Below are 115,343 nucleotides of genomic sequence, written 5' to 3'. Positions count from 1 at the left end.
TCGCGGAGTTTCCCGTCGAACTCGACAATGTATGAATCTGAATTATCCGGTATGTTTATTCGGTCTTTCCCGATTTTAATCGTCTCTGTAAGCAGGTAAACTCCAAGGTAGTCGCCATTAAGGTACAATTCGACAAATTCGCACCTGGGGGAATAATAGGCCCCGAGTCTTGCAGACAAACTGTACGTCAGGTAGTTCTTCATTAATGTCTTATCTGCATAGTTTGATATAAGCGCCCAGTCGCGATTGGCGGGCATCCCTAATAATGATTGCTTTTGCGAAAACTCTATCTTGTAGCTTTTTTTGGGGGCGTTCCATGAACTGTTGCCCCGTCCGCGGATGGTCAAGTCTACAATGCTACTTGCAGGACCGTTTTTTTCCCAAAGTTGGAATTTTGCTGGAATCTCTGTTTCGCGGTCAGTTATCTTTTGGGCGTTTTCTGTCTCGATGACGATTTTAGGAATGCCGGCATAGGGGAATTCTTGGTCGTATGAATCGACGTATCGTGTATTAACCTCGTTACCGCTGGCCGTATATTCTTCTACTAGACCTATGTATACAGATTCACTATTGCTGCACCCTAAGAGGTGCAGCGAAAATGCCAAAAATAATGCGCATAGAAATCTCGTCACTAACCCCGTAGTCGTGTTTTCAATGCGGTTCATAAATTTCCCTTGAAATTTGTTTCAATATATATCTTTATTAGCGAAAGTGTTATATAAAATGTCAAAAAACGTCATTTTTATAAAAAAAATGATAAAAAAGCCCAATAAAGATCTTTTTGCCTGCTGCAAGCTTGTTAGACCACGACCATAGGTCAATTTGCCCAAAACTGAAAAATGACAGATTTTCAACACTTTTCTGTACATACCCCTTGTAAGTTCTCCATATATATGTAAATTGTTGTATAATATTTACTTTGGATGACTATGCTGTTTAACTCGTTCATTATTTTTGGTGGTTGTGGCTTTATCGGAACCCACACGGCTAAATTACTGCGTGAAAAATACCCGAACGCAAAGATTTATATTGCGGACTTGCTTGCGGATGAACGTCTTTGTGAGAATCGTCGTGACGAGGCAACCGTTTACCAACGGGTTGATGTTCGTAACCCCATCGAAATGCAGGGCTCTTTCGGCAAGAATACGTTGATTTTCAATTTTGCCGCGATTCATCGCACGCCGGGTCACCCGGATTATGCTTATTTCGAAACGAACATTCGTGGTGCCGAAAATGTTTGCGATTTTGCTCGCAAGCATGGAATCGAAAACATAGTATTTACCAGCAGTATTGCCCCCTATGGAGCAGCAGAAGAGCTCAAAACGGAAGAGACTCTCCCTACGCCCAACACCCCCTATGGAATTTCGAAGCTGGTTGCGGAGAAAATTCATCGTGAATGGGCCGCTGAAAATAAAGACCACAGACTATCTATTGTTCGTCCAGGAATTGTGTTTGGCACCGGTGAACATGGCAATATGACTCGTTTGTATAAAGGCCTAAAGTGTCACAAGTTTGCTTATGCTGGACGTAAAGATACTGTCAAAGCTTGTATCTACGTGAAGGACCTTGCTCGCGTGATGTTGGCGATGGCAGAAAATGAATCTGCGGACCGTATTCAATTGCATAATTGTTGCTATTATCCTTCGTTTACCATTGAGCAGATTGCGAATACCATGCTTAAGGCTACAGGCATGAAACGTTGGATTCCTTTTATTCCTCATAAACCGATGATGGTTGCTGCAACTATTTGTGGTGGTCTTGGTGGACTTGGGCTCGGTATTTGTCCAGCTCGTGTGAAGAAACTTATGGTTAGCACGAATATTGATGGCCAAAAACTAGCACAGAATTATCCGCTTTCTTATTCGCTAGAAGATGCGTTTAAGGATTGGTATAAGGATTGCAAAGAAAAGGAACTGGTGTAATGAACGTCAAAATAATTGTTGCTACGCATAAGGCCTATCAAATGCCGTCTGATTCAATGTATGTTCCCGTACAAGTTGGTGCAGAGGGTAAAGATTCTTTGGGGTATCTTCGCGATAATAATGGTGAAAATATTAGTTCAAAAAATAAGCATTATTGTGAATTGACTGGATTATTTTGGGCTTGGAAACACCTTGATGCCGATTATTTGGGCTTGGTTCATTATCGTCGTCATTTTGCTCTGAAAAAAAGTGCAGATAAGTGGATGTCAATTTTGACATCGGAACAGTTGTCTTCGTTGACTGAAAATTATGACGTGATTTTGCCCAAACCTCGAAATTATTTTATAGAAACAAATTATTCTCAGTATGCGCATGCGCATCATGCGATTGATTTGGATAAAACTCGTGAAATTATTGCAAATAGGTATCCTGAATATATTCCGGCCTATGATGCCTATATGAAGCGTACGATAGGCCATCGCTTTAATATGTTTATTATGACGCGAGAACTGTTTAGGGATTATTGCGAATGGATGTTTTCGATATTGTTCGAACTGGAATCACAACTCGATATATCAAACTACAACAATTACGATGCGCGTGTGTTTGGTTTCGTGAGTGAACGCTTGCTAGATGTGTGGATAGAAACGAAGAACGTGAAGTTCAAAGAATTGCCCTGTATATTTATGGAAAAACAGAATTGGATAGTGAAGGGCTTTAACTTTTTGAAGCGAAAAATCTGTAAGAAGGCTTCTTGAGTCCAATGAAAAAAATTGCTTTTGTGACAGATGTTCCCTTTTGGAAAAAATCTGCGGGAAATGAACAGAGAATTTCGCAGATTTTGGAAATGTTGCGCAATAATGCGGATGTTTCTTTATTTTATAATGGAAAAATTTCTCGAAAAAATCGGGAAAGATTAGAAGGCAAATTTTTTTCAAATATTTATAACATTCGTTGTTGGAAATTGGAAATAAAAAATAATATTAAAAGTATTGTTACGAAGTATGTTCCTTTTTTACGGCCTTATTTGAAGCGTCTTCGTAAATCAGGGTCGATTGAAACGAGAATGGATAAGAATTTAGAGAGTGTTATAAAGAAAAAGTGTTTTGAGGAACAATATGATGTGTTATGGGTGGAGTATGTATGGCTTACTTATTTGTTTGATGTTGTTCCTTCAAATGTATTGAAAGTTGTTGACACGCATGATGTCCAATATGATCGGTGCGAATCATTTGCAAAAATAGGCTTGAATTATGATTTTCAAATAACCAAAAAAGAAGAAATTAGGGCTTTAGAAAAAGCGGATTGTGTTTTGGCTATAAACGGTCGTGATTTTGATTTGTTTTCAAAAGATTTAAAAAATGTGATGGAATATCCGTATTTTCCTCTTTTAAAGCCAAAATCTGCTGATTTTTTAGATGGAGGAAACAATCGTGTCGCTTTTATTGGTTCTGCTATTGACTTTAATATAAAATCTGTAGATTGGTTTATTACGAAAGTTTGGCCTGTTGTTTTGATGAAAAATCCTACAGCAGAATTTCATGTTTATGGAAACGTTTCCAATTATGCAAAAAAAGAAAGAAATGTATTCACTCATGGTTTTGTTGAAAATAATGAAGTAATATATCGAGATAATCAAATTTTTGTCAATCCAATATTTATGGGTGGAGGTCTGAAAATAAAATGTGTCGAAGCTTTGATGTATGGCAAACCGCTTGTTACTACATCTGTTGGTGCGCAAGGATTGGAAAGTGGGAAAAATAGAGCGTTCTTTGTAACTGATGATTACGAAGACTTTGCTCTTGTAATAGACCGGTTGTTAAGATCAGAGTCGACTAGGGAAAGTTTGCGTATAAACGCTTTGTCCTTTGTTGCAGAGATGTATAAAAATGTTGTAAATGCGGAGAAAAAAATAAAGGGATTTCTTTTATAATGCTGCTTTGGATACTGTTTTTTCTTTTTTTGTCATTTGTTTTCTTTTTTTTCTATTTGACTGGGAAAAAGAGGTTTTATATTTTGGGATGCATAATACTTCTTGTTTTTTCCGCTATTCGTTTTGATGTTGGTTGGGATTATCCAATGTATTTTACATTGGCGGGAGGAAAAAATTATGAAGCTTATGCAATGCTTGATTTTCATTACGAAAGGATGGGCTTTGCGATAGAAAAATTACTGGATTTTTCAAATTATATGCATAATCCCTATGTGTTCTTCATAATAACGTCGTCTATAATTGTATTATGCTTAGCATATGCGTTTTTTAAAATTTCTCCTAGACCGGAATTATCTCTTCTTTGTTGTTTTGCGTATCCACATTTTTTTCTTGACTCGTATTCGACTATTCGGCAATGGTGTGCTATTGCAATATGTTTTGTGGCTCTGACTTTTTTATTTGATAAGAGAAAAGTATGGTATGTGGTATCTGTATTGACTGCTTCTTTATTTCATCCTTCAGCTTTTATTTTCTTTTTGATAAACCTAATTCCCCATAAATTGTTTAGTAGAAAGATGTATGTGGGAATAATTATTGCGGTAATGAGCTATAAATACATTTTGATTGATTATATGCTTGGCTTTGGGGGAAAATTTGCCTATTATATAAGTAATAAAGTTGGTGATGGTGGGGCGAAAATATCGCTGATGTTCTTATTCTTTTTCATCGCGTTGTTTATGATTAGAAAAAAAGTGAAATCAGAAAATTTTAGTTACTTTCTTAATATAATATTTGTGGGTGTTTTAATGTCGATTATTTTTAGTGGACTTGGACATATTGCTTTTCGATTGCCAATTTATATGATGATGTTTGTATGCTTTGCTGTTCCTCTTTTTTATTCTGTCGTGAAAAATAAGATTGGTTTTTATTGGATATTCTGTTTGTCTCATATTTTAATGTTGGTGATTAATCTCGTTGTTAATGATACTCCAATAAAAAATCCGTATGTCCCATATAAAACAGTTTTTGAGGCTTTCCAATAATGACGAAAAATGTTAGTTTATCTGATAAAATATACATTGCAGGTCACCAAGGACTTGTTGGTTCTGCAATTTGGAATAATCTTAAATCTCGTGGGTACAATAACCTCGTCGGACGTACTCATAAGGAACTTGACCTCACGGACCAGTATGCCGTCAAGAAGTTTTTTGACGAAGAACGCCCCGATGCTGTAGTCCTTGCGGCGGCTTTCGTCGGCGGCATTATGGCAAACTCGCTCTATCGTGCTGACTTCATGATGATGAACATGAAAATCCAGTGCAACGTGTTCAGTGAAGCCTACGCCCATAACGTGAAAAAGTTCCTGTTCCTTGGTTCGACCTGCATTTACCCGAAGAACGCTCCGCAGCCCATGAAGGAGGATGCCCTTCTCACGAGCGAACTTGAGTATACCAACGAGGAATACGCCATCGCAAAGATCGCGGGCCTCAAGATGTGCGAAAGCTACAACCTGCAGTATGGCACCAACTACATCGCTGTGATGCCCACGAACCTTTACGGTCCGAACGACAACTTCCACCTGGAAAACAGCCACGTGATGCCCGCCATGATGCGCAAGGTGTATCTGGCGAAGCTTATCCACGACAACGATTGGGACAGCATCAAGGTCGATATGGACAAGCGTCCGGTCGAAGGCATCAATGGCAACGCCTCGCAGGATGAGATTCTGAAGGTTCTCGCCAAGTATGGTATCGAGAACAACAAAGTGACTCTCTGGGGTACCGGCAAGCCGCTCCGCGAGTTCCTTTGGAGCGAAGACATGGCGGATGCCTCTGTGCATGTGCTCTTGAACGTGAACTTCAGCGACATTATCGGCATCGAGAAGTACTCCAGCGTACATTATGGTACAAGTGTCGATGGTGCAGTAGACCGCAATCATAGCGCTGGCCGTGGCGGAGCAATCCCGAAACTTGGCGAAATTCGTAACTGCCACATCAACGTGGGTACGGGCAAGGAACTCACTATCCGTGAACTCAGCGAACTCGTGGTGAAGGCTGTTGGCTTCGAAGGCGAAGTGTTCTTTGACGCAAGCAAGCCTGATGGCACACCGCGCAAACTCATCGACGTGAGCAAACTCCACAGTCTCGGCTGGACTCACAAGGTCGAAATTGACGAAGGCGTACAGAAACTTTTCAACTGGTATAAGGAATCACTAAAGGCATAAAAGGAACAATATGACAAAGCGTAACGTTGCTCTTATCACTGGCGTCACGGGCCAAGACGGCTCCTATCTCTCCGAATTCCTTCTTGCCAAAGGTTACGAGGTTCACGGCATTATCCGTCGTTCTTCGGTGGATTACCGCGAACGTATAGCCCATCTCGAGGGAACACCGAATTTCCACTTGCACTACGCCGATATGGGCGACTCCATGAGCCTCGTGAAGGTTGTTGGCAAGGTTCAGCCGACTGAAATTTACAACCTCGCCGCACAGAGCCATGTGCAGGTTTCCTTCGATTCTCCAGAATTTACCGCTGATGTTGATGCTACTGGTGTCCTTCGCGTGTTGGAAGCTGTTCGTACCAACCACCTCGAAAAGACTTGCCGCATTTACCAGGCGTCAACCAGTGAACTTTACGGTAAGGTTGAAGAAGTTCCGCAGAACGAGAAAACCCCGTTCCACCCGTATAGCCCGTATGCTGTGGCAAAGCTCTATGGCTTCTGGATTATTAAGGAATACCGCGAAGCGTACAACATGTTCTGCTGCTCCGGCATTCTTTTTAACCACGAATCCGAACGCCGTGGTGAGACTTTCGTGACCCGCAAGATTACGCTTGCTGCTGCACGTATCGCCCAGGGCAAGCAGGATTGCCTGTACCTCGGCAATCTGGACAGTCTTCGCGACTGGGGTTATGCCAAGGATTACGTGGAATGTATGTGGCTCATTCTGCAGCATGACAAGCCCGAAGACTTCGTAATCGCCACGGGCGTGCAGCACACCGTCCGGGAATTTGCGACACTCGCATTCCACCATGCTGGCATCGAACTCCGCTGGGAAGGCGAAGGCGTGAACGAGAAGGGTGTTGATATTGCAACAGGCAAGACCGTTGTTGCCGTCTCCGAAGATTTCTACCGTCCGACCGACGTGGTGAACCTCTGGGGAGATCCGACCAAGGCCAAAAAGGAACTTGGCTGGAACCCACAAACAACGACATTCGAACAGCTGGTGCAGATTATGGTTCACCACGATATGCAGAAGGTTGCCGCCGATCACGTTGCTAGCGTTACCCGCACTAACCTCGCCGAATACCTTGAAAAGGGGCTGGTGAAGTAAGGACCCCCCTTAATGCTGTTGACTGAAAAAATGCTGAATGATCTTTCTACGAAAGCAAAAGAATCGCCTCGTCTTCGTACAAACTTCAACTTGCACGAAGACTCAAACGATTCGGTTCAAAGATTATTTAATGCTATGGAACCAGGAACAAAAATTCCTGTTCATCGTCATCAGAACGCCGCTGAAACGATAATCGTTATAAAGGGAAAATTGTCCGTAAGTTATTTTGATTCAAATAAAAAAGAAATGGAATCTTTTTTACTTGAATCAGGTTCGGAAAACTTCGGCGTGCACATCCCCAAAGGAGTTTGGCATGGAGTCGAAGTTTTCGCTACTCAAACGGTCATTTTAGAAGTTAAGGAAGGTCCATACGCACCATTAACCGAAACGGATATATTAAGTTAGACAATATGCCTACCTACTCCCAGAACAACAAACGCATTGCTGTAAACACTTTGTTGATGTACATCCGCATGTTCATCACAATGGTTGTCGGGTTATACACGTCACGCGTTGTTCTCCAGACGCTTGGGGTCATCGATTACGGCTTGTATAATGTTGTCGGCGGAATCGTTACCATGTTCACCTTCATCAATGGCGCCATGATAAATGCGACAACAAGGTTTATTACGTTCTACCTCGGGAAAAAAGACGATGGCGTATTGAATACCGTATTCAATATGGCATCTGTTGTTCATTTGGTTTTGGGAATCGTCATTGTCTTTTTGGGTGAGACTGTCGGATTGTGGTTTTTGCACAGCAAAATGCAAATTCCGCCAGATAGGATGCAGGCATGCTTTTGGCTGCTCCAGTTCTCCATAGCGACAACTTTTTTCAATATTCTATACGTGCCCTACAACGCGTGCGTCATTGCGCATGAAAAAATGTCTGCCTTTGCCTATATCTCCATCATGGACGTGTTTCTAAAACTCGGCATAGTCCTGTCGCTGCAATGGGTTACGGCAGACCGCCTGATTGCTTATGGGGGCTTGCTTTCGCTTGTTGGGTTTCTTGACCTCTGTATTTACTTCGCCTATTGCAAAAAACGTTTTGCCGAAACAAAGCTTCGTCGCATTTGGAATAAGCCCTTGTTTAAGGAAATTCTTTCGTTTGCAGGATGGGGCATGTTTGGTAATTTTTCTTATGTTTTCTATTCACAGGGCGTAAACATTCTTTTAAATGTATTCTGTGGACCTGTTGTTAATGCAGCAAGAGGGGTCGCGGTCCAAGTAGAAGGGGTTGTGAAACAATTTGCAAACAATGTTCAAACTGCCATTAATCCGCAAATTATAAAATCTTATGCGTCAGGGGAAATTAATAGGACTTTTTCGTTAGTATTTGCTAGCTCACGTTATTGCTTTTATCTTCTCTTTCTGTTGTCGCTTCCTATTATGATTGAAGCTGAATTTATTTTGAATCTATGGTTAGGTGTCGGGTCAGTACCTGCACATACAGTTAATTTTATTCGATTTATATTGTGTACGTCGATATTGGATGCTTTTATAAATCCTATGTTCACTGCAAATTTGGCTTCAGGAAAGTTAAAATTATATCAAATTTATGTATGCGGCTTATCATACATATTTATGATTATAACCTATTTTGCAATAAAGTTGACAAACATTCCTGAATCAGTTTTTTTATGTATTTTTATTTTGACCTGCATTGGTGTTGGTGCAAGATTGTTTGTCCTTCATCGTCAGATTAATTTGCCTGTCGGTCTTTATATACAAAAGGTTTTGTTTAAAGTTTTTATAGTCGTAGTTGTGTCGATAGTTTTACCATTGGTGCTTCATCAAATGTTGGAAATAGGATGGTTGCGATTTATTGTGTGCTCATTAATTTCAGTGTTGTCTGTTGCTTTTGCTGTATATGCACTGGGATTAGATTCCAAAGAGCGTTCGCTTGTTGTTGCGAAAATTCGTGAACAAATTTGTGTGTAAGGATGAGCTTTATGAAAAATATATGCAGTGAAGATAAATGTACTGGATGCGGTTTGTGTGCTGCTAAATGCCCTAAATCAGCTATTAGTTTGGAACTTGTTGGACTGCATTATCGTCCTGTTATTGACCAAAAGAAATGTGTAGACTGCAATTTGTGCCAAAGAAGTTGTCCTGTTAATGCTCCGTTAGTACTAAATTCAAGTGAAGCGTGTTTTGCTGCATGGAGTAAGGATGATTATGATCATTTTGAAAGTGCTTCCGGGGGGATTGCAACAACTTTGGCGAAGACGTTTATTGCCCATGGTGGATATGTCGCAGGCTGTGCATGGGATAAAGATTTACGAGCCACAACGATCGTTACAAATGATGTTAATGAATTGGAAAAAATAAGAAAATCAAAGTATGTTCACAATTATTTTGCAAAAGATGCTTATAAAGCAATATTTGATTTACTGAAAAACGACAAGAAGGTTTTGTTTGTTGGCGTGCCTTGTCAATGCGCTGCTATAAAGAAATTTACGGAAAATTTTACAAACAACTTATTTATTTGTGATTTGTTGTGTCATGGAGCGGCATCTCCGAAGCTGCTCCAAGACCATATAGCTTCGTTTCAAAGAAAGGGCTTGGCTTTTAGCGATATCACTTTTCGTGGTGGTGATTACGATTGTAATTTCTGCTTATGGAATGATAATAAAGAGCTTGTTTACAAGTCGGGACAATATGTTGATCCATATTTTTTCAGCTTTATGAGACACACAATGTATCGAGCGTCTTGCCTTTCTTGTGCTTATGCGAAGTGTGAACGAATTGGAGATTTGACTCTGGCTGATTTTTGGGGGTTAGATAAACAGATTGTAGAACAGTATGATTTGCATAGGCAAGGTGTCAATTTGGTGCTACTTCATACAGAAAAAGGACAAGAGATGTTGTCCTTGATAAAAAATAAGATTGTGCTGCAAGAAAGATCCCTTGCAGAAGCGGTCGCAGGGAATGATACTTTAAAATTCCCGACTCCAAAGCCATTTCAATATGATTTTTTGAACATTCTTTTTCTTTTAGTAGGTTTAAAGAGAAGTGTCCAGTTGTTTGATTTAATTTATCTAAAAAATAAAATTCGTACAATTGTTCGTCGGATGGTTCCGAACTTTATTGTTAGACAATTAAAAAGGGTGAGAGCATGATTATAGGATACACTACTGGCGTGTTCGATATGTTCCATATCGGTCATCTTAACATATTGCAGAGAGCAAAGGAACATTGCGATTATCTTATTGTTGGCGTCTCGACTGATGAATGTGTAGAGTCCTACAAACACAAGATACCGATTATTCCATATGAACAGCGTGCTGCAATAGTTGAGGCAATAAAGTATGTTGATGAAGTTGTTCCGCAGACAACGATGGACAAACTGATTTTTTTGAAAAAACGCCATTTTGATGTGATGTTTCATGGTGATGAATGGAAGGGAACGGAACTATACAAAAAATACGAAGAAGAGTTTGCGAAGTATGGTGCTAAAATTGAGTATTTGTCCCATACGGAAGGCATTAGTTCTTCTATGTTGAGGGAAAAAATCCATGGATAATATTATTGTTATTACACAAAATGTTGTTTTAGAATCTCTATCTGCATTAAGGTCTCTTTTAGTTGGTAAAGAAACGCTAATCGTTTCTACGCAGTTCGTTTTTGAAAATGAAACTGAAATAATCGATAAAGCGCTTGGTATAAAGTGCAATTATATAAATTTTGCAAAACTTTTGTCGGATGCTGAACGCCAAAAATGTGATGAAGAGGCTTTTGTTCCTCCTCCTCATAATTTGGGTGCTTATTATGCGAAAATTAAGGAATTAAAGAATGAACGAATCATTAAAAACTTGTTGGCGCAATACCCTTGCTCCAATAGAATCCTTGTTTGTGATGATTTAGGAATAGAAGACTCTATTTGGTTGCAGAACGGTTTTGTTAAGTCGGAATGTCGTTATTACCATGTTGCGGACTGCTGTCCCTGCCCAAAATCAAGGCTGAACCGCGTATTTGGTATAATAAGAAGTCAATTGAATTTTGTTAAGGGAATATTTAAGTCTGATATTTGGAAATCAAAATCAAATGGTATAAAGTATCTTTTTTTTGGTAGCCTAAACAGAATCGGATATCGCATTGATTTGAGATGGATGAAAACGTCTAAATTAGAAAATTTGAAGTATGTCGCAGAATTCTATAGCATTAGGTTGTTTAACTTTATGCCCAAAAATAAAACGATTCGTATGACTTCGTTGCATGAGGATTCTCATTGGAATCTGCCTGACCATCCTAATTTTAATACGAAAAAAATTCAGGATGGGTATTTGCCGCCAAATTATCCTAGCAAGTATCTTTACTATTTTGGTCCGGGAACGGAATTCTATACGTGGGATGTGATGGGACAAAATACATTCAAGTACCATGAATTGAAAAGCTGTGTGATGCCTGTTCGAAAAAAATTATATTTGCCTGAAGCTAAATATCCGTCAAAAGTCAAAAAAGTTTTGTGCGTCGCAAGCGGTGCTGGGGATTGGACTGCAATAAAAAACCGAAGTGACGAGGATATGATGATGTGGCTTTTTGGAAAAGTCGCAGCGATGTTTCCCGATATTGAATTTGTCTATCGCTGTCATCCAGTATGGGTTCATCCTCAACATCAGGGGGTCAATTCCATAAATCGAGCTGCAACATATTTTGACTATTTAAATTTACCCAATCTAAAATTGTCTGGAAATATGCCCAATACAATGCAGAATGGACAATTTGTGCTCTCATACAAAAGAAGTTCTTTTGAGGATGACCTTAAAGATGTTGATGTTGTTTTTGGAGAACATTCTGTATCTATGATTGATGCCGGCTTCAAAGGTATTATTTTCTGTTCATGCAATGTGACCGGGCATCGAAATTATTTTGAAGATATGACAAAATTAGGATTCCCGCACTGCGAATCCATTGACGAAATAAGCAATCTGCTGAAATCAGTAAATACGCAGGCTTTTAAAGACAAATACGAACAGGCCATTAAAAATTACAATGAAATGACTGACAAAGAGGAATAATCCATGGCTACAGTATATGATGCTCAAATTTTGGGGCTTCCCAAAATTGAAGATCCGAGAGGCAATCTCTCTATTATTGAACAGAATAAGCAAATTCCTTTCGAAATAAAAAGGGCTTATTGGATTTATGATGTCCCTGGTGGTAAAGATCGTGGCGCGCACGCCTATAAAGAAAACGAGGAATTTATTGTCGCTCTTTCTGGATCCTTTGATGTGATTTTGGACGATGGCGTGAATAAGCGAACATTTCCGCTCAATCGTTCTTACTTTGGTCTTCATGTCCCCAAGGGGATGTGGCGCACTATGACGAATTTTTCTACAAATTCCCTAGCGTTGGTGTTATCTTCTACAGAATATGATGAAAATGATTACATCATGAATTATGAGGAATTCAAGCAATGGCGAAAAAATTCAAACAAGCAAACTTATTCTCCTGATTCAAAGACTTCTGTTCATGCCATTAAACCATTGAATCAACACATGCTTACAGAAGGCCACAGTGTTTTTGATTGTTCTCTTTGTGAATTGAATAAAATGCACGATCCTGAAGGAAACTTGACCTTTATGTATGAGAACGTGCATTTGCCATTTCCGATAAATCGCGTTTTTTATTCCTATGATATTCCCGGTGGCGAAGATCGTGGAGCTCATGCTCATAAGGAGTGTCACCAGTTCATCATCGCAGCATCCGGTGCGTTCGAAGTTGTCTTGGACGACGGCACAAATAAACGCACAGTCCAATTGAACAGACCATTCTGGGGCCTACACGTCCCTCCAGGAATTTGGGCTAGTGAACAAGGCTTTTCTTCGGGATCCATTTGTCTGGTACTTGCGTCTCATGGATATTCTGAAGACGATTATATTCGAAATTATGATGACTTTAAGAAATATGTCCGAACAAAATAAAGAAAGAATCCATTGGGTTGATATAATGAAGGGACTGCTAATATTGTTAGTAGTTTTTCATCATATCCCTCAAAACGCAATATCTCAAGGATTTAGCAATGATTTTTGGATTTCGTATGATGATTTGAAATGGTATTATTGCTGTTGGTTTATGGCTTCTTTTTTTATTGCAACGGGCTTATGCAGCAACTTTAATAAACCCTTCATTGTTTTTCTAAAAACATCCTTTAAAACTATTATTCTCCCTGCTATTGCAATACATAGTTTTTTAGATATAGTTTCACTAATACATGAAGGTTTTTCATTAAAGTTATTTTTTATTCCAATAAAAAGATTTCTGTTGTTAGGGAACGACTGGTTTCTTACCTCGCTTTTTTTATCTCGTTTAATATGTTGGACTGTGAATCGGTACTGCAAACCGACAAAACTTAAGTTAATTGCAGGGGGGGGGCTATGGTTATAGGCTTTCTTTTACATGATTTTAACATATACAATATATGGTGTCATCAACACGCATTAGCGATGTCTATTTTTTTGGTTGCAGGATTACTTGCAAAAGACAAAATTTTTTCAAAAGAAAAAAGATTAGGAAAATTACCTATATCCATTTTTGAGTGTTGTTCAATATTTTTGTTGATTTTGACATTCATTGTGTTCAATGTTTTCAATATAAGAATTCCTGTTCTAAATTATGGTTTTAAGGTTTCCTTTGCTGATATTCCACTGTATCTATATTTTTCATTTTTGGGAACTCTTGCTATCATTACGTTAAGCAAGCTAATCAAAATTAATAATGTTCTTGAATATATTGGGAAAAATTCAATTGTCGTTTACTTATTCCATATATTTATTTTACGCAATCTTTTAAGCGTATTCCGTATATATGACAATGATTGGATGTACTGTTTTGGAACTGCTATTGTAACATTTTTGTTAACTGTAATGAGCTGTCTTATATTGGCCTTTTTGATTAATACAAAACATCTCAAATTTATTATAGGACAGATTTAACGGGTAATTATTAAACTAATAAAGGACTAATTATATGGTAAAACTTCTTGATCTTCAAGCTGTCACGATGCAGCATGGTGACGAATACAAAGCTGCTGCAAATCGCGTCATTGATTCCGGCTGGTTTTTACAAGGCAAGGAAATCGCCCAATTCGAAGCTGATTACGCCAAGTATATAGGCTCAAGCCAATGCATTTCTGTTGCCAACGGTTTAGACGCGCTGTACCTCGTTATGCGGGCATACAAAGAAATGGGCGTCCTGCACGATGGAGACGAAATTATCGTCCCCGCAAACACATACATCGCCACCATTTTAGGCATCACGAGAAACAATCTTGTCCCGGTCTTGGTCGAACCCACTTGGGAAAAACTTGAAATTGACATCGACAAAATCGAAGATGCCATCACGCCCAAGACAAAGGGCATCATGATCGTCCACCTTTACGGGCGCGTCGCCTACAACGACAAACTTGGTGAAATCTGTCGCAAGCACAACTTGAAACTCATGGAAGATTGCGCCCAAAGCCATGGGTGCGAATGGAACGGTCAAAAGACAGGTTCGCTAGGAGATGCGGCTGCACATTCATTCTATCCGGGCAAAAACCTTGGTGCCTTCGGCGATGCCGGTGCCGTGACGACAAACGACGAGGAACTTGCCAAAGTCATCCGTGCCCTCGCTAACTACGGAAGCCAAAAGAAATACGTGTTCAAATATGTCGGCATGAACAGCCGTATGTCGGAACTTGATGCCGCCGTGCTCGATGTCAAGCTGAAATATCTCGACGAAGACAACGCCAAGCGTCAAAAGCTCGCACACTATTATTACGAAAATATCAAGAACCCGCTGATTACACTCCCCGAGCGCATCCCGGATAAAAATAATGTCTATCACCAGTTTCCCGTTTTTTGCAAACGTCGCGACGACCTGCAAAAGCACCTCACCGATTGCGGCATCGGCACGCTGATCCATTACCCGATTCCGCCACACAAGCAGGAATGTTACAGCTCAGAAGCTTGGAACACGCCTCAACTGACGCTCCCCATTACGGAACGAATCCATGAACAAGAACTTTCGATCCCGATGAACCAAGCCATAACGCAAGAGCAGGCTAAAAAAGTCGTCGAAGCCCTTAATTCGTTTGCATAAAGGAATTTGCTATGATAACACTCTGCACTCTATTCGACCATAATTATTTGGATAAGGGGCTTGCTATGTATGAGTCTCTCGAAAAAGTCTGTGATGAATTTGAACTTTATGTACTCGCAATGAGTGACAAGTGTTATGAAATTCTGACAGCTTTAAATTATCCTCATATGAAGCCGATAAAACTTGTTGATTTCGAAGATGAAGAATTGCTCCGCGTCAAGCCAACTCGAAAAGTTGGAGAATATTGCTGGACTTGTTCGTCATCATTGATTCGATATGTGCTAATGACCTATAAACCCGAATATTGTACATATATTGATGCTGACATGTATTTTTATTCTGACCCTCAAGTCCTTATAGATGAAATGAAAGCAAAAAATGCATCTGTTCTTGTTGTTGGTCATCGATTTTGCAAATCGGAAAGAAAATTACGTGAATGGATTTCTGGTAAATATTGTGTTGAATTTAATGCTTTTAAAAATGATAAAAACGGATTGAAACTTGTAGATATTTGGAGACAACAATGTTTAGAATGTTGTTCTGCTGCAGATGATGGTGTTCATTGGGGAGATCAAAAATATTTAGATAATTGGTGTGAAGATTATTCATATTGTATTGAAACGGAGCTTTTGGGGGCTGGTGTTGCTCCGTGGAATTTTTCGCAATATAAATACATCAAGAAACAACCTGATGATAAGATTGTTGTTGAATGTAGAAAAAAAAATTGGCCTTTAATTTTTTACCATTTTGAAAATGTTCAGTATATTGAAAAAAAAATTGTTAGAATCAACCTGTATCCAGACAACAGGCGTGTGGATGATAAATTAGTTGATGCTTTGTATCCTAGTTATCTGCGATTAGTTGATGAGAAGAAAAATATGCTTAAGAAACTATTTGGTCTTGACGTCCTTATTTTAAAACATCCGGGATTTGAAAAGAAGCAGAAGGGCTTGATAAAGAGGATTCCGAATCTTGTTAATCCGATGAAATTGCGTAGCTTTATAAGAACCAAAATTCGTGATATATTTTTTCAAAATTCAAAGGATATAGTTCATATATAATTGTTGAATAGTATGTTTGCATCTATATTAAGACGCAGACAAAAATGTAAAAAGGAATGTTTTGAATAAATAAGAGTTTTGTTAATGTATTTTTTGCGACATTAGAATATGAAGATTCTCATTTATGATAATAGAGCTATAGGTCATAATTTGGAATATCTGCATCATTGGAGCTCGTAAGCCTGTTCAAGTTTAATGGCGCTGGATTGGTTGTTGCCAAGAATATATCCGCCAATGAAATATGGGCTGGATATCCAGCAAAATTTAAAAAATAAACTAACGCTTTTCTGGAGGCTTGAATATGAATTCAGTTCAATGTAAAAGGTTTAAATTGGATAAAATATGTAATAGAAACAATAAGACAACTGTTGCTTATTTATGGTGCTATCGTACAAAATATTCATCGGGATTGTCTATTTTAAAAATCATAGCAAAAATAGCAATTTCTCTCATTTGGAAGGCTAGAGGTATCGGAATAGAAACTGGGGCCATTGGGGGGGGGGCTAGAATGCCTCATTTAAACGGAATTTTTATTCATGAAAATGCATCGTTGGGTGAATATTGCACTATATTTCAGCAGGTGACAATTGGTGCAAATGAGCATAAATGCAATCCTATGAATGCTCCTCAAATTGGTAATCATGTTTATATTGGTGCTGGTGCAAAAATATTGGGAGATATCGTAATTGGCGATAATGTGAGGATTGGCGCTAATAGCGTTGTTACCAAAAATGTTCCTGATAATATGACTGTTGTTGGCTTTAATAGGATTCTTAAAACAAGTTCATCTGAAGAGAAACTGTAATTTCAAGAGAAGTGTGTATGAAAATTCTTATTTATGACAATAAAGTTGTAGGTCATCATCTAGAATATCTGCATCATTGGTATTCTGAAGCTTGCTTGAATTCAAATGAATTTTTTTTCTTGGTGAATAAAGACTTTGATCAGGTGAAAGATAAGTTTCATTGGGAAAAAACAAATAATATCAAATTTGTTTTTTTAAATGATGAAGAACAGAAAATTTCCGAAGATCAAAAACTACTTAAAAGTGCTTGGAGAATGTCTTTTGTAATACGTAAATATGTTAAAGAGTTTCAGATTGATCGTGTATGGTTGGTTATGTTTATGGAGCTTATGCCCTTTTTACCATTTTTTTTGCCTAAAGGGGTTTTGGTAAGTGGTATTGTTTATAGTATCTATTTGTACAATAAGGTGAAATTTCGAGGTCTTCGCTTGGTTCTTGAAAATCTTAGATATGCAATTATTTCCAAGCATTTTAATGTTGAACGGATTTATATATTAAATGATTCAGAAATGACTTTATTACTGAACGAAAAATTTAAATCAAGAAAATTTAAATATTTACCTGACCCAGTTCCCGATATAGATAAAAGTAAATTGTCTTTGATTCGAAATGAATTTCCTATAAATAGTGATGATATTGTTTATTTGCATTTTGGGGCTATGGATTATAGAAAGGGTACGATAGAATTGTTGAAAGCGATTAATATGCTTCCTGAAAAAATTGCTCAGAATAAATTTTTCATTTTTGCGGGTAAAGTAAACTCAAAGATGCGCGAAGATTTTTACGAAGTATTGAAGAATAATAAAAATTATAGTCGAATTAAGGTTTTTGATGAATTTTGCTCTTATGAGTTTTTAAATAATTTGTGTCTTTCTTGTGATGCAATAATGATTCCTTATAAAAGTGCAGCACAAAGCAGTGGAGTCGTTGGATATGCGTCCTTTTTTAAGAAGCCTGTGATTGGCCCCGCATTTGCAATGATTGGGAAAATTATAAAAAAATATTCATTGGGAATTGTTCTTGATGAAATAACGCCAGAATCAATAAAAAAAACTTTATGTCTACAGTTGCCTTCGGTTTCAAACAATTATTACAAGGAACATAGTGTTGATTCTTTTAATAGAGTCATCTTTGAATCAATTGATTCTAATTAAACGAATTCTGAAAGGACTTAAAAATGAAACCTGTTCATTATGATTACCTCATTGTCGGCTCGGGCCTTTTTGGAGCCACATTTGCATATTGCGCTAATTGTGCTGGAAAAAAATGCTTGGTTATAGACAAACGCCCACAACTCGGTGGTAATGTATATTGCGAAAATGTAGAAGGCATTAACGTTCACAAGTATGGTGCACATATTTTCCATACCAATAATAAGCAAGTATGGGACTTCGTGAATTCCATTGTGGAATTCAACCGATATACTAATAGCCCTGTGGCAAATTATAAGGGAAAACTTTATAACCTGCCGTTTAATATGAATACGTTCTACCAGATGTGGGGGGTGACTACTCCGACAGAAGCCTTGGCAAAAATTGAAGAACAGAAGGCGGATGCGGTGGCTGCATTAAATGGATGTGAGCCAGCTAATCTTGAGGAACAGGCGTTGACGCTAGTCGGTAAGGATATCTTCGAGAGACTCATTAAGGAATACACAGAGAAACAATGGGGCCGAAACTGTAAGGACCTTCCAGCATTCATTATCAAGCGCCTCCCGGTGCGATTAGTCTTTGATAACAATTATTTCAATGATCGTTATCAGGGAATTCCTATTGGTGGATATAACAAGCTTATTAATGGTCTGCTAAATGGTGTTGAAACCCGTACGGGTGTGGATTTCTTCGCAGAATATAAGGACAATTGGCGTAATGTTGCGGATAAGCTTGTCTATACCGGTGCCATTGATGAATATTTTGACTTTAAGCTCGGAAAACTTGAATGGCGCACGGTGAGCTTTAAAACGCGCATCGAAAATACCCCGAATTACCAAGGAAACGCTGTTGTAAACTATACGTCGCATGACCAGCCTTATACTCGTGTTATTGAACATAAGCATTTTGAAATGTTTGGGCAGGCTGTTTATGATTGTCCCAAGACAGTAATTTCAGAAGAATATTCAACAGAATATAAAGATGGGTTGGAACCGTACTATCCTGTAAATGACGACCGCAATAATGCTTTGGCGGAGGAGTATCGTAAATTGGCTAATCAAGAAACAGATGTCATTTTTGGTGGACGTCTAGGTCTGTATAAGTATTTTGATATGGCTCCTGTGATTGAGCAAGTTCTACAAATGAACGTCTGCTTTTGAAGATTAAATTGTGTATATCAAAGTGTCCATCTCATTTATTCTTTCTTGAATAAATGATTTTAACATTTCAATTGCGTCCTCAAAATTTTTTTCTTCATCGCCTATTTTGTGAGCATTTATTTTTATTGGCCAAAGTTTTATATTTTGTTCATTTGATTCTCTAATATAGTTTGAGAGAGAATCTATATAAGAATTTATTGTGGAAAAAGATTCTCTATTGGTAATCCATCTTTGATAGAAAGCTCTTTTAAAGGAATATTTTCTTGAAAATTGTCTAAATAAGATTGTATTTCTGTTTGTTAAGCCAATTTTTTTAATATCAAAAGTATCGTAATCAAAATCCCATACGGGACCAGCTTGAAGTTTTCCGTTGCTTTCTTTATGCATATAGACACTTTTGGGATGCATGAGTTCATCGTTTGTAGATAAAGCGTATATTGTGAAATAATCAACGAATGATTCTTGGTTAATATAATCAAGATACGTTGTATCATCAGCACTTCGTTGTAAAACGTATTCGGCCGAATCGACAAATTGCTTTATATAATTAACTTGGTAGCTGTCGAGGTCTTTTGGATATTTGATATTCACAGGAAGATTATTGTATTCTGTTCGAAATTTAAATTCTTCGTCATAATACATATCAAATTCGAGTAGATATGAATTGTCTGTTAATTCTAACCGATTGTTTTTCACTTCAATTTTTTCGCAGATGTAATAGTTTCCTATAAACTTCTTGTTAAAAAAAACATCTGCAAATTTTCCGTTGGGGGTCCACGCGAGCGATGTCCTTCGCGCTAGTTCAAGCGCAACTGCATTGCGGATTAGTGTTCGGTCTCTATAGTTTGCTTGCATTACCCATTTTTTTGCTTTAGGCATACCAAGAAAAGATTGTTTCTCGTTAAATTTTATGGAATACGATTTTTTGGGATATCCCCATGAATCGTGTCCTCGCCCTTTAACTGTTAAGGTCATTATTGTGGATTGGGGGGCGCTTTTTCCCCATATTTGTAATTTGGCTGGAATTTCTGTTTCGCGGTCTTTGATTGCCTGATGGTTTATTGTTTCGATGACAACTCGAGGAATTCCTGCGTAGGGGTATTCGGAGTCGTCCAATGGTAGATAGTCTAATTTTAAAGAATTTGCTGAAGCATTTGAATCTTGGCTGACAATTATATCATCCCATCTTGTTCCATTAGTATATTCGCTGTTACTGCATCCCAAAATCAGACTGCAGATAACGATACCAAGGAGTAGGGGGCGTGGTTTAACGAAATGATAGTGCATCTTTACAAAGGTGATTTTTTAGGGGTGTGGCAGATGGTCTTCAATTTTAAAATGTTCATGAAGGTTATTGATAATGATTGCAGGACGTTGCTCAGCGAATTTAATGATTTCTTGTAGATGGAATTCCATCTTTGATGCGTTTAAAGACCATTGTTTCTGGTCCCGTGGAATTTCCGATTCGATTTCTTCCATTAGCTGGTTTATTTTTGCTGTAATCCGAGATGTTTTGAAATTTGTTTGTAGGAGTATTTCCATTTGATTTATAAACGTATTTTTAAAATTAGCATTTTCTATAAGTTTTCTAAGAAGTAAAGTGTGTGCTGGAGCATTTTTCCAATTATTGCCTGTTTCTGACAATACGTAATCAAATATGTTGTATTGGGTATACGATGCATATCCAAATCCAAAATCTAGATCATATAAAAACCATTTCCATTTATGTTGAATGCTTGGGCTATTCCATTTTTTTAGGTTGTTTCCTGGCCAATCGAGATTATTTGCAAACAATTCCACTTGCAAATAATTAATGTAGTTGTCAATGTCAATTTTTGAAGCGATGTATGCATAGTTGCTGTCGTTATCTAAATTATGGTTTTTCAACCAATCCATTAAGGCTATGTAGTCAGTTGCTGAACCGGCCGAAACAGAGTTGTCTGCTTTAAGCAGGTTTATCTTATCATGACTAATCCCATAATGCGTTTCAAAGTAGTATTCGTTAGATCGTTCACGTAGATCGTGAAGGCCAAAATAATTACCATTGTAATAAACTACAGTGTAACGTCCTCGTTGATAATCAACTCCTAGACCTTCGCTAAGGGAACTTGCGAGACGGTCTCGAATGTAATCCAGTCCAAAGCTATTTCCAAAGTTCCGTAGAATAAATCCTTTGAACTCTTTTAATTCTGGAAATTCTGGGAAAAGTTGGTAATGTAGTCGTTTGTTGCCATACTTTTCACGGAATGTAATTGCCACGGATTTCTTCGCATTTGCGCGACTCCAGTTGCCAAAAATTTTCAATCCCGCATACTTTGCAAAAACTGAAGTTGACGTTTCTGGCTCTATAAGTTCGATAAAAATCGGAATTTCCTTATCTAACCAATAATTTGCTCCATTATGAGGCATTTTTTTTTGGGCATTGGAGCCTTCCATATAAATTCCGGTGTCGGGGTCAAATAGGGAATTGGGATCCGTGGTTATAAATACGCTTGCAATGTCAGGGGCTTTTTCTAGAATGTAGGTGCGGATGATTTCGTTGTATGTTGATTTTGCAGAGAAGTCAACGCATCGAATAGTGGTTGAAGAGTCGATAAGTATTGCCGATATCAGGGGGCTTTCTGCTGTTGGTACTTTTCCGCCGGTTTCACAATTTAATGGTTTCTTGTTCGGGAAAACGATGGTGAATGTATTCTGGAAAAAGCCGGATTGCGGAAAATCGGTTACGGTGTCATTAGAATAGAATTTTTTTTGACATGCAATTGATTGTAAATTAGGTAACCTAAAGCTGTTGAAACAACCTTGTTTTTGGGGCTCGACCAGGGAGTCCTCTTCGCTATCAACGTTGTAATACTCCCATTCGGCGTAATCTATCCCATCGCTATTGCTGCAGGCAATAAATGATGTTAGTGAAGTGTATGAAATTGCAAAAAGAAGTATGGAATGAAAATAAGATCTTGAAAGCGTTTTCATTTTTGCGCAATCAACCGTTTGCTACAATTTGTTTTTCTATGTAGGAGTTGTTGACGTTTTCGTTATCCCATACAATGCAGTCTTTTGTGATGACATCTTTTAGGGTGCAGTTGTTGCCGATGGTTACGTTGGGGCCAATGGTACAATTTTCAATGGTTGCGTTTTTGCCGATAATGCATGGGGAAATCAGCTTTGTATTTTGAATAGTGGCTCGCTGGTCTACCGTTGCACGGTTGACGTTGTTAAGCCCGTGTTTGTTCTGCAACAACCAGGTGTTGGTCTGGATTAGGGTCTCCGGCAATCCGCAGTCCAGCCATTCCTGCACGGGGGCGGTGCGGAACTTGCAGCCTTTCTCGATCATCATCTGGAGGGCGTCTGTCAGCTGGAATTCCCCGCGGGTGCGGATGTCGTTGTCCATCAGGTTGCGGAGAGATTCCCGGAGCGCCTTGGTGTCCTTGATGTAGTAGATGCCTACGATGGCCTCGTCGCTAATAAATTCCTGGGGCTTTTCGACCAGCCGTTCGATGTTGCCATTTATGTCGGTCACGGCCACGCCGAATCGGCTCGGGTCTTTGACCCTGTACGTGTAGAGAATGTTTTCGTTCGCGTTGGCGAGGCTCTGGAGGTCCGCCTGGAACAGGGTGTCGCCGAGGATAATGAGGAGCGGCTCGTCGTCAGCCACGTAGGGGAGCGCAAGGCTTACGGCCTGGCCTAGCCCTTGCGGGTCGCTTTGCAATACGGTGCGGGTCTTGCCCCATTCCGGGCGCCGGGTGAGGAACTCGTCGATGGTCTCGGCCTTGTACCCGGTAATGAAGATGGTCTCTGTTGCCTGGAGCGGGAGCGTGTCCGCCACAATCCAGTCGATAATGGTCTTGCCGCCCACGGGCAGCAAGCACTTCGGCAGGTTGTTGGTGTAAGGGCGCATACGTTCGCCCTTGCCGGCTACGGGCAAAATGACTTTCATGTATTGTATTCCTCTTTAGGCCAAAGATAGAAAAATGTAGCCTTTCTGTAAACATTTTTTTCAAAGTCTGCGGTGAAGTGTAAATCAGTTTTGCGGAAAAGGCTTGACATCTGCCCGCCGTTTGTGTATATTTTGTAGTGAACAAATGTGTATATGTTTTTCTCTGGATCAGCATGAATAAAGAGATTGTAATTTTCAAAACCGATGACGAGGCAATCAATGTTGAGGTCCGCTTTGAGGATGAGACTGCCTGGCTTACACAGGACCAGATGTCGGTGTTGTTTAGCAAGTCGAAATCAACCATAAACGAGTATATAAAGAATGTATTCAAAGAGGGGGAACTTGACGAAAAAGTGGTTGTTCGGAAATTCCGAATTTATGCAAAATTTGACGAAAAAGGCCAATTTTTACAACCTTGACGTCATTATTTCTGTTGGTTACCGCGTAAAGTCCCTGCGCGGCACCCAGTTCAGGCAGTGGGCCACGAAGCGCCTCAAGGAGTATATTGTCAAGGGCTTCACGATGGACGATGAACGTCTGAAAAATCTCGGCGGTGGCAACTATTGGCAGGAACTTCTGGCGCGGATTCGCGACATCCGTGCCAGCGAGAAGGTGTTCTACCGACAGGTTCTCGACATTTACGCGACGAGCATTGATTACGACCCCAAGGCGGATACTTTCTCACGAGCAGGCTGTGGAAAAGGCTTTTTTGGACTCTATCAAGACAATTGAGAAAAAGACTTTCGGAAATAGGTCACCATAGATTTCTATAATTGAGTTGCGTTTAACTCTGGAAAATGAAAAATGGCAAAGACGGTTTATCTAGGAATGATTGGTGACATCATGCACCCGGGCCTCATCAACATTATCAATGAGGGCGCCAAGTACGGTGACGTGATGATTGGGCTTTTTACTGACAAAGCGATTGCTACGCACAAGAGACTCCCGTATTTGAATTACGAGCAACGCAAAAATGTTGTGGAGAACATCAAGGGCGTTGCCAAGGTGGTTCCGCAGGACGAATGGAGCTATGTGGAAAACCTGAAGAAGTACAAGCCCGACTACATCATTCACGGCGATGACTGGCTTTACGGACCGGACAAGTTTATCCGTGACGAAGTCTTCAAGGTTATGGAAGCCCAGGGCGGTAAGGTCATTGAAATTCCATATACCAAGGGCATCACTTCTACGGGACTCAAGAAGGAAATGGATAGCCTAGGTACCACGCCGCAGGCAAGACTTTCTGCGCTGCGCCGCCTGATCGCGGCCAAGCCGATAGTCCGCATATTGGAATCCCACAACGGCCTTACCGGCCTTATTGCCGAACACACCAGCGTCGAAATCGACGGCTGCGTGCGCGAGTTCGACGGCATGTGGTCGTCTTCGCTGACTGATTCTACCAGTAAGGGTAAGCCGGATATCGAGGCGGTGGACCTGACGACCCGCTTGCATGATTTGAACGATACGCTGGAAGTCACGACCAAACCGGTCATCTTTGACGGCGATACCGGTGGAAAGGTAGAACACTTCGGCTTCACTGTGCGTACGCTTGAACGTCTCGGCATTTCTGCAGTGATTATCGAGGACAAGGTTGGCCTTAAGCAAAATTCCCTGTTCGGTACTGACGCCATCCAGACGCAGGACACCATCGAAGGTTTCTGCACCAAGATCCGTGCGGGCAAGGAAGCCCAGGTCACCGAAGACTTCATGGTGATTTCCCGCTGCGAATCTCTGATTGCGGGCAAGTCCGTGGACGATGCCCTGGAACGCTGCCACGCCTACGTTGCTGCCGGTACTGACGGCATCATGATCCACTCCAAGGACAAGAGCGGCGAGGACATCAAGGAATTCTGCCGTCGCTTCCGCGAAAAGGATGCGCACACGCCGATCGTGGCCGTGCCCACCACCTACAACCAGTTTACCGAAGAGGAATTGGCCACCTGGGGCATCAATGTGGTCATCTACGCGAACCACATGTTGCGGTCTGCCTATCCGGCCATGGTGAAGTGCGCGGAATCCATCCTGACGCATAGCCGCAGCCTGGAAGCCTCCAACGACTACTGCATGCCCATCAAGGAAATCCTGAACCTCATCCCCGGAACGATGAAGAAGTAACGACATGATCAGCCCGAAGTTTTTTATTGACACCCTGGGTTCTTACGGCATTGACTTCTATGCCGGCGTACCCGATTCCCTGCTCAAGAACATCTGCGCCTACATTGCCGACAACAAGGATGCCAAGCATAACGTGATTGCCGCAAACGAAGGCGCCGCCGTGGGCCTTGCCGCGGGTTACCACCTCGCTACAGGCAAAATCGGCGTGGTCTACATGCAGAATTCCGGCGAAGGCAACATCATCAACCCGCTCGCCTCGCTGACGGACAAGGAAGTCTACAACATTCCCGCTCTGTTGCTCATTGGCTGGCGCGGACGCCCCGGCGTGCACGATGAACCGCAGCACGTGAAGCAGGGCAAGGTGACGACTGGCATTCTCAACACCATGGGCGTGAACTTTGACGTGCTCTGCAAGGAAGAGGACAAGGCCGCCAAGCAGATCGAGAAGGCTGTGAAGACGATGAAGGAGACGGGCGAGGTCTATGCGCTCGTCATCGAGAAGGATACCTTCGAAGATTACAAGCTCCAGAGCGTCGAGAAGAACGACCTCACGATGAGCCGCGAAGAGGCCATCCAGACGGTGGCGGCCGCCCTTGGCGAGAAGGACGTTGTCGTCTCTACTACGGGCATGATCAGCCGTGAACTTTTCGAATACCGCGCCCAGAAGGGTGAAGGCCACGAGCGCGACTTCCTGACGGTGGGTTCCATGGGACACGCCTCGCAGATTGCCCTCGGCATCGCGATGGAAAAAGAAGACCGCAAGGTTTGGTGTTTTGACGGTGACGGCGCGACGATTATGCACATGGGTTCCATGGCGATTGTCGCAAGCAAGGCTCCCGCAAATTATGTACACGTGGTGTTCAATAACGGAGCCCACGATTCCGTTGGCGGCCAGCCGACGGTGGGCCTGAAAATTGACCTGCCCGCTGTTGCGAAGGCCGTGGGTTACCGCGATGCCCTCTCCGCCGACAGCAAGGAAACCCTTGCCGCCGCCCTCGAAAAGCTGAAGGGCATGCAGGGCCCCGTGCTCCTGGAAGTCAAGGTGAAGAAGGGCAACCGCAAGGATCTCGGACGCCCGACCACTACGCCTATCGAGAACAAGAACGCATTGATGGAATTTCTGAGGAAGTAAGATGGTCAAGACGGCTGTCATCATGGCGGCGGGAATGGGAACCCGCTTCGGCAAGTACACCGAGACCATTCCCAAGGGTTTTATCGAATGCGGTGACCTTTCCATGGTCGAACGTAGCATCAAGACGTTGATTGACTGCGGCATTGAACGCATCGTCATCGGTACCGGCTACCACAAGGAAAAGTACGAAGCCCTCAAGGCCACCTACCCGCAGATCGAATGCGTGTTCAGTCCCCGCTACGCCGAAACCAACAGCATGTACACGCTGTACAACTGCCGCGACGTCATCGGCGATGACGACTTTTTGCTTCTGGAATCGGACCTCGTTTTCGAGAAGAAGGCCATCACCTCTCTCCTTGAATGTTCCGAGCCCACCATCATGCTCATTACGCCCGTAACCAAGTTCCAGGACCAGTACTACGTGGAATTCGGCGAAGGTGGCCGCCTTACCATGTGCTCCACCGACAAGACCCAGCTGGATGCAAAGGGCGAACTGGTGGGCATCCACAAGCTTTCGAACAAGTTCTACAAGGCCATGTGCGAAGATTACGCCGCCAAGGTCGTTGAGAAGCCGAAGCTGGGTTACGAATACGAGCTGCTGACCATGTCGCAGGAAAAGATGAAGGTGTTCGTGCTCAAGGTGGATGGCCTCAAGTGGTATGAAATCGACGACGTGGACGATTTGGCCTACGCCGAAAAGAACATCCTCCAGTACCTCTAAATTTTACGGACGATTTTAAGGAAATATCTATGGAACCGATCAAGAGAAACGTGTTGCTGAACCCCGGCCCCGCCACCACCACCGACACCGTCAAGTACGCCCAGGTGGTTCCGGATATCTGCCCCCGTGAAAAGGCCTTTGCCGGCCTCATGAAGGGCCTCCGCGAAGACTTGCTCAAGGTGGTGCATGCTCCTGCCGACCAGTACACTTCCGTTCTCTTCTGCGGTTCCGGCACCATCAATATCGACGTGTGCATCAACTCGCTGGTTCCCGAAGGCAAGAAGATTCTCGTAGTGAATAACGGCGCTTACAACTCCCGCGCTGTCGAAGTCTGCGAGATGTACCATCTGCCGCATATCAACCTGAAGTCCAGCGTGTTCGAACGCCCGGACCTTGCCGCTGTCGAGAAGACCTTGCAGGAAAATCCCGACGTGGCTGTTGTCTACTGCTGCCATCATGAAACGGGTACGGGCGTGCTGAACCCCATCCGCGAAATCGGCGCATTGGCACACAAGTACGGTGCCATCTTCATTACCGACACGACCTCGACGCTCGGCATGATTCCCCTCGATGTGGTGAAAGATAACGTGGACTTCTGCATGGCTTCGGCCCAGAAGGGTCTCATGGCCATGTCCGGCCTCTCCTTTGTGATTGGCCGCAAGGACATTATCGAGAAGTCAAAGGACTACCCGACGCGTTCGTACTACTGCAACCTTTACCTGCAATATTCTTTCTTCGAAAAGACCGGCGAAATGCACTTCACGCCGCCGGTGCAGACCATCTACGCCACCATCCAGGCACTCAAGGAATATTTTGCTGAAGGTGAATCCGCAAAGTTTGCCCGTCACCGCCGCGTTTACGAAGCAATCCGCAAGGGTGTGGCTGAACTCGGCTTCGATACCGTTATCGACCCGTCCATCGAATCGGGCCTCGTCGTTTCCGTCAAATACCCCGAAGACCCGAACTGGGATTTCGAGAAGGTGCACGACTACTGCTATGACCGCGGTTTTACCATTTATCCGGGCAAGATTTCGACGACGAATACCTTCCGCCTCTGTGCCCTTGGTGCCATCGACGTAAAGGACATCGAAGACTTCTTCAAGGTTCTCGGTGAAGCTCTGAAAGCGTTCAATATTAAATTGTAATTTCCGTATCAAAATTGTAGCATTTTTTTTGCCCGAAAAATGACTTTTGGGGGCTGAATCGTATATATTAGGCTCAAGGTGTCTAAGTGTAGAGGATCCCATGAAGTTGAACGTTTGGGTATGTGGGTCGGTTGGATTTTTATGGGTTATAGCGATGATTCTGTTGCTTTCTGCGACAGGGGTCTTTGCTGAAGACATTATTGCCACCACATCGAACGGTTCAACGGTGATTTTGCACGAAAATGGCCGTTGGGAATACTATCAGAACAATGCCAAGGTCCGCGATGTGCGCCCCAGCGCCATTCCCGAAGACGCAAAATTCCAGATTACGGTCAACTACGAAAGCGCCAACAAGATCAAGAAAGACGTGCGCATGATGATGGAAGGCGATTTTGCCACCGAAGAAGAGATTCGGGACAGCTTGCGCAAGGTGCCCAAGGGCGGTATGGTGTATTTCCAGGTGCCTACGAACCAGATCAAGCCGGGGTTCACCCGCGAGCTGACCTACTACATTTATGACAAGGGTAAGAAGCCGATTTTCTCCCAGACGGCCCGCGATAGCGAGGCGAAACCCACTGCAGAAAGCAGCAAGGTGTCGAATTTGATGGTGGTGCCCCTGTTCGCAAAGCCCAAGTCCAAGGTGCTTAAGGCGAAGGTCGTGAGCGAATCCGCCAAGCAGTCCCTGGAGTTCGATATCCCCATAAAGTAGCCCCACGTCATTGCGCAAGCGCATGACTGGTTCGCCTCGGATATAGAAACATGCAAGCGCGTTTCTGCATCTCTCGGCTCCCACGTCATTGCGAGGCCCGAAGGGGTGAAACAATCCATTTGATGAATTAGTACGATGAAGTTTGCGGTTGTTGATTTAGAGACTACGGGCGGTACGGCTGAAGAGGGCCGCATTACCGAGATCGGCATTGTGCTGATGGACGATTGCGAGGTGGTCAAGACTTATTCAGCGATGGTGGATCCTGGCATGCCGATTCAGCCTTTTGTACAGCACTTGACGGGAATTACCGACGAAATGGTGCAGGGCAAGCCTCAGTTTGCTTCTGTTGCTGAAGAGGTGGCGGAACTCCTGAAAGACCGCATTTTCGTGGCGCACAATGTGCAGTTCGACAGCAAGTTCATGCGGACGGAACTGAAGCGTTGTTGCATCAAGATTGACCCCCCGAGGCTTTGCACCGTCAAGATTGCCCGCCGCTTTTTCCCGGGGCTTCCCAGCTACAGTCTGCACAAGTTGACCCAGGCGTTGGAATTGCCGGAATTCAATCACCACCGCGCCTTGGACGATGCCCTGGCGGCGGCCGAGATTCTGAAACTGGCCTACAACAAGGTGGGACCAGAAAAGATCCTTAAAGAAGTCAAGAACTTATCGACCCCGAAAAAAGCGAAGATTGTTTAGTTGAGTAATCCGGCTTTGTACTTCATCTTCAAGATGCGGGCTGCGGATTCTTCGATACGCTGGCGGTAGTATTTACTTTGTTTAGAAAGTGCGGCCAGGTAGTTCACCATTTCCACTGCTTTCTGCGGGTACGTAATCATGAACATGTCGTTGCCGGCCGTAAGGGCGGTGCGCACGAGTTTTCTAAAATCCTTGGCGGGGTAGGTCTTGCTGGTGACCCGTTCGGTGCCGCTGACCCAGGCGCGTAGGCTCACGCCCCACAGGTCGTCGGTCAAGATCACCGTTTCCGGCGACATTTCGCGGGCCATTTTCACGATGCGGGGCTCGAATACGGCGGGGCGATTCGAGATGCGGATAAAGCGCACGCTGCTCATCATGGTTACGGGAATATCGCTCGCGAGAGTCTTAAAAAATTCCACGTTCTTCGCAATCTTGGCCTTGGGGGTGGCGCTCACGGCGATTTGGTGGTCGCTGTTGGTCCAGGAGTCGTAACCGGGGAAATGCTTGGAGACGCAGGTCACGTTGCTTTCGCGCATGCCCTGCACAAAGGCGCGGACCTTGGGGGCGTTCAGGGTGTCTTCGCCCCAGGAACGCTTGGATTCTTCCATGAAGGAATTCTTGCCGCGGCTATCCTTGGCGGGGTCTAGCACGGGGGCCAGATTCAGGTTGATTCCGATGCTGTCCATTACGGCGGCGATTCTCTGGGCCAGAGTGCGGATAGAATCTTCGCTCATGGAGCGCATTTGCTTGGCGCTGGGGGTGTGCTCCCATTGCGGCGACACTACCGAGATGCGGTTTACGAAACCGCCTTCCTGGTCGGCGGCCACCAGCGGCTTGATTCGCATGTTGGCGTTTACGGTACGAATGTTGTCGGTGAACTTGTCCAGATTCTTCAGGTGATTTTTCATCACCAGGTATCCGCCGAATTCATTCTTCAGCATGAAATCTGCGGGAGTCATGTAGACCATGACCATCTGTGCGGCTTTCTGCTTGATGGTCAGCGAATCCCACAAGGGCATGATTTCGCGGGGGAGGCCGTAGGGCGTTTGTACGGAATCTTCTTGCGGCAAGGCCTCCGCGGTGTACGGCATGGCTGCCGCTGAACTGCTCGCGGGCGCATTTGTTGCTGCGTTTACGGCCGCATTGGTGTCACCGACTTGTTCCGCTACGGATTCTGTCAGCGAATTCAACGGTACAAAATGAATCTCGTCCTGAGACTCTTCCGCAAAAGCGCTTGCTGCAAAAACAGCCGCGGCGAGTAGACTATGCGTCATGGCGGACTTGATCCGCCATCTGTACTTATGCATCTTTTTTCTTGCCGAAGCGGCGGGGTTTGAATTCGCGGGGCGGGAAGTCGAACTTGAGCTTGCCGCTTTTATCCAGATACAAGTAAGCGTCAAAGGTGCGGTGGGTCTTGTTGCTGCGGAATCCCTTCAAAAGCGAGGTCTTTTCGCCGGCGAGCATCTTCTTGATTTCGTCCAGCGGAATTTCCTTGCCCAGCAAAATCTTCGGGAGCGTAATGCCGCTGGGTTCCTTCTTCAGGTAAGAATCGCTCACGTAGCCCGTCATGGTTTCGTACATGGTAGAACCGTCGACCGGCGACTTGCCGACTTCGGCGCCCACTTCAACTTCTTCGGGCTTTTCGTCGAATACAAATTCAATCTTGTTTTCGTCGTTGATAATCACCACGGCCGAGAATTCGGCTCCGCGCTTGCTGCGGAATCCGGTGAGCGGGCCAATCTTGCGGTTGGTCAAGAGCTCGGTGATTTCTTCCGGAGTCAGACGCTTGCCGCCAATCATCTTGCGGATCACGATGCCGTCTTCGGTGGTGTAGCGGCTCACGGTTTCGAAAACCTTCTTGCCGTTCACGGGGCTAAAGGGCGCTTCGCCGGTAGTGCTTTCTTCCTTGAATCCCTTGATGTTTTTCACCATGGTGCGCGTCATGTCGACGATGCCTTCCATGAACTTTTCGCGGGTTTCCTTGCCCTTCTCGATTTGCTCCATTTTATATTCCCAGTTGCCGGTGAGTTCCGGGCTGGTGAGCGCTTCGATGTCCATGGCCTTCAGCACCTTGATCAGGTCGAATGCCTTGGCGGTCGGGATCATGTCCTTGCCGTCGCGAACAACGTACTTGTCGCTCACGAGCTTTTCAATAATGGCGGCACGAGTGGCCGGCGTTCCAAGTCCGCGTTCCTTCATGGCGTCGCGGAGTTCTTCGTCTTCCACCAGCTTACCGGCACTTTCCATCATCGAGAGGAGCGTGCTTTCGGTGTAGTGTGCAGGCGGCTTGGTAAAGTCTTCTTTTTCTTCGAGAGCGACAGTCTTTGCAGACTTACCCTTCAGGGCCGGAATGTTGGATTCTTCGTCGCTGTCCTTGCCGTACACGGCCTTGAAGCCCGGATCAATGAGCACCTTGCCTTCGGTGATGAAGGTCTCGCCTTCCACGGTCGTGACGCGGGTGGTGTTTTCGTACTTGGCAGGCGGGAAGAATACGGCGATGAAGCGCTGGCAGATCATCGTGAAGATCTTCTGCTCGGCTTCGGTGAGGCCCGTGGGCATCACGCCGGTGGGAATGATTGCAAAGTGGTCCGAAATCTTGGAGTTGTCGAACACCTTGGGTGTTTTCACGACCCAGTTGTTCTTGAGGGCGGTTTCTGCGAACTTGGAAAGCGGACCTTCGATTTTGCTGAGGGTAGCCTTCACCGGGGCCACGTAGTCTTCGGGCAGGCAACGGCTGTCGGTACGCGGGTAGGTGGTTGCCTTGTGGCGTTCGTACAAAGCCTGCGCAATAGAAAGCGTGGTCTTGGCGCTAAAGCCAAAGCGGTTGTTCGCTTCGCGCTGCAGGGTGGTCAAGTCGTACAGCGGGCCGCACTTCTGGAGCGAGGGGGCAGAGGTTTCTTCCACCGTGCCGGTCTTGCCCTTACACTTCTTCAGGATTTCCTTGACCTTCTTTTCGTCAAAAATCTGCTTCTGCTTGTCCTTGCCGTCGGCCACGAACCATTTGCCCTGGTACTGGCTGCCGTCGTTGTCGAATTCGGCTTCTACGGTCCAGAACTTCTGCGGTACAAACTGCAGGCGTTCTTCTTCGCGGTTCACGATGATGGCGAGCGTCGGGGTCTGTACACGGCCGCAGGGGGTCACCTGGAATCCGCCCATGGAGCTGTTGTAGGCGGTAAGGCCGCGGCTGCCGTTCATGCCAATGAGCCAGTCGGCTTCGCTACGGCAAAGGGCGGCTGCCTTCAGGTTTTCCATTTCGGCGCCGTCGCGCATGTTTTCGAATGCTTCCTTGATGGCGGCAGGGGTCATACTCTGCATCCACAGGCGCTTGATAGTCTTACCCGTGAACTTGCCCTTGAGCACATACTGCAATATATAGAAGAAAATCAATTCACCTTCGCGGCCCGCATCGCATGCGTTCACGATGGTCGTCACGTCCTTGCGCTTGATGAGCTTGCTCAGTGCCGAAAGCTGTCCGCGGGTGGCCGGCGTTGCGACCAGCGGAAATTCTTTCGGGAGCATGGGGAGCGTGCTCATTTCCCACTTCTTGTACTTCTCGTCAATTTCCTTGGGGTCGGCGATTTCGACCAGGTGGCCGATGGCATGGCTCACGATGGTGGTGTCGCTTTCGTAATGGGTCTTTTCGTTCTTGAAACTCTTTTGGCCGAGCACGCGGACCAGGTCCAGGGCCACGCTCGGTTTTTCGGCGATAATTAAAGTCTTACCTTCGACTGGGGCTTTCGCAGTTTTTGTAGCGGCCTTCGTTGTCGTTTTCTTTGCAGCGGTTGTTTTTGTCGCTGCGGTCTTAGTTGCTTTTGTAGTAGTTGCCATCATTATTTCCATTTGAATCTTCCGAACAGGCCGAAAAGCACAGCCAGTACGGTAAAGGGGGCGTGGATAAATTCAACAGGAATGCACCATTTTAAAAGGTGTTCCTGCCTAAAGATCCTAAGCCCACGGAGTATTAAAACCAAATCGCCAACGCACTTGGCGACGAACGCGATGATAGTCGCGATTAAAACGTTAAAGCTGAACGGTGCAAACACGGCTGCCACGCATTGCATGACCAGGAACAGGAACACCATGGAGAGCACAAACACGATTTTCGGTGTATAATATATAGTCTTAGATGCCCAGCGCTTGCGCTGTTCCCAAAGCTCTTTGAGGGTTTCCTTGCCGTTGGTGGTCACGAAGGTGGACTCGGCGATGCAGTAGCGCATGGCCCAGGGACGGTCGGCTGCCAGTTTTTGCATCAGCAGGTCGTCGTCGCCGCTCTGGATCTTGATGACGTTGTCGAACCCGTGCACGCTCTTGAAGAAGCTCTTGCGGTAGGCCAGGTTGTTGCCGGTGCTGGTCAGGGGGAGTCGCATGGCGAGGCCCGCAGTGCCTGCTACACGGTAAATCAGGGTCTCCACCGCCTGCATGCAGATGAGCACGCTGGACTTGCCGGGGATGGTGGGGATGTAGGAATGCCCGGCCACCAGTTCGATACCCGGTTCGAATTCGGCCACAATGCCCGTGACCCAGGTGGGCTTTACCAGGCAGTCGGCGTCGGTCAGGCACAGGATTTCGCCTTCGCAGGCTTCAATCAGCAGCGAAAGGGCGTGCTTTTTGGGGCTGACCCCTTCCGGAATCTCTTTTATGGTCAGGACATGCAGCTTGGGGTTCTTGGCGGCATATTCGGCCAAAATTTGCGGTGTATCGTCGTCGCTGCGGTCGTCGGCTACCCAGACGTCCCAGTCGCCGCGGTAATCCTGGGCAAGGACGGTATCCAGGGTGGCCCGGATTCCCGCCGACTCATTGCGGGCGGCAATCAGGATACTTACCTTGGGGGCGGGCTCCACATCGGAGTTTCCGACGCGCACGGAACCCAGGGCGCGGAAGAACCGCACCTCCAAGACTATATAGAATAGTCCGAACACGGCCAAGAGGCCGATGACCAGGTATGTGAGCACCGTAAAAAACATTTTCCGCGCAAAATTTAGTTCATCGGGAAAGACGAGCGAAATGAGGCCCCGAAAAATGACCGTTATTTTTTGCCCACCTTGCGTTTTTGTCCCAAAAACCGCAAAATTATATTTATATTACACTTGGAAAGTGGAGGCTCGCCATGAAATTTAGCACATTGGTCCAAAAATATAATAGTGCAAACTTGGTGCTCCGTATCGCAATTTCGATTGTGGTGGGTGCACTCTTGGGTGTGTTTTTACCGTCGCAAAAATGGATTAGCGAATTCGGCGTGCTCTTCGTCGGAGCCCTGAAGGCGGTGGCGCCGGTACTGGTGTTTATTTTGATAGTGTGCTCCCTTGCCAACGGCAACTCGCGTTTTGACCGTCGCTTTGCCCGCGTGGTTGCTCTGTACCTGGTGAGTACGCTGCTTGCTTCGTTTGCTGCAGTGGGGGTAAGCTTTATATTCCCGCAGAATTTGGACTTGGCGGTATCTGCCGATGCCTCGACGGTGCCTTCCGATATTTTTGAGATTATGCACAACTTGTTGGTGAATGCGGTGTCGAACCCCTTTGCCGCCATTTCCGATGCTAATTATATAGGCATTCTCGTGTGGGCCGCCTTCATGGGCTTTGCCATCAAGAAAATCGCAAGCCCGGTGACCTTTACCGTGCTGCAGGATCTGTCCAGTGCCGTGTCCATGGTGGTGCGTTGGATTATCAACTTGGCACCCTTCGGCATCATGGGCATCATGTTTACCTCGGTTTCTACCAACGGTATCGGCATTTTCAAGACCTACGGCTCCCTGATCTTGATTTTGGTGGTTACCATGCTCTTTATGGCGCTGGTGCTGGTGCCGGCGATTGTGGGAATCGTGTTGCGCCACGACCCGTACCCCCTGGTGCTCAAGTGCCTCAAGAGTAGCGCTGTCACGGCTTTCTTTACCCGCAGTTCTGCCGCCAACATTCCTGTGAACATGGCCCTTTGTAAAAGGCTGGGTCTCGATCGCGAATTTTATTCCGTGTCTATTCCGCTGGGCGCTACCATCAACATGAGCGGTGCGGCCATTACCATTACCATCATGACCCTTGCCACGGTGCATACCCTTGGGGTTCCGGTAACACTTACCTCGACATTGATCGTGTGTTTGTTGGCTACCATTGGCGCCTGCGGTACGAGCGGTGTGGCGGGCGGTTCGCTCCTCTTGATTCCGCTGGCCTGCGCTCCCTTCGGCGTTTCTAGCGATATTGCCATGCAGGTGGTGGCCATCGGCTTTATTATCGGTGTGATTCAGGACAGTATGGAAACGGCCCTGAACTCTACGACAGATGCCATCTTTACGGCGACGGCGGAATACGCCGCCTGGCGTAAGCAGGGGAAGCCCCTGCCGAAGGATTTATTCCGAGATTAATTCCGGGTGCTTTTCGGCAATGCGACGTGCGAGGTACACGAACGGTGTATCCATCAGCGATGTCACGATAAAGATGCCGTAACCGAAGACCAGAATTTCTCCGATTGTATTCCACGGGAATACGCCTGCGAAGGCGAGCAGGTTGAAAACGACCACGTTGATCAGCTGGCTGACCAATGTAGAACCGTTGTTGCGCAGCCACAGGTATTTCTTCTTGTTTCCGAACTTCTTTTCGGTCCATTTCCATACAGCGTGGTAGGCCCATACGTCATATAGTTCGCAGATGGCGTAAGCGAACAGGCTTGCAAGCATCACGCGCGGGGTGTTGGCGAACACGGTGCGGATGGGTTCTGCCATGGTATCGCCTGCGGCAGGAATGTACAAGAACCAGCTCTGAGAAATCAGGATGAAGGTCACGTTGGCGAGAATGCCGATTTTCACGCAGCGGTTTGCTTCTTTCTTGCCGAAGATTTCGCTCATGATGTCGGTTGCCAGGAACGACGAGGCAAAAATCACGTTGCCCAGCGTGGTGTCGAGACCGAAGGCGTGTACCAGAATCAGCACTTCGATGTTCGCGGCGATGGTGCAGATGACTGTCCAGGCGAAAATGCCCTGCTTGCCGAAGAAGCGGAAGAAGGCGACGAGGCCGCCAAAGAACACGAAGATGGAGGCGATAAGGATGATTTCGTTCTGGAAAGGCATCTTACTTTCTCCTATCGATGGCGGTGAACAGGCGGGTCTTGGCGAGGGCTTCGAATTCGGTACCCGGCTTGCCGTAGTTGGCGAAGGGGTACAGCGAAATGCCGCCGCGGGGCATAAAGAGACCTTCGACTTCCAGGTACTTGGGCTCCAGCAGCTTGACCAGGTCCTTCATGATGATGTTCACGCAGTCTTCGTGAAAGTCGCCGTGGTTACGGAACGAGAACATGTAAAGCTTGAGGGACTTGGATTCCACTAGGTACTGGTCAGGAATGTAGTTGATTTTGATTTCGGCGAAGTCCGGCTGGCCGGTTTTGGGGCACAGGCTTGTGAATTCCGGGCAGTTGAAGGTGACCATGTAGTCGTTACCCGGATGCTTATTCGGGAACTTTTCCAGTACTTCGGGACTGTAGGTGGTCTTGTATTGGGTTTTCGTATTGCCCAGCAGGGTTACGCCTTCGAGTTCAGCTTCTGAACGCATAAAGTCTCCTAGTTTTGGTTTATAGGCTTCGCCTAAAGTCAGGATGGGTTTCGAACTGACCGGCGCAAAGATAGAAAAATGTGGAACCCAGTTCAAGACTGTAAATGCTAAGTCGTTGACAGCCTATGAGTTAGCCTTGTTTTGGACGGCTGTTTTGGCTGTGCCCGCCACGACACGCTCCTCTTTTGACAATAAAATGTCACTTTTTTGACACTTTAATTATCTATATTCCCCTTACCTCGGGAAAATTCCCGGGGTACCTCGCACTGCGGTGCTGGGTTGGACTTAGGGCTTTAAGACCCTCAAACCGAAATACATATAACGGAAATTACATATTATGGATTTTTCTGCAATTATTGCCGAAGAGCTTAACCTTGAAGTATGGCGCGTTGCCAAGGCGCTGGAACTGATGGACCAGGGTGGTACCATCCCCTTTATCGCCCGTTACCGTAAAGACCAGACGGGTACATTGAACGAAATTGAACTGCGCGACATCAGTCACCGTCGCGACTACCTGCAAGAACTGGTAGACCGTAAAGAAACGATTCTCAAGAGCATCGAAGAACAGGGCAAGCTTACCCCCGAACTCAAGGCTCAGATTGAAGCCTGTAAGGACAAGACCCTCCTCGAAGATATTTATGCCCCCTACAAGCCGAAGAAGCGCACTCGCGCTACGGCTGCAAAGGAACTGGGCTTGGAACCGCTCGCTCGTCTCATGTGGGCTCAGGAAGAAACCGGCAACACTGCCGAACAGATTGCCCTGATTTACCTGTCCGAAGAAAAGGGCCTTGCCGACCCGAAGGCCGCCCTGAAGGGTGCCGCCGATATTTTGGCCGAAGAAGTGGCCGACAACGCCGAATTCCGTCAGTACCTGCGTAACAAGATGGAAAAGACCGGCGTCATGATTTCTAAGGTCAAGAAGGATTTCGAAAAGGAAGAAACCAAGTTCAAGGATTACTACGATTACAGCGAACAGGTGTCCAAGATTCCGAGCCACCGTATGCTCGCTCTTCGTCGCGGCGAAAAGGAAAAGGTTCTCCGCCTCTCTATCGAAGTGCCGAACGAAGAAATGATCGGTTACCTCAAGGCCCAGATTATCAAGGGCAACACCACTTGGACGCCTTACTTGGAAGCCATGTGCCAGGATGCCTGGGAACGTTTGCTCCAGCCCAGCATGGAAAGCGAAGTGCGCTTGCTCCTGAAGGATGCCGCCGAAGAAGAAGCTTTCAAGGTGTTCAGCAAGAACCTTCAGGACGTTTTGCTGGCCGCTCCGGCTGGCCACAAGGCTGTGCTCGCCCTCGACCCGGGTTTCCGTACCGGTTGTAAGGTGGCCGTGCTTGACGAAAACGGCAAGTTCCTGGATCACGGCATTATCAAGCCGCACGAACCGTGGAACGACAAGGCCGGTGCCGCTGTGTATCTGATGGGCCTGATTGACAAGTATAAGATTGACTTGATTGCTATCGGTAACGGTACCGCTAGCCGCGAAACGGACGCTTTCTGCGCCGAAATGTCTGCCAAGTTCAAGGGCAAGGTTCCGCCCCGCGTGATCGTGAGCGAAGCCGGTGCATCTGTGTATAGCGCAAGCATGATCGCTATCCAGGAATTCCCGAAGGAAGACGTGACCACTCGTGGCGCCATCTCCATTGGCCGCCGCTTGCAGGACCCGCTGGCAGAACTGGTGAAGGTGGATCCGCAGTCCATTGGCGTGGGCCAGTACCAGCACGACGTGAACCAGCGCGAACTCAAGAAGCGCTTGGACGAAGTGGTGGAAAGCTGCGTGAACATGGTGGGTGTGGACGTGAACAGCGCCTCTGCTCCGCTTCTTTCTCATGTGGCAGGCCTCAGCAATACGCTTTCTGAAGCGATTGTGAAGTACCGCGAAGAAAACGGTGCTTATGCAAGCCGCGAAGCTTTGAAGAACGTGAAGGGCTTTGGCCCGAAGGCCTTTGAACAGGCTGCCGGCTTTATGCGCATTCCGGGTGCCGAAAACCCGCTGGATGATTCTGCCGTTCACCCCGAAAACTACGCCCTGGTCGAAAAGATGGCCGAAAAGGCCGGCGTGTCTGTGAAGGATATGGTGGGTAACGCTGAAGCCGTGAAGGCGATCAACCTCGAAGAATTCCTTTCTGACGAAGTGGGTAAGGCTACTTTGGACGATATCATGAAGGAACTTCAGAAGCCGAGCCGCGACCCGCGTAAGGAATTCCGCTACGCCAAATTCGATGACAAGATCCGCACGATTCAGGACCTGATTACGGGTAGCTGGATGGAAGGCGTGGTGACGAACGTGGCTAACTTCGGTGCCTTCGTGGACATCGGTGTTCACCAGGACGGTCTTGTTCACGTGTCTGAAATCAGCGACAAGTTCGTGGAAGACGCAAAGACTGTCTTGACCGTGGGCGATATCGTGAAGGTGCGCGTGGTGGCCGTAGATGTTGGCCAGAAGCGCATTAGCCTTTCCATGAAGCAGGAATCTACCGACGGCGTTGCAGGTGCAGGCGCTAATGGCCCTCGTGGCCAGCGTGCAGGCGGTAACCGCGGCGGATTCGGTGGCCACGGCCGCGACAACGGTCGCGGTAATGCCCGCCCCCAGGGCGGCATCCAGGGCCATGCAACCCTCGCAGACCTCAAGGCAAAAATCGCCGGCAAGGACCGCCCGGGTGCAGCACCCAAGAAAGCCGCTAACATGCCCGGCAAAATGAGCGCCCTGCTTAAAAATATGAAAAAAGGATTCTAGCCGAGCGTCGCAGGAACAAGTGTTTGCGAGGTGAAGGAATGGAGGAAAACTTGTTTTTCGACATTTCAGAACCGTAGCAAACAGATGCTGAAAGCATCAAAGTAACTTGTTCCTATGACCGAGGCGGACCGTTTGCACTCCTTCGGAGTGCAACAAAGGCTTTGAGAAAAGGCGAGTGCGTTTGCACTCGCCTTTCTTTTATTGCAGCCCTCCCCATCGTCTTAAATGTGGTTAAATTGTGGATAGCTGCAACCAATGTTTGACATGGAAAAAATATCTGTTGATAGTTGCAAACAACTGTTTGCCAATATTGATATTTTTGCGATTTAGCGGATTACGTTTTTTATATTCTACGGCCGAAGAAAAATGATTCTTGCAGCGGGTCTGCAAAAAATGTATATTAGGAGTTGAATATGGCCTTACCAATTAGCAATATTCCGATTTTGACTGGCGCTGCTGCGGAGTCTTTCGTTAGGAATGCGAAGATTGCGGAACGGAATCGCGGATCTATTGACTTTTCCAGGCAGATTGCCGAGTGGAAAGGTTTTGATTTGCGCAATGCCGAACGAATCGCTAAGTTGAAGGCCGATGGGAAATGGCCTTTCTAGAATCTAGTTGCCTTCGTACGGCCCTTACGCCGTCAATTCTTGCTTTCTGTAACGATTTTTCGTGTGGAAATATTGACCTTGATTCTTTTTTCGTAAAAGATGCTGTTGAGTATAGTCGACAGTTGATGGGTAAGACATACGTTTTTGTAGATGCAAAATCGCTAAAGAACATCGTTTGCGCTTTTACGGTTTCTAATGCAAGTATCTTTACGAATTATTTGCCTAATGCAAGAAAAAAGTCTATTGGTAAAGGCCTCCCTTGGGAAAAGAGAAGCCTGATTTATCCCGCTGTGTTGATTGGTCGTTTGGGAGTGAACTCTGCATACAAAAAGCGCCATATAGGAAGCGAACTTCTTGACTATATTAAGCAGTGGTTTGTTGATCCCGATAATAAGACTGGATGTCGTTATTTGGTGGTAGATGCGTATAATCAGCCCGTACCACTTTCTTTTTATGAAAGGAATGGCTTCAAATATATGTTTTCTTCTGAGCAGCAAGAGTGTGAATATCGCAATATAGGCACCACGACAAAATTGCATATTCGTATGATGTATTTTGACCTAATGTCACTTTCGGAAGAAATATCGTAATTTTCATTATTTATACATTGTGTAAACTTTTCTTACCGTCAACTTTGTGGTACGATTGCTCCCATTTGTGTGATTGTTGTCAAGAATAGCCCTAAAAAGGCCGCTAGGGTGTGTAAAAATTTCTGACGGCTATTGCTTAGTGTGTAAAAATTATTTATTTTAAGGCTATGTGTATTGCGCTAGAACATCTGTTTGATTACGACGACTTCCGCAAGTTCCTGCAAGACTACTTCGAGGAACAGAAGAAGATGCGAGCCGTGTTCTCGCACCGATTCTTCGCGGCAAAGGCGGGCTTCAGCAGTTCTTCTTACTGTCTGAACGTAATCCGCGGGCGCTTTAACCTTACGCCAAAGTCAATCGATAAAATCGCCAAGGCGATGGATTTCGAACCGTTGCAGAAGGCGTATTTCGAGGCTCTGGTGCAGTACAACCAGGCCCAGCAGGTGAACGAACGCGAAAATGCCTGGGAACAGATTGTCCAGATTCGCAAGCAGATTGAATTTACACACGTGACCTCCCGCGAACAGGCCTACTTTAGCAAGTGGTATTACCCGGTGGTCCGCGAAATGGCGGTAAACTCCGACTGGCACGACGACTACATGGTGCTGGCCCGCATGCTTAATCCGCAAATCACTACCGAAGAAGCCCGCGACGCAGTCAAGAAGCTTCTGGAATGGAACTTGATCAAGAAGGTGGGCGACCATTACGAAGAAACTTCGCAAATGCTGGATGCCGCCGAAATTCCGCCGATCGCGTTGCGCCAGATCCGTCGCGAATATATTCAGCATGCCATCGGCGCCGTGGAATCCATGCCCAAGAACGAACGTTTTGCGGCGTTCACCACCTTGGCCATGAGCGAAAGTTCTTATAATTACGCTGTAGAAGTTTTGGAAGACGCCCGCAAAAAGATTATTGCGAAGGCGGCGAATGATCCCAATGTGGAGCGCGTTTACGAGATGATGCTTGTGGCGTTCCCCATGAGTAAGAAGATTGAAAAGGAGGCAAAATAATGGATACTTTGTTCAAATATGCCTCTGGTGTGGCTTTAGCTCTTTTTGCGGCAGGTTTGACTTCTTGTTCCAGGAGTGATGAAACTGCCGGTGGCGTGACCGATATCGGAAATTCCGTTGCAAGCGGTATCGTGGTGACTGAGGCGAACCAGCCTGTGGCCCGTGCCCGCGTGGTTGCCTATTACGACAACTGGGACAAGACCGCTATCGAAGATTCCGTTGAAGTTGTCGCCGATGACAATGGAAAGTTTGAATTGAAATTCGACAGTACCCGTTCTGTGGTGCTGTATGCCGAAACCGGTTCTGAATCTGGCCTTTCCCGCATCCAGAATACGGGCGATGCCCTGGTCATGGTGGGCCACCCCCGCAGGCTTGAAAGTAGCGTTGCCGCTGCCAAGTCCGGCTATATGCGCATCGTGGGTAGCAATGCCGTGGCATCTGTGGGCTCTGACGGTTCCTTTGCCTTTGACGCCATGCCCGTGGGTGACATTTCGCTGGTGTATGTTGCAAGCGAACAGCCCCAGGCGAGGTTCAACTTCATGACGGCTATCGTGGGCGACACGCTCAAGATCCCGTCTCTTGAAAACAAGAATAAGGGCTGGCTCACGGTTTCGGATTATCACTATTATAGTGGTGCCGCTTACGGTGGCATTATGGTGAACGTACCCGAAAGTGTGGTTGTTCCGAAGAACGATACTCCGCAAGATACGGTTGAACCGCAGCCGTCTGTACCTGATACCACCACGAAGGATACCTCTGTTACCGATACCACGGAAGAACTGGCTGTTTCCTTGGAACTCCACATGGACGGCAAGGATGAGCAAATTGAAATCCGCGACAATGACGGCTCGGTTGCCGATACCGTGACCTACGTGGAAGGTGTGTCGGGCAAGGGTATTTTGCTTAAGGTGGGCCAGTATATCGAAGTTGGCGACATTGACCCCTGTGTCGGCGACTTTACGATGTCGGCATGGACTAAATGGGGCGGTTATCGTGGCGATGGCGTTTACCAGATTCTGTTCGCGGAACGCTCGGACTGGATGTCCGGTGATTCTAAGTTCCAGCTGCAGTACGAAATTATGCAGAGCGCTCTTACGGCCGTTGGTGATGGCGCAGACTGGAACGGCCATGGATACGCATGGCTTGCCAAGGGTAATGTGGAACGCGGTGGCAAGTTGCCTATGAATGAATGGGCGCACTTGGCGCTCGTCTACGAAAACGAAAAGTTGTACCTCTACATCAACGGAGAGCTTGCAAGTGAAAAGGCTGGCGTCCCGTTCAAGCCGAAGAAAACCGTGATGCCGATGCCGTTCCGCATTGGTGGTACCGAAATTGCCGCTGACACTTGGAATGGCCCCATTGACGAAGTCAAGATTGAATCGGTTGCTCACTCCGCTGAATGGGTCAAGGCCGAATACGAAAAATACGCTAAGTAGTTCGGATTAAAAAGAAAGGGCCCCGTCGATGACGGGGCTTTAAAAGTTTTGGGTAGAGTACTAAAAACTACTCATACTTAATCACGCCGGCCGGGCAGCTGTCAGCAGCGTCCTTGATTTCGCTTTCATAAGCAGAGAAATCAACGCCTTCCTTGACCTTCATCTTTTCGGGAACTTCGAACACTGCGTCGCAAGTAGCTTCGCAAGCGCCGCAGGAGACGCATTCGTCACTGGATTCGTCCAGCCAAACTTTCGTGATTGCCATAAATTACCTCTTTGTATTTGGTTGAGTTATGCTAGACAATATAATAAAATCTTGTTCTGGACAGATGGAAAAATAAGAAATAAATGAAAAATCTGAACAGAAGATGATGAATAAAGCGTCGGCCAACGGTGGGGAGGGTGCAGGGAGGGGGCCGTGCGGCCTTCGCAACTCTGAGCTGGGGCCCCTCCCGCATGTTTATTAATCTTTTAATTTGAATACAGGTATTTGGGTAGAGATGTATTTTTTCTAAATTTACCGCAAAAAGTTCATTTTTCACCTTCCGATAGGAATTCATCGAAACATGAAAAAAGTTGTTGTAAAAATTGGTGGCAGCCTGGCAATCGACGAAGCCAAGCTGGCTGATTTTGTGTCGGCGGTCTCTACCCTCCCCGGTAGTGGCTGTCAGGTGGCCGTGGTTCACGGTGGTGGCAAGGACATCAACGAAAATATTGCCTTGCTCAAGGAACAACCGACATTTATCGACGGCTTGCGAGTGACGACTCCCGGCATCATGAAAATGGTGGAAATGACTCTTTCGGGTCACGTGAACAAGAAGCTTGTCCGCATGCTCCTCACCAACGGCTGCAATGCCATCGGTATTTCCGGTGTAGACGGCAACCTGTTCCAGGTGGTCAAGAAGCAGGGCAAGGTGGACCTTGGCCTGGTTGGCGAAATCAAGCAGGTGAACCCGAAGATTATCGAAGATTTGTTCAACGCCGGTTGGACCCCGGTGGTAAGCCCCATCTCTATCGGTGACGGTCAGAGCTGGAACGTGAACGCAGACACGGCTGCCTCTGAACTGGCAGTGGCGCTCGAAGCCGACCAGTTCGTGCTGGTGAGCGATGTGCCCGGCGTCATGGACGAAAACAAGAATGTGATTCCCGAACTGAGCGAAGCGGACGCCGAAAAGCTGATCGAAGCTGGCGTCATCTCCGGCGGTATGATTCCCAAAGTCCGCGAGAGTTTCAAGTCGATCCGACGAGGACTCAAGAGCATCCACATCGTGGGTTGGAAGGACGCGGAACACTTTGGTAAACAAATTAATGGAGATTTAAACTATGGCACAATCTTGCGCTAACCTGCTTGAACAGGACAAACAAATTATCGCGCCGCTCTACGGCAAGGCTGACATCAACTTCGTGAGGGGCGAAGGCTCTTACCTCTACGACGATCAGGGCAACAAGTACCTGGACTTCGTGGCAGGCATCGCCGTGAACGCGCTCGGTCACCAGAACCAGGCAATCAAGGATGCTGTGGTGGAACAGATGAACCACTTCAACCATATCAGCAACCTCTACCCGAACTACCCGCAGATCGAACTCGGCAAGGCCCTCTTGGAAATCACCAAGTTCGATAAGGCGTTCTTCTGCAACTCGGGTACCGAAGCTAACGAAGGCTGCATCAAGTTTGCACGTAAGTACTTCGACCGGAAGGGCGAAAAGAATAGGCAGAAGATTATCACCTTCGTGAACAGCTTCCATGGCCGTACCTACGCCGCCCTTTCTGCAACGGGTCAGCCGGCCATTAGGGAAGGCTTTGGCTCTATGCCGGGTGACTTTGTGCACGTGACTTGGAATGACTGCGCTGCTTTGAAGGCTGAAGTCAACAAGGACACTTGCGCTATCATGCTCGAAAGCCTCGCTGCCGAAGGTGGCGTGATGACGCTTTCGAAGGAAATGGTCGAGACCATCAACAGCCTGCAGAAGGAATTCGGTTGCCTCGTCATCGTCGACGAAGTGCAGGCAGGTGTTGGCCGTCTCGGAACCTTCTGTGGTTTTGAAAAGTTCGGCCTGAATCCGGACCTCGTTTCTCTCGCCAAGGGAATCGGTGGCGGTCTCCCGCTGGGTGCAGTGCTCCTGCGCCAGAAGATTGCTGACCAGCTCAAGGCCGGCGACCACGGTACTACTTTCGGCGGTAACCCGATTGCTTGTGCTGCAGGCCTCGCTGTAGTGAAGCAGATTCCGGGCCTTCTCAAGAATGTGGAAGAACGTTCCGCTCAGATTAAGGCTGGCCTCAAGGCTCTCGTCGAGAAGTACGCTTTCGCCAAGGAAATCCGCGGCGAAGGCCTGATTCTCGGTGTGGCTCTCGCCGAAGAAATGCCGGTGGGTAACATCATCAACGCCGCCCGCGACGAAAAGCTCATGGTGCTCAGCGCCAAGGGTAACGTGCTGCGTATGCTCCCGCCGCTGAACGTCAGCGAAGCCGAAGTCGTCGAAGCCCTCGAAAAGCTGGGCAAGGCTTTTGCCGCCGCTGCCGCGAAGTAATTCGGCAATTGCGAATAAAGTATTGCAAGAATCTCCGCCTGTTGGCGGGGATTTTTTTGTATAAATTGCATGGCCTTGCTTGCGAAGGTTCCTCTATTCTTATATATTTGGCTTGTATACAAATGGAATCTTTGGGAGGGTTCATGAAAAAGAATCTGTGGTTTTGGGCATGTGCTGCTTTCGCAGCTTCACAAATGGTGTGGGCTGCTGGTGTCGAAGAGGACGACTATTACGTACTCCCCGTGACAATTTACGATACCGATGCTAGCTTGCATCCGGCTTTCTCATGTTATGCAATGATGGCTGAAGGTTGCCAAAAGGGTGCACAAGGTGTCGATTCCGCGGTGGCGGTAGCGGCCGTTGAGGCTTGCGTCGGTGTTACCCCGGGTATCGTCGAATCTACGCTGGATGCGACAACGAAAAAGCCCAAGTTGACGACTGCTGGCAAGAAGTGCTTTATTGAAGAAAAGTTCTTTAATCAGCTGTTTAACTATACGCAGGGCGTGAACGAAAAAAGTCATTTTGACATGCCCTTCTCCCGTATGGCAAATGGCTGGTGGAACTTCAACTCCGATACCTTTATAAACAAGGGAACGTCTGTTATAGGTGGGTTCTTCCCCGTAGAAGTCGTGACTGATGATGATATTTCGGCTGCGGGCCAGAATCCGGTGGCGGCTGCCCGAACAAAACGCGAGGCTGAAGGACCTACGTTTTTGGGTGAGGCGCTTAGGGCTCTTGATCCTGCCGAAGGTGTTCCTGTAATTAATGTGTTCTGCAATGGCCCCGCTTGGGACAAGGGTTTTGGTTGTGAAGGCAATTTTGGCGATGGCGATGTTACGACTACGTTTATCCAGAAGGCCCTTGGTCTTGATACCGGGTTTATTGCAAGCGAAACGCCTGAAAATTGTGTTTTTGGATGGACTTGTCGTGAGTATGCTCCTGAAGGTTGGCCGTACTATGAGAGTGGAACGGAAACCCCCTATAATGATTCCATAGCGGGCGAACCTCGTTGGTACTCGTATCCAAGAAATGGAACCGGTGGCCGCAACCATCATTTCTGCTATGAATTACATTCCAATTTTGTTTACCAGAAAGGTCAGCGTTTTGGTGTCCGCGGTGGCGACGACATCTGGGTCTACATCGATAATAAGCTTGCCGTTGATATCGGTGGTACCCATATAGATGCTCCCGGTTACGTGGACTTGGATGCGTTTAAGGGCAACAGTGGAAAGCTTGAAGCGGGCAAACAGTATGACTTTGACCTATTCGCTTGCGACCGCCGTACGACCATGAGCAATATCGAAATCATGACGAATATTGCCTTAGGCCGTGCAGATGGCTCCCATGGAATTGCCGCCTCTCGTAAGGCTCATCAGACTTTTGCTGTGAGTAGCCAATCTTCTAGCTTGATGATTTCCGGTGCAGGGGCTGCTAGGTATGCGGTCATGGATTTGCAGGGCCGCATCGTGCGTCAAGGTGCTTGCGTCGGTGCAGAAACAATCGTGCCGAATCTTTTGCCCGGCTCCTACATCGTGAAGGTCGGTCACGAAACCCGTCGCGTGACCGTCCACTAAAAACGTCATTGTTTGAATTTACTTCAGCTTCTTGAGCTCATGTGCGAGCATGCACAACCCAATGACCGCCGCGCCGGTATCGGCAATGGGTTGAGCCATGAACACGCCCTTCAGCTCGAAGAAATGCGGTAGAATGAGCAAGAAGGGAATCAACAGAATCACTTGACGGCAGGCGTTCAGGAACATTGCTCTGAACGCCTTTCCTGTACCCTGGAAGAAGTTTCCCGATACCATGCCGAAGGGAATCATGAAGAAGGCTGCCGCGAAAATGCGCATGGCCCAGGCAGAAAGCTTGATGAGCTCGGGATCTTTGGGAGCGAAGGGTGCAACGAAGGTTTCGGCTTGCCACATGAGGATTGCCCAAGTGACGAACATGAAACTGCCCGCATAAATAAAGGTGAACTTCAGGGTTTCTTTAACGCGGCTGTTGAGGCGTGCACCGTAGTTGTAGCCGATGATGGGCTGGGTACCGTGCACAAATCCAAGTAGCGGCAAGATAACGATGCAGACGATGCTGTTGGTAATACCGAAGGCAGAAATGGCCATGTCGCCGCCGGAAAGCACACCTGTCGTCTTGACGCTGATGTTTCCGTAGGTGGTAAGGCTCCAGGCCAAAATGGCGTTCATCAGGCTGTTGCAAATCTGCATCACGGAAGGCGGCAGGCCTAAGATGTAAATCTTGCGGACGTAGGCAGCGCGGAGCTTCATATGGCGCCAACGAATCTTGATGGGTGCCGACTTCTTGATAAAGAACTGGGTGATGAGTGCGGAGGCTACCAGCTGCGAGGCAATGGTGGCCCAGGCGGCGCCTTCGATTCCCCAGTGGAACTTCATAATGAACACGAAGTCGAGAATGATGTTCGTCACCGCACCGATGATTTCGCGGAACATGGCGGTCTTGGGGTGGCCCATGGAGCGGATGAAGTGGTTCATGCCGGGGGCGATTGTCTGGAAAACCGCACCGCACAGAAGAATGCGCATGTAGCTGCTGGCCACGGGCAAGGTCTGCTCGCTGGCGCCGAACAGCTTCAAGAGCGGCACCATGAAAATTTCACCCAGGGTAAAGGTGCCGATGGCCATCAAGATCAAAAGCGAGAAAGAGTTGTTCAGGATAATGCTTGCCTGAATGTACTTCTTCTGACCGAGACGAATGGCGAATAGGGTGTTGCCGCCTACGCCAACCATCATGGACATGGCCATGATGAACAGACAAATGGGGAAGCACAGGGTAATGCCTGCGATGCCGAGGCTGCCGACGCCCTGGCCCACAAAAAAGCGGTCCACCACGTTGTAGAGGGCGTTCACCAGCATGCTGATAATGGCCGGAACCGAGAACTGCAAAACCAGTTTCGGGATGCTTGCGGTTCCAAAAGAATTGAGGCGCTCGGAATTCAAACTTGACATTTCGGCGCCAAATTTAGCTTTTTTATACTTAAAACGTCATTGCGAGCCGAAGGCGAAGCAATCCATTTGGGGCTAAAAAGCCACTTGATTGCGTCCGCCCTCTTTGGCGATGTAGAGCAGACGGTCGCATTCGGCAATCAGTTCTTCGATTTTGCCGATTTTTTCGCCCTGGCGGCTAGCGAGGCCTAAAGAGATGGTCACCGGGATAATGGTGTCCTTCCACGAAAAGCGGTGGCGTTCTACCGCCGAACGCAGACGTTCGGCGCTCTTCTTGGCGTCTTCGGGGCCGATTCCGCCCAACAGCAGCACGAATTCTTCGCCGCCGTAACGGGCCAGCAGGTCAGATTCCCGCTTTTCTTCTTTGAGGATGCGGGCGATTTCTTTAAGCACCATGTCGCCGCACTGGTGACCCCAGGTGTCGTTCACGCGCTTGAAGTGGTCTGCGTCCACCATGATGGCGTGAACGTAATAGTTGTTGCGACGGGCCAGAGCCAGTTCGCCGAGGCTCCGGTCCATAAAGGTGCGGCGGTTGCTGATCTTGGTCAGCGGGTCCATGGTGGCCGCTTCGTAGAGTTCGCGGTCAAAGGCTTCTTCGCTGGCATCCTTGAAGTCAATCTTCAAAACCATCTTGCCGATTTGCAGGCGGTTGTGGTCTTCCAGCTTGCTTTCGCTAATGGGGGAGCCGTCTACAAAAGTGCCGTTGGTGCTGCCCAGGTCCTTGACGGTAACGCCATCGCCATCGAAGGTGATAGCGCAGTGCCTGCGGCTTACCAGTTCGTCGTCCATGCGGATATCGGCGTCTTGGCCGCGACCCAAAACTACCGTGCCCTTTTCAAGCGGAATTTGCTTGAACTGGTTTTGCGGATACAGCACGATCAGGTGGGGCCGCATCTTGGCGATGGGCAACTTGATGGTGTTTCCGCTGGCGATTGTTCGGTCCATGTCTTGCATAAGCACTCCGTGTTATTTAGAAATGTAGTAAAAAGCACAATTTTTTGCTCTTTATGTTAATCGGCCTGGAGCGAGGTGCATGAAACAAAAAGCGACTTTTAGAAAAATTTTGTTTACTAAGCGGCTCTGAATTGGGCAAATTTTTTAAATTAAGCCGTTTTTTTCGTTTGTATACAACCCGAACTTGCCATGTAAATAAAAAAATGTCCTTTTTTTAACAGAAAAGGATATTTTTACGGGTGGATATTGGCGTCCCAAAAAGACCGGTCTTTTTGCTATGCCAATAAAAGGAAGTCATGAAAATGAGAAGAACTGAGAGTCCTTTGAGGATGGTTTCGTTTTGGAAATTCGCTGTGAGCGTTGGTTTGCTCTTTGCTGGTGTGCAAAGTGTTTGTGCTCAGCAGCAGAATCTACCGGTTACCTGTAAAGGTAAAGTCTACTTTAAGGCTCCGGCAGATTGGACTGCGGCCTATATTGGCGGTCAGAATGTCAATATTGTTCAAAAAATGACGTTGAATTCTAAAGGTTTCTATGAATATGATCTGGAAAATCTGCATATAACAGACAATCAGAAGGTCATGTATACCATAGGCAACCAGTCTACTGCAAATGCTTCGCTTAGAATTGTGACTGCTACAGGGTATAATGTTGAGCCTAAGAATGGTACAAACGATACTAGCTGGCCCACCAATGATGCTAGCCTGCGCTGCCCGGGCGAAGATAAGCATGTGTACGTGTTCGAAAACCCCAGCGTTCCGGGTAGAACCCAAACCGGAGATGTTCCGCCGGGAGCCAAGTTCTTGTACATGATGATTCCGCCCGACTACACGGAATGGCTTTCTGCCGACCCCATGATCAGCTGGGATGGCGGTGTTACGGGTGAAAAGCTTGAAGCTGTCGATGGCGAAGACTATTGCGGATGGTTCAGGTATGTTTGGACCGGTGGCACCATTCCGGATAACGTTGTATTCTTCAGTTCTGCCGACGAGGCCCGTACTGATCTTATCGGCCTGAACGGCAACTGGGAAGAACCAGGGAACCCTGCAACTCCGATTCCTTTGGCTATGCTTTTTAACTATGGTTATGATTCCTTGTTCTTTGTGCCCGACCAGGATCAGTTGCTGGCTGATGGTGACGACGGCTGGTATTATACCTTCCCTAGAGGAGTCAAGGGCACTTGTTCCTATGAACTTGCCGCCATTATTTACGATACTGATGCTAGCCTGCATGGTGCCTTTACCTGCGCCACCACGTACTATAAAGATATGCCTGCCGCAGAAGGTTTGTACAACGGTTGCCCCACAAATGCTCCCTTCAGTTACCCGGCCAACCAGCCCACTCCGTGCGTTGGCGTGACCCAGGGAATTGTTGCGGATCTCTTGGACCCCACCACGAAAAAGCCGACCTATAATGCGGCTAGCGGTTGCTTTACCAGTGCGGAAGCTTTCAATACCATGTTCCAGAGCAATCCCACGTACAACGAGACCTATTGCGTGGAAATGCCCTTTACCCGCAGTGCCGATGGCAAGTGGGAATTCGATTCCGACAATTACACCAGCCCCGGTGCCACCGCCAAGGGTGGTTTCTATCCTGGAGAAGTTGCTGTTGATCCGACCAAGATGCTTTCTACCGCAGTCCCTGCAGCCCATAACAAGCGCAAGGCTGAAGGCCCCGTGTTCATGGAATCTTCTCTGAGAAAGATCAATGCTGCCGAGGGTGTTCCCGAAATAGACATTCTTTGTAATGGCCCCGGTTGGAACAAGGGTATCGATTGTAACCGCAATCACCTCTTCGCTGGTGGTGGTGAATGGTCCTCGACGAATCCGCCTAAGGCTGGCCTTGCCGTACAGGGCGATGGCTGGCAGTGGTCTGTCATGGGTGACGGCTGGGCCAATGATGTGGCTCCGGAAGGCTGGACCTTCTACAAGCAAGGAACCGAAACGGCTGTAAATGTTACCAATACTACAAATGGCTATGGTACCGGTAATGCGGCCCGTTGGGCGTCCGGTGGCTGGGTGAAGGATGATGCGGGTAAGGCTGCTGTCCAGGCTTACGATGCCACGGTCTTTACCAACGGCCAGGGCCGTAACCAGCACTTCTGTTTTGAATCCCACGCCAAGTTTACCTATAGAAAGGGGCTTCGCTTCAGCTTCCGTGGCGATGACGACATTTGGATCTATATTGATAACAAGCTGGCCGTGGATATTGGTGGTACCCACTTGGCTGCCCCCGGCTACGTAGACCTGGACTATTTCGTAGGTGCCAGCGGTGGCTTTGAAGTCGGTAGTGAATATGACCTGGATATCTTCTTCTGCGACCGTCGTACTACCATGAGTAACGTGCGTATCAAGACCAACATGTATATCCGTCAGAAGACCGATATTCAATCCGTTGGTAAAAAGAACCCCGCCAACATGAACGAAACCATATACGACATTTGCTACACCAAGTCCGGCGATGGTTCTTGCGCTGCCGCCATGTCTGCGGGTAATTCTGAAAAGTTCTGCGGCCCTCAACTTGTGCAAGCGATGAATGAAGGCAAGATTACCATGTCTTACACGCTTGTAGAAGGTAAGACGAATGGTGAAAATGTAGTTGCCGGTCTTGAACATATCACCACTCCGGGCGTTTATGAGTGCGGTATTGACTTGACCAATTTCGGTGATCCGGTCCTGAACAAGTCTGCACTTTGCATGCGTAAAGGCGGCTATTACACCCTGTTTGTCAATATTGATGACAAGTCAAGGAAGGTGATGAGCTTCCAGACTTCGGGTGAAATGAGTGTGGTTTACAAGAACGGTTCTGCCATGTCTATTGATGCCGAATCCGGTGATGTGACTAAGCTTGGTGATTATACACCGAAGACGATTGCCATGGGTGGCGAGATGGTGCCGGTCTATATTTCCAACGTGGCTCCCAGATCAGGAACCGACAGTCTGGATATCTTCCCGGATGACGCCGTGAACCAGCCCTATGCCCTTGCCTACGACAGACTGATGAAGGTGTACGAAAAGCAGATTGACCCGGCGACGGGTGCCGAAACCTATGTGAAGATTGTCTCGGGTGCCCAGCGCAATATCGGCCCTTCGGGTGTCGATACTGTGTATGTTACGGTCGACATGGAAGACTTGACCGAAGCCATCCAGACCTTTAGCATTGGTGTCGGAAGCAATGCTGACAAGGCTTTGAATATCAGCTTCTACTTGCCGCAGATTACCTTTATCGAAAAGATTCCGGAAGCGGGTGAAACTGCCAAGTCTATCACTGGCCAGCAGCCTGAACCCGATGGTTCCTACGAGGAATTGTGGGTGGGTACGCAATATGAAATGTACCTTGCCATTGTGAAGCCGAATCTGGACAAGACCTATAGCCCCTGCTTGGAAGAATGCAATGGCATTACAATCCACAAGGGTGCTGGCACTTCTCCGAAGATTGACTTTATGCCGGAACAGGTCACGTTTGTCAACGGCTACGCGTCGGTTCAGGTTCGTTCGATGGTCAAGTACCGTTGGGACACAGATCCCTCTATCCATTCTCCGGCTACCATCGTGGCCGAATACAATGACTATGTGCAGGCCGTATACAACCCGGTTTACTTCCGCGATCCTCCGGTGCCGTTCCCGGTGCTTGCTGATGTGTTCGACGCTCACGGCTCTGTGCCGCCTATGGAATACAAGATTCCGTCTCCCTATTTCGACATGAATACGGAATACCTGGACGGTATCGGCGACTCCGTTGCCATTTACTATGACCGTGACATCCATAAGGACTCCTTGCCGACACGACTTTGCCTGTTGTGGGATACTACGGATGCCGAAGCCCATAACCCCTATGCTGAGGGCTTCTCTACCATTCCGAAGGATTCTGCAATCACCTGTAACATGCTTGTGCCGATTGATGCCAGCAACATTGACTGCTCTCATCCTTCTGCTGACGGCTACTGCACCAAGCTGATTACTGTCGGCGGCCTAAAGCTTTCGACTGCCGTTAAAACGACAGGTCTTGGCGAAGTCCGTTCCTACGCAGAATTCGAAGATAAGGGTAAAAAGGTGAAGCAGGGCTTCAAGGGTACTTTGACCGACCGCATGGCTCCCGTGCCGCTGCGTGCCGAAGTCCGTACCATTGTGAAGAACGACGAAATGACAGATTTGGATAGCCTTGTGTTGATTCTCTCCGAACCGGTCAAGTTTGTGACCAGTTCCAATAAGAAGACATCCTTGGACTTCTACCTGAATTCTGCAGTTGAACTGTCCGATGACAGCCGTTACGTGTCTGCCCTGTCCGGAGCTCAAGTGGTGACTTGTGATAATGATCCCTTGCCCACTGTTGTTTCTGAAACAGGCGAGGGCCGTGTCAAGTTCATGTATAGGCGTGGTAAGGTCTCTCCGCACGTGGGCGACTACCTGCGCTTGGGTGGTAACCTGACGGACATCTTCTGGTCCGATACTACTGATTTGTCTCTGTTGGGTGGCGATACCTTGCGTTCTGCCGCTGATGCCGATTACCACTGGAATTCTCCGACGGCATACAACGAAACCCTGCGTCTCCCGTCTATCTGGATTCCTGTGACCGGCGATGCTGAAATCGACGTGACCGAAAACAAGTTCGCTTCGACTGCAAACGCCGACTCTGTCTGGCTGGCTACTAAACAGGCTGTGACGGTGAACGGCTACCGTACCAATATGACCAAGGCTGAAATCTTGGCTCAGGAAGGCGGAAGGCCCGGTCACTTGGTCAAGGCTGACATGTACGCCCTGTTTAACGGTCTTACCGAAACAGAAAAGGCTGAACTCATGCAGAACAACCTGGAAGACGTGTACTTCTACTACGAAGTCCAGTACTTTACTAACTTGGGCGGTTTCGTGACCAGGAAGTCACAGAAGATTTACTGTAACGACAACCTCAACATCCAAAAGAACGGTCAGTCCTTCTTTGGTGGCGAGGGTACCTCTTGTATCGATGCCGGTATGGACCGCAACTACTTCATTGGCTGGAACATGCGTTCCGAAAACGGCCGCATGGCAGGTACTGGCGCCTATATCGTGAAACTCAAATCTTACGTGAAGATGGGTTCCGTCGGCAAGAAGGCCAAGCAAGAAAGTACTTCGATATGGGGTGTTAAGCGCTCGCCGAAGCCCGATAGAAGTTACATGAAGGATTCTTCGAAGTAAATGAGATTTGCCTAGTGTTGAAAAGTAATTTTTACACTAGGCTTTTTTTCATGTGACGGAACTCACTCCGTTCTGTTTTAAAAGATTTCTGTATACAAAATGAACGTTTTTTTCACAAAAAAACGATAAAAAGCGTTTGTTTTTTTCTTCAAAAAAGAATAAATTTGAGGGCGGTCTATGGCATATCAAAAAGGCCGTCTTTTTGATATGCACAGTTGGAAGTAAAAAACCATCGATGGAAACTAAAATGATGAAAAAAACAATGAACCTCCTATGCAAGTGGGCCTTGGGTGTCTGTCTGCTTTTTGTTGGAGCGCAGAATGCTTTCGCATTGAAGTGCGAAGGCACGATTTATGTTAAAATTCCTAGTGATTGGGCAACGCCCAAAATGAATATTAACAACATCCTTGATCTTCCGACATCGAATGTTAAAGATGGCTGGGTCGTGTTGAATGCTTCGAAAATCGGTGAGGCTACGGCTGAAAAGTTCTTCTTTATGGAGTCCGAAGATTGGAACCAGCGTGGTATTACCAAGGTTCACTATAATATTGCTCGAACCAATGATGGTGGCTGGAAACAGGAAGACGCTTTTTCTTGCGACGACCTTTCGTCAGGAGAACTCTATATTTATGAAAATCCTGCCAAGTCTGGTGAAACAGTTGCCGCTTCCAATCCTCCCAATGCAAAATATTTCTTTGTGATGATTCCTCCTAATATGGAAGAATGGATGTCGGCTGTGCCCATGCTGAGTATGGATGGCGGTAAGACGGGCGTGCCGATGACTGCCGTGTCTGAAATGTGCGGTTGGTACTCTCATGTGTTCTTTAATGAAGAAATCACGGATAATGTGGTGCTTTATCGTGACGATGACCCTGATCGTGAAGACATGATTGGTGTGAACGGCAACTGGGAAACAGCTGCTGCTGCAACACCGATTGCCTTGAAAATGATTTTCGATATGGGTGTCGATACCTTGCTCTTTGTTCCTGACGAAGAACAAAAGACCAATACGGACGGTTACTACTATAGCGCCGCAGAAGTGGAAGGTATTGAAGGCACTTGTGCCTATACGATGGCCGCTATTATTTACGATACCGACGCAGACTTGCATCCGGCATTCTCATGCTATGGTGCTGAAGGTGGTGTAGAAGGTTGCCAGAATGGTGCCGCTGGTGTTGATAGGGAAACCGCTATTGCCGCTATTAATTCTTGCATTGGTATCACTCCGGGCCTGGTTGAATCGACTCTTGATGCAACCCTTCCTCAGGCAATGAGAAAGCCGAAGTTGAGCTCTACTGGTAAGAAGTGCTTCCTCAATGAAACCTTCTTCAACCAGATGTTCAACTATACTCCTAATGTGAACGAAAAGAGCTGCTTTGACATGCCGTTCAAACGCTCCGATGACGGTAAGTGGGAATTCGATTCTGACTTCTACACGAGTCCTGGCTTGACTGCTCAGGGTGGTTTCTACCCGGTAGAAAATACGACTGATGAAAGTATTAAGCTCGCTGACCCCACTCAGACTCCGGTTGCTAAGGCTCGTACTCCGCGTAAGGCTGAAGGTCCTGTTTTCTATGGCCCGGTGTTACGTGAAAACGATGCCACTGAAGGAATGCCTTTGATTGACATCTTGTGCAATGGCCCCGGCTGGAATGGCGGTGTTGATTGTGCTGGCTATTTTGGTGATGGTTCCAAGACCGAACCCTTTGTTCAAAAGGTTTATCCGGCTGCAAAATGTGTTTTCGGTTGGTCTTGCGAAGATGCTGCGCCTAAGAATTGGAAATTCTTTGCTCCCAACACGGACTCTACTGTTGCGAATTCTGTCAAGGATAAGACTTATCGTTGGACTGCAATGCGTAACCAGCATTATTGCTTTGAATCTCATGCAAAATTTACTCAGAAGCCGGGACTTAAGTTCAATTTCCGTGGTGACGACGATATTTGGGTCTTTATCGATAACAAGCTGGCTGTGGACCTTGGTGGTACTCACTTGGCTGCTCCGGGTTATGTGGACCTTGATGCCTTTGAAGGCTTGAGTGGTAAACTCGTTAATGGTAACCAGTATGATTTGGATATCTTCTTCTGCGACCGCCGTACGACCATGAGTAACGTGCGAATCAAGACGAATATGTATATCCAGCAGAAGACTGCTATTGAAGTGAAGGGCTCTAAGAATCCGAGCAATAAATCCGAAACGGATTATTCTCTCTGCTATACTAAGACTGGAAACGGATCTTGCGCATCTGCATTGTCTGGTGATGATGAAGAAGTAAGGTATTGTGGTGATACGCTGGTTGAAGCCGTAAGGAGTGGTCTGGTTACCATTTCTTATACGCTTGTTCAGGGTAATCTTGTCACATCTCCGGCTGTGCCAGGTGTGGAAAATGTATCCTCGGGTATTCATAAGTGCGGTATTGACTTGACCGATCCTACAACACCCAAGATCAACAAGGACGCTATATGCTTGGGCGGCGGACGCTATACCCTGTTTGTGAACATTGATGGTAAGAGTAAGAAGGTGGCAACCTTCCGTATGAGCGGTGAAGTGGATGTGGTCTATAAGGATGGTGTTGCTCTTGATACTACCGGTAAGGAAATTCCGGGCGGCAAGTACACCTTGCAGAAGACAGCTATGGCTGGCCAGATGGTTCCGGTCTATGTATCTTCTGTGGCTCCTAAGGCTGATGGTAGTGCTGTTGAAATCTTCCCGGAAGATGCCAAGGGTGTTGACTATACACTGGCATACGATCGCATCATGAAAGTCTACGTGAAGGAAGTGGATGCTCTGACGGGTGAAGAAACATATGTGAAGCTTGCTTCGGGCACGTCACGTAAAATTGGTGACAGCGGTGTCGATACGGTTTATGTAACCGTTGACATGGATGACATGACCGAAGCTATCCAGAACTTTAGCGTCAGTGTTTCCGGTAAGCCGCAGAATGCTATGAATATCAGCTTCTACCTGCCGCAGATTACCTTTATCGAAAAGATTCCTGGTGAAGGTGAAAACGCTAAGGCTGTAAAGGGACAGAAGCCGGAAGCCGATGGCTCTTACGAAGAATTGTGGGTGGGTACACTTTATGAAATGTACCTGGCTGTGCTGAAACCCAATGCTGACGGCAAGACCTATAGCCCCTGCTTGGCAGAATGCGACAACTTGGAAATTCATAAGGGTGCAGGCACTTCTCCGAAGATTGACTTTAACCCGGCCAATGTGAAGTTCAAGGATGGCTATGCCACTATTTCTGTGCGTTCGTTGACCAAGTATCGCTGGGATGAAGATGCCGCTCTTAATACGCCGGCAACCATCGTGGCCGAATACAATGACTTCGTTCAAGCCGTTTACAACCCGATCTACTTCCGCGATCCTCCGGTACCGTATCCGGTGCTTGCTGACGTGTTCGACGTGCATGGTTCTACTCCTTCTGTGGAATACAAGATTCCGGCCCCGTATTTTGACATGGACAAGGAATACCTTGATGGTATCGCTGACTCCGTGACCATCTATTACGACCGTGCCTTCCACAAGGACTCCCTGCCGACCAAGATCTGCTTGATGTGGGATTCTGCATCGGCTGAAGCTCATAACCCCTATGCCGAAGGATACTCTAATATTCCGAAGGATACCTCGGTTACCTGTAACGCCCTGTTGAACGTGGACAAGACCAACGTGGATTGCTCTTCTCCGGATGCTGCAGGCTATTGCACGAAGGTGGTGACCCTGGGTGGCTTTACTCTGTCTCACGTTGCCAAGACATACGGTGTGGGTAAGGTTCATTCTTACGCCATATTCGAAGACAAGGGCAAGATTGTGAAACAGGGCTTTGCCGGTGCCTTGACCGACCGTATTGCTCCTGTGCCGCTGCGTGCCGAAGTCCGTACGATCAAGAAGGATGACGAAATGACCGACTTCGACAGCCTTGTGGTGATTTTGTCTGAACCGGTCAAGCTCCTGACGACTTCTAACGATAGGAACTCTGTTGACTACTACTTGAATTCTGCCATTGACTTGAGTGAAAGCGCCCGCTACGCCTCTGCACTCGGTGGCACCGAAGTCCTGGCAACGAAGGTTTCGGTCAGTACTTCCGAAACGGGTGAAGGCCGTATCAAGTTCATGTATAATCGTGGTGACGTTTCCCCGCACGTGGGTGACTATCTGCGCCTGGGTGGTGACCTGGCGAACATCTTCTGGTCCGATACCACGAACTTGACTCTGTCGGGTGGCGATACCTTGCGCTCCACTGCTGACGCTACATACGCATGGAACTCTCCCACGTCTTACAGTGAAACCAAGCGTCTGCCGTCTCCCTGGATTCCGGTTGTCGGCGATGCCAACAAGGCTGTGCACGAAAACAAGTTCGCCTCTACGGCTAACGCTCCGGCTGGCGAAAAGGTTCCTGTCGTGACGGTGCATAGCTACCGTACCACCATGACCAAGGCTGAAGTCTTTGCCGAAGAAGGTGGTAAACCGGGTCACTTTATCGAAGCCGATATGTACGCCCTGTACAACGGTTTGCCGGACAGCATCCGTGGCGATATCAAGCCCCAAGACATCTACTTCTACTACGAAGTCCAGTACTACACCAACTTGGGTAACTTCGTGGCAAGCAAGAGCCAGAAGATCTACTGCGACGACAAGATGAATACTGACAAGGATCCGCTTACGAACGAAACGATTCAGTACTTCAATGGCGGTACCTGTATCGAAGCCGGTAATGATCGTAACTACTTCGTCGGCTGGAACATGCGTTCTGACAAGGGCCGCGTGGTGGGCACCGGTGCTTACATCGTCAAGCTGAACTCTTATGTGAAGCTCGGTGATGCTGGCAAGGATGCCAAGCAGGAAAGTACCTCTGTCTGGGGTATCAAGCGTTCTCCGAAGCCTGTTACGGATTACCTGAAGGGTATCGGTCAGTAAGCCTTGGCTGAATGAATTTAAAAGCTCCCTTTACGGGGAGCTTTTTTAATTTTATTATATTTGAAGTATGCGAAAGATTTTATTTGCTCTTTGCTTGTGCACCTTTGCCTTTGCTGCTGAACCCACCGATTTGGATTCTCTTTTTCGCGGCAAGGAATATAAACCTGTTTTAAGCGCTTCGCTGCGTGACAGTTCCAAGAATGAATCTGCCGTGCCGAAGGCTGCTGCAAAGTCGTCCAAGTCCGACGGCTATTACATGCTCCAGTTTGAATCGGTGGCAGATTTCGATGCGGCCCAGCGTCGCCGTGCCCAGCTTTCTGCAAGCACCGGCTATGCCATTCAGGTGGTATTCGATGCTCCCTTCTACAAGCTTCGTGGCGGTGGATGGGGTAGCAAGAAGACGGCCGAAGACAAGGCTCGCGAGCTGTCTGCCTACAATATTAACGCTTTCGTCGTGAAAGTGAAATAAGAATGTGTAATATGGAATGTGAAATTTCACATCTCACATTTCAAACTTCACATGGCGGCTTTGCCGCCCCATCTCACATTATTCTAACAGTCCCATGGCCTGCTTGATGGCGTGTTCGTCCATGCTTTGCGGCATGAGCGCACGTTCTTCGGGGGCCACGTAGGCAAGCTTGCGTTCAAAGTCGGGACGGCTTGCGCGGTTGCGTGCAACCGGATCCTTGGCCTTGAGCGAATAGTAGAACGGACCGGTCTTGATAAAGCGCTTCTTCTGCAGACCCTGGCGGATCGCTTCGGTCAGCACCTGCTGGAGCACGGGACCTGCCCTGTCTACATGGTGCAGTTCCAATACGCGCTGCTTCAAGATTTCTTCGTGGATCGGAGCTTCGCTGTCTACGTAGAACTTTAGCTGCGTAATAAGGGCCGCAATGGGCAAGTCTGCAATAGGCTTGTCGTGGGCGGTGCCTTCGATCTTGGGGTGCTGCACCACATAAGGTTCGGTCATGGGTTTTGCAGCTGCGTCAAATACTTCGGAACCGTCGTCTTCGTCGGAGTTGTCCTCTGTCGGCGGCGGTGCCACGCTCTGCTCAATGGCGATGGTGGCAAGCAAGTGACCGACTTCGTCCTTGTTGGACATGTACCAGAACGGAAGCCACACGTTCATGATCTTCCAGCCCAGCTGCTTTAAGATCAGCGGACGAACGTAGTCGCGGTCTTCGATAGAATCGCGGAAACGTTCCGTGGTGCAGTCGTCTTCGATAAGGGCCAAGAAGTGGGTGGGGTTGTTGGAATCGACAACCACCGGTCCCACAGGAATGCCGCCCTTGGAGCAGTATTCCTGCACGACGATGTTTTCGTCCTTGAGTGCCTGAATAATTTCGTTGCGGAGCGGAGATTCTGCAGGTTCGATATCGACAGCGGGATCGAACTGCTTGGATTGCATGAAGTTGATCCATTCGCGGAAGAGCGAATTCTTTTGCGATGCAATCTTTGAAAGGTCCAGTTCGGTGGTGAAGGCGCGGAGCTCGCGCTTTGCCAATGTCGAACAGACTGAAATCTTGTGGTCGGCGGCGATTCCGCTGGCGCCTTCGGCTTCGATACAGACCAGAATGGTGTCGCGGAACTGGTCCACGGCCCTTTCGGGAGTCTTTACGTAATAGCGGATGTCTGCATTGGGTCTTGCGAAGAAGGCCGCCGCGGCAGAACCTGCGACAAGCTTGGCCCGGATGCTGTCTTCGATTTCTTGACAGGTGGACTGGTGGAATGCGATGATTCCGAGAGTCTTTTCGGGGTGGCGTTCTGCGTGGCGAATGGCGGTAAGCGCAATGGCCTCGATCTTGTCGGGAACTTCCTTAATGGAAATTCCCTTGAAAATTTCGTTGTTCGCTGTAGGCAGCTGCTTGATTCCGTACTTGTAGATGCGGTCGTTTGCGAAGCTTATAATGGCGGGATCGCTATACTGTGAGGAGAACCAGAGCTCGCGGGTGGGCGCGCCATGACGGAGCGCTGCCGTAAGGATGCTTTCTTGGAAGAAGGGACTACGGGTAATGGCTTCTTCGTGGAAGGCGTCGATGGGCATGTATTCGTAGCTCGGGTTGTGGGGGTTGCCCACAAGAATGGTCTTGGGGGCGGCCAGCAAGAGCGGTATGGCTTCGGCAAGGGAGATGGCGTCGGCATCGAGAATGAGAGTGATGTCGAAGGTCTGCTTGTCGGGAATGCAGAGAGCGTCTGCAAGGGAGACTACCGTAAGGACGCTGTTGTCAGCGTCGACGGCGTTATGGAGTTCCTTGAAGTTGGCGCTACAGAATTGATCCAGGAGGGTTCTGTATTCCTTGCTCTTCTGGGACTTGACCTTGGGCGTTTCCGAGAACAGGCTCGGGCATGTCTTGGTGGCGGCCTGAATCTGGGCCCCGGTCCAGTAGTGGGCGAGGGCGTTGCTAAAGTCGGCGTCCGCGTTTTCGGGATCCTTCAGGTATTCGACCAGGGCCGTGTTGCAGTAGCCCTCCATTTTCTGGAAATGGGCTGCCAGCTGCAGATGGATGTCCAGGTGGCTCCAGTTGTCGTTCCACAGCTGGATTTGACCCAGCCACTTGTCGATACTTAAACTTTCCAGCGGCGTCTCAAGTTCCATGTCCTTGTTGATCTGCTTGATGGAAGCCTGAAGCTCGATAACGGAATTCCACAGGTTCGACAGTTCCGGTTGCAGGTCCTTGAAATTGTGCCACTGCTCCAGGAGCTGCAGTAACAGGTCCAGCTTGGGATCGTCCTTGTGCTGCTCGCGGAAATTATAAAGGTATTGGATTTTCTTGTCCAGTTCGACCCAGTTGGAACCTTCGAAGTGCCAGTCGCGGCCCAGCAGGTGGTTGCCCAGCACGGCGCTTTCTTTGTAGGTTTTCTTGTTGGCCTGCAGTTCCAGGAGGGTGTCGATCAAATCCAGAAGCTTGGCGTCGGAATCGACGCTCTTGGGCTTGCGGATTACCTGCAACAGGCGCTTGCGCGACGTGCGGTAACGTTCTGAAAGTCCCTTGAGGGAAATATTCTGGCATTCGGCAAAGTCGTCGCGGGCATTCTGGATGTTTTCGTCGACGGCGTTGTCGGTGTAAATGTCCGAGGTCTGCCTGCGGTACCGCACCCATTGGTCGCCTGCTTCGGGGAGGTTGAGCAACGTATCCCTGTAGGCGTGCCAGTTATGGCTACGCAGCTGCCAGTCTTCGTATGTCGGAGTGTCCTTGCCGAAGTTGTCGCGCAGGAGTTCAAGAATGTCCACCATGCCGGACAGGAAGATTCCTGTGGGGAACAGTCCCGTGGATTCCATTTTCTTGATGATCGGTCCCAGTTCCTTGGCCCGGTCGGCGGCACAACGGAGTTCTTCGGAAAGATCCTGCTGCTGTTCGGGAGAAAGGCTGGAAACCTTGACACCCTGGAAGGCTTTGCGGGCGGCGACGCCATTCTTGTCGAAATACAGTTCCGACAGGATTTGGATATCTTTCTTGAGTTCCTGATAGCCGTTGAAGTCCAGCTGGTTGATTCCGCGGAAAATGCGGTCGGGGAACTTCTTCTTGGGCTGCTTTACGTCCTTGAATTCACGCAGCAGTTCCGAAAGCAAAACGTTGGTAGGCGGAATGGGCCTGTTGACGGCGTCGTAGTATTCCAGGAAATAGTTCCGCATGGTGCGGATTTTCTGTTCCAGTCCGTTACGGTCGCTGTCCGGGAAATTGCGGAAGGGCGGGCGCCATGCGTTTTGGAAGGCTCGCTTTGTAACGGCGCGCTTGTGGACCACTAGGATTTTTTTACCCTGAGCCACCTCGTCTGCGACGATGTTGGCTGCCACCTTCATCTTCTCGGTACCGGGGAGAGCCTGGATGGCGTAGGCGCAGGTGTTTTCGTTTTCGGCATCCACCGTCACCTTGTTGGTGTGGGAATCGGTGGTGTAGAGGAAATGGTGGTCGGCAGGCGAGAATACCTTGTCGAAATCGTTCTCTTCGAACAGGGATTCCTGGGCCTGGAAGCCGTCTTCGTTCAGCAGGGAAGTGAGAATCGGGTTGCCTGCAATGGATTTTTCCGAAAACCCTAGGCTATACCTTTTTTTCAGGTTCAGCAGGTTGGAATTGAAGAATCCGAGGCAGACCCCGTGGCGGGTAAAACGCCAGTTGCGTTCCCCTGCGATTGCCTTTTCAAATTGTGAAAAATAGAGAAGCAGGCTAAATTTGCCGTTGATGATGGCATCTTCTGCCGAGGGCAATGCTACGGTGTCTTTGAGACGTTCACGCAGGATCACGTTCTCGATGGGGTTGCTGGCCGAAATGGAGACCGTATTCTTGGTGGCGTCGAAGTCCAAGGGGACCAAAAGGCTCGGGGCAAGGGCGTTGCCGTCCCACTTCAAAAAGCCCAGGAGCAGGTAAAGGTCCGTTTCACCGTAGTCGTCAAGCTTGTGACGCAGAACCGCCGTGACTGTATCCAGGGCGGTTATCTTTTGCTGTGCCGTAAAATTTGCAGAAACCTGGAAAAAGGATTCCAAGGGAAGAGGCCCATGGGCCTGCAACCATTTCTCGTAAAACAGGTCTCCGGCTTCGGTAATCAGGGGAGACTGAAAGTCGTTTTTGGTAGAAAAACAGAGTAAACGATCTTTGGAATCAAAGAGGGCGGCTTCTTGCCGAATTTTGGCGACAATAGCAGAAGATGAAGACATACCCTGAATATACCTATTTTACGGGGTCACGTGTTAAACGGGGCGCACAAAATAGGGTGAAAAAAGCCTAATTATAAGCTTTCGGCAACCATTGCGATCGCCTGGTCCAATGCCGTCGGGGTGTTATTGCCCAGAAAACCGGCCTTGTACAGGATTTGTCCCAGGATTTCCTGCGGTGTCTTGCCGGCATCCTTGTCTTGGCGGAGGCTGTAAGCGTGCTCCCGCTTGGAAAGTTTTTTCCCGCTGGAATCCACGATGAGGGGGTGGTGCAGATAGAGGGGGCGGGTGTAGGCGGGAATGGGGAGGTCCCCTTGGCAGGTATCCGAAATCAACTGGGAAAGGGCAATTTGCCGGGCGGTGGAATTGCGGATGTCTTCGCCCCGGACGATATGGGTGATACCTTCTGTAAGGTCGTCAATGCAGACGGCGAATTGGTAAGTCCAGAAACCGTCGCGGTCGCGGATGGGGAAGTCTCCACATTGTTGTTTTGGGTTCTCGGAAAAGTCACCGAGGCGTTCATCGTGCCAGTTGATTACTTTGTCTGTAATCACAACGCGCAGGCTGTGGGGCTCGCTGCCTTGGATTGCTTCGCTTCGTTGCACTCTGCTCGCAATGACGTGGGAGCATTTCCCCTGGTAAATGACTTCGCCAGTTTCGCTGATGGGGTTCTCGGATTGCAACTGCTTACGGCTGCAGGTGCAGGGGTAAACGAGCCCCTTGGCGGTAAGCTTGTCCAGGACTTTCTGGAAAAAGTCGAAATGGGAACTCTGGATGCTTTCGCTGTGGTATTTGAACCCGAGCCAGGCCAGATCTTCGCGGATTCCGTCAATGTATTCCTTGCGGGCTCGGCCCTGGTCGTGGTCTTCGATACGCAAGTGTATTTTAAGGTTCCATTTCAAGGCTGCCGCCCATACGTAAAGGGCGGAGAGCAGGTGCCCTTCGTGTAAAAAGCCCGTGGGGCTCGGCGCAAAACGGATAATGCCTGGCATGGGTAGAAATTTAGAAAACAGGGGGAGATTCCCCGCTTTCGTAGGATTGACGGAAGAGGAATTTTCTAACTTATAGCTTGATGAAGTTTGATTTTAAAGTACTTTTTTCGACGGCCGTGTCTGCGCTCGCTTTGGTAGCCTGTTCCGGGTCGCCGGAACCGCAGACGGAACCTGTGCAGGAAACGTCCGCAGTTTCGTCCAGTTCCCAGGACTCTACGGCTGCCGTACCGGTGCAGGAACCGAAATCTGCACTGCCGGCCAGTTACAAGGATATCCAGTTCCCGGAATACAAGTATGTGGCTCCGTACCCGAAAGATTATCGGGTTGAAATTGCCCCGGGCATTTCGGGCTACATCGTCAGTGACCGCAGTCTTCCGTTGGTGAATTTCTCGGTATATTTCGAACAGCCCCGTACACCGCTGGCTCTTAAGGACGAGGCCGCCACCTCTATGATGGGTGGCCTGTTGCGCCGCGGTGGCGGCGGTGGAGTTTCTGCCAAGGCCTTGGACGATTCCCTGGAATTTATCAGTGCCGGAATTTCTTCTTCTGTAGGAACCTTTACGGCGTCCTTCGATATCGACTGCCTGTCCAAGGATTTCAATAACATGCTTGCCCTCTCGAAGCAGGTGCTGACGGCTCCCGCCTTCGACAAGGACCAGGTTGAAATTGTGCGGGCGAATTACTTGACTGCCTATGATCGCCGTTACGATACGCCGGCAAAGGTACTTTCGGCGCTCCGCTCCAAGGTGAATTACGCTCCGAATCCAAGACTTTGGGATGCCAATGCCGACGATTACAAGAAGGTGAAGGTGGCTGACCTGAAGCGCATGGCCCAGGGCGTGTATGCCAACGGCCGAATCGTATTTGCTCTTTCGGGCGATGTAGATAAGGATTCCGCGGTGGTGATGCTCAAGGAATTCTTTGAAAGCTGGAATGCTTCCGTTGCAAAGAACGTGAAGAAGGATGCCAAGAACCCGTTCCAGGAACCGACTCCGCTTACGTTCGTGAGAAAGCCTGGAATCTACGTGGTGGACAAGGATATTTCCCAGGCGAATATTTCCATGAACCAGCCCTTTGTGCGCAGACCCCATCCGGATTATTACCCGGCTGCGGTGGCGAACTTCATTTTGGGCGGTGGCAGCTTTACGAGCCGCTTGATGAACCGCGTGCGCAGTGACGAAGGCCTTGCTTACAGCGTGTATAGCTCGGTTGGTAACGATTACCGCGATACGGCCATGGTGACCATTGCCTTGCAGACCAAGGTGGAATCCGTGGAATTTGCCCTGAAGCTCATTCGCGAAGTGGTGAATGAATTTGCGGAACAGGGCCCCACCGAAGAGGAACTGTCCCAGGCTAAAAAGTCCCTGATCGAAAGCTTGCCGAGCCTGTTCGATAGCCCCGAATCCATCGCTTTGGTTTTTGCCAAGGGTGAATTGCTCGGTAAGACCGATGAACACTACCTGGATTACGTGAAAGAAATCAATGCGGTGACGGTCGACCAGGTAAAGGCCATGGTCAAGAAGTATTTTGACATGGACAAGATGACCACGTCTATCGTGGCCCCGGTTTCGAAACTGGAGTCCATCAAGCCTTTTACGGTGATTTCTCAGGATAGTCTGGAGTTTAGGGATTAATGAAGCTTTTATCGTGCATAGCGAAGACCTTGGTAATCGCCCTTTTCTGTGGGGCCTTTGCTTGGGCTGCTCCTGCGGAGTCGGCGACGGATACTGTTGCCCGCCATAAGTTGCTTAAGCAGCTGCAAAAAGAAGACGACTTGCGTTCGCTGTGTTCTGGCCTCAAAAAGTGTATGGATATCGACTTTCCGGGGTGTTCCGCTGGCGATAAACAGCCTTGGCCTAAAGTGAAGTACGATGATGAATATTGTAAGCCTTTCAAGGAACTTGCAAATCGTGGTTACAAGGCTGAACCCGGTACTCCCATGGTTCCCGAGGTTTATGCCAGGCTCGGTCGCCAGTACCGCGTGGAGTACATTTATGAGGGTACGCTCCCGCTGAACGAAAACGTCATTAAGTTCTTGTTCGACAACATGCCCTTTACGGCGCAACTGATTAACGCGTACCTCGACGAAAATTACCTCCTTGAATACACCCATCCGAACAGGCGGTTCTTTAACGGTAGCAATGGCCGCAGCCTTTCGGGCGAATTTTACTGGGCCCTGCAGGATAGCGCCGGCCAGAAACTCGGCATGCGCGATGTGTTCTTTGGATATGGACATGCCAAGATCTTGCGCTGGGCTCTCCATGGAACGGCTGTCGCCTATTTGGACATGGATCCTATCCCTGGCGGTCGTGTTAAGTACAAATTAACTGCTATCGTTTTCCCGGGAAATTCTGTGCTTAACAACATCATGCAAATGAAGGTGTTCAGGAGCGTGGTGAATACGAAGATTGAACAGATCGTGAACGATATCAAGAAGGCATCGGGTTCCTATTTTGATGGAAACAAGGAACCCATGCTGAAAAGTGCCCAGCTGAAGTCTGCTGAAAACGTCCAGTATGTTCTGGACTTCGAAGAAGTGGTAAACGGGGCTCACTGGGAACTCGGTGATTTTGAACGCCTGCAGAAAGCCCGCAAGCAAAAGCGGGAACAGGATATGCAGGCGGTGCCAATTATGGTAAAGGACCTTCAGGTTATTAAGGAAAAGAAATGACGAACGAAACTCTGGAATCCCTTTTGGAACGCGTGACGGAACGCCGTCGTGAACTTTTGACCTCTGTGGTGGATCGCCGCACAAGGCATTTCTGCATGGTGCTCGAAGATTTGTTCGACCCGCACAATATTTCTGCCGTGATTCGTACCGCCGAAGTGTTCGGGCTTCAAGATGTCCATATTATCGAAGAAGATAACGCCTATAGCGTGAACAAGTCCATTCTGAAGGGCTCTTACAAGTGGATGAGCCTGTACCTATACAAGAAGCGCATGCTCTGCATGGAAAAGCTCCGTGCCAAGGGTTACAAGATTGCCGTGGCCAGCACGAATACCACCAATTCTGTTCTGGATCTGGATTTGAGCCAGCCTACCGCCTTTTACCTGGGAAGTGAATTCCACGGGAACCACCCCGATACCCTTGCCCATGCCGACTATGAATTCAAGCTGCCCCAGTATGGCATTACCGAATCCATGAACGTGTCTGTGGCCGGTGGCGTTCTAATGACCTACTTGGACGTGTACATGCAAAAGGAAGGCCGCGAAAAGTTCTTGCTCCCCAAGGCAGAACGGGACGCCCTGCTTTTGGATTGGCTGGATCGCCACGTGAATGGCATCGAGAACAACAGCCCGATTACCCGCATAGACGAGTAGCTTTTGCTTTGGAAAATGGGTGATTTTCACCCATTTTCTGTATATGGTGGCCTTAGCGGCCTTTAAATAATGCTAGATTGGGAGTCAAATGAAAAAGTATTCGGCTCTTTATTTTTCAGTTGGCTTGGTGGTCATCCTTGCCCTGATTATTCTTGTTTTTGGAATATTCTTCTTAAATGAGAAGGACCCCCGCGAAACCTTTAATACCTATTACCTGCGCTTCACCCAGGTGAGCACCCTGGTGCTCGATGACCCCGTGAAGGTGAATGGCGTGAAACTCGGTAAGGTCGAGTCCATCGATTTGGCCGGCCACCGCGTGGTGGTGACCATCAGGCTCCGCACCGACGTGAAAATCCCGAAGGATTCCGAAATTCGCGTGCAGAACATCGGTATCATGGGTGAACGCCAGATTGGTGTGATTCTCGGGGATTCGACGAGCTACTTTACTCCGGGCGATACCATTACGGGCCAGTTCGATGCCGGTATTGCCGAAGCACTTGGTCTTGTGGGCGAGGTTTGCGACTCTACGAAGGTTTTGCTGGAGTCGGTTAAGCAGGCCTTGAACCAGACCATTGTGAACCCGGAGTTCCAGGAACGCTTCAAGACTTTGCTTGCGAAGGCCGAAAAGCTGGAAGACCGCGTGCTGGTGATGCTGAATACGGCTGACCCGCAGCTCCGGAAGAGCTTGGAAGGCTTGAACCAGGTGACCGTGAAGGTGAACGACTTGATTGATGGCGTAAAACCGCCGATCGACAACATGTTTGCGAATACCGAAAAGGTGATGGGCAACGCCGACAAATTGCTGGGTGAACTGGAATCGGTCACCAGCCATTTGGATGAGCTTGTGGTGAAGGTCCAGAAAAAGATCGAATCCAAAGACAATACGGTGGGTATTTTGCTGAACGATCGCACTTTGCATGACGACTTGGTCAAGACGGTTCATTCGGCGGATAGTCTGGTCCGCATTATTCTGCAAGATGGTCTAGACATCAACGTGGATATTTTCTGAGGAAAACAATGATCGAAAAAACATTGGTGGTAACAAACAAGTTGGGGATACACGCGAGACCCGCCGGCATGATTGTAGATATCACCGGTCAAGCCAAGAGCGATATATCCATTGTGTTCGAGGGCTCCAAGGCTAACGCCAAGAGCATCTTGAATGTGATGATGCTTGCCATTCCGGCAGGCTCCCAGGTCACGTTCGAAATTGATGGCGAAGACGAGGAACAGGTCGCTTCGCAGTTGGAAAGTCTCTTCAATGACCACTTCAACGAAGAACCCTGCTAAGAAAAAACCGGAACTGACCCGAACTGTTTTAAAGGGTGTTCCCGCCTCCCCGGGCTTTGCCATGGGGAGCGTTTTCCCGGTGACTAACCGGAAAATCTCGGTGGTGGAGGAGACTCTCCCCGAGAGTCGTCTTGCGGATGAGGAACAGCTTTTTTTGAAAGCGGTCCACAAGACGGTAAAGGAAGTTTCGCAGATCAAGGAAATTTCCGAAGGTCGCACAGGGATGAAGGACAGCCTCATCTTTGCGACTCATTTGATGATTTTGCAGGATCCCTCCCTGATAAACGGGACTCTCGATAAAATCCGCAAGGAACGCAAGAATGCCCGCTGGGCCCTTCATGTGGTTCTTGGGGCCTACATCGACAAGTTTGAACAGATTGATTCTCCGGCCATGCGCGACAAGGCGGCCGACTTGAGGGACGTGTACAACCGCTTGATGGCGGCCATGGAAGACTCCGGACCGGTGCTGGAGGATGTGGCTTCCGAAGATGGCGTAGTTCTAGTGGGTCACGAGCTTCTGCCGAGCTTGTTGATGTCTATCAAGCCCGGCCAGGTGGCGGGGCTTGCCATGGATACCGGTGGCCGTACGAGCCACGTGGCTATCTTGGCGCGATCGCTCCAGATACCCTTGGTGTCTGGCTTGAGAAATTTTGCTGCCCTCGTCAAAGTGGGCGATACGGTTATTATCGATGGTTCCAGCGGACAGGTTGTTATCAACCCGAACCAGGATGACGTCAAGGAATTTTACAGGCGTCAGGAAGTCTTTGAACGGCAGCGCCGCGAGCTGTTCACCATGCGCCAGCTGGAACCCATGACCCGAGACGGCAAGTACATTACCTTGCACGCCAACATCGAACTTCCGTCGGAATCGGAAAAGGTTACCGACTTTGGTGCAACGGGTATCGGTCTTTACCGTTCAGAATTTTTGTTCTTGCGTAACGAGGCTCCCTCGCAGGACGAACAGCGCGATGCCTACCGCTACATTCTTGAGACCATGTATCCTTGTCCGGTGACGATCCGTACCCTGGATGCCGGTGGCGACAAACTGGTGAGTGGCATTACGGCGGTGAACGAATCCAACCCGTTCATGGGATGGCGTTCTATTCGAGTTTGTCTGGACCGCGAAGATATTTTCTGTACGCAGCTGAAGGCCTTGCTGCTGGCAAATACCAAAGAGAACTTGCGCCTTCTGTTGCCCATGATTTCGGGCATGACGGAACTGCGTCGCGCCAAGGCATGCATTGTCAAGTGCCGTAAGGAATTGGAAGCGGCCGGCAAAAAAGTTCCGAAGGTCAAGATCGGCGTGATGATCGAAGTTCCTGCCGCAGTGATGATCGTGGATAAGCTTGCGAAGGAAGTGGATTTCTTTAGTATCGGTACGAACGACTTGGTGCAATTTACTCTTGCTGTGGACCGTACCAACGAATTGATTACGGATATGTTCCAGCCTCACCATCCGGCTGTGCTCAGCATGATATACCAGACGGTACAGGCGGCTCACCGCGAAGGAATTCCTGTGGCGGTTTGCGGCGAAATGAGTGCAGATCCTTTGAGCGTGTTGCTGCTGGTGGGCCTGGGTGTCGATGAACTTTCCATGACACCCTGGAGCGTGATGTCTACCAAGAAAATCATCCGTTCCATCAACTTCGAAGACGTTCGTGAATCGGCGCTGACGGTGTTGCAGATGGATGATGCCGAAAGTGTTAATACCTATATGCACAACAAGTATGCCCAGACAATTCGTGACTTGGGTATATCGAGCTTTGTGGGCCAGGTTGATAGCAGCAAGAAATAAAGAATCAAGAATAAGAAATGAGAAAATTAATTGTATTGGTGGTTGTGTTCTGCGCAGGGGTTTTTGCGCAGGTGAAGGATTCTGCTCAGCCTGGGCCTCTTCCGATGTTGGCTACGGACAGCTTGATTGCTTCGATGCCTTATACTCCTCCGAACCCTTACGAGGCTCTGGAACAGGTTCCGCCTTCGCAGTTTCAGGATGTGGTAGTGCGCTATGACCGCCTGAAGGCTTTAAGTGAAGATTCTTTGCAGCCGAAAAATGTGCGGGACTTTGCTCGCGCGGCCCAGTTCTTTTACAAGGAACAGTGGGATAGCGCTTACTTTGCCTACGATTCCTTGCGTGGACGCGATGCCCAGTTAGATGGTTCCGTGATTTTGCGAATGGCCAAGTGCCTGTTCAAGCTGCGCGATTACAAGAACATGCGCGTGGTGCTCGGACTGTACAAGAATTTGGACCAGGATGCTTCTTTTGACAGGGCTGCCTCGAGGCTTAGGATTGAGGCGGCCATGGCCGACTCTACCTTGAGTGACCGCGCCCATGCGGATTCCTTGAAGGTCTTTGTGGAAAAGTATCCGAAGTCTGACGACGCTGCCGCACTCCGTTACCGCTACGCCCAGTATCTGGAACAGTTCAAGCAGATGAAGGATGCCAAGCGCATATACCTGAAGCTCCTTACAAGTGCGTCGGTGTATAAGGATTCCGCTTTTGCTGCGATTCGCAGGCTCCGCAAGGTTCGTGGCGCTCCTGAAACCTTGGAAGAAAAGGTGGCTTACGCCAAGATGGCCTGCGCCAAGGACAATGCCAGCGAATGCTTGACGCTGCTGGATTCTATCAGGATTCTGGATTCAATGCTGGTGTCCCTTTCGCCGGAAGCGGCGCTCCCGCCGCCGGAGGATTCGTTGCAGAAAAAGCTTGCGCCCAGTTCCCTTGATATGGCAACCCGTATTACCTTATGGGAAAAGCGCGCCGTGACTCTGCGTACGCTCAAGCGTGATGAAGAATCTATTAAGCAGTTCAAGTTCCTGCTGGATTCCGTTGAGGCCCGCCCCTTGTGGATGCAGTCGATCTTGCGCCTATACCGCAACAATGCCGGCCGCTACGAAAAGGAAATCAGCAAGATGGATGCCTCCTTGCAAGATGCAAGCCAGTTCAGCAAGGAAAACGCCAACAACTTGTGGGTGAAGGGCTTTGAATACGAACAGAAGGAACAGTACGATAGTGCCATCGTCTGCTACAAGACTCTTTCGCACAAGCGTTTTAAGAACAATGTAAAACGCCAGTGGGCCAAGTTCCGTATCGGCTTTGTGTACTTCAAGCAGGAAAAATGGAACGAGGCTATTCCGGCGTTGATTGAGGCGACCAAGGAACCCTTCTTGTGGAGCGGTAGTGGCGCCCGCATGTTCTTGGGCGATGCCTACATGAAAGTTGGAAAGGATTCCCTGGCCCGCGAAGCTTACCTCGATTGTATTCGCGATTTCCCGCTGGCCTACTACGCTCACCGCAGCCGCATGAAGCTGGTGGAATATAAGTTGATGGACGAGAAGGATGTTCCTTATGCACACGGTGTGCGCATGGCTCCGGAGCAGACCCTTGCCTGGGTGCGTGCTTCCCAGAAGATGGGTAAGCCCGACACGACCTACAATCCGGAACGCTATAATCGCATCCGCACGCTGTTCCAGTACGGCTTTAGCGACCAGGCTTTCGCCCTTTATGACGAAGCCCGCAAGAAGAATGCGAAGCGCCTGGACTTCTTGTATGAATACGGCAAGCTCTTTTACGAGATGGGCGAAACCGCTGCCGGGTATCGTCTGGCTCGTCAGTTCCAGAACAACATCGATCGACGCCGCCTGATGGCGCCGCCCATCGACGTACTGCATTACCTGTTCCCCATTCCGTATATGGATCAGGTGAAGTATCATTCTGGCGACCGCATCGACCCCTTCTTTGTGTACAGCGTGATGCGCCAGGAATCCATCTTCAACTTCGAAATCATGTCGCCGGCAGGAGCTTGCGGACTTTTGCAGGTGATGCCAGCCACCGGCAAGATGCTTGCCGAAAAGGAAAGCATTCCTAATTTCGAACCCCGGCAATTGTTTAACGCCTACATGAACATTCGCCTGGGCATCCGTTACCTGGTGGACTTGAAGGCCGAATACAATGACAACTACATGTATGTGCTGGGCAACTACAATGCAGGCCCCAAGCCTACAAAACGCTGGCAGGCCGCCGGCGAAGGCAAGTCCTGGGATATCCGTGCCGAAGACATCAGCTACTGGGAAACCCGCGACTACGTAAAGCGCGTCATGGGTAACTACTGGATTTACCAGGAAATCTACGACGGTATTTAGCGGATGCTTTTTCTTCTGTTGACAATCGGTCCGGCCTTCCTTTTTGCCTGCGGTAACATTCTCGAAAAATCGGGAGTGTCTACGGTGGGCAAGCGCACTGGCGGTACCTCCAGACCTTGGGAATTCTTTAAGGGCGTTATCACCAATAAGTTCTGGTGGCTGGGGATTTGCTGCTCGGGACTTGCAACGCTTGGTTATTACATTGCCATGGCCCGCTATGATTTGAGCCAGGTGCAGCCCATGATGGTCTTGAATCCGGTGCTTACGGCCCTGATGGGTTTTTGCATTCTGAAAGAGGCTTTGACCAAGCGCATCGTGATTGCCATTTGCTTTGTGGTGGCGGGTCTTTTGTACTCCGTCGAAAACCTGGGTGAATCTACGGCGGTGCAGAACATAGGCATGCTTTGGGCCTATGCAGGCGGACTTTCTGCGGTGACGCTGCTTGCCCACTTGTGGGTCAAGGACCGCGAAATGGTGGACTCCCTGATTATGGGCGTGGGCTTTGGACTTTCTGCGGCGTTCTACAAGAGCCTTGCCATGGATTTCGACTTGGACCATATTGAAATTTCTTCGGTGGCGAACCTTTTGATGGATTTCAGAACCCTCGGCTATATCGCCACTTACAGTATCGCGTTCCTGTATTCCCAGGTGTCTTTCTCCCGTGGCCGCGCCCTGTTCATTATCCCCTTTAGCGCAGCCGTGGGTGCTGCGGTGCCGACTCTTGCCGGAGCCTTGGTGTTTTCCGAAGCGTTCCCCGTGGGCAAGGCTATATCGGTGGCGCTGGTGCTGATAGGCGCCTGTCTTTTCATTGTGCGCCGCCCTCGCCGTAAAAAAGTTCAGAATTAAAAGCGAAAAATTCGAATTAATAATATATATTACCCTTGATGTGTAGGGATGTTTTGACATTTCGCGGAGTTTGTGCGACTCTGTTTGTTGTCTTGTCGTTGGCAGGTGTTTTAGCCTGTTCCGATTCGGATAGCAGCTCTACAACGGTAGAAGAAATCTGTCATGAAAAGGGCTGCTCTAAAAAGGATTCTTCGCAAGCGGATACCCTAAAGACTTTCCCGTATGTCGGGGGCCCTGTGATGTTTACCGAGGTGGATCCTCTCAATATTGAATACGAAGACCACGAAGGTGACGATGCTGGCTGGGTGGAAATTTACAACACCTCTGCCGATACGGTGGATTTGTCGGGAATGTATTTGACGGATTTGTTGACGGATCCTTTCAAGTGGAAATTCGGAAAAGTGAAGATTGCTCCGAATTCATTTCTAATCGTGTTTATGTCGGGCAAGAATTATCCTGATTATGTATTGCCCCATGATTCGCTCAATATGGTAGGTTCCGGTTGCTGGACTTGGACGGATTCGCAAAGTGATCCGCCGGGATATAGTTATGCGGACCCGTTGCCCGGTCAGAAAAAGAATTGCTTTAGGGAAAACGGAGAAATGCGCTTTGGCGCTGTGATGCAATTTGGCGAGAACGAAGAACTCGGCTGGTCTTCGATTGCGGTGTTCGTGGGAACCGGAAACAGCGACCCCAGCGATGTTCTCGATATTTCGGCTACAAACGAAATCTTGATGCAGGCCTACATTACGAAAGATCGCAAGGTTTCTTTTAGGCTCACGCAGCCTAATGTCGATGACTGGAAAGGCTATGAGATTGTCTTTACGGGGACAGGTGATTCTTCGACGGTATATCGCGCTAGGATTCCGACGGGGACGACTTTCCCGGACCTTAAGAACATTTACGGCACCCGAATGAGTCCGGAAGCGAATGAATCCCAAGAGGTTGCCGTCAAGGTGTTCAGCTATGTCGCCCGTAACCGAGGCCATGAGCCCCATGCCTCATTCAAGCTGAACAAGTCCGGTGGCTGTTTGTACTTGATGAATGCCGATACCGCCATTGTGGATTCCGTGAAGTATCCGGAAATGCCTGTGGGAAAAACCTGGAATTTTGGAACTCGAACCGATGGCAAGTTGGGTTTTGGCTTCGCGGATGCGACGCCCAATGGACTCACATCTGTAACCGTGATGGGAGAGAGGGCGCCCGCCCTCGATACTTTGGTTGAACTCCCTCCCTCGGGCTTTTATAGTTCGCCTTTTACTGTAGTGTTCCCGGAAAATGCAGTGGTGCGGTGTGAAATGGGTGGCAAGGAACCTACCCTAGGAAGCCCTGAAGTGACTGCGCTACAAGTCAATTCTACTACAACAGTCCGGTGTGCATCTTTTGTGGCAGGGGCCTTTGTGGGTGAAGAAACGGCTCGCACCTATGTGTTTGAGGAGGCGCCTGGCGTACCGGCTGTGTTCCTAACGGCAGATCCGAATTCGCTCTTTGATCCTGATTCGGGAATCTATATGGAAGGAAATTTTGCGCAAAGCACCGAACCCCATTATGGGGCGAATTATTGGTTAGATAAGGAAATTCCTGTGCTTGTCGAATTGACGGAACCGGGGGCTGATTCTCCGGCATTTGCCAAGCGTGCCGGTCTCAAAATTTTTGGAAATTACAGCCGCCAGAACGCAAAGAAATCGGTGGCGATTACGTTCCGCGAGAAGTATGGCGATAGCCGCTTAAAATACGCCTTGTTTCCTGAATTTCCGGAATTGAACAAGTTCAAGGTGTTTTTACTCCGCAACAATGGTAGCAATTTTGGAAATGACTATATTCGGGACAGGCTTGCAAGTTCGGTGAGTGAAGGCCTGGGAGTTGATTACCAGCGCGGGCGATTTGCGGTGGTGTATTACAATGGCGAATATTTTGGCATCCATAGCATCCGCGAGCGTTCTACGGAATACTACTTTGAAACGCATTATGGCTTGGACCCTGAAGAAGTAGATTTGCTTAAGGCGGACAATTCGGTATCGGCGGGCACTGCGGTGGATTACGAGGCGTTGATGGGGTGGATTGAAAACCATTCTCTCGAATCCGATGAAAACTATGCTTATGTAGAATCGCAAATTGACGTGGACAATTTCATTAATTACGTGCATACGGAAATATTTGCGAATAACCGGGATTGGCCTGGCAACAACCTGAAAAAGTGGCGCGGTACGAATCCAAAAACTAGATGGAAGTGGTTCTTGTACGATCTTGATTTCGGATACGGAAATAGCTATAGCGAGTATACGAATAATATTTTCGAATTTGCAGCTGCCGAAGATGGGGAACCTTGGCCCAATGGTCCCGAGTACACTCTTTTGCTTCGTCGTCTGCTTGAAAACGATCATTTCAGGGCGTCGTTTATTAATCGAATGGCGGTGTTGCTAAAAATGAATTTTGAAAGTTCTCGAGTGCTGGGGAAAATCAACAAAATGATGGCCGAAATAGAATCGGAAATTCCTCGGGACCAAAAACGCTGGGGATTAAGTGCTTCGCGAATGAGTAGGGAATTGAATGCAATCGAGACCTTCGCAAAGGAACGTCCCAATGTTGTTTTCGGCGAATTGCAGGAATTCTTTGGCCTAGGCAAAGGTGTACCTGTAACTCTGTCGGTGAAAGGTCCGGGAGCAATTTATGTTCATGGTCTTGAACTGGATGCGAACCCCATGACCGTCAATTTCTTTGAGGGGTACCCTGTGACGGTGACGGCTGTACCGACTGCCGGTGGCCTTTGGGCTGGCTGGAGCGACGGCGTGATGGAACAGACCCGTTTTGTGAATCCGGGCGAAACGGAGCGTTTGACCGCCATTTTCAAGTGAGTTTCTTTAATTCAAATTTACGTTAAGTTTTGCGGTCTGTGTGAGCAACAAACACCTCGTATTAACGAGGTGTGGTTGCGAGAGCAAAGCCTAATCACAATTTTAATTTACATTGAGGCTTTGCGGTCTGTATAGCGAACGCCCCGTGAACGGAAAGTTATTCCATATATGTTACGGAAGAGCATATAAGCCCTTTCTTTAGTTATAATCTAGGTCAGAAATTCGGTATTTTGCTAAATTTGGGCACACTATGAGTTACAATACCAAGATTCTTTGCATTGGCGCGGGCTACGTCGGTGGCCCCACTATGACCGTTATTGCCGACAAGTGCCCTGATGTGAAAGTGACCGTGGTTGATATTAACCAGGCCAGAATTGATGCTTGGAATAGTGACAATCTCCCGATTTTTGAGCCCGGTCTGGACGACGTGGTGAAGCGTGCCCGTGGTCGCAACCTCTTCTTTAGCACGGACATTCCGGCTGCTATCAAGGAAGCCGACATTATCTTTGTTTCCGTGAATACCCCGACCAAGACCTTTGGCCACGGTGCCGGCAAGGCTTCTGACCTCCAGTACTGGGAAAAGACCGCCCGCAATATCTTGGAAATCGCCGACGAAGGCAAGATTATCGTGGAAAAGTCCACGCTTCCGGTGCGTACCGCTGCCGCTATGGAACGAATCCTGAATTCTAATGACAAGGGCCTGCACTTCGAAGTGCTTTCTAACCCGGAATTCCTGGCCGAAGGTACCGCCATTAACGACCTTTTTGAACCGGATCGCGTGCTTATCGGTTCCCATCAGACGGAATCGGGCCTTGCCGCCTGCCAGAAGCTGGTGGACGTGTATGCCCATTGGGTGCCCCGCGACCGCATCTTGACGACGAACCTTTGGAGTTCCGAACTCACCAAGCTTACCGCGAACGCCTTCTTGGCCCAGCGAATCAGCTCTATTAACTCGATTAGCGCCCTTTGCGAAAAGACCGGCGCCGACGTAGATGAAGTCGCCTACGTCATGGGCAAGGACCGCCGTATTGGCCCCAAGTTCCTCAAGGCCTCTATTGGCTTTGGCGGCTCCTGCTTCAAGAAAGATATTTTGAACCTCGTGTACCTGTGTGGCTACTATGGACTGCCTGAAGTGGCCGCTTACTGGGAATCGGTGGTGAAAATCAATGAATGGCAGACTCACCGTGTGGTGGATCGCATGCTCGAAACCATGTTCAACACAATTGCAAGCAAGAAAATCGCCGTGTTCGGTTTTGCCTTCAAGGCCAATACCGGTGACACTCGCGAAAGCCCTGCAAACCTTGTTGTGCGTGACTTGCTTGCCGAACATGCACTGCCGGTCGTTACCGATCCGAAGGCTATTCCTGATGCCAAGCGTGATTTGAAGGACGTGCTTGACCAGGTTCAGTTCGAGGAGGATCCGTACAAGGCCGCCGAAGGCGCTCACGCCGTGGTGGTTTGTACCGAATGGAAGTGCTTTGCTGAACTGGATTGGAACCGTATTTACAAGGGCATGGCCAAGCCTGCCTTTGTATTCGACGGCCGCAATATCCTGGATGCAGACGCTCTCAAGAAGATCGGTTTCGAAGTGTCAAGCATTGGCAAGGGGAAAGCGGAGTAATTTTTTTCGCAATGTCAAAAGTTCGTTTTTTAAATGTGTCTGTAGATAACCTCACGATGAGTGAGGCTATTTCTGCTGCGGACGATTTAATCAGACAGAAGAAGTGTGCTTTTGTTGCGACGCCGAATGTAGACCATTTGGTCTTGTTGGAGAAGAACAGTGGGTTGCGCGATGCCTATGAAAAGGCAGACCTTGTTTTGGCAGACGGTATGCCCATTGTTTGGTTCTCCAAATTTTATGGGGGCAAGATAAAGGAGAAAATCTCGGGTTCCGATTTTTTGCCGGAACTTTGCGGAATGGCCGCTAAAAAAGGCTATAGGATTTTTTTCCTAGGCGCCAATGAAGGCGTTGCGCGTAAGGCTGCACGGAATTTGGAAAAGAAGTATCCGAAACTGCGTGTGGTGGGTTGCTATTCGCCTGCAGTGGGATTTGAAAACAATCCTGCCCAGATGGCCGAAGTCGATCGCCGCTTGGCTTTGACCGAACCGGATATTCTGGCTGTTGCCCTTGGTTGCCCAAAGCAGGAAATCTTGATTTCGCAAAACAAGGACCGGTGGCACATTCCGCTGAGTCTTGGGATTGGTGCTAGTCTTGACTTTGTTGCGGGCCGTAAGAAAAGAGCTCCTCAATGGATGTCGAATTGTGGTCTTGAATGGTTCTACCGTATGTGGCAGGAACCTGGCCGAATGTTCAAGAGATACGTTCTGAGGGATTGGCGCTTTCTTATGTTGCTGTGGAAGTATAGAAAGCAGAGAAAGTAATTTCCAAGGGGAAAACTTTTGGAAAGGTTGTTTACCAACGTCATTAAACACTACTATTGGTTTCTTGTTGCCATTGCAGCAAGTTTGATGTTTGGTATTAGAGACGTTTCCTCGCTGTTAATTCTTGTGACAATTGCTGCAGCTGCAATTAGTCTTCCGACAATAAGTTGGAAGACTTTTGATGCGGTAGTCTTTGTTTATTTGTTTTATGGTCTTTGTTCGTATTTTTTTGTAGAGTATACTTATTCTTTGCGCGTTTATTATCTTGGTGTTCGCTCTGAAATAATTCCGTTGTTGTTTTATTTTATAGCACGCGGAAAGTTGTTTAAGTCTGATGAATTCTTCGAAAACTTTCGTGCGCCGCTTTTTTTTGCGATGGCGTGTGGAGTATATCTTTATTTTTTTCAACCCTATTTTTATGTAACATACAAGGCGAATGTCATTTGGAATAATTTTGATGCTGATGTGAATGGCTTGTCGGGTAAGCTGTTGTATGAATTTACCCGTTTGTCTTCATTCTGGCCTCATTCCTATTTTATAGGTTATTCGTCGCTGTTCCTGTTCATGTATTCCGCAAAAAAAATTGTGATTGACGAATGCTACAAGAAATTTGACTTGGCTTGTTTTGCGTTGAGCTTTTTCTGTTTATTCTTTGCGCAACAGCGAGTGTCGATTGCTTTCTGTGTATTGTTCTTTGTCTCGCTGACCTTGTACGCAACTATTAAACGTTTGCCGTCTCGAAGATTACTGTATTCGCTTTGGATTTCTGCAATTGTATTCGGCTCGGGAATTTTTTTGATTGTGATGAATTACATGGATGTTGATTTTGTAGAGTATGTTTTGAATCGTTCGGTTAATTACGAAGGCAATATGGTTGGCGACCGCATCGCCTTGTTTGATAAATTTATTGAACGGTTGTCTGTTTTTGGAAGTGGTCTGGGGCGTTTTGGGCATGGTGCGATGGAAGAAGGGTATTTGGGCATTCCTGATAGTGATTATGTTCGAGTTCCGGCGGAATTAGGCTTTGTTGGCTTGTCTATGCTGATGGGGATATGTGCCTATACGCTATATTGCGGAGTTCGTGTTTTCAAGTATGCCTTTTTTGAAGTTTGTACTTTGTGTTTTTGCCTTGTTGCAATGATTGGCGCGGCGGTGTGGGAGTTGGGAACTCTTCAACCGTTCCTTTATTGGTTCTGCATTGGCCATATTCAGAGCAAGTTTGATCGTCGTGATGAGTTGGAAGCCGAATACGAAGCCTATTTTGAAAAAATGCGTAAGCAAAACGATGGCGAAGAAGTGGAGGAAAAAGAGGAGGACGAAGAGTGAGTTCCTCTGTAGATGTCTCGGTCATTATCGTTAGCTTTAATACCTGCGATTTGCTCAGAAATTGCCTCCGTTCTGTTTTTGAAAAAACATCGGAAGTTTCTTTTGAAGTAATCGTTTCGGATAACGGATCTATGGATGGTTCCGTAGAAATGGTCCGAAATGAATTCCCGCAGGTGATACTTGTTGAAAACAAGGCAAACTTGGGCTTTGGTACGGCGAATAATCGTGGTCTAGATATTGCCAAGGGTGAATTTGTTTTTTATTTGAATAGCGATACCCTTTTGTTGAACAACGCTATTAAGGATTTTTACGATTACTGGAAATCGCACGAAGATGAGAATCTTGGTGCTTTAGGTTGTAACTTGGTTGATGCCGAAGGCGCTCTCACGGAATCTCATGGGAATTTCCCTGAAACAAAGATTCTGCTCAAGAAAATGGTGCGCCATCTTTTGGCTTTCTATGTTAAGTGCGTACTGAAGCTATTAGGTAGTGATATTTCTGGAATTCGCCCGATTCCTGTATACAAGTATTTTGTGGGTGATGTGGATTATGTTGTGGGCGCAGATTTGTTCGTGAAGAATTCTCCTTACGCAAGGTTTGACGAAAACTTCTTTTTGTACTTTGAAGAAACGGATATGCAATTGCGCATGATGCGTGATGGCTTGCGACGAACTTTAATTGAAGGTCCTGCAATTTCGCACTTGATTCGCGGTGGCAAGAAAAAGATGGACGATGTACTTCGTTATGGATCTTTTTCGATTATTCAAGCAGAAATTTCGAGAGTCCGTTATACAAAAAAGAATTTGTCTGCGTTTGCAGCATCTATGCTTAAGGCGATGATTCTTTTGCATTGGCTTTCTCCATATATTTTTAAGAATACCCGTAAATTTTTCAAGCAGATGTGGAGTGTGTAAGTGATTCCCAAGAAGATTCATTTCTTATGGATGTCTGATACGAAAGACGAGGCTGTAGAACGCTGTCTTGCGTCTTGGTGCCAACATTTGTCTGGGTACGAAATTATTGAATGGAACAAGAACGATTTTCCGTACGAAGAATTCCTGTTTGCTCGTGAGGCGTGTTCCAAAAAGAAATGGGCTTTTGTTACGGATTATTTCCGTTTGTGGGTGCTTGAAAAATATGGTGGAATATATTTGGATGCCGATGTAACTGTTAACGGGAATTTTGACAAGTTCCTGAACGACAAGCTCTTTATTGGAACGGAATTTACTGACCAAATTGCTGCCCATGCTATTGGGGCGGAACCCCACCATCCGTTTATCAAGAAATGTTTGGAATATTATAAAGACCGTCATTTTATTTTGCCTGATGGCAGTTGTGATTTGAATGCAATGCCTTGTATTATTACAAAGGTCTTTATGGACATGTATGGCTACAAGGGTGCGCTAGTGAACTTTGATGGCAAACCGCTTGAATTTTCTGATATGAAAATCTATCCGGATTCCTATTTTACGATAAACACGTTTGACGGACATAACGTTTGTATCCATAATGGATTGGGTAGTTGGAGAGATGTCGCGTCGGAAAACCCAATTCTTGAAAAAGTGGTTGGTTCCTATTTTTGGAAAAAATTTTGCCGCAAAGACATTCTTTCTTTTGGAACGCTCAAAAAATGGGTGTACTTGTTGTTACCGGTATGGGTTCTTGTCTTGTGGTCAAAAAGCTGCGCAAAAATCAAGAACAATAAACGTGTAAAACGTATTAATCTGGAACATTAATTTAAAGATGAAGTTCTTGAAGATTTTTGAATGGCGTAAGTTTTCGTTGCCCATGATGGGCGTTCTCTTCCGTATTTTGAAGTTGATTACGTTCCGTGACAGGAATCTTTGGGCTTTTGGTTGCTGGATTGGAAAAAAATATGATGATAACGCCAAGTTCTTGTTTGAATACGTGAACAAGAACCATTCGAACATTCGTTGCGTTTGGCTTACTCGCAACAAGAATGTTGTGGCTCAGGTACGTCAATTGGGTTACGAGGCTTACCTTAGTTCTTCGTTCAAGGGCGTGATGATGTCTCTTCGCTGCGGTGTTGCCATTATGACAAACGGCTTGGATGATTTTGGCGCGATTCCTTTGGTGGGTGGCGCAAAAATCGTGGCATTATGGCATGGTGTTGGCGGATTCAAGAAAATCTATAATGAAAATTATTCCGGCCTCAAGTTGAATGTAAAGAGAACTGTGGATGCGGTTTTCAACTGGGTTGGCCGCGACATATCTTTAGGAACGTCGGAATATACCGCTGAACGAGTGATGGAACAGTTTGATGTCAAGCGAGACTCGATTGTAATTACCGGACAGCCGCGTAATGACCTGTTCCGCGAAAAAATGGAACGTTCGTCATTGGTTTCGAATGTGGATTTTGATTCGTATTCGAAGGTTGTTCTTTACATGCCGACTTATCGCGTAAGCCCGAATACTCATCGGGACACCGTCAAGGATATTTTGCAGGAACTTTCTTCTAGCAAAAAGTTTCAGAATTTCCTGGAAAAAGAAAATATCCTATTCTTGGTCAAATTGCATCCGTTGACTCAGTTCGCGATGGATTCGGATAATCAACATTTTCAAGTGCTTGGCGATAAGCAGGTTCGGTCTGTACAGCATTTATTGATGGCGGCAGATTGTTTGGTGACAGATTATTCTAGCTGCAGTGTTGACTATGCCTTGCTGAACAGGCCGATTGTGTTCTACGTTCCTGATGAGACTGATTACTTGTCGTATTCGTCATTGAACGATGCCTATGAACGCGTTGTCACGGACAAGGCGATGAATGTCGATGGTTTAATTGAAAAGATTTCTGCAGGGGATATCGCTTCGACAAAGCAGCTGAATGACTTGTTCGAAGATGCTTCTATTGTTGGTACCTGTTACAGCGAAAATATGTATCGCGCTATATGTAACCAGTGCAATTTGGAGGTGGTATGATTTCGATTGTTCTCCCGTCTTTCAATAGAGCGCGTATTCTTCCTAAGGCTGTTGAAAGTATTCTGCGCCAAACATACCAAGATTTTGAACTGATTATTGTTGACGATGGGTCTTCTGACAACACGCGAGAAGTGGTAAAAAGTTTTAACGATGACAGAATTGTCTATGTGCATCAAGAGAATGCTGGCGCATGCGTTGCTCGTAACAATGGAATTGATCATGCCCGTGGAGAATATATTGCTTTTCAGGATAGCGATGATATTTGGCATGAAGACAAACTTGAAAAGCAACTGAAGATTCTGCAAGATAAAAATGCAGACATTGTATTTTGCAGAATGAATAGAATGTCTGACGGAAAAAAGATAGGCCTCGTTTCGGATTGCTATAAAGAAGGCTTTTTGTCGAAAGATGTGATGCCGATGTCCATCGGTACGCAAACGCTTGTTGGCAAAAGCTTTGTTTTTAAGCAAGAAAAATTTGACCCTGAAATGCCGAGGTTCCAGGAATTTGAATTGCTTGTGCGTGCGCAAAAGAATTATTCCATTTATTGTATGGAAGAACCCCTAGTGGATTATCACTTGCAGAGTGATTCTATTTCTGTAAAACCAGCTTCCATTGAAAAAGCTTGGAAGTTGATGCTGAAAAAGCATTCCGATTTTTTCAAGGTTTACAATACATCCCGAGAACGTGTTGCGAGAGATATTCAGCTGAATGCCAAGTCGGTATCGGCTTTTTCTCAGCGGATGCGTCTTGCTCTGTTTTCGCTTGCAATTAGCAAGTCTCCCAAGACGATTGCTCGTTTTGTCAAGTGGTTCATGGTGTGATGATATCTAATAAAGAGTCTGTGTAAAGGATCGCACTACAGATTGATATTGAAGTGCGAGGCGCATGCTTGGATATATTGGTCGTTTTTGTTTTCTTTTAAGTTCGTTTTGAAGAGCGCAGACTCTTTTACCTGCTTGTCGAAAATAGTTGTCGGATGGCATTGTTTGTTTGGTACCCATACGACAGGCGTCCCTTGGACGGTTTCCATGTATTTTAACCAAATATCGTCGGCATTTAGGCAAATTTCTTTAATGCTGGTCGTGTTGAAATATTGGATGGCCTTGTCAAATATGTGTGGTGGGTAAAGTACTCCGCCAACACCGATTGCGATGAGGTCCATGGACGGCTGGAGTACGCTTTTACATTCTATTTCCCAATGTTGGTAAGAAACGGCTTTGTTGTTTGCGTCTCTTGTAATTCGGTGCACACGTCTTGCTGAAATGCAATTCGGATGTTGCAAATAGCTCTTGTATAACGAATCAAGCCAATCATTCGGATAAATAACGTCATCATCAGCGGTGACGACAATGGAATCCTTGAATTCTTGGATGGCGTAAAAGTATTTCTTGTGGGGCTTTAGGTCTTCGCAATTGTTTCTGATTTCTAGCCCATAGCTTTGCAGCTTTAATAGCGACTTTGGAAGAGAATCGATTTGGATGTCTTTGGAAAGATATAGAACGACTTTAGATGCAGACAGTTTCTGATTCAATAAGCTTTTGATGCAAATGTCAAGAGTCTTGAATCTGGCTGGGTAGCTGGTCAAAGAGACAATGATGGATTTGTCTGCGTTGCTAGACTTCTTTCCTTCGAAAAAGAAGTGCCTTGTAGCCCATGTGAGAATCTTTGGCTTGATGCATTCAAGGTATAAGTGTTTTTTTCTTTGTTTGATCCAATTTTTGATAAATAGTATTGGGAAACGAGTAATCGTTTTTAAAAGTAATTTTCGTTCGTTTGCTTTGTCGCCTTTTTTTCTTGCGGCAATTCGTCCTTGCTGAAAGTCGTAGAACAGAATTTTATCGCGAGCTTTACGAACAGCTTTGGATGGCTTGTAAAATTTGTTAATTCCGTTGTTGAATTCTTCGCTTGTGTATGCCCATCGGATTCTGTTGTTTTCGGTTACTCCGGATCCGCGACGATACACGGATGATATGACTGGATTGTAATGAATCTTGCCCTTGCTCGATAAGAACGCCCACTGACTTGTGTCAAATCTTGGTGCGTCTTGTTCGAGGTATTCTAGCAGATGGGCGCGATGGAATAGAACGGAAGCTGTTGGGAAACGGCGCTTGATAAGAAGTTCGTCTAAAGAAATGTCTCGCTCAGGCTCGTTTGAAAAAGGTTGTACGACGCCTGTTTCGGTAAAAAGTACAGTTCCGTTTTCTGCTGATAGGGAATATTCGGGGTGAGATTCTAGAAAGTCAACCTGTCTTTGTAATTTGTGTGGGTCTGTCCAGTAGTCGTCGCCTTCGCACATGGCAATGTATTTGCCTGTCAGCATGGATGTTACGATTTGCGTAAACCTAGTGTCGGGTTTGGACCACAGATTTTCGGTCTCGTATACGGCCTTGATAACTTTAGGGTATTTGGCCTCGTATTTTCGGATAATGTCTGCTGTTTTGTCGGGACTAGCGTCGTCATGTATGCAAATCTCAAAGGGAAAATTTGTTTCTTGGATAAGGAATCCCTCGATGCAATCGGCGACATATTGTTCCTGATTGTATACCGTGCAACGGATAGAAACAAGTGGGGCTGCATTAGCGGGCCACTTAGACATGATTTCTTCTTGAGATCGTAATATCATGATGTGTGAATTATTGTATGTAATCCTTCACGTCGGAAATTTCGTAGCTCATCATTCGATAATCGGTCGACTTCAGAGCAGAGGCTATCGTAATCAATGCCGATGCGATAGGTGTTGAAATTCCCTTTTCGGCGGCAAGCTTTTCGAGCATGCACAATTCCATCGGGACGTCTTCGTAAATGTAACGGGTGTCCAAGCTGGCCGGGCCCTTGGGGCCACCGGTAGCGGCGTAGTTCTTGAACACTTGCAGACTGTCGATAGAGAGGTCTTCTTCGTTACGCCACTTGCAGGCGTCCAGGTAATTGATGGCGTTCTTTCCACCGTAGGCGCGAATCACCTGTTTCTTTTCGTCATCCAGCTGTTCGACCAAGTTCCAAATGGCCGGCGAGAACGATTCGCGGTACATCCAGAATTCGCCCTTGGAATATTCGATTCTGCTTGCCGACATGATGGTGCCGATGGTGTGGACAACCATGTTGGGGTTGTGCAAAGTCGATTCAACAATGTTTGTTCTCAGGTACTTGTGCGTGCCGAACAAAGAGGTAACGACAGGCAGGTACTTTTCGTCTTCTTTATGGAGGAACGATACGGCGTTGCGGACGTTCTTGAAAAGGATTTCGACTTTACCCGGGGCAATGATGCGAGCGTCGTACGGAGTCGATTCGCCTTCGACATAAATGATGTGCTTGCCCTTGGTGTGATTTGCGAACTGAGTCGAGCCCATGTTGCCAGGAATCAAGAATACGATCTGGCCTTCTTTCAGATACGGGCTGATTTTTTTGGCGAGTTCGCGGTGCTGCAGGCTCTGGGTCAAAATCATGACCGCTTCGGCGCCTTCCAAGCCCTTTTCAATGTCACGGGTGATCATGTTGGGCTTGAGAGAAAATTCCCTGTTGTTGTCTGTGGTATCCAGACAGCTGATTTCGCCAGTTTTTAAAAGTTGCTCGAAGTTGTCGTCATGCAGACTATGCGAAGTCTTGATCAGATTGACCTGGTGGCCGTTCTGCATCAACTTAATCGACTGTGCACAGCCGGAATTGCCCGCTCCAATAACCGCTACTTTCATTTGTCCTTTCCTCTTATTTAAACAATTCTTCAGGGTTCAGTTTTTCCATCAACAGGGATTCACCTTGTTCGTTGAATACATCGTATTCCTTATTGATGTAGTTGACGAGTCTTTCGACTTCGCTCCTGTTGTCCGCAACAATCTCGGCAACCATGATAGGTCTATCGACAGTTCTGTCTTTGCCATAGTGATAGCCGACGTCATGATATTTCTGAATTTCGATACATTCCGGAAGGGCTTCGACCTTGTCCATGCCGACAATCTTGGCGACCGTCTGATCGCTGCCCTTCAGCAGATAGTTGCAATCCAAGGCAAACTTCTTGTACTTTGCAGATTCTTCACTGATGGTTCCGATGTCTTCGACCATCTTGCCGGTCAATGCGAAACGGATAATCATGTCCATCGCGTTGTAACCCAGGCAGGCTTGTTCATGGTTGAAGTACGAACCTCCGAGGCGGCAGCCCATTTCGAAGAACTTGATGTCTTTCCCGTTGAAATAGCCTTGCATGAACAGTACGCCGTCAGTAAAGCCTTCTTTTTTGAACATGTTGATGACAGTCGGATTGACCTTTTCGAGGTAGAAGTCGACGGCCTTAGAGGGAGACATGCTGATGGTAGAATAGTTGATGGCGGAACCTCTGTCCGAAGCCATGAATCGGTCGAAAATGGACAGCAGTCTGAATTCGCCGCCAACGGCGATGTAGTCCAAAAGGAATTCTCTTCCGCTAATGTAATCTTCGATGATTGCGTTCTTGCTGGCGGAATAGCTGATGGCGTCTTCGAATCGTTCCTTCAGTTCTTTTTCGTTGTAGCATACGCCGGCTCCACGGGAACCGCTGCCGTCGAGAGGCTTAACGAATACGGGGTAGGTAATCTTCTGAAGTGTGGCGTCGTCAATCTTGTTCCCGGTCAGGTATGTCTGAGGAACGGGTACGCCATACTTGTTGCAGGTTTCCTTAAAATCGACCTTGTTGGTGGACATGCTCAGCATTTTATCGGTAATGTAGCAGGGCAGTCCGAGTCGCTTGCAGACGTCCATGTACGGCTTGAGCAAAATGTCAACAAAACCGGTAATGACACCGTCTACTTTTTCTTTTTTGCAAAAATCAACCAGGGCGTCGACATCGAGTGCGTTGATTAAAACTGGCATGTCCGCGACTTTCTTTGCCGGAGAATCGGGGAGGTAGTCGGCGACGATGGTGTAAATGCCAGCTGCCTTTGCATAGCGAACAATATCACATTCTGTAGTAGTAGCACCAATGATGAGAAGTTTCTTTCCCTTGAGATCGTTCATAGTCTTGTAGTCTTAAATGGAGTGTTTTAATGCTTAAATTTAAATATACTTTTTTTCCTGAGGGGGAATTCATTTGCGGGCTATAGACGCACGCTATCACAGGATAATACTTGTTATTTTTTTCATATCTTCTTTCCCATAACGTTGGTCAATGGGAATGCAAACCACGTGGTTTGTGAGCTCGTATTCCAGGTCGTTTTCCTTGGCCCATTCAAACACGTTGGGCCAGTATGTTGCAACGAATACTTGCTGCTCGATAAGCTTTTTTTTGAGGGTGTCGCCGTTGTCTGCCCAGTAGGGGTAAACCAGCGGGCATTCGAAAGAATCCATGGAAGGAATTTGCAACCGGTTGGTGGCTTTCAAAGCGTCATGAATGCATTCAAAATTTTCACGGCGTTTGCGCTTAATGTCATCGAGATCGACCGATGCAAAAATGGATTTCGACAGATTGCTCATTTGGCAAAGCGGTGCTTCTGCAATGGCTTTGCTCACAGCCTTAAAGTCGTTGTATCCTTCAGAGGGGGCGAGTTCAATTCGTTTCAGCAAGTGCTTGCAACGATCGAAGGATTTGTCAACAGGCAATTCGCTTGTAGCGTCGGGAATGGTCGTTACGGCGAGACCGCCGTCTGGCATTCCCATGAATTTACGCGGACTGTAAAACTGGTGGGGGCCCGAAACGGACTTGCTGTAAAGAGCCTGCGCGTTGTCCAGTATGAGCTTTTCGCCGTATTGTTTGGCGAGTTGCTTGCAGTATTCGTCCTTAATGCCGTAGTAGTTCGTGTAGAGAACGAATTCGTTTTCGGCAAGTTCCAAGTTGTCGGCGATTTCGAGCTTTTCGTCGATGTGATAAAATTTCCAGGAGACGCCGAGTCTCTGAATCGGCACCATGACGGCGTCGCAAGTGAAATAGGGAATCCAAAGGCAGCGAATATTCCCGAGACCTTTCAGAATGTATTCGAGGGCATGGCGGCCACTATTCAAGTAAACCGCATTCTCGTGCAGCAGTTGCTTTTTTGCAGGAGGGAATTCCCATTCAAAATATCCGCCAATCGGTCTCATTCACGCCCCCTATTTAAGCTTGATATGCACCCACGAATCGGGATTGCTGATTGCGGCGTCGAGTTCCTCGCGGGTCTCGAAGCGCAGGAACAGCGTGCCCAGCGAGTTGTTCGCGCCCTTGAAGGGCGTGATGTGGTCTCCGGGCTTCACGATCAGGCCCACGTCGCGAACGTACTTGCTCTTGAATTCCGGGTCGATTTCGATGGAGACGAGCGAGCCCTCTTCCGACGAATGCAGAATAAAGTTGCACCACACGCCGTCGTATTGCGGGGCGGTGATGTCGTCCATCGGCATGCCCAGCGCCTTCTTGATTTCGCCTACGATGAGGCTCTGGCCGGTCGCCATGTCCTGCAGTTCAGCGATGCGGTTGCCGCCGCCGCGGGGGCTCACTTCCATGATGTAGGCCTTGCCGTCGGAACATACGCGGCTTTCCACGTTGTAGATGCCGGATTTCACGCCGAGCAGCGTGAACAGGCGCTGCAGTTGCGCGGTCAGGTCGTCCTGGAACTTCTGCTCCATGGAGGCGGGCCAGATCTCGATGGCGGGCGTGTAGGGGTTCGCGGCGTTCTTGTCGAATAGCTGGTCGGAATAGGCCGGGTACACGAGCTTGCCGTCTACGGTGAAGATGTCGGCACTAGACTGCGCACCCACCTTGTCCAAAAAATCTTCGATGATGCAGTTCTTCGTGATGGAGGCCGAGAGCGCTGTCTCGATGGCGGATTTCAGGTCGGCCTTGTCCGTGACCTTCGTGACGCCCTTGCTGCCCGCGGAATCCACGGGCTTCACGATGACGGGCCAGTTGAAGAAGCCCACGTCCTCCAGGGCGTCCTCGACGTTCGTGTAGCCCTTCGCCTTCGGACAGTTGAACCCGTGTTCGGAAAGGAACTTGCGGAAAAGCGACTTGTCCTGCAGAATGCAGGCGGCCTCGTAGCTGCACTGGAACGGCAGTCCCATCTTCTCGGCCACGTAGGCGGCGGCAGTCACGCCGGGATCCACCGCGTGCGAGAGGATGCCGTCGATTTTCAGTTCTCGTGCGGCGCGAAGGACGGCGTCCTTGTCGATGATGCTGACGTTGCAGTACTCGTCGGAATACTTGTGCGCGATGTTGTCCGGCAGGTAGTCCGCCGTGATCACGTAGACGCCCAGCTTGTGGGCTTCCTCGATTACGGGCAGCAGGTACCTAAGCCCGCCCAGGAGCATCAGCTTCTTCTGCGGCATCGTAGGCTACCTTTTGTTCCTGACGACGTCGATGACGCGGTCGGCGCTTTCTGCGTCGAGGCCCGCGAACATGGGCAGGCAAAGCACCTGGTCGGCGAGCTTGTGGGCCACGGGGAGGTTCTTCGGGTTGGCCGATTCCAGTCCCTTGTAGGCGCTGAACGTGCTGATGAGCGGGTAGAAGTAGCGGCGGCCGTAGATGTTATGCTCCTGCAGCTTCGCGTAGAGGGCGTCGCGGCTGATGCCGTATTCCTCGCTGATGAAGATCGGGAAGTAGGCGTAGTTGTGGCGCACGCCCTCGATGTCCTGCAGGCAGCGCACGCCGGGGACGTCCTTGAGGGCTGCGCGGTACTTTTCGGCAGTAGCCTTGCGCTTGGCGATGGCGTCGTCCACCTGCTTCAGGTTCAGCAGGCCGTAGGCGGAACGGATCTCGTCCATCTTGCTGTTGATGCCGGGGGCCACGACGGTGGTCTCGCCGTTGAATCCGAAATTCTTGAGGAAGTCGATGCGCTTCTTGGTCGCCTCGTCGTGGCAGACGAGTGCGCCGCCTTCGACGGTGTTGTAGACCTTGGTGGCGTGGAAGCTGAGGGTGCTCATGTCGCCGGCCTTCAGGACCGATTCGCCGTCCTTCCTCACGCCGAAGGCGTGGGCAGCGTCGTAGATTACCTTGAGTCCGTAGATGTCGGCGATTTCCTGGATGCGCTTCATGTTGCAGGGCGTGCCGTAGACGTGTACAGGCATAATCGCCGTGGTATGCGGCGTGATGGCGGCTTCGATCTTTTCGGGGTCGATGTTGCCGGTCGTTTCGTCCACGTCGACAAAGACGGGCTTGAGGCCGTTCCACCAGATGGAATGGGTAGTCGCCACGAAGCTGTACGGGGTCGTGATCACCTCGCCCGAAATTCGCATGGCCTGCAGGGCCGTAATCAGGGGGAGCGTTCCGTTGGTAAACAGACTGATGTACTGGACACCCAGATAGTCTGCCAAGGCCTTTTCGAGTTCCTTGTGATAATGGCCGTTGTTCGTCAGCCATTTTCTGTCCCAAATATCCTGAAGCATCGGGATGAAATCTTCCAATTTCGGAAGGAGGGGTGACGTGACTGTAATCAATTTGTTTTCGCTCATGATAATCTACGACTTGTTTTTCTTTTTGTTCACAAGATCCAGCAACTCTTTTACTGTAGCCCTGTTAAATATACAATTGCTTGCGATGTAGTAAATGGCTCCTGTGGCGATTCCGAGGACTAGTTGCAATGCGTATTCCTGTTCTGGAAGAAGTTTGGTTACGCCAATGCAGATTGCTCCCATGGCCAAAGAATTTAGGAGAGTGGGAATGTACATTTTAAGCTGTGTCAAAAGCCCGGCATTTAGCAGTTTTCCAGAGTAGTAGGTGTTTACTACAAGGCTAAAACATGTGCTGACCCACTGGCCGTAACATAGGGCGATAATTCCATGGGGGATCGTTACGACTAGAATGGTAATGCCTGCGATTTTTTTGATAATTTCCAACTTCAGGAACAAGTCTGAACGTCCAAGAACCTGCAAGATGTTCAGGTTGATTGCGTGTACGGGGTACCACATTTGGGCGATGCAGATGATTTGCAAAATGAGGATGACGTTAAACCATTTTTCGGTAAGAACCAGAAGTACAAATGGTTTCGCAATTGCCGCAAGACCGATCATTAACGGAAATATGACCAATGTGGCCATATTTAGGAACTTCAGGTAACCGAGCCTAAGTTTTTCTGGATCGTTTTGAATTTTACTTAGAACAGGGTAGGTGACTCTCTGGAAAATGCCCGTGATGTTGCTTGATGGAAAGTTTGCTAAATGGGATGCCCTGCTATAATTTCCGAGTGTTCCTGCAGAAAAAACTTTGCCGATAATCAAGTCATAGGCGTTGTCGTACACGGTGTTCAATAGGCCGGAAATTAAGAGCTTGGAACCAAAGCCGAACATGTTCTTAAAAGAGGCCTTGTTGAAAAAGCATTTGGGACGCCAGCTGACTAGAATCCAAAACAGAAATACTCTGGTTGATGTCGTGGTCATTTGTTGAACGACAAGTGACCAAACGCCAAGTCCGTTATATGCGCAGACAAGACCTGCTGCTCCACCTACAATGGCTCCGATAAAAGAAACCTTTGCCAATGTTTTGAAATTCAGGTCAATAGTCAAGTTTAAATGTTGAATGGACCCGAATGCTATGATGATTAGGTTTATAGCAAGGACTCTGAGAATGTCCGCAAGTTGGGGCATTTCGTAGAACTTAGCTACAAATGGCGCCCCCAAGAAGATGATGACATAGCAGATGGCCGCCATAAAGATATTAAAAAAGAATACCGTGGCCTTGTCGGCCTCGCTGCGGTCAGGCTTTCGGACGAGAGCATTTCCAAAGCCACTGTCAATAAATGTTTGGCTCACCGCCATAAAGATGGTGAGCATGGCAATCATGCCATAGTCATTCGGCGTCAAAAGTCTGGCTAAGAGAATACCGAACAGGAACTGAACACCCTGGGTAGAAAATCTTTCTACAGCACTCCAAATGACGCCTTTGAAGGTTTTCTGTTTCAAAGACATTGTCGATTCAAAATATAGAAATATATGCTTTCGTCAACCTAATGAAGTCATGCTTTCTATCGTTTTTGAAAACATCTCGCTCAGGTTTGTTTTGGCCTGCCACCCAAGTTTTTTAAGCTTGGAGGTGTCCAGGTTCATATGTAGCGTTTTTGCGTATCCAAAGCTGGAAATGTCAGTTTCTTCCACTTTTACTTGGATTTTGCCTTGGGCGATCTTTTGGGCGACAAGTTGCGCCATTTCGTAAATGGAGCAGTAGGTGTCTTCGTTGGCGGCATTGTAGGCTTCTGCCGGTTTGCCCTTGGCAAGGACTGTCAAAATCGCACTTGCGGCATCTAGGGTGTACAGGTAGCTGCGTTTGGTATCGCCTTTAGTGTGCAATACGATGTCGCGATTTTCGATGGCGCATCTAGAAAAGTCGGCGAAAACACGTCCGTCGTTGTATTGAACTCCCGGTCCGAAAGTTTGAGTCAATCGGATGACCTTGGCTGGAACTTGGAACTGGCATGCGTATGCGGCGCAGAGCGTTTCGCAGAGACGTTTGCCTTCGGAATAGCTGGAGCGAACATTCATTGTGTCCAAGTCTGTTCCGTGGCTTTCAAAAATTTTGTCGTCGTTCGGGGGCGTCCCGTAAATTTCCATGCTGGATAAGTATACGAAACCTTGGACGTTCTTTTGCTTGGCGAAATCCAACATGTTCTTGGTTCCGTTCAAGGCGATTTCAATAATGCTGACGGGGGCTTCTACAAAAGCCTTGCTGGATGTTTCGCTGGCGGCATGAATGATGTAGTCGACATGGCCGTCAAAAACGACTGGTTCTCGGATATCTCCCGTTACGAATAAAATGTTCTGTTCGTAGTTCTGGAACATCTTTTTTACTTTGTTTTCGTCACGGACAAAGGCAATGATTTTTGCTGAAGGGACGTTTGTGACAATAGTCTTGATGAGGGTGTTCCCGATAAGTCCTGTTGCGCCGGAAATGAATATGGATTTGTTTTCCAAAACGCTGAAAACGTCGGCGTTTTGCGATCCTAGTTCCTTTATCTCATCAATCAAGGTCTTTTCTGAATACATATCTACTCCAACCCGTAAATCTGAGCGTCTTCCTTAACTTGTAAAATAGCCCTCATCATATAGAAATCATCGGGGGTCGTAATCTTGATGTTTTCAAAGGGCCCGTCGGTCATATGGAGGTGGTAGCCGTAATGTTGCATCAGGGTGCAGGAGTCAATAAAATCGTGGCGGTTCTCGGAAAGGGCTTTTTCGTGTGCAGCAAGGATGTCCTTGAGCCAGAAACATTGAGGGGCCTTGGCGACTCGGGAATGGGGTCTATCCTGCACGACTTTTATGTTGTTTTCGTCATCGATTTCAACAAGAGTTTCTTTGACGGTTGCGCTCGTAATTGAAGAGCCAAATTGCTTGACGCATTGAACGTTTTGTGAAAGCAATTGGGAGTTGATTAGCGGACGTACCCCATCGTGGATGAGTACGATTGATGGCTCATTTTTCGCTACGTCATTTGCTGCACGAAGACCATTATAAATGGATAGCTGGCCGGATTCGCCTCCTGAGACGACTGCTTTAACTTTTTTGAGATGGTAAGAATCTATCAGTTTGTTGAGGTGGTCAATCCATTCCTTTACGCAGACGACGACAATAGAATCAATGTCTGCGCAATTTTCAAAATGTTCGATTGTGTGGACAATGATAGGCTTGTCGTGAATCTTTAGGAACTGCTTCGGTAGATCTCTGCTGTGCATGCGGGTTCCGACTCCGCCTGCGAAAATGACGCCTATATTCATAGTAACCTTTCTCTTAATGCGATTAAAAATAGATAATTGCCCGTTTATAAACTTTTGTCAATCCATTTAATTCGCTCTATTATCCAATTTTTCAGGGAATCGGTTGCTTTGTCGTAATTTTTGTAAGAGTCGACAAATGGCCAGTCCGAGTCGTTTTGCAGTGTGGGCCAACGCTTAAATTCATTTATAGAAGCCTTGTTTAAACTTTTGACAGCGGGTTTTATGGAATCAACAGCGTCTAAGAATGTCTGACGGTTATTTTTCCAGTATTGGGAAACAGCCTTTTTGAATTCATTATTTTTGAAAAGATACTTGTACCACCCTTGATAACGTACATACCAATCATAAGGACTCATCATTCGAGTGTTCCCGATTCCGTAGGCGACGTCAAAATCCCAGACTGGTCCCATTTGGAATGGGAAATTGTACTGCCAAGTGATGAAGATGCTTCGACCGAAGGCTCCGTCAATGTTCTTTGAAAATTCCTGAATCCAGTAGTAGCGAACAAAGTCTTCAATGTCAATCCATTCAGAAAGCGTAATACTGTTGTTAGAAATTCCTTTTTCAAATTCGTTAATATGAGATTCTAAAAGTTCAAGGCTTTTTTGAGTTGGGTCTTTGGGATACTTGATGTTGAATGTACAATTGAGGTGGCTCTGCAACAAGATGTCGTCGTCATCTGCATCTCTTGTTTTTTCAAAAAGGAAGCTGGAATCACTTTTGGAAATGTTGACGCGATGTTTGGCAACTTTAATGTGTTCTACCAGAAGATAGACTCCCATATAGTTGCGATTTAGGTATAGTTCTACAAATTGATTGCGGGGGGAATAGTCATCTTGCAAAGTGCGTGCTAGCTGGTACGTAAAATGATTTCGGAGCATGCTTTTGTCGCGCTGGTTAGAAATCAAATCCCATTCCTTGTCTTCCGGCATACCAAACAAACTCTGTTTTTGCTCAAAATTTAGCTTGATGCTGTATTTTGCCATGGTAAAGCTGGAGTGTCCGCGCCCTTTAACGGTCAAGTCTAAAACTTCGCTTTCCGGACGATCTTTCCCGTATATCTGTAATTTAGATGGAATCTTTGTTTCTCTATCATTGATTTGAGCGAAGTCTTCCGTTTCAATCACAAGCCGAGGTAAGTCGGCGTAGGGGTACTCCGAATCGTCTAACGGCAAAAAATCAGGATTGCTCTCGGTGTCGTTCCATGTACATGCGCTGAATAGAAAGCAGAATAGAATAATCTGCAAAAGAATGAGTGCATTCCGATAGTTCTGCATTACGGCTAATTCCAGTCAATGTCAAGAGTCTGGATCAATGAATCGAGACGATGTGTGATTTTATCGGCGCCATTTGCGTTTAAATGATCTGTACCCTGAGCAAGTTCATTCGGGTAATCATGGTCTCCCATTTTATTTTCGTCAAATAAAATAAAATTAGGGTATATCTTGTTAATGGCTTGGATTTCTTCAATGAGTGAAGGGGCTTCGCTGCGCAACAGTCCGTAACGTCCGAAAGACCCGGTTTCTTTGTATTGGGGGTTTTGTGGGAAAATAACTCCTATGACAAAGATGTTTTTTTCTTTGCTTATTTGTATGATTTCTTTCAACATGTCTATTTTCTTGTAGAAGAGAGATTTGTTGCTCGATAACCATGTGGAATCATTTGAAACTTCCGGGTAATTCCAGCTTGAACCGCTTATAGGATCTTGGCCTCTGTTTTTACGGTACTTAGCTGCAATTGATGGTGTGCCTGGGGAATCATAAGTTAGATTGTATAGGTTTGGTGGATAGTAGTCTTTCCAAAAATTATGGTTTTCATCATAGACATACCCTGAGTAATGTTTGTATGGATTGTTTAAGAGGCTGTTGTTACAACAAGACCATCTGTCAATATCTAATTCAAAAATGATTACTTTTAAATTTTGTATGTGATGGAAAAGATACTTTTCAAGAAAAAGGTATGAACCTTGTATGGAATTGCCGGAACTTCCAAAGTTAACAGCGAATGCTGGGCTTGTGAAGGCTAGAGGCTTTATGCCATTTTCTGTTCGTGAAGATCCCAATGCGATTATGTTTGCGGAATCTTTATAGCCCCATAACAGTTCCATTTTATAACGCCAACGGTCTGCTGTAGGGTAAATGCCTGATGCATTGTAATACAAACCGGCACTATCAGGGTCAAGAATAAATCCGCTGCTACTCGAATGGATGGTATCTTCGCTGGCGTTGCTGCTACTAGAGAGCGAGACTTTCATTTGTGGCTTAGCCCAGAAACAGGGGTGCCATAGCTCGTCGCCTTCAACAAGGTCTATGGAAGTGTTGCTTGCTAAATCAATAAGTGTGATGCGCTTATGTGCTCCATCGGTATTGGCGAGGGTTGCTACGATATTGTCATTTGCATTGCCAACAGTCCATTCGCTGTGGTCAAAGGTGTAACCTGTTGGTGCCTGTACATAGTGTGTTAAATTTCCCGTACTATCGGCAATAAGGATGTATTGGTGTGTCGAGTATTTTTTTCCAACAAAGGTTTGGCCAGTTTTCCCGCCGAAGTCCAAAAATGCGGTGCGTTTAGAGTTGTCTTTAGAAAGAGATACGTTACAGGCTTGTTCGTTATTGTACCAAATTGTGTCTTTATTGTGCACTCTTGCACGTAAAAGTCTTGCTCCGGATACTGCCAATCCATTACTTATACCCCCATGGTATGCTCCATCAAATAGCTTTTGCGGTTTGCCAAATTTGCCGTTTGCAAAAATGACTTGCCAGGTACTGTAATTTTTAAACGTCGCATTGTCTTTGTTGTTCCCGGGGTTTGAAACATAGGTAATGGCGGTGTCTCCGTTTTCGAGGACTTTCCAACGGGGGATAGCGGCGCTTTCCACATTGAGCTTCACTAGGTTGGAACCGATGGAGTCTAGGTTTCGTACATAAACGTTTGACAGACTTGAAACGCCTTCAATTCCAGTACAGAAAGCAACTTTTTTGCCATCGGGAGATATATCAGGATGAAATACGTGGACGGTATCGTTAATTTCTGTAATAGTATTTCCGCCTATTGCGTAATCAATGTATGCTAAATTACCGCTCTGGTAATTTAGAAAAGCCATCTTCATGTCCGTTGTTTTTGAAACATCCCATAAGTCGGTGGAATTTGCAAGAATGGTAATTGGAGCGCTGGAAGCGTAGCCTTTATTATCTAGCCATATGGCATTTGGAATGGCGCCGATAGCAAGACGGAATCCGATATAGTCTGCGTGGGAGGCTGAAGTTACAGTGTATACGTCTCCTCTGGAATATAAATCAACATTCGTAGAATCTGGGCTCCTGTTGTAGCGTTTGACAATTCTTTCGCCCAAATCGTTGGCGTTTTTGGCTCCAGTAAAGTTTACGATAGTTGTATCCTTGAGTTGCCCAAGAAAATCGTTCGACCATTCCATGGGTTTTCCCGAAAAAAACTGGAATTTGTAGGAACTGGTTGCTGCTTTGATCCATTCTGCTTCGGTTGGTATTCGGTATCCCTTACGGCTTTCACGGAAAAGAAAACTGCTGAGGTTGGTGCAGTGCCCCTCGTTATCATAAACTGCTTTTGAATAGTCGTAGGCGCTGTCAAGCTTCTCTTTGCTACTTCTCTTGTTTGCAAAGAGAACTGCGTCAAAGAAGGTTATGTCGGTAATGGGCTCGTTGTCGTTGCATTTCAAGGTTTGTGCTAGCTTAGTTCCCGCCATTATTGATTTGAAATCTTTGCATTTAACTAAGGCAGAATCCATGAAATAGTCGTATTCTAGAACGGTTCTTAATTCCGGCGTTTCGCTTTCTCGGGCTCCTTTTTTATTAGTGCCTATAATGACGACCTTTTCGGAACCCTTAACAAGAATCATTCCCTCGTGGAATTCATTAATAGAATCAGATCCGTTTGAAATAGAGTCTGGTTCCGAAGACAGTTTATCTTCTTCAAGAATAAGGCAATCCTCGGTGGCGCCGCATTCAGTATTGCTACTGTTACTGCATGCTTCCAAGAAACAGACAATCACTGCTAAGAAGAAAAAACTTTTTACCATGCTAAGAAATATAGTATATAAAGGTGATTTCACAAAATGTGATCTTCGGTTCATTGACTTAAATTTTTAAATTTGAATGGTAATAAATGACTGCGCCTACTAAAAGAATTCTCTGTTTTTTTCTTATCTTGCTTTTGCCAGGATTGGTTTCTGCGGTTGCCCGCGAATCCATTCTGCCTGTTCGCGGCCCGGAAAGCTACGCCCTCTTTGGTGGCGTTGCAGAACTCCGCGATGACGTTTACAGTGCGGACTTGAACGTGGCGGGGGAGTTCGCCCCTTGCCATTGCTTTAGCATTTATGGCGATTTTTCTTATAGGCTTTTGAGCTATGAATATGACGTCATGTTTCATGACCAGCGTCACGAAGCGTTGAACTTGCATGTTAACGGCCTGAACGAATCCTATTTGGGCGTAAAGCTGATGCCGTTTTCTTTTGTGGGCGTCGTTTTCAACTGGAGGCTTCCTCCCCGCGAAGGTTCCCGCGTCAATCGCTTTTATCGAATCGGCGTTACCCCCTATGGTCTTTATGAGTTTTCCCGCAACATGACGCTCGGTGCTGCCATGGAGTACTTTACTTTTCTCGAAGAGCGCAATTTCCAGCCAGGCGATGAACTGGGCCTGAAAGGCTCTATTTCGTGGAAATTGCTTTGGGATCGCAATGACTATTCCGGGTGGAAGTTTGATTACGTTCTCCTGTACCGCTGGCGTATTCAGGAATCCAGAAACCTGAATTTGGACAAGCCCTATCAAAAAATGGATGACCTCTACCGGGGCATGAAATTACGCATCGATGCGGCCCGTTACTTCTCGGTGTTCAAGAATTCCTTGGGCGCAGCTTTCTTTTACGAAATGAATCGGGGCCACTTGTTTGGAATGGAAACGGGCCACACTTTAGGGCTTTATGCAAAATATATGTTCTTATAAGGCAATCTTGATTGGCGCCGGAACCATGGGTAATCGCCATAAGCGCTTGTTTGAACAGGATGGCGTTGAATTTATCGGTGTTGCGGATACGTCGGCAGAGGCCTGTACCCTATTTGAGCAAATTGCTGCTGGTCGGCTTTCGCCAGACTTTGCCGTCATCGCGTCTCCGGCTGTAACGCATGAAGAATACGTCAAAAAATGCATTGAGATTATGCTCCCGGCGCTTGTTGAAAAGCCGGTGGCCATCTCGTTTGAAAAAGCAGAAGAATTCCAGCGCATTGCTTTAGAACGTAATGCTTTTGTCTTTGTAGGCCACTCGGAACGCTACAATCCGGCAATCGAAGAATTTGTAAAGACCGATTTTTTCAATGAAATGCAGGATTACTTTAAATCCTGGTTCCTCCAAAAGCAGGATGTTGGCCCGGTCAGTTTTAAGTTCACGCGGACCCACGGTTTTTCTCCGCGTAATCGCGATGTATCCGTGGAATATGACCTGATGATTCACGACATGGACCTGCTTTATTCCTTTGTGGACAAGAACGCGATGATGTACCAGTCATTTCGTTGCGAAGAATTGTCGGATGACCGAGTGCACGCCTTCTATGACCTTCGAACGCTAAAGGCCGAATTTATAGCAGACCGTAATTGCGCCTCTGATTCCCGCACGGTAGAAATTTCAATGAATGGCCGTTCCGTATCGCTGGATTTAGGCGCTTATCGCAATGGCAATCCGGCGTATGCCTTGCAGAAGGAACATCAAGCTTTTCTAAATTATTTGGACGATTATAAGAAAACGGTGCGAAATAAGGAGCCTGATTACAATTGGTATGGCTGCCTATACGATGCCTGTGCTGCAGTGATAATGGTTTCTTTGGTTGGCGAAGTCTATAAAAAGGGGAGAGCGAATGAAATTGATGCATAATAAGGTTGTGCCTGCGCTTTTTTTGTTCTGCGCAGCGTATGCCCTTGCCTACATTCCTGGTGAATCGGGCTTTGTCTCGCTTGAAAATGAACACGGCATTTGGGGCAACCCGGCCGGTCTTGCGGCTTTTGATTCCAAGGGCGCGCTCGTTAGCTATGATTACGACAACGCCATCAAGAATTTCCGTATCGGTGGAAACCTAGAGCATTGGGCTGCCAGTTTTGACTATACCCAGGGCCCCAATCACCTTGATGTTTCCCGTTGGAGCCTGACTCACGGGAATGCCTTGTGGAATCGCGTGATTTTTGTGGGCGAACGTCTTAATGCCACTCGTACGGCTCGCTATAGCGGCACGGAATGGAGCTTGGATCTGGGCTTGATGTTGCGTCCGCTTTCATTCGTCTCTTTGGGGTACTCTTGCGATAACGCTCTATATGTTGGTCCGCAAGCTCCTGACCGTGTGCAGAATTTGGGTGCTACCTTGCGTCTTGGCCCCCTCATGAGCGTGAGCTACGATGTGGAAGATTTTGAAAGTCATCGCCTGCTTATAGAACTTGGCCTGTATGGCGTCCGCTGGGGTCTTCGAGTCCCGTTGCATGGCGATGATCAATATCGGCTTACCTTTTCCACCAGTTTGGGCGGTTACAACAATGTGGCCTTGCATGTGTACGATGACCTTTTGCCCAAGGGTGGCGCGTGGGGCTATCACAGTGCTCGCAATCCGAACGCCTCTTTGAGCGCCCAGATTATCCGTGTTCCGCTGGATATGGCAGTCTCTGAAACCGAAGAAGAGTTTTCGTTCTTTAGGAAGAGCTCCATTTGCATTTGGCATGTGCGTAACCTGTTTGAACACATGTTGCGCGACCCGGCCTGCGGATTGATAATCTTGGATTTTTCCGGTTACAAGGGTAATATTGGAATCTCCAGTGAAATAGACCGCTACGTGAAAAAGCTCAAGGTTCGAGGCAGCAAGGTCGTTGCCTACATGGACGATATTCGGCCCGCAGTATTGCTTGCGTCGGCCCACGTAGACCGCATCGTGGTGGAGCCTTCCGCTCACATGAATTGGCGCGGCCTGGGTGGAAACATTCTCTTCTATAAGGGACTTTTCGATAAGCTCGGCGTGAAGGTGGAATTCCTGCGTCACGGCAAGTATAAGTCTGCCGTTGAACCTTACATAGCAGATTCCATGTCGGCGGAATCCCGTGCGAACCTTGATACATTGTATAGCGATTTGTGGACTTCCTTGCAAACCTATATTTCTATGCGGGGAGTAGGTGCCAAGATGAATGCCAGCCAGGCTTATGAACACTTGGATTCCTTGGCTTCGGAACCCCTAGTGACCGCTTCTGCGGCAAAGCGTGCGGGCTTGGTGGATACGCTGCTTTATCTGGATCAGGTTCCTACTTACGCACTCAAGACTTTCTTTGATATTGATTATCCCAATGCGGCGTACCGCACTTGGAATCCGACGGACAAGAAGATTTTCAATGAAAGTTGGGCGCCTCGGGCAAAAATTGCTCTCTTGAATATTGACGGTACCATTGATTCACGTATGGAACACTCAGTTCTTGAATCAATCCGCAAGTTGCCCGCCTTCGGTGCCGAAGCCCTGATTGTGCGCATTTCTTCGCCGGGCGGCTCTGCTATTGCTTCCGACAAGATTTGGGCGGCCCTCCGCCATGTCAGCGAGCAGGGAATTCCTGTTGTCTCTAGCATCGGCTATATGGGTGCCTCGGGTGGTTACTACATCGCCTGCGCCGGCGACAAGATTCTTGCAGAGCCCATGGCCATTGTGGGTAGCATCGGCATTTATGGTGGAAAAATCGATGCTTCAGGCCTAATGGATAAAATTGGGCTCAAGGCCGAATCCGTAAAGACCCATGAGTATGCGGATGCCACTACATTCACCCGGGCATGGACAGATCGTGAACGTGCCGCCTTGCAAGCTTACATGGATGAATTCTACGAACGCTTCACGGGAGTCGTTTCTAAGGCTACGGGAATTCCGCAGGCGACCGTCGATACCGCCTATGGTGGCGGCCGCGTCATGATCGGCATTAAGGCCTTGACCGCAGGGCTTGTGCACGGCCTCGGTGGAATTGATGATGCTATTGAAGTTGCAAAGCAGCTTGCCGATATTGGCGAAGATACCGATGTGGATTTGCAGGTACTGGGCTCCGGTCATTCGTTTACGCTTCCGACTCCAGGTTCCAAGGCTCTATATGAATTGTCTGATTGGACCGATTATATTTACGACTTGAGCCGTCCGCAACTTTGGGCGGTCGAACCTGCGCTTTTTGAACCTGCTTTGTTAGGTATGGAATAATGCTTTATATCATCCTTACGGTTTTAGGTTGCCTTGCCATTTCGGCCTTCTGTTCGGTGACAGAAGCGTCCTTTTACAGCATGCCGCCTGCAACCATTGAACAGCTGCAAAAACAGAAAAAGTTTACGGCACGCTACATGGTGCACGTGAAGGAAAATATCGATCGCTATATTGCCTCGGTGCTGGTGGTGAACACCATCGCCAATACGGTGGGTGCATCTTTGGCGACAGCCCTTGCGGTCAAAAATTTGCCGCCCATTGGGCAGGTTTCACTGCCGATTATTCTTACTGTGCTGATTCTCCTTTTTGGCGAAATCACTCCTAAAACGCTCGGCGTAAAGCAGGCAAAAATTGCAGCCCCTTTGGTGGCGGTGCCATTCTATTACATTACCATCGTTCTTTCTTGGACCGGTATTATTTGGCTCTGCCTCACGCTCACCAAGCACTGGACTCGCGAAAAAGAAGACAAGAAAGATGTGAGCATCGATGATATCAACAGCCTTGTGAGTCTCGGACTTCGCGAAGATGTGATTGACCGCCAGCAGTCCTTGGTCATCAAGAATATTCTTGCCCTGAAATCGGTGCCGGTACGTAAAGTCATGACGCCGCGTCAGGTGGTGTTTTCTCTGAAGGCGGATTCTACCATTGGGGAATCTCTGGATGAACGCGGCAATTGGCCCTTCTCCCGTGTGCCGCTTTACGAAAAAGAAAAGGATAATTGGATCGGGATTGTTCTTCGCCGAGATGCCTATAACAAGCTTGCGGAAGGCCTCCGCGACGTGAAACTTCGCCAAATGATGCGCCCGCTGCAGCTGATCCCCGATAGCCTTACCTTGGACAAGCTTTTGCTCCGCTTTTTAAAGCAACGCGGGCATGTAGTAGGTGTCGTCGATGAATGGGGTGCCATTGCCGGCATCGTCAGCCTCGAGGATGTTCTCGAAGAAATCCTGGGTCGCGAAATTGTCGATGAATACGACGAAAATGTCGACCTCCAGGAAACCGCCCGCCGTCGCTCTAAAGCCCTTGCCCGCATCCGTCAACAAGACAAAAAAAATGACCACCACTAAACCAAATTATTTTCCGGCTCTCGATGGCCTTCGTCTTCTCGCAAGCATTAATATTGTGATGCTGCATCTGGGTTCTTCTAGCGCCCTCAACTACATGTCCGATTACAAGTGGATCATGCCTATCGTGAATGCCCCGGCATTTGCGGCAGGCATCTTTTACGTGCTCGCGGGTTTTCTTTTCGCAAGCAAGTTTAGCGATCCCGATCGCCAAATCCCCGTAGTCCCCTTCATGTTCAGTCGCATTGCAAAGCTTTACCGCTTGCACTTCTTCATGACGCTCCTCATGTTTGTGGTGCTTGTGTTCAAGTTCAGCGGTTACACGCATTTGCCTGCCTTGAGTGAAATAGGCGACTGCGCTGCGGCGGGCCTTGCCAAGATGACTCACCCGTGGCGTAGCCTTTTCTTGCATCTGTCGCTCACCTGGTCCATTGTGCCCGATTTCGGCATGAAACTGAATGAACCTTCCTGGTCCCTTACCAGCTTTTTCGTGTGCTATGCCGTGACGCCTTGGTTTAGCCGCTGGCTTTTCAAGCAGAGTGACCGAACGCTTTGGGTGCTTTTCGGAACGCTCTTTATTCCGGGCATTCTTTGGGCCACTTTCTTCGGTCTTTCTGACAATCTTTGGTTTGACAGTTACGATGCCAAGTACCGTTTCTTCCACATTTTTGCACCTGTACGAATTTTTGAATACCTGTTCGGCATGGTGCTCTTTAGGCTTTTCAAGGAAGGACACTTTGATTTCCTCAAGCGGAATCTGGCCAGCGGATTTGCCCAGTTTGTCATGCTTGCAGCCATTTATGGCAGCCTGTTCCTGATGCGTCCGGAACTGAATCCCGGCTTTAACTATTTCTTCCACCATTCGCTCCCGATTCTGCTTTACGGACTTTTCCTGGTCTCGCTCCTCACGGGCAAGGGCTTTATGGCCCGTTTCTTCTGCATTGGAATTGTCCGTAAAATTGGTCGCGCCTCGTTTTATCCGTACTTGATTCATCTTCCGATCATTACGATTGCCTGGGGAATTTGCAACTTGAATCGACCCAAGAATACGATCCTTTTGCTAATCTTTATTTACACGGTGAGCACGCTTTATAGTGAGTTCAAGGTTTGGCGCCGTAAAAAGAAAAAGGCGATGATGGCGTTAAATAAGAACCCGTAATTTTGAAGAGAACATTTAGAGAACTTTTTGTTCCGAAAAAATTACAGATAAGCTTGCGTTTGCAATTTTAATATTACACTGGGAACCTTACCGCAAAAGGTTCCCGATTTTATATTTAAAACGGGTGTAAAAAGTCATTAAAAAGGAAATCCTATGAAAAATATTTTCAAAATGGCGATGGGTGTTTTGGCCCTTTCTGCTGTTTATTCTATGGCGGGACAGTACCCCTTCCCGCAGAACATGAAACATCCGCACGGCAACATCATTGAATATGCCGATACGGATATGATCAAGGAACACTATAAGCTTTGGAAACAGGCTTGGTACAACGCTTCCAATGGCTGGGTTTATGCACCAGAAGGAACATGCTCTACGGTTTCCGAAGCAATTGCCTATGGTATGTTGATTACCGTGTACATGGACGAACAGGATGTGTTCGATAAGCTTTATAGCGTTTGGACATCCAATGGTGGTGACGGCGGTGGTATGAACTGGCGTATCGGTTGCAGTGCTGACAATGGTTCTGCAACGGACGCTGACGAAGATGCTGCTCTCGCACTCGTGATGGCTTCTAAACAGTGGAAAAAAGACTCCTATCTGAGCGATGCCACGAAAATCATCAACTGGATGACTCAGAATGACGTTGATGGCAACAACTCCCTCAAGCCGGGAAGTGGCTGGAATCCGGCTCTTAACCCGAGCTATGTGATGCCTGGTCATTATCGTCTGTTTGAAAAGGTGACTGGAGACTCTAAATGGTCTACGATTCGTAAAAAGGCAGTGCAAGACTTGCTTGCTTGCCAGGACTCCAAGACGGGCCTTGTGGGTGACTGGTGTGACTGGAGCTCTCACAAGACTATTTCTTCTCCGGGTGCTGCTGTTTCTAACGATATCGGTTCCTATGATGATGCTGCCCGTACGCCGTGGCGCACTGCCTGGGCATACTACTGGTATGGCGACAGCGACTCCAAAAAATTTAACGAAAATCTTGCCAAGTGGCTTATTCCGAATACCCGCACTGCCAGTGGTGTGAATTCGGGGTATAAGTACGTTAACGACACGTATGCAGCGGATGAAAGCAAGACCCGTAACTTTATTTCTTCGACTTTCTCCGGCGGTCTCGGCCTTGCAACATCTTCTTTGGAAAGTGACGAAGCAAAGAGCTATCTTGGTACTGTTTATTCTGTTCTTAAGGAGAAGAAAAGCTGCGCAAGTGCAGATGGTTGCGGTCAATCTGTTCCGGGTGAAAAGTATTATCCTGCAACTTTGAATGTGCTTTATCTCCTCATCTTGACGGGTAACATGCCCAACCTCTATGATTTGACTGGCTTTGAAAAGTTTACTCCGGATCCGTCTAAGGCTCCTTCGGTGAGCCAGATTGGTGGTGTGCAACAGGCTCATGGCGATACCGCTGTTGGTATTTCGGGTCTTTGGAACTGGGGCGGTTATCACGATAAACTCGGTATTGGAACTGTGATGGTTCCGGATTCTGGTACGTCTCCGCTTTATAAGAAGGATGACGGCTATATCTATGCCGAAGCTTCGATGGAAATTGGCCCTGAACCGGAATGGACTAAGGAAAAGTATGATGTGTGCCAGAGCAATCCGGCTCAGTGCGAACTCAAGTATCCTTCTGCAGGTATTGCAGTTTCTTTCAAGAAGGACGAGTGCAAGCAGACGAAAACCTGTGGTGTTGATTTGACCGCATTAGGAATCAAGTATCTCCGTGTGACGTTGAAGTCTTCTGGCCCGATTCGCATGGCTGTTCTTAATACCATTACGGATGAAAACGATGCTAAGAAGCTTAATAACATCGGTGCTGGTTCTGAACCGGGAATCTATGTGGATCCGACCAATGGTTATGAGACCATCGTTTATGATTTGACTCCGACGACCTATGGTTTCAAGGGTCTCGGTGGTGGGAACGAAATCGCTATTCTTAGTTGGGTTGACTCGACCAATTCTGCTCTTCCGAAAGGCTCCGATATTCTGAAGAATGCCAAGGGCCTCAAGTGGGAAGTTAAGGCTGAACAGGGTGGCATTGGCGAAATCTCTATTTCGGCAGTTGAATTCCTGGATGCAAGCAAGCAGGTGGTTGATCCTGTCAAGCTAACTGGAGTGAATGTTCCGAATCAGACGAATCCGAATCCTGGTACCAACCCGACTGCTATCAAGCTTGTTGCTGCTCCTGCCATGGCAAAGGTTTCTGTCGCTGGCATGAACATCACTGTTGAAGGAGCCAAGATTGGTGCCGATATCGCTGTGTTCACCCTCCAGGGCAAGAAGGTTGCATCTACCAAGGCTATCTTCGGTAATGCTTCTGTGATGGTTCCGACCAAGGGTGTCTACCTGGTCCGCGTGAACGGCAAGCTTTCCAAGGTGAACGTCAAGTAATCCTGCTGAATAGCAAATGACTATAAAGCAAAGGTCCTCGGCAATGCCGAGGACCTTTTACTGTTACGAGGAACCACAGGCGATGTGGCTATCCGCTACATATCTTCCAGTTCCTTGCCCTTGGTTTCGTTAATAAATTTTGCGACAAAGAAGATACTGAATGCGGCGAAGAAGGTGTAGATGATGTATGTCGGGCCGACACCAATGCCGTCCTTGCCGGTAAGCACAGGGAAGCTCCAAGTGACAACGAAGTTTGCTACCCACTGGGCAAGTCCGCAGATAGCGATAGCCACGGCGCGAATGCGGTTGTTGAACATTTCACCGAGCATCACCCACATGACCGGGCCCCATGTTGCCGCGAAGAAGGTAATGTAGAGGTTTGCGGCAATCAATGCGGTAACGCCGGCGGCCTTGGGAAGGCTTCCGTCGACATTGGCGCTCATGAAGCACATTGCGAGTGTTCCGAGGGTGATTGCCATGCCGATACTACCGATGAGCAGGAGCGGTTTACGTCCGATTTTATCGATAAGCATGATGGCGACAATGGTCATCACCAGGTTCACACCACTAGAAATCACGCTGGTCAAGAAGGCGTCGCTTTCACCGAAGCCAACGCTCTGCCAAAGCATGGTGCCATAATAGAAGATGACGTTGATACCCACAAGCTGCTGCAAGATGGCAAGGCCAAGGCCTGCCCACACAATCGGTGCGATTCTCTTCTTTCCACCGACCATTTCGAGCAGGTCGGCAAGCTTTGCGGGCTTTTCGTTCTTGAAGGTTTCGTGGATGGATTCGATTTCCTTGTCGACGCCTTCGGAATCGATCTTGGCGAGGACCTCCTTGGCTTCTTCTAGGCGGCCCTTATGTACCAAGTAGCGCGGCGATTCGGGAAGTTTCCAGGCGGCAATGCCGTAGAGGGCTGCCGGAATGATTTCGACCCAGAACATGACCTGCCATGCCTTGAAACCGCCAAAGAGTTCGTTATTGGCAGAACCTGCTAAACGAACAATCAGGTAGTTTGAAAGGAGGGCTATGAAAATGCCTATCACGATGGCGAACTGCTGCATTGAACCCAAGCGGCCACGCAAATGGGCCGGAGCGGTTTCTGCAATGTAAATCGGGGCGATAATAGAGGCCACGCCGATACCGACGCCGCCAATCACGCGCCAGAAAATAAAGTCAGGAATCCCGAAGGGGACGCCTGAACCGATAGCACTAACCAGGAACAAGGCCGATGCGGCGAGCATGCAGCGCACACGGCCGAACATGTCGGCAAGGCGACCTGCAAAGTAGGCGCCCACAGCCGCGCCAATCAATGCCAGGGACACGGCCCAGGCAAGTTGATAGTCGGTTGCGTTAAAGTGGATTTTTAATGCTCCGTTTGCCCCGTTAATCACGGAAGAATCGAAACCAAATAGGAATCCGCCAATAGCGGCAGATAGGGTAATGAGTATGATGTGTCCCATATTGGACTTTGCATTGGACATTTAAGCCCCCTTTTTGCGTTGATGGATATATAAACAATATAGGTGTTGTTTGCTCCAAAAAGCAAGTTTTGGCGTCATTTTTTAAGATAAATTATATTCCAAGTTGGAATATTCGGGGTGTTTTGCCGATGAACTCTTGTTACAGAAGTGCATTTTTTGTTTCAAATCGGGCATCCGAATTGTGGGCTTGTGTAATACAGGTGCATATTGCTTTTAGGTCTAAACATTGGGGTTCAAAAATTCTATCTTTACGCCCGAAAATTTAATGCCCGTGGTGCAGGCCGCGGGGTTTGAGGTAAACCATGTTTCGTGAAGTAAAGAAAGAAGAATCGTTTCCGCAAATAGAAGAGCGCGTGCTCGGCTTGTGGGATAAGGATGAATCGTTCAAGAAGTCGCTGGACTCCCGTCCGGAAACCGAACCGTACACTTTCTACGATGGCCCTCCGTTTGCAACGGGTCTTCCGCACTACGGTCACCTGCTGGCCGGTACTATCAAGGACATCGTGCCGCGTTACTGGACCATGAAGGGCAAGAAGGTTCCGCGCGGTTTCGGTTGGGACTGCCACGGCCTTCCGATTGAATCTCTCGTCCAGAACGAACTGGGCCTCGCTGGCGTTGCCGAAATCCAGAACCTGGGCGTCGACAAGTTCAACGAAACCTGCCGCAGCAAGGTGCTCAAGTACACCAGCGAATGGAAGAAGACCGTGCGCCGCATGGGCCGCTGGGTGGACTTCGACACCGGCTACAAGACCATGGACAAGAACTTCATGGAATCCGTGTGGTGGGTGTTCAAGCAGTGCTTCGACAAGGGCCTTATCTACCAGGGCTACCGCATCCAGCCGTACAGCCCGGCTCTCGCTACTCCGCTTTCGAACTTCGAAACCAACCAGGGCTATAAGGACCGTCAGGACCCGTCCCTCACGTTGATTTTCCCGATTAATTCTAACGAAGCCAAGTTCAAGGACACGAGCATCCTCGTGTGGACGACGACTCCGTGGACGCTTTATTCCAACTTCTGCATCGTTGTCGGCCCGGACATGGACTACAACCTCGTGGAACAGGATGGCAAGAAGTACTGGATCGCTGCAAGCCGTACCGCCGCCTACTTCAAGAACCCGAACATTGTGGATACCTGCAAAGGTTCTGAACTCGTGGGTAAGGACTACGAACCGCTTTCCCGAATCTCCGACGAATTCGTGACGCCGGACCAGCTTTCCCGCCACTACAAGATTTATCCTGCCGACTACGTGAGTACCGATGACGGTACCGGTGCCGTTCATACCGCACCCTCCTTCGGTGAAGAAGACTTCCAGAAGGGTGCTGAACTTGACCTCGGCCTTTTCGACCCGCTCGATACCGAAGGCAAGTTCACCGACAAGGTCCCGATGTGGAAGGGTATGGGCGCCAAGGAAGCCGACAAGGAAATTATCCGCTACTTTAAGGAACAGGGCCGCGTGTTCAAGCAGGACGTGATTGTCCATAGCTACCCGCACTGCTGGCGTACCGGTGTTCCTCTGATTTACCGCGCCCTCAAGACTTGGTTCCTGAAGATTGACGCCCCTGTCACAAGCAAGGAAGGCGTGACCAAGACTTTGAAGGAATGGATGGTTGAAAACAACCAGACTGTGAACTGGGTGCCGAGCCACATCCGCGATGGCCGCTTTGGTAAGTGGATTGCCAACGCCCGCGACTGGAACCTTTCCCGTAACCGTTTCTGGGGTACCCCGATTCCGGTGTGGATTGCCGACGATGGCGAAATGATCGCCGTAGGCTCCATCGAAGAATTGCAGAAGTACACCGGCGTGAAGCTCGACGACCTGCACAAGCACTTCGTGGACAAGCTCACGATCGAAAAGGACGGCAAGGTCTTCCGCCGTACGCCTGAAGTGTTCGACTGTTGGTTTGAATCCGGTTCCATGCCGTATGCCAGCCGCCACTATCCGTTTGAAAACAAGGAAGTGGTGGAAGCTAGCTTCCCGGCTGACTTTATTGCCGAAGGTTTGGACCAGACTCGTGGCTGGTTCTACACGCTGACCGTGCTTTCTAACGCTTTGTTCCAGAAGCCGGCATTCAAGAACGTGATTGTGAACGGTATTATCTTGGCCGAAGACGGTTCCAAGATGAGTAAGTCCAAGCGCAACTATCCGGACCCGAACGACTTGATCGAACGCACCGGTGCCGACGCTATCCGCTTGTTCATGATCAACTCCGCCGCCCTCAAGGCCGAAGACTTGCGCTTCAGCGAAGAAGGCGTGAAGGGTATCGTGAAGCAGGTGATGCTCCCGCTTTGGAACGCCGTGGCATTCTTTGTGTCTAACCACAATGCCGACGCCGCCAAGGGCCAGCTGAACTGGAAGCCGGGTCAGGAAGTCAAGAGCGACAACGAACTGGACCGCTGGATGCTTGCAACCTTGCAGGATTTGGCTGCCAAGGTCGAAGTGGAAATGAAGGCTTACCGCCTGTACAACGTGGTGCCCGCCGTGATCGCCGCTGTGGATGATCTCACGAACTGGTATGTGCGTCGTAGCCGCCGCCGCTTCTGGAAGAGCGAAAACGATGGCGACAAGAATGCCGCCTACGCTACCATGTACAAGGTGCTGGTGGACTTCTCCAAGATTCTCGCTCCGTTCCTCCCGCTCCTCGCCGAAGAAATCTACCAGATTCTCGTTCGCGAAGTGGACGCCAACGCTCCAGTAAGCGTGCACCTCTGCGAATTCCCCAGCGCCGACAAATCCCTGATGGACGAAAAGCTTGTGGAACGCATCGCCATGGTGCGTGGCATGGTCGAAATGGGCCGCGTGATTCGCGCTACGAACAACGTAAAGAACCGTATGCCGATTGCCAGCATGACGGTGGTTGCTCACGGCACCGAAGAAAAGAACGTCGCCGAGACCATGAAGGACTTGATCCTCGAAGAACTGAACGTTCGCGAAATGAAGTTCTTGGAAGATGAGACGAAGCTCGTGCAGCTCTCCGCCAAGCCGAACTTCCTCGCCATCAAGGCGAAGGGCCCGGATTACGCGAAGAACATGAAGGTGATTTCTGCTAAGCTCAACAGCCTCACGGTCGACGAAATCAAGGCTCTGCAGAATGGCGAAACGATTAAGTTCGAATTCGGTGAAGTTGGTGCCGACTGCTTGATGCTCAGCCGCATCGTGCCGGAAGGCCTCGCTGTGGAAGCAAACCAGCACTTCACCGTGGCTCTCGACCTGAAGATTACCGATGACCTGCGCCGCGCTTGCGTGGCTCGCGAACTCGTGAACCGCATCCAGAACCGCCGCAAGGATCAGGACTTTGCAATTTCTGATCGCATCACCATTGAACTCTATTCCGAAAGCGAAGTGTTGAAGCTCGCCGTGAAGGAAAACGAGAACTACATCAAGGGTGAGACACAGGCAAATGCAATCATCTGGAAGGATTCTACTGCAGGTTTGCAGGAATCTGATGCAGATGGTGAAAAGGTCTTCGTCGAAGCAGTAAGATAATTACATTGCTGGTGACAACCTCGTAAGGCGAGTGCTGCGGCCACGCTTGCGTGGACATTGCCGAGCCGCAGAGGTTGGGCACGAAGTGCCAAACCCAAGCTGTCGCGATTAAGTGGGCCGCCTCCGCTGATGGCCTCGAAGCCAACGACGCCGACGGCGAGGCCTTCAGCTTCACGACTGTGAAGGCTTAAGTAAGGCGAGAGTCGCGGGCAAGCATGCTTGTCCATGACCGAGCCGCTAAGGCTTGGGTGCGAAGCGCCAACGCGTAAGTTCACTGAGCCTGCCGAAGTGAACTCCGCAAGGTCAGTTCGGCGAGCTCACCGAGCTTGAAACGGTCCCTAAGTCGGTTGATGAGCTTGTCAAATCAGTCGAAGGGCCAAAACATTTAAAAGAGACGTTCCAAAAAGGGGCGTCTCTTTTCGTTTTATTAATGGTCTTTAAGTCTGGTTTGTGCTTTAGTTATTTGATATCAAGCATCGTAGAAATAATGCTGTCGGGGATGTTCTGAGAACGCAGATAATCGACCCTGCGATTATTTACGGCCTCGTTTCTAGAGCGTTCTTCTCGGCGGGCATCGTTCTTTGCGTCAGCGAGAACCGCTTCGAAGTCATCTACTTCATGTACATAGTTGAAGGTCATCGCTTCCGCCTGCTTGTTTAAGATTTCCTGACTTGCGTTTATCACCAGCAGATTGTCGAGAGCCCTGCGGTAAATCGGGTCATCGGTCTGCGGCATCGCCTCGGGACCATCCGCTATCAGGTGCAGCCAGAAT

Annotated in this window: 86 protein-coding genes and 3 pseudogenes (1 of these 89 running past the window's edge); 62 read left to right on the top strand and 27 right to left on the bottom strand. The window is 47.8% G+C overall.

Annotated elements, in window-relative coordinates; translation table 11 throughout:
- On the bottom strand, positions 1-665 hold the 5' portion of the coding sequence (locus ACJMNB_RS07140; protein WP_405340615.1) for a CotH kinase family protein. Its footprint begins 655 nt before the window's first position; only the first 665 of its 1,320 coding nucleotides appear in the window; the start codon lies at positions 663-665; its stop codon lies beyond the left edge, outside the window.
- Positions 666-923: 258 nt separating this feature from the next.
- On the opposite strand from ACJMNB_RS07140, the gene ACJMNB_RS07135 reads away from it, so the two are divergent.
- From ACJMNB_RS07135 to glf, 20 genes and pseudogenes are all read left to right on the top strand, one after another.
- Positions 924-1,922, top strand: a complete 999-nt coding sequence (locus tag ACJMNB_RS07135; RefSeq protein ID WP_405340612.1) for an NAD-dependent epimerase/dehydratase family protein — start codon at positions 924-926, stop codon at positions 1,920-1,922.
- Entirely contained in the window at positions 1,922-2,680 is a 759-nt protein-coding gene (locus ACJMNB_RS07130; protein WP_405340609.1) for a DUF4422 domain-containing protein, read from the top strand. Before ACJMNB_RS07135 ends, ACJMNB_RS07130 begins: the two co-directional genes overlap by 1 nt.
- A 5-nt stretch (positions 2,681-2,685) precedes the next feature.
- Positions 2,686-3,855 carry a glycosyltransferase family 4 protein gene (locus tag ACJMNB_RS07125; RefSeq protein WP_405340606.1) on the top strand — a complete coding sequence of 390 codons (1,170 nt, stop codon included), beginning with the start codon at positions 2,686-2,688 and terminating at the stop codon, positions 3,853-3,855.
- Between the two features lie 56 nt (positions 3,856-3,911).
- Positions 3,912-4,898, top strand: coding sequence for an EpsG family protein (locus ACJMNB_RS07120; RefSeq protein WP_405340603.1), 987 nt, complete (start codon positions 3,912-3,914; stop codon positions 4,896-4,898).
- Entirely contained in the window at positions 4,898-6,079 is a 1,182-nt protein-coding gene (locus ACJMNB_RS07115; RefSeq protein ID WP_405340600.1) for a GDP-L-fucose synthase family protein, read from the top strand. Before ACJMNB_RS07120 ends, ACJMNB_RS07115 begins: the two co-directional genes overlap by 1 nt.
- A 10-nt stretch (positions 6,080-6,089) precedes the next feature.
- Positions 6,090-7,187, top strand: coding sequence for a GDP-mannose 4,6-dehydratase (gene gmd, locus ACJMNB_RS07110; RefSeq protein WP_405340597.1), 1,098 nt, complete (start codon positions 6,090-6,092; stop codon positions 7,185-7,187).
- A gap of 12 nt (positions 7,188-7,199) precedes the next feature.
- On the top strand, positions 7,200-7,592 hold the full coding sequence (locus ACJMNB_RS07105) for a WbuC family cupin fold metalloprotein (RefSeq protein ID WP_405340594.1): 393 nt from the start codon (positions 7,200-7,202) through the stop codon (positions 7,590-7,592).
- A 5-nt stretch (positions 7,593-7,597) separates the two neighbouring features.
- Entirely contained in the window at positions 7,598-9,130 is a 1,533-nt protein-coding gene (locus ACJMNB_RS07100; protein ID WP_405340591.1) for a lipopolysaccharide biosynthesis protein, read from the top strand.
- An 11-nt stretch (positions 9,131-9,141) separates the two neighbouring features.
- On the top strand, positions 9,142-10,311 hold the full coding sequence (locus ACJMNB_RS07095) for a Coenzyme F420 hydrogenase/dehydrogenase, beta subunit C-terminal domain (protein WP_405340588.1): 1,170 nt from the start codon (positions 9,142-9,144) through the stop codon (positions 10,309-10,311).
- A complete protein-coding gene (locus ACJMNB_RS07090; protein WP_405340585.1) occupies positions 10,308-10,715 on the top strand; it encodes an adenylyltransferase/cytidyltransferase family protein in 408 nt (135 codons plus the stop codon). The genes ACJMNB_RS07095 and ACJMNB_RS07090 overlap by 4 nt, the downstream gene beginning before the upstream one ends.
- Positions 10,708-12,210 carry a hypothetical protein gene (locus tag ACJMNB_RS07085; RefSeq protein ID WP_405340582.1) on the top strand — a complete coding sequence of 501 codons (1,503 nt, stop codon included), beginning with the start codon at positions 10,708-10,710 and terminating at the stop codon, positions 12,208-12,210. Before ACJMNB_RS07090 ends, ACJMNB_RS07085 begins: the two co-directional genes overlap by 8 nt.
- Positions 12,211-12,213: 3 nt before the next feature.
- A pseudogene (locus ACJMNB_RS07080) lies at positions 12,214-12,618 on the top strand (sugar 3,4-ketoisomerase); the annotation flags it as partial.
- A 72-nt stretch (positions 12,619-12,690) separates the two neighbouring features.
- The gene (locus ACJMNB_RS07075) at positions 12,691-13,116 is read left to right on the top strand and encodes a sugar 3,4-ketoisomerase (RefSeq protein ID WP_405341370.1); all 426 of its coding nucleotides are present in this window, start codon (positions 12,691-12,693) and stop codon (positions 13,114-13,116) included.
- Positions 13,082-13,579 carry an acyltransferase family protein gene (locus tag ACJMNB_RS07070; protein WP_405340579.1) on the top strand — a complete coding sequence of 166 codons (498 nt, stop codon included), beginning with the start codon at positions 13,082-13,084 and terminating at the stop codon, positions 13,577-13,579. The genes ACJMNB_RS07075 and ACJMNB_RS07070 overlap by 35 nt, the downstream gene beginning before the upstream one ends.
- Entirely contained in the window at positions 13,570-14,127 is a 558-nt protein-coding gene (locus ACJMNB_RS07065) for an acyltransferase family protein (protein ID WP_405340576.1), read from the top strand. The genes ACJMNB_RS07070 and ACJMNB_RS07065 overlap by 10 nt, the downstream gene beginning before the upstream one ends.
- A 34-nt stretch (positions 14,128-14,161) precedes the next feature.
- Complete coding sequence (locus ACJMNB_RS07060; protein WP_405340573.1) at positions 14,162-15,274, top strand: DegT/DnrJ/EryC1/StrS family aminotransferase; 1,113 nt, start codon at positions 14,162-14,164, stop codon at positions 15,272-15,274.
- An 11-nt stretch (positions 15,275-15,285) separates the two neighbouring features.
- A complete protein-coding gene (locus ACJMNB_RS07055) occupies positions 15,286-16,335 on the top strand; it encodes a glycosyl transferase (RefSeq protein WP_405340570.1) in 1,050 nt (349 codons plus the stop codon).
- A gap of 301 nt (positions 16,336-16,636) precedes the next feature.
- Positions 16,637-17,140, top strand: coding sequence for a serine acetyltransferase (locus tag ACJMNB_RS07050; RefSeq protein WP_405340567.1), 504 nt, complete (start codon positions 16,637-16,639; stop codon positions 17,138-17,140).
- 17 nt (positions 17,141-17,157) lie between these two features.
- A complete protein-coding gene (locus ACJMNB_RS07045) occupies positions 17,158-18,294 on the top strand; it encodes a glycosyltransferase (RefSeq protein WP_405340564.1) in 1,137 nt (378 codons plus the stop codon).
- 23 nt (positions 18,295-18,317) lie between these two features.
- Positions 18,318-19,451 (top strand): UDP-galactopyranose mutase, encoded by a 1,134-nt coding sequence (gene glf / locus ACJMNB_RS07040; RefSeq protein ID WP_405340561.1) that lies wholly within the window; start codon positions 18,318-18,320, stop codon positions 19,449-19,451.
- A 3-nt stretch (positions 19,452-19,454) separates the two neighbouring features.
- Here glf and ACJMNB_RS07035 read toward each other — a convergent pair whose 3' ends face one another.
- The 3 genes from ACJMNB_RS07035 to ACJMNB_RS07025 are packed head-to-tail and all read right to left on the bottom strand — an operon-like array spanning position 19,455 to position 23,388.
- Positions 19,455-20,738, bottom strand: coding sequence for a CotH kinase family protein (locus tag ACJMNB_RS07035; protein ID WP_405340558.1), 1,284 nt, complete (start codon positions 20,736-20,738; stop codon positions 19,455-19,457).
- An 18-nt stretch (positions 20,739-20,756) separates the two neighbouring features.
- Positions 20,757-22,424, bottom strand: coding sequence for a CotH kinase family protein (locus ACJMNB_RS07030; protein WP_405340555.1), 1,668 nt, complete (start codon positions 22,422-22,424; stop codon positions 20,757-20,759).
- A gap of 10 nt (positions 22,425-22,434) precedes the next feature.
- Positions 22,435-23,388, bottom strand: coding sequence for a sugar phosphate nucleotidyltransferase (locus tag ACJMNB_RS07025; protein WP_405340552.1), 954 nt, complete (start codon positions 23,386-23,388; stop codon positions 22,435-22,437).
- Between the two features lie 173 nt (positions 23,389-23,561).
- Between ACJMNB_RS07025 and ACJMNB_RS07020 the strand changes: the two are divergent.
- The 7 genes and pseudogenes from ACJMNB_RS07020 to ACJMNB_RS06990 all read left to right on the top strand — a co-directional run.
- Positions 23,562-24,063: pseudogene (locus ACJMNB_RS07020) on the top strand (virulence RhuM family protein); the annotation flags it as partial.
- A 129-nt stretch (positions 24,064-24,192) separates the two neighbouring features.
- Positions 24,193-25,503, top strand: coding sequence for a phosphoenolpyruvate mutase (gene aepX / locus ACJMNB_RS07015; protein ID WP_405340549.1), 1,311 nt, complete (start codon positions 24,193-24,195; stop codon positions 25,501-25,503).
- Between the two features lie 4 nt (positions 25,504-25,507).
- Entirely contained in the window at positions 25,508-26,635 is a 1,128-nt protein-coding gene (gene aepY / locus ACJMNB_RS07010; RefSeq protein WP_405340546.1) for a phosphonopyruvate decarboxylase, read from the top strand.
- A 1-nt stretch (position 26,636) separates the two neighbouring features.
- Positions 26,637-27,356 carry an NTP transferase domain-containing protein gene (locus tag ACJMNB_RS07005; RefSeq protein ID WP_405340543.1) on the top strand — a complete coding sequence of 240 codons (720 nt, stop codon included), beginning with the start codon at positions 26,637-26,639 and terminating at the stop codon, positions 27,354-27,356.
- 29 nt (positions 27,357-27,385) lie between these two features.
- Positions 27,386-28,501, top strand: coding sequence for a 2-aminoethylphosphonate aminotransferase (locus ACJMNB_RS07000; RefSeq protein ID WP_405340540.1), 1,116 nt, complete (start codon positions 27,386-27,388; stop codon positions 28,499-28,501).
- A 100-nt stretch (positions 28,502-28,601) separates the two neighbouring features.
- The gene (locus ACJMNB_RS06995; RefSeq protein ID WP_405340537.1) at positions 28,602-29,210 is read left to right on the top strand and encodes a hypothetical protein; all 609 of its coding nucleotides are present in this window, start codon (positions 28,602-28,604) and stop codon (positions 29,208-29,210) included.
- 135 nt (positions 29,211-29,345) lie between these two features.
- On the top strand, positions 29,346-29,906 hold the full coding sequence (locus ACJMNB_RS06990) for a PolC-type DNA polymerase III (RefSeq protein WP_405340534.1): 561 nt from the start codon (positions 29,346-29,348) through the stop codon (positions 29,904-29,906).
- Here ACJMNB_RS06990 and ACJMNB_RS06985 read toward each other — a convergent pair.
- Genes ACJMNB_RS06985 through ACJMNB_RS06975 form a run of 3 tightly spaced genes read right to left on the bottom strand, consistent with a single transcriptional unit; the run spans position 29,903 to position 34,870 of the window.
- Positions 29,903-31,213: a glycoside hydrolase family 3 N-terminal domain-containing protein gene (locus ACJMNB_RS06985; RefSeq protein ID WP_405340531.1), complete on the bottom strand. Its 1,311-nt coding sequence runs from the start codon at positions 31,211-31,213 to the stop codon at positions 29,903-29,905. The two genes, ACJMNB_RS06990 and ACJMNB_RS06985, sit on opposite strands and share 4 nt — an antisense overlap.
- Entirely contained in the window at positions 31,206-33,746 is a 2,541-nt protein-coding gene (locus ACJMNB_RS06980; RefSeq protein ID WP_405340528.1) for a DNA topoisomerase III, read from the bottom strand. The genes ACJMNB_RS06985 and ACJMNB_RS06980 overlap by 8 nt, the downstream gene beginning before the upstream one ends.
- Complete coding sequence (locus tag ACJMNB_RS06975) at positions 33,737-34,870, bottom strand: glycosyltransferase (protein ID WP_405340525.1); 1,134 nt, start codon at positions 34,868-34,870, stop codon at positions 33,737-33,739. The genes ACJMNB_RS06980 and ACJMNB_RS06975 overlap by 10 nt, the downstream gene beginning before the upstream one ends.
- Positions 34,871-35,013: 143 nt before the next feature.
- On the opposite strand from ACJMNB_RS06975, the gene sstT reads away from it, so the two are divergent.
- Positions 35,014-36,261 carry a serine/threonine transporter SstT gene (sstT, locus tag ACJMNB_RS06970; RefSeq protein WP_405340522.1) on the top strand — a complete coding sequence of 416 codons (1,248 nt, stop codon included), beginning with the start codon at positions 35,014-35,016 and terminating at the stop codon, positions 36,259-36,261.
- Here the strand turns inward: sstT and ACJMNB_RS06965 are convergent.
- Positions 36,247-36,963, bottom strand: coding sequence for a queuosine precursor transporter (locus ACJMNB_RS06965; RefSeq protein ID WP_405340519.1), 717 nt, complete (start codon positions 36,961-36,963; stop codon positions 36,247-36,249). The two genes, sstT and ACJMNB_RS06965, sit on opposite strands and share 15 nt — an antisense overlap.
- A 1-nt stretch (position 36,964) precedes the next feature.
- Positions 36,965-37,441: a preQ(1) synthase gene (gene queF, locus ACJMNB_RS06960; RefSeq protein WP_405340516.1), complete on the bottom strand. Its 477-nt coding sequence runs from the start codon at positions 37,439-37,441 to the stop codon at positions 36,965-36,967.
- A 337-nt stretch (positions 37,442-37,778) separates the two neighbouring features.
- Between queF and ACJMNB_RS06955 the strand changes: the two genes are divergently transcribed.
- From ACJMNB_RS06955 to ACJMNB_RS06935, 5 genes are all read left to right on the top strand, one after another.
- The gene (locus tag ACJMNB_RS06955; protein WP_405340513.1) at positions 37,779-40,181 is read left to right on the top strand and encodes a Tex family protein; all 2,403 of its coding nucleotides are present in this window, start codon (positions 37,779-37,781) and stop codon (positions 40,179-40,181) included.
- Between the two features lie 413 nt (positions 40,182-40,594).
- Positions 40,595-40,789, top strand: a complete 195-nt coding sequence (locus ACJMNB_RS06950; protein WP_405340510.1) for a hypothetical protein — start codon at positions 40,595-40,597, stop codon at positions 40,787-40,789.
- 125 nt (positions 40,790-40,914) lie between these two features.
- Positions 40,915-41,379: a GNAT family N-acetyltransferase gene (locus tag ACJMNB_RS06945; protein WP_405340507.1), complete on the top strand. Its 465-nt coding sequence runs from the start codon at positions 40,915-40,917 to the stop codon at positions 41,377-41,379.
- Between the two features lie 167 nt (positions 41,380-41,546).
- A complete protein-coding gene (locus ACJMNB_RS06940) occupies positions 41,547-42,389 on the top strand; it encodes a TIGR02147 family protein (protein ID WP_405340504.1) in 843 nt (280 codons plus the stop codon).
- Complete coding sequence (locus ACJMNB_RS06935; protein WP_405340501.1) at positions 42,389-43,825, top strand: LamG domain-containing protein; 1,437 nt, start codon at positions 42,389-42,391, stop codon at positions 43,823-43,825. Before ACJMNB_RS06940 ends, ACJMNB_RS06935 begins: the two co-directional genes overlap by 1 nt.
- 67 nt (positions 43,826-43,892) lie before the next feature.
- Here ACJMNB_RS06935 and ACJMNB_RS06930 read toward each other — a convergent pair whose 3' ends face one another.
- The gene (locus ACJMNB_RS06930; protein ID WP_173352825.1) at positions 43,893-44,090 is read right to left on the bottom strand and encodes a ferredoxin; all 198 of its coding nucleotides are present in this window, start codon (positions 44,088-44,090) and stop codon (positions 43,893-43,895) included.
- Between the two features lie 301 nt (positions 44,091-44,391).
- Between ACJMNB_RS06930 and argB the strand changes: the two genes are divergently transcribed.
- The 3 genes from argB to ACJMNB_RS06915 all read left to right on the top strand — a co-directional run bounded on the left by argB (position 44,392) and on the right by ACJMNB_RS06915 (position 47,928).
- Positions 44,392-45,168: an acetylglutamate kinase gene (gene argB / locus ACJMNB_RS06925; protein ID WP_405340497.1), complete on the top strand. Its 777-nt coding sequence runs from the start codon at positions 44,392-44,394 to the stop codon at positions 45,166-45,168.
- On the top strand, positions 45,149-46,354 hold the full coding sequence (locus tag ACJMNB_RS06920; RefSeq protein WP_405340494.1) for an aspartate aminotransferase family protein: 1,206 nt from the start codon (positions 45,149-45,151) through the stop codon (positions 46,352-46,354). Before argB ends, ACJMNB_RS06920 begins: the two co-directional genes overlap by 20 nt.
- Before the next feature lie 143 nt (positions 46,355-46,497).
- Positions 46,498-47,928 (top strand): fibro-slime domain-containing protein, encoded by a 1,431-nt coding sequence (locus ACJMNB_RS06915; protein ID WP_405340491.1) that lies wholly within the window; start codon positions 46,498-46,500, stop codon positions 47,926-47,928.
- A gap of 18 nt (positions 47,929-47,946) precedes the next feature.
- On the opposite strand, the gene ACJMNB_RS06910 is transcribed toward ACJMNB_RS06915, so the two are convergent.
- Together ACJMNB_RS06910 and ACJMNB_RS06905 are read right to left on the bottom strand one after the other, a co-directional pair.
- A complete protein-coding gene (locus ACJMNB_RS06910) occupies positions 47,947-49,332 on the bottom strand; it encodes an MATE family efflux transporter (protein ID WP_405340488.1) in 1,386 nt (461 codons plus the stop codon).
- Positions 49,333-49,404: 72 nt separating this feature from the next.
- Positions 49,405-50,274, bottom strand: a complete 870-nt coding sequence (locus tag ACJMNB_RS06905) for a diguanylate cyclase (RefSeq protein WP_405340485.1) — start codon at positions 50,272-50,274, stop codon at positions 49,405-49,407.
- Positions 50,275-50,636: 362 nt separating this feature from the next.
- Between ACJMNB_RS06905 and ACJMNB_RS06900 the strand changes: the two genes are divergently transcribed.
- From ACJMNB_RS06900 to ACJMNB_RS06890, 3 genes are all read left to right on the top strand, one after another.
- Positions 50,637-55,454, top strand: coding sequence for a fibro-slime domain-containing protein (locus tag ACJMNB_RS06900; RefSeq protein WP_405340482.1), 4,818 nt, complete (start codon positions 50,637-50,639; stop codon positions 55,452-55,454).
- A 247-nt stretch (positions 55,455-55,701) separates the two neighbouring features.
- On the top strand, positions 55,702-60,372 hold the full coding sequence (locus ACJMNB_RS06895; RefSeq protein ID WP_405340479.1) for a fibro-slime domain-containing protein: 4,671 nt from the start codon (positions 55,702-55,704) through the stop codon (positions 60,370-60,372).
- 67 nt (positions 60,373-60,439) lie between these two features.
- A complete protein-coding gene (locus ACJMNB_RS06890) occupies positions 60,440-60,841 on the top strand; it encodes an SPOR domain-containing protein (protein WP_405340476.1) in 402 nt (133 codons plus the stop codon).
- Between the two features lie 78 nt (positions 60,842-60,919).
- Here ACJMNB_RS06890 and ACJMNB_RS06885 read toward each other — a convergent pair whose 3' ends face one another.
- Positions 60,920-65,026, bottom strand: coding sequence for a hypothetical protein (locus ACJMNB_RS06885; RefSeq protein WP_405340473.1), 4,107 nt, complete (start codon positions 65,024-65,026; stop codon positions 60,920-60,922).
- 71 nt (positions 65,027-65,097) lie between these two features.
- Positions 65,098-66,015, bottom strand: a complete 918-nt coding sequence (locus tag ACJMNB_RS06880; protein WP_405340470.1) for a glutamate--tRNA ligase family protein — start codon at positions 66,013-66,015, stop codon at positions 65,098-65,100.
- Between the two features lie 80 nt (positions 66,016-66,095).
- On the opposite strand from ACJMNB_RS06880, the gene ACJMNB_RS06875 reads away from it, so the two are divergent.
- The 16 genes from ACJMNB_RS06875 (at position 66,096) to ACJMNB_RS06800 (ending at position 85,942) form a co-directional block, all read left to right on the top strand.
- Entirely contained in the window at positions 66,096-67,649 is a 1,554-nt protein-coding gene (locus tag ACJMNB_RS06875; protein ID WP_405340467.1) for a M16 family metallopeptidase, read from the top strand.
- Positions 67,649-68,686 (top strand): hypothetical protein, encoded by a 1,038-nt coding sequence (locus ACJMNB_RS06870; RefSeq protein WP_405340464.1) that lies wholly within the window; start codon positions 67,649-67,651, stop codon positions 68,684-68,686. The genes ACJMNB_RS06875 and ACJMNB_RS06870 overlap by 1 nt, the downstream gene beginning before the upstream one ends.
- Positions 68,683-69,336, top strand: coding sequence for a TrmH family RNA methyltransferase (locus tag ACJMNB_RS06865; protein ID WP_405340461.1), 654 nt, complete (start codon positions 68,683-68,685; stop codon positions 69,334-69,336). The genes ACJMNB_RS06870 and ACJMNB_RS06865 overlap by 4 nt, the downstream gene beginning before the upstream one ends.
- An 88-nt stretch (positions 69,337-69,424) precedes the next feature.
- Positions 69,425-70,345, top strand: a complete 921-nt coding sequence (locus tag ACJMNB_RS06860; RefSeq protein ID WP_405340458.1) for an MlaD family protein — start codon at positions 69,425-69,427, stop codon at positions 70,343-70,345.
- A gap of 8 nt (positions 70,346-70,353) precedes the next feature.
- A complete protein-coding gene (locus ACJMNB_RS06855) occupies positions 70,354-70,626 on the top strand; it encodes an HPr family phosphocarrier protein (protein ID WP_405340455.1) in 273 nt (90 codons plus the stop codon).
- The gene (gene ptsP / locus ACJMNB_RS06850) at positions 70,598-72,421 is read left to right on the top strand and encodes a phosphoenolpyruvate--protein phosphotransferase (RefSeq protein ID WP_405340452.1); all 1,824 of its coding nucleotides are present in this window, start codon (positions 70,598-70,600) and stop codon (positions 72,419-72,421) included. The genes ACJMNB_RS06855 and ptsP overlap by 29 nt, the downstream gene beginning before the upstream one ends.
- Before the next feature lie 17 nt (positions 72,422-72,438).
- A complete protein-coding gene (locus ACJMNB_RS06845) occupies positions 72,439-74,769 on the top strand; it encodes a transglycosylase SLT domain-containing protein (RefSeq protein WP_405340449.1) in 2,331 nt (776 codons plus the stop codon).
- Positions 74,770-74,772: 3 nt separating this feature from the next.
- Positions 74,773-75,615: an EamA family transporter gene (locus tag ACJMNB_RS06840; RefSeq protein ID WP_405340446.1), complete on the top strand. Its 843-nt coding sequence runs from the start codon at positions 74,773-74,775 to the stop codon at positions 75,613-75,615.
- Between the two features lie 98 nt (positions 75,616-75,713).
- Positions 75,714-78,470, top strand: a complete 2,757-nt coding sequence (locus ACJMNB_RS06835) for a CotH kinase family protein (RefSeq protein ID WP_405340443.1) — start codon at positions 75,714-75,716, stop codon at positions 78,468-78,470.
- Positions 78,471-78,720: 250 nt separating this feature from the next.
- Entirely contained in the window at positions 78,721-80,091 is a 1,371-nt protein-coding gene (locus ACJMNB_RS06830) for a nucleotide sugar dehydrogenase (protein ID WP_405340440.1), read from the top strand.
- An 11-nt stretch (positions 80,092-80,102) separates the two neighbouring features.
- Positions 80,103-80,852 (top strand): WecB/TagA/CpsF family glycosyltransferase, encoded by a 750-nt coding sequence (locus ACJMNB_RS06825; RefSeq protein WP_405340437.1) that lies wholly within the window; start codon positions 80,103-80,105, stop codon positions 80,850-80,852.
- Between the two features lie 18 nt (positions 80,853-80,870).
- Positions 80,871-82,178: a hypothetical protein gene (locus ACJMNB_RS06820; protein WP_405340434.1), complete on the top strand. Its 1,308-nt coding sequence runs from the start codon at positions 80,871-80,873 to the stop codon at positions 82,176-82,178.
- Positions 82,175-83,092, top strand: a complete 918-nt coding sequence (locus ACJMNB_RS06815; protein ID WP_405340431.1) for a glycosyltransferase — start codon at positions 82,175-82,177, stop codon at positions 83,090-83,092. Before ACJMNB_RS06820 ends, ACJMNB_RS06815 begins: the two co-directional genes overlap by 4 nt.
- Positions 83,093-83,914: a glycosyltransferase family 32 protein gene (locus ACJMNB_RS06810; protein ID WP_405340428.1), complete on the top strand. Its 822-nt coding sequence runs from the start codon at positions 83,093-83,095 to the stop codon at positions 83,912-83,914.
- 7 nt (positions 83,915-83,921) lie between these two features.
- On the top strand, positions 83,922-85,118 hold the full coding sequence (locus ACJMNB_RS06805) for a CDP-glycerol glycerophosphotransferase family protein (protein WP_405340425.1): 1,197 nt from the start codon (positions 83,922-83,924) through the stop codon (positions 85,116-85,118).
- Positions 85,115-85,942, top strand: coding sequence for a glycosyltransferase family 2 protein (locus tag ACJMNB_RS06800; RefSeq protein ID WP_405340422.1), 828 nt, complete (start codon positions 85,115-85,117; stop codon positions 85,940-85,942). The genes ACJMNB_RS06805 and ACJMNB_RS06800 overlap by 4 nt, the downstream gene beginning before the upstream one ends.
- Positions 85,943-85,977: 35 nt before the next feature.
- On the opposite strand, the gene ACJMNB_RS06795 is transcribed toward ACJMNB_RS06800, so the two are convergent.
- From ACJMNB_RS06795 to ACJMNB_RS06745, 11 genes are all read right to left on the bottom strand, one after another.
- On the bottom strand, positions 85,978-87,717 hold the full coding sequence (locus tag ACJMNB_RS06795; RefSeq protein ID WP_405340419.1) for a glycosyltransferase family 2 protein: 1,740 nt from the start codon (positions 87,715-87,717) through the stop codon (positions 85,978-85,980).
- 37 nt (positions 87,718-87,754) lie between these two features.
- On the bottom strand, positions 87,755-88,810 hold the full coding sequence (locus ACJMNB_RS06790; RefSeq protein ID WP_405340416.1) for an NAD/NADP octopine/nopaline dehydrogenase family protein: 1,056 nt from the start codon (positions 88,808-88,810) through the stop codon (positions 87,755-87,757).
- A 13-nt stretch (positions 88,811-88,823) separates the two neighbouring features.
- Positions 88,824-90,104, bottom strand: coding sequence for an acetyl-CoA carboxylase biotin carboxylase subunit family protein (locus tag ACJMNB_RS06785; RefSeq protein WP_405340413.1), 1,281 nt, complete (start codon positions 90,102-90,104; stop codon positions 88,824-88,826).
- 96 nt (positions 90,105-90,200) lie between these two features.
- Entirely contained in the window at positions 90,201-91,163 is a 963-nt protein-coding gene (locus ACJMNB_RS06780) for a hypothetical protein (protein WP_405340411.1), read from the bottom strand.
- Between the two features lie 9 nt (positions 91,164-91,172).
- The gene (locus tag ACJMNB_RS06775; protein ID WP_405340408.1) at positions 91,173-92,381 is read right to left on the bottom strand and encodes an ATP-grasp domain-containing protein; all 1,209 of its coding nucleotides are present in this window, start codon (positions 92,379-92,381) and stop codon (positions 91,173-91,175) included.
- Positions 92,382-92,387: 6 nt separating this feature from the next.
- On the bottom strand, positions 92,388-93,503 hold the full coding sequence (locus ACJMNB_RS06770; RefSeq protein ID WP_405340405.1) for a DegT/DnrJ/EryC1/StrS family aminotransferase: 1,116 nt from the start codon (positions 93,501-93,503) through the stop codon (positions 92,388-92,390).
- Between the two features lie 6 nt (positions 93,504-93,509).
- Complete coding sequence (locus ACJMNB_RS06765; protein WP_405340402.1) at positions 93,510-94,955, bottom strand: lipopolysaccharide biosynthesis protein; 1,446 nt, start codon at positions 94,953-94,955, stop codon at positions 93,510-93,512.
- 33 nt (positions 94,956-94,988) lie between these two features.
- Positions 94,989-96,026, bottom strand: a complete 1,038-nt coding sequence (locus tag ACJMNB_RS06760) for an NAD-dependent epimerase/dehydratase family protein (protein WP_405340398.1) — start codon at positions 96,024-96,026, stop codon at positions 94,989-94,991.
- 2 nt (positions 96,027-96,028) lie between these two features.
- Positions 96,029-96,754, bottom strand: coding sequence for a 2-C-methyl-D-erythritol 4-phosphate cytidylyltransferase (locus tag ACJMNB_RS06755; RefSeq protein ID WP_405340395.1), 726 nt, complete (start codon positions 96,752-96,754; stop codon positions 96,029-96,031).
- A 44-nt stretch (positions 96,755-96,798) separates the two neighbouring features.
- Positions 96,799-98,031 carry a CotH kinase family protein gene (locus tag ACJMNB_RS06750; protein WP_405340392.1) on the bottom strand — a complete coding sequence of 411 codons (1,233 nt, stop codon included), beginning with the start codon at positions 98,029-98,031 and terminating at the stop codon, positions 96,799-96,801.
- A gap of 5 nt (positions 98,032-98,036) precedes the next feature.
- The gene (locus tag ACJMNB_RS06745) at positions 98,037-100,808 is read right to left on the bottom strand and encodes a TIGR02171 family lipoprotein (RefSeq protein ID WP_405340389.1); all 2,772 of its coding nucleotides are present in this window, start codon (positions 100,806-100,808) and stop codon (positions 98,037-98,039) included.
- A 134-nt stretch (positions 100,809-100,942) separates the two neighbouring features.
- On the opposite strand from ACJMNB_RS06745, the gene ACJMNB_RS06740 reads away from it, so the two are divergent.
- From ACJMNB_RS06740 to ACJMNB_RS06715, 6 genes are all read left to right on the top strand, one after another.
- Positions 100,943-101,731: a hypothetical protein gene (locus tag ACJMNB_RS06740; protein WP_405340387.1), complete on the top strand. Its 789-nt coding sequence runs from the start codon at positions 100,943-100,945 to the stop codon at positions 101,729-101,731.
- Positions 101,709-102,653, top strand: coding sequence for a Gfo/Idh/MocA family protein (locus ACJMNB_RS06735; protein ID WP_405340384.1), 945 nt, complete (start codon positions 101,709-101,711; stop codon positions 102,651-102,653). Before ACJMNB_RS06740 ends, ACJMNB_RS06735 begins: the two co-directional genes overlap by 23 nt.
- The gene (sppA, locus tag ACJMNB_RS06730; protein WP_405340381.1) at positions 102,637-104,982 is read left to right on the top strand and encodes a signal peptide peptidase SppA; all 2,346 of its coding nucleotides are present in this window, start codon (positions 102,637-102,639) and stop codon (positions 104,980-104,982) included. The genes ACJMNB_RS06735 and sppA overlap by 17 nt, the downstream gene beginning before the upstream one ends.
- On the top strand, positions 104,982-106,049 hold the full coding sequence (locus ACJMNB_RS06725; protein WP_405340378.1) for a hemolysin family protein: 1,068 nt from the start codon (positions 104,982-104,984) through the stop codon (positions 106,047-106,049). Before sppA ends, ACJMNB_RS06725 begins: the two co-directional genes overlap by 1 nt.
- Positions 106,036-107,205 carry an acyltransferase family protein gene (locus ACJMNB_RS06720; protein ID WP_405340375.1) on the top strand — a complete coding sequence of 390 codons (1,170 nt, stop codon included), beginning with the start codon at positions 106,036-106,038 and terminating at the stop codon, positions 107,203-107,205. The genes ACJMNB_RS06725 and ACJMNB_RS06720 overlap by 14 nt, the downstream gene beginning before the upstream one ends.
- Positions 107,206-107,358: 153 nt before the next feature.
- Positions 107,359-109,599 (top strand): glycosyl hydrolase family 8, encoded by a 2,241-nt coding sequence (locus ACJMNB_RS06715; protein ID WP_405340372.1) that lies wholly within the window; start codon positions 107,359-107,361, stop codon positions 109,597-109,599.
- 95 nt (positions 109,600-109,694) lie between these two features.
- Here the strand turns inward: ACJMNB_RS06715 and ACJMNB_RS06710 are convergent, their stop codons facing one another.
- Positions 109,695-111,086 carry a sugar porter family MFS transporter gene (locus tag ACJMNB_RS06710; protein WP_405340369.1) on the bottom strand — a complete coding sequence of 464 codons (1,392 nt, stop codon included), beginning with the start codon at positions 111,084-111,086 and terminating at the stop codon, positions 109,695-109,697.
- 302 nt (positions 111,087-111,388) lie between these two features.
- On the opposite strand from ACJMNB_RS06710, the gene ileS reads away from it, so the two are divergent.
- The gene (gene ileS / locus ACJMNB_RS06705) at positions 111,389-114,571 is read left to right on the top strand and encodes an isoleucine--tRNA ligase (protein ID WP_405340366.1); all 3,183 of its coding nucleotides are present in this window, start codon (positions 111,389-111,391) and stop codon (positions 114,569-114,571) included.
- Positions 114,572-115,030: 459 nt separating this feature from the next.
- On the opposite strand, the pseudogene ACJMNB_RS06700 reads toward ileS, so the two are convergent.
- Positions 115,031-115,343, bottom strand: a pseudogene (locus ACJMNB_RS06700) (hypothetical protein); the annotation flags it as partial.

The organism is Fibrobacter sp., from assembly GCF_045131395.1.
In the GTDB taxonomy this organism is placed as follows: domain Bacteria; phylum Fibrobacterota; class Fibrobacteria; order Fibrobacterales; family Fibrobacteraceae; genus Fibrobacter.
Note: the sequence above shows the minus strand (reverse complement) of the source record. Positions and strands in the feature narration are given on the sequence as shown.

What these genes read in the sequence shown, in the direction of transcription:
- argB (WP_405340497.1), top strand. Translation starts at nt 44,392, where the DNA reads ATGAAAAAAGTTGTTGTAAAAATTGGTGGCAGCCTGGCAATCGACGAA.
- ACJMNB_RS07055 (WP_405340570.1), top strand. Translation starts at nt 15,286, where the DNA reads ATGATAACACTCTGCACTCTATTCGACCATAATTATTTGGATAAGGGG.
- ACJMNB_RS06800 (WP_405340422.1), top strand. Translation starts at nt 85,115, where the DNA reads ATGATTTCGATTGTTCTCCCGTCTTTCAATAGAGCGCGTATTCTTCCT.
- ACJMNB_RS06710 (WP_405340369.1), bottom strand. Translation starts at nt 111,086, where the DNA reads ATGTCCAATGCAAAGTCCAATATGGGACACATCATACTCATTACCCTA.
- ACJMNB_RS06940 (WP_405340504.1), top strand. Translation starts at nt 41,547, where the DNA reads ATGTGTATTGCGCTAGAACATCTGTTTGATTACGACGACTTCCGCAAG.
- ACJMNB_RS06995 (WP_405340537.1), top strand. Translation starts at nt 28,602, where the DNA reads ATGAAGTTGAACGTTTGGGTATGTGGGTCGGTTGGATTTTTATGGGTT.
- ACJMNB_RS06785 (WP_405340413.1), bottom strand. Translation starts at nt 90,104, where the DNA reads ATGAACGATCTCAAGGGAAAGAAACTTCTCATCATTGGTGCTACTACT.
- ACJMNB_RS06935 (WP_405340501.1), top strand. Translation starts at nt 42,389, where the DNA reads ATGGATACTTTGTTCAAATATGCCTCTGGTGTGGCTTTAGCTCTTTTT.
- ACJMNB_RS06805 (WP_405340425.1), top strand. Translation starts at nt 83,922, where the DNA reads ATGAAGTTCTTGAAGATTTTTGAATGGCGTAAGTTTTCGTTGCCCATG.
- ACJMNB_RS06895 (WP_405340479.1), top strand. Translation starts at nt 55,702, where the DNA reads ATGATGAAAAAAACAATGAACCTCCTATGCAAGTGGGCCTTGGGTGTC.
- ACJMNB_RS06855 (WP_405340455.1), top strand. Translation starts at nt 70,354, where the DNA reads ATGATCGAAAAAACATTGGTGGTAACAAACAAGTTGGGGATACACGCG.
- ACJMNB_RS07050 (WP_405340567.1), top strand. Translation starts at nt 16,637, where the DNA reads ATGAATTCAGTTCAATGTAAAAGGTTTAAATTGGATAAAATATGTAAT.
- ileS (WP_405340366.1), top strand. Translation starts at nt 111,389, where the DNA reads ATGTTTCGTGAAGTAAAGAAAGAAGAATCGTTTCCGCAAATAGAAGAG.
- ACJMNB_RS07005 (WP_405340543.1), top strand. Translation starts at nt 26,637, where the DNA reads ATGGTCAAGACGGCTGTCATCATGGCGGCGGGAATGGGAACCCGCTTC.
- aepX (WP_405340549.1), top strand. Translation starts at nt 24,193, where the DNA reads ATGGCAAAGACGGTTTATCTAGGAATGATTGGTGACATCATGCACCCG.
- ACJMNB_RS06875 (WP_405340467.1), top strand. Translation starts at nt 66,096, where the DNA reads ATGAAGTTTGATTTTAAAGTACTTTTTTCGACGGCCGTGTCTGCGCTC.
- ACJMNB_RS06890 (WP_405340476.1), top strand. Translation starts at nt 60,440, where the DNA reads ATGCGAAAGATTTTATTTGCTCTTTGCTTGTGCACCTTTGCCTTTGCT.
- ACJMNB_RS06790 (WP_405340416.1), bottom strand. Translation starts at nt 88,810, where the DNA reads ATGAAAGTAGCGGTTATTGGAGCGGGCAATTCCGGCTGTGCACAGTCG.
- glf (WP_405340561.1), top strand. Translation starts at nt 18,318, where the DNA reads ATGAAACCTGTTCATTATGATTACCTCATTGTCGGCTCGGGCCTTTTT.
- ACJMNB_RS07030 (WP_405340555.1), bottom strand. Translation starts at nt 22,424, where the DNA reads ATGAAAACGCTTTCAAGATCTTATTTTCATTCCATACTTCTTTTTGCA.
- ACJMNB_RS06745 (WP_405340389.1), bottom strand. Translation starts at nt 100,808, where the DNA reads ATGGTAAAAAGTTTTTTCTTCTTAGCAGTGATTGTCTGTTTCTTGGAA.
- ACJMNB_RS07065 (WP_405340576.1), top strand. Translation starts at nt 13,570, where the DNA reads ATGGTTATAGGCTTTCTTTTACATGATTTTAACATATACAATATATGG.
- ACJMNB_RS06985 (WP_405340531.1), bottom strand. Translation starts at nt 31,213, where the DNA reads ATGCATAAGTACAGATGGCGGATCAAGTCCGCCATGACGCATAGTCTA.
- ACJMNB_RS07060 (WP_405340573.1), top strand. Translation starts at nt 14,162, where the DNA reads ATGGTAAAACTTCTTGATCTTCAAGCTGTCACGATGCAGCATGGTGAC.
- ACJMNB_RS06870 (WP_405340464.1), top strand. Translation starts at nt 67,649, where the DNA reads ATGAAGCTTTTATCGTGCATAGCGAAGACCTTGGTAATCGCCCTTTTC.
- ACJMNB_RS07045 (WP_405340564.1), top strand. Translation starts at nt 17,158, where the DNA reads ATGAAAATTCTTATTTATGACAATAAAGTTGTAGGTCATCATCTAGAA.
- ACJMNB_RS06775 (WP_405340408.1), bottom strand. Translation starts at nt 92,381, where the DNA reads ATGCCGCAGAAGAAGCTGATGCTCCTGGGCGGGCTTAGGTACCTGCTG.
- ACJMNB_RS06920 (WP_405340494.1), top strand. Translation starts at nt 45,149, where the DNA reads ATGGCACAATCTTGCGCTAACCTGCTTGAACAGGACAAACAAATTATC.
- ACJMNB_RS06885 (WP_405340473.1), bottom strand. Translation starts at nt 65,026, where the DNA reads ATGTCTTCATCTTCTGCTATTGTCGCCAAAATTCGGCAAGAAGCCGCC.
- ACJMNB_RS07135 (WP_405340612.1), top strand. Translation starts at nt 924, where the DNA reads ATGACTATGCTGTTTAACTCGTTCATTATTTTTGGTGGTTGTGGCTTT.
- ACJMNB_RS07125 (WP_405340606.1), top strand. Translation starts at nt 2,686, where the DNA reads ATGAAAAAAATTGCTTTTGTGACAGATGTTCCCTTTTGGAAAAAATCT.
- ACJMNB_RS06795 (WP_405340419.1), bottom strand. Translation starts at nt 87,717, where the DNA reads ATGTCTAAGTGGCCCGCTAATGCAGCCCCACTTGTTTCTATCCGTTGC.
- aepY (WP_405340546.1), top strand. Translation starts at nt 25,508, where the DNA reads ATGATCAGCCCGAAGTTTTTTATTGACACCCTGGGTTCTTACGGCATT.
- ACJMNB_RS06780 (WP_405340411.1), bottom strand. Translation starts at nt 91,163, where the DNA reads ATGAGACCGATTGGCGGATATTTTGAATGGGAATTCCCTCCTGCAAAA.
- ACJMNB_RS06905 (WP_405340485.1), bottom strand. Translation starts at nt 50,274, where the DNA reads ATGGACCGAACAATCGCCAGCGGAAACACCATCAAGTTGCCCATCGCC.
- ACJMNB_RS06830 (WP_405340440.1), top strand. Translation starts at nt 78,721, where the DNA reads ATGAGTTACAATACCAAGATTCTTTGCATTGGCGCGGGCTACGTCGGT.
- sstT (WP_405340522.1), top strand. Translation starts at nt 35,014, where the DNA reads ATGAAATTTAGCACATTGGTCCAAAAATATAATAGTGCAAACTTGGTG.
- ACJMNB_RS06980 (WP_405340528.1), bottom strand. Translation starts at nt 33,746, where the DNA reads ATGGAAATAATGATGGCAACTACTACAAAAGCAACTAAGACCGCAGCG.
- ACJMNB_RS07115 (WP_405340600.1), top strand. Translation starts at nt 4,898, where the DNA reads ATGACGAAAAATGTTAGTTTATCTGATAAAATATACATTGCAGGTCAC.
- ACJMNB_RS07085 (WP_405340582.1), top strand. Translation starts at nt 10,708, where the DNA reads ATGGATAATATTATTGTTATTACACAAAATGTTGTTTTAGAATCTCTA.
- ACJMNB_RS06770 (WP_405340405.1), bottom strand. Translation starts at nt 93,503, where the DNA reads ATGAGCGAAAACAAATTGATTACAGTCACGTCACCCCTCCTTCCGAAA.
- ACJMNB_RS07025 (WP_405340552.1), bottom strand. Translation starts at nt 23,388, where the DNA reads ATGAAAGTCATTTTGCCCGTAGCCGGCAAGGGCGAACGTATGCGCCCT.
- ACJMNB_RS06750 (WP_405340392.1), bottom strand. Translation starts at nt 98,031, where the DNA reads ATGCAGAACTATCGGAATGCACTCATTCTTTTGCAGATTATTCTATTC.
- ACJMNB_RS06735 (WP_405340384.1), top strand. Translation starts at nt 101,709, where the DNA reads ATGCAAAATATATGTTCTTATAAGGCAATCTTGATTGGCGCCGGAACC.
- ACJMNB_RS06840 (WP_405340446.1), top strand. Translation starts at nt 74,773, where the DNA reads ATGCTTTTTCTTCTGTTGACAATCGGTCCGGCCTTCCTTTTTGCCTGC.
- ACJMNB_RS06945 (WP_405340507.1), top strand. Translation starts at nt 40,915, where the DNA reads ATGGGTAAGACATACGTTTTTGTAGATGCAAAATCGCTAAAGAACATC.
- ACJMNB_RS06715 (WP_405340372.1), top strand. Translation starts at nt 107,359, where the DNA reads ATGAAAAATATTTTCAAAATGGCGATGGGTGTTTTGGCCCTTTCTGCT.
- ACJMNB_RS07035 (WP_405340558.1), bottom strand. Translation starts at nt 20,738, where the DNA reads ATGCACTATCATTTCGTTAAACCACGCCCCCTACTCCTTGGTATCGTT.
- ACJMNB_RS06755 (WP_405340395.1), bottom strand. Translation starts at nt 96,754, where the DNA reads ATGAATATAGGCGTCATTTTCGCAGGCGGAGTCGGAACCCGCATGCAC.
- ACJMNB_RS06965 (WP_405340519.1), bottom strand. Translation starts at nt 36,963, where the DNA reads ATGCCTTTCCAGAACGAAATCATCCTTATCGCCTCCATCTTCGTGTTC.
- ACJMNB_RS06930 (WP_173352825.1), bottom strand. Translation starts at nt 44,090, where the DNA reads ATGGCAATCACGAAAGTTTGGCTGGACGAATCCAGTGACGAATGCGTC.
- ACJMNB_RS06865 (WP_405340461.1), top strand. Translation starts at nt 68,683, where the DNA reads ATGACGAACGAAACTCTGGAATCCCTTTTGGAACGCGTGACGGAACGC.
- ACJMNB_RS06975 (WP_405340525.1), bottom strand. Translation starts at nt 34,870, where the DNA reads ATGTTTTTTACGGTGCTCACATACCTGGTCATCGGCCTCTTGGCCGTG.
- gmd (WP_405340597.1), top strand. Translation starts at nt 6,090, where the DNA reads ATGACAAAGCGTAACGTTGCTCTTATCACTGGCGTCACGGGCCAAGAC.
- sppA (WP_405340381.1), top strand. Translation starts at nt 102,637, where the DNA reads ATGAAATTGATGCATAATAAGGTTGTGCCTGCGCTTTTTTTGTTCTGC.
- ACJMNB_RS07000 (WP_405340540.1), top strand. Translation starts at nt 27,386, where the DNA reads ATGGAACCGATCAAGAGAAACGTGTTGCTGAACCCCGGCCCCGCCACC.
- ptsP (WP_405340452.1), top strand. Translation starts at nt 70,598, where the DNA reads ATGACCACTTCAACGAAGAACCCTGCTAAGAAAAAACCGGAACTGACC.
- ACJMNB_RS06955 (WP_405340513.1), top strand. Translation starts at nt 37,779, where the DNA reads ATGGATTTTTCTGCAATTATTGCCGAAGAGCTTAACCTTGAAGTATGG.
- ACJMNB_RS07095 (WP_405340588.1), top strand. Translation starts at nt 9,142, where the DNA reads ATGAAAAATATATGCAGTGAAGATAAATGTACTGGATGCGGTTTGTGT.
- ACJMNB_RS06990 (WP_405340534.1), top strand. Translation starts at nt 29,346, where the DNA reads ATGAAGTTTGCGGTTGTTGATTTAGAGACTACGGGCGGTACGGCTGAA.
- ACJMNB_RS06720 (WP_405340375.1), top strand. Translation starts at nt 106,036, where the DNA reads ATGACCACCACTAAACCAAATTATTTTCCGGCTCTCGATGGCCTTCGT.
- ACJMNB_RS06880 (WP_405340470.1), bottom strand. Translation starts at nt 66,015, where the DNA reads ATGCCAGGCATTATCCGTTTTGCGCCGAGCCCCACGGGCTTTTTACAC.
- ACJMNB_RS06860 (WP_405340458.1), top strand. Translation starts at nt 69,425, where the DNA reads ATGAAAAAGTATTCGGCTCTTTATTTTTCAGTTGGCTTGGTGGTCATC.
- ACJMNB_RS06760 (WP_405340398.1), bottom strand. Translation starts at nt 96,026, where the DNA reads ATGTATTCAGAAAAGACCTTGATTGATGAGATAAAGGAACTAGGATCG.
- ACJMNB_RS06915 (WP_405340491.1), top strand. Translation starts at nt 46,498, where the DNA reads ATGAAAAAGAATCTGTGGTTTTGGGCATGTGCTGCTTTCGCAGCTTCA.
- ACJMNB_RS06825 (WP_405340437.1), top strand. Translation starts at nt 80,103, where the DNA reads ATGTCAAAAGTTCGTTTTTTAAATGTGTCTGTAGATAACCTCACGATG.
- ACJMNB_RS06845 (WP_405340449.1), top strand. Translation starts at nt 72,439, where the DNA reads ATGAGAAAATTAATTGTATTGGTGGTTGTGTTCTGCGCAGGGGTTTTT.
- ACJMNB_RS07070 (WP_405340579.1), top strand. Translation starts at nt 13,082, where the DNA reads ATGATGACTTTAAGAAATATGTCCGAACAAAATAAAGAAAGAATCCAT.
- ACJMNB_RS07075 (WP_405341370.1), top strand. Translation starts at nt 12,691, where the DNA reads ATGCTTACAGAAGGCCACAGTGTTTTTGATTGTTCTCTTTGTGAATTG.
- ACJMNB_RS06765 (WP_405340402.1), bottom strand. Translation starts at nt 94,955, where the DNA reads ATGTCTTTGAAACAGAAAACCTTCAAAGGCGTCATTTGGAGTGCTGTA.
- ACJMNB_RS07100 (WP_405340591.1), top strand. Translation starts at nt 7,598, where the DNA reads ATGCCTACCTACTCCCAGAACAACAAACGCATTGCTGTAAACACTTTG.
- ACJMNB_RS07130 (WP_405340609.1), top strand. Translation starts at nt 1,922, where the DNA reads ATGAACGTCAAAATAATTGTTGCTACGCATAAGGCCTATCAAATGCCG.
- ACJMNB_RS06950 (WP_405340510.1), top strand. Translation starts at nt 40,595, where the DNA reads ATGGCCTTACCAATTAGCAATATTCCGATTTTGACTGGCGCTGCTGCG.
- queF (WP_405340516.1), bottom strand. Translation starts at nt 37,441, where the DNA reads ATGCGTTCAGAAGCTGAACTCGAAGGCGTAACCCTGCTGGGCAATACG.
- ACJMNB_RS06725 (WP_405340378.1), top strand. Translation starts at nt 104,982, where the DNA reads ATGCTTTATATCATCCTTACGGTTTTAGGTTGCCTTGCCATTTCGGCC.
- ACJMNB_RS07090 (WP_405340585.1), top strand. Translation starts at nt 10,308, where the DNA reads ATGATTATAGGATACACTACTGGCGTGTTCGATATGTTCCATATCGGT.
- ACJMNB_RS07105 (WP_405340594.1), top strand. Translation starts at nt 7,200, where the DNA reads ATGCTGTTGACTGAAAAAATGCTGAATGATCTTTCTACGAAAGCAAAA.
- ACJMNB_RS06910 (WP_405340488.1), bottom strand. Translation starts at nt 49,332, where the DNA reads ATGTCAAGTTTGAATTCCGAGCGCCTCAATTCTTTTGGAACCGCAAGC.